Below are 115,343 nucleotides of genomic sequence, written 5' to 3' on the forward strand. Positions count from 1 at the left end.
CCACGATCCGCCGGGTCCGTACGGTCGGAGATCGCGCTCGGTGGTCGAGCAGTAATGGCAGGATTTCGTGTGCTCAATCGTCATGGTGGTCCTCGCAGTCCTGGCAGTCGTTTTCGCAGTCGGGGTGGTCCCAGTGCGCGCATTCAACGCACTGGTTGCAGGGCGGGTCGAGGTGGCATGAGCAGTCATGGCACCTACTCACTGCCCCTCCTCGGCCGCAACGAACGGGGCGGTCATCTGCACGCTGCGATCCGTATTCAGTGACAGCACGCCTGACTCGGCACGGAATCGCTGTCCGCCATAGTTCACGTAGACAACGCCGCCGCCCCCACCGATGCCGTGGTACTTCACCCCGTCCGGCACCGCTTCCCATGTCTGCCACGGCCCGGTTTCGTTGGGGGCAGGGACAACCGGCGAGGATGCGGGCGCGTGCACGATTGCATCAGCGAGGTCAGTTGGATCCCAATCACCCGGAAGGTGCCATCCCATATCGGCGGAGTCATATTCGAGGACGCCCTCAAGGAGTGTGGTCAGCGCCTCCGCTTTCGTCTCCTCCTCGGCGGGTACAGCAGGGGCGGAGTAGTACTCCTCAGCAGTCTCGCGGTACGTACGGCCCTTTGGATCGTTCGGGTTCACGTCGCCCCAACCATCCTCGGCAGGTTCGGTTGCCGGGAACAGGGCGCGCCTGCGCAGTCCGCGAAGGATGGAGCGCACACCTGCGCGAGTGTCCTCGCGCTGCTCTTCGGTGCGGTCCTCCCATCCGACCACCGGAGGCTGGCCGTCGTCGGACTCGGTGTCCTGCCAGCGCGTGTAAGCGGACTGCTGCGAGGCCTCCCATGCGAGATGGGAGAGCGTTTCGACGAGCGCGGGATCAATTTCGTTTGTGCTCATTGTGGATAACTCCTGTGCATAAGCGGGCCGCCGCCAATACGACGGCGGCCCGGGATCTACTGCGGGGGCTGGTTACTCGCCAGCGGAGAACTGCGGGCCGGTGAATGCCGTGACATTCGAGGGCGTTTCAGAGTCGGCCGAATCCGTGTCGTCACCCTCGGATTCCGTGTCAGGCTCGTCCGAATCCGTGTCGGAGTCCTCGGATTCCGTGTCGTCGCCTTGGGGCGTATCGAACAGGCTCGGTTCAGCTTTCGCGTCTTCGGCAATCGACTTGTCGACGCCGGACAGCACGCGAACTACCTTCATGTTCACCGACTTGCGCGTGCCCTCATTCGCCATTGCGCGTTCGGTGTGCGACTGGCAGGTTGCCAGGATGGTGTAAGTCCGCTGCTCGCCGATCTCGGGGACGTCTTCGAAGTCTTCGGCGGACAGGCCGGAGAACTGCAGGCGGGCGGAGTCGATTAGGGGCTGAGCGTTCACTGTGAATCTCCTTGTGTTGGACGGAATTGCTATGCGGATTCAGGGGATTCGCCGACATGTTCTGCGTCAGATTCTGCTGCCTTCGCGGCGTCGGCGGCCTGCTCGGATTCAAGGAACTTGATGAACTCGGTTGCATGCTCGGCCGGGATGTCCTCCTCGCGCTCGAGGTCAGCGAACTGTCCCTGTAGGTACTGCAGCCGAGCGGCGCGGTCCTCGTACTTCCAGTTGGCGAGGAGATCCTGGATCTTCTTCAACTGGCGCGGTCCAACTCTCTTCACCTCGACAACCTCGCCGTCGACGGGCTCGGATTCCAGGTCGTTGACCTGCGAGGGTTCCGGTTTTGCGCCCTGATTTGAGGCAGGCTCTTCGCCCTGGGCCAGAATCTCGGCGGCGGTGACTCTGCCGTCATCTTCCGGATCCGGATCAATCCACGATGGCGCGACTTCGCCGAGCTGGCTGCCGACGTCGGTTCGGACAGTGCCGTCACGCTGGATTGCGTCGGCGAACTCGGGAGACAGCGGTAGCCACTTCGACAGTCGCTTGAGCACTGTCTTGCGGGCCATCTGGTTCCAGTCGGTGACCCATGGCCCATTGTTCGATGCCTTGGAGCGCTTGCGGATCGCCTCGATGTCTTCGATCGGCATGACTTCGAAAGCGTTGCCGCCGTGCTTGAATGTCGCGACTGCATACGCGGCGATGACGTCACCACGGTCACGGAGTGCGGGCTCGTGGACAAGGGTCGGGTCGAGGCCGTACGAGAACTTGAACGTGTCACGCTCGTGGACGACGTGCGCGGCGATCGATGAGAGCTGGTTCGACTGCCATGCGAGCTTGACCAGGCCGCGGTAGCCGGGAACGAATGTCACCTCGCGGCCATAGGGAACGAGGTACGCCTCGCCGAGGGGGCCGGGCTCGAGTCCACACTGGGCGGCGGTCATGAGCGCACCGAGGAACGACTGCGGGTTGCACTCACCGAGCTTCGGGGTCTGGCGCAGCACCGTTAGAGCGATGCGTGCCATGCGGTCGGGGTCCATGTGCTTCGGCAATGCGCGGCCCATCTCGGGCTTCATGCGTTCGATCAGGACCGAAAGCGAGGGCTCCTCTTTGCCGTTGTTGTTGCCGCGACGTGCGGGCTGGGACATGGGCTGGTAGCGGCGAGCTGGTGCGTTCACTGAAGGGTCTCCTCGATTTCGTTGCGTGCCCATCCGGAAAGGGATGCGCGGTGGACTTGTGCCGGCGGGCCGGGCCAGTGGCCGGACTGCTGGCATTGGGCGAACAGGTCGATTGCCTGTCGGTTGAGTTGGCGTCCAAGTTCGACGTCCTCGGCGTCGATCTCGTGGATCACGACCTGATAGGGCGCGGTCTTCTCCTGGACGACAAAGAGGAATGCGGGGTCATCGTCGATGCCGAGTTCGGCCACTGCGTCGACGTACCAGGGGTGCTGCTGGAAGTAGCCGTAATCGAACATCGATTTCCGGAAGGCCTTCGGGCCTGCGTCGACGGCCGTCTTGTAGTCCGTGATGAGTAGGCGTCCGGACTTTCGGTCCGGCAGCCAGTCCGGTCGGGTGCGAATCATGACGCCGGTCTCTCGGTCGCGGTGATAGAGAGACAGTTCGGCCGCGCCAGAGGTGAACAGCAGTGACGCGAGCGGGTGCGCGCGCAGCTGGTCGGCCATTTCGTGAACCTGTTTGTACTCATCCGGCTTGAGTGGCACGGCGCCGGCGGCCCTGGCCTCGGCGATGAAGGTCTTCGCCTCCTTCGTGCTCACTGCCCCGTTCGACGCCAGGACCTTCTCGGGGATCTCTCGGAGTTCCGGACCTTCACCGAGAACGAGCGTGTGCGCGGCATGTCCGAGGTCGAATGCCTTCGTGGGCTTGCGATTGTTGAGTTGCCCGTACCGGAACTTCGCCGGGTTGGTGGAGAGAATCTTTCGTGCTCCCGACGACGACAGTGAGTTCGTGTCGCCGTGGTAGACGTGATCCGGAATCCCTTCGTAGACACCTTCTTCGTCCGGTGCGAGCAGCGGTTCGTCGACGATCTCCGCATCGACGATCTCGGCGTCGATCGGTTCGAGCTCGGCTTTGTTGGTCATCAGAACGGGACCTCTCCGGTGGGTAGTGGGTACGAGCCAGTTGCAAGTCGCGTGAAGCATTCGGCCGTAGCCAGGACGTCTCCCATTGCCGTGTGTGGCGCATAGCCCTCTTCGATTTGGAATCCGAAGCGGAGGCAGCAGTCTTTGAGGCCGGGTAGCTCGGTCGGCGGGATGTTGAAAAGGCCCGCAGTAATAGCCGACAGGTCGGCAAGTCGGTGATGCCACTGCGGATCGATTCCGATGCTGCCCACGAAGATGTTCCGCAGAATGGCCGAGTCGAATGCGGGATTCGCACCGGCAAACGTGTTGCCCTTGAGCATCTTTGCAAGCCGTAGATACGCCTCACGGGTGTTGTTCGGACTGAGCATCCGATCGAACAGCCGACGCTCGTAAAAGCGATTCACTGCAAGGGATTCCGGATCTGCTGATTTCAATCGATCACGCGAGACATGTGGAACGAACTGGAACCGTTCGCCAGTGCTCGCATTCATCACGGCAACCTCTACGGGAACGTCCTGGATGACGTTCAGGCCGGTGGTCTCGAGGTCTATGACGATGAGGTGTCGCTCAGTCATTAGTGATTCCGTTCTTGTGATTCGTCATGTCGTAGGCGTGATCCATTGCGGCACCGAACTCCGGCGCGTGCTGAGCCTGGACGGGGAGTCGGGGTGCGACGAGGTGAATCATGGCCACGTCGTCATCAGGCGTGGCGATCTCGAAGAATCCGGACGCGAGATCAAGCCGTTTCGCGATCGCGAAGGTGTCGAGGTCGGTCTGATTCCATGCGCCGAATCCTTCGACACGGGGCAGATTCTCGTAAATGTCGAATACGACGCCCTCGGCGTCGAGGTCGCTCATCGGTCGTCCACCACGCCGCGCGGATTGAACTGTGAGAGTTCGATCTGCTGGTGACGAGCTTCAAACAGAATTGCGGTTTCGAGGACCAGCTTGGCGCCCTCGTAGTCGTCGGCCTCGGCGAGATCGAGGGCGTGGGCGTCGAGTATCTCGGCCATTGCGCGGAGGTCTTTCATGGCTTCACCAGCAATGTCGAGAGGATGAGTAGACCGGCGATGCCGAGAACGAGAGTTATTGAGAGCCAAAACATTTCGCTACCGCCAATCCGGATGGGCGACGTATGCGACACATAGTCCGATGGCGACGACGATCGCGAGCACTGCAACGATGTAGCGGGCAATCTTGAGAAGCTTTGCCCGATGTTCGTTGTCGACGACGTCGAATGTGGCGTAGGGCGGTTCGGCCTGGTCGAGCGAGATTCCGAGCTCGGCCGCTGCCAGTTCGATCACTTCGTCGCGGTGCGCATTGAGTTCGTCGTGAGCCAGTGAGGCGGTGCGCAGGATGTTGATGTCGGCACAGGCATCTGCGAACGACTTCGGATCGTCTTGGATCCAGGTAACTCGGAGCTCTCTGTCGAGCTGGTCGGCAATCGGTGTCAGGGTGTTTTGGGCATGCGTCATCGCGAGACCTCGTTTCATGAGGGAATGGAGTGGGGAGGTTGAGCCGGTGGCGTCAGGTTCGCCGGCCATCTGGACCGGACACAGACTTACTCGGGTGACGCCACCGGGGTTTTAGGTGCAGTCGTGCTGTTCTGCCAGAGCCTGTGCGGCATCGAGCATCATCATTGCCTGCTGTGCTTTACAGATCGGGCGGCCGTTGGGGAGTTGCGCGACGTCCATGAAGCGCTCGGTTGGATTGTCAGGATTGACGCCGATGATCACGACAGTCGTGGCGTAGCGGAGTCGGTCCTGTAGCTCGGTGTCGGTCAATTCCATGCGTTCGCTCACGACTTGACCTCGGGCGAAAGCTGCTTGGCGCTTTCGAGAAGGAACCGGGACAGTTGGTCGCGGAGCTCGAGCACCTCGTTGCGGCCGAGATGGTGCGCCTCGTCGGGACTCCATGCGAACGTGATCGCGGCTACTGGACCGTTGGCTGCAGTAATCGTCTCCACCTTGGTTGGGTAGACGACGCCGCCACGTGCGAACTTCTCGCCCTGTATGACCTGCGCGCCTGACCTATTCATCTTGTGGAGTGCATCGGCGACGGCACCGCCCACGTTCGCGATGTCCTTGGCCGTGATGACGGGCTCGGGCCGAACCGCAGGGATGGCGGTGATCGAGGCGTAGTAGGCGGTGATCGCGTTCAGGGTCTCGATCTGTGCACGGATGGCGTCGGTGTTGTCAGGGAAGGTGTTGAACGGTCCGGCGATGGTTTGTTCGGTCATGCGATTTCCTTGTCGATAGCTCCGTCGAGTCCGAACAGGCCCGCCGTGTTTTCGTTTGCTGCAAGGCCCTCGTTCGCTAGGTGGTCGCGGAAGTCGAGCTCATATCGACCCGGGCGAACGCGGGTTTCCTCGCGTCGATAACCAGTCATCGTCTTAGGGGTGTGCAGGTAGAGCCACGGCTTCCCCTTATAGCTGGGATGACTGTGCTGACTGCCGTTTCGATAGGTTCCCTTTCGGGGACCGGATTCGCGCCGAGTTCCTTTGCCCTTCTGGTCAATCAGGTAATTCTTGCTGTACAGATGAGCGAAGAACGCCTTCTCGGTGATCGCTGAGAAGTACTTCTTGTGGAATACCCGAAGTCCAATCCCATCCCCGCCTTCGATAGCGCGCTGAAACTTGGCCCCGGCTTCGGCCCGGCGTTCCGCATCAACAAGGGCAAGTGCATATTCGAGTCCGGAGAGAGGTTTGACGGCGTCGGCTTCGACGTTAAGCAAGTGATCGCGAACCTGTCGGGCGACAGTGGAATCTCGGAGGAGCATTCCGATTCGGAGGATGGCGCGGCGAGGGAATAGGGCCAAGGACGGGGTTCGCGGATTGAGACCCAGTGAACTCGGGTTGAAGTTCAACCTGAGTTCCTCGCCCCGGACAACTCGGTATCCATCAGAGTCGATTTCATTCCGGTTGTATTTCACGACGGACTTAATTGTCTCGACAGGTGCCTCAAAGTAGGTGGCGACCTGTTCAGTGGTGGCATGCATGTCGTCAGGGAGTAGTGAGAGGACCTTGACCTTGTCGAGGATATCGGTCCGGGTGGCGAGGGAATCACGTTCCGATCGCGCTGACGGTGCCGTAAGATCAGTCATTGCATTCCTTACTTGAGCAGTGGGGAGGTTGGCCGTCAGGTGTGTCCGCACCTGACGGCTATTTCATGAGGCTTCTTCTTGCTCTGCGATCCACGCCAGAACGACACTTTTGCGCCACACTCTGCGGCGTCCAAGCCTGAAACTTCGCGGACCTTCAGATCGTTGCGCCCAGTAGCGCCATGTACTTTCGGGGATTCCGGTATTTTCGAAGCACTGCTTTGTCTGCCAGAACTCATCTGGCTGACCAGCAGCTTCAGGATGCATTGGCGACACGACTGGTGTGCTCATGTCGGGATCAGTCCTGTCAGGCGAGGTCGATACTGAGTGTCAATCGATCCGGCCTCGAGTCCGTAGGCCTGTTCGATTGCCTGAAGGAGCTCGGCGCTCGCGCCGCGGTGGCCGTTCTCGACTGCGGACAGCGCTCCGCGAGTTGGTAGATCTCCCGTGATTTGTTCGATCCGCATTGCCAGTTGATCAAGTGTTAGTCCCGAGACCTTGCGAAGGCTCTTGATCGAAACGTAGGGCGGGGGCTTCAGTCCGCGCTGGTTTTCGTAACGCCGACGCTCGGTTGGTTTCGTTTTCATAAAACAAACAGTAAACCCAAATTTGGGATTTGGGAAGGCAAAATTGCGGCAAACATTGACGTGACGTGCAGAAACACATTCGTGTTGTTTACTCCAGGTCAAAGCGATTCGTCGTTTCCGCTTGGGTTTGCCGAAGATCTGCGGCATTCTTGTGGAATGGATCAACGACTGCAGGTACTCGGCGAGGCTGTTAAGGCTCGAAGGGCTCAACTCGACCTGACGCAGGAGGACGTAAACCAAGGTGGTGGGCCGTCGGATACAACCCTCACCAGGATTGAGAATGGGGAAGGTACGGTCCCGGCCCCGTCTACGCTCAGAAAGTTGGACCATGCATTGCAGTGGGAACAGGGCAGCGCGCGCCGGGTGCTCGATGGAGGGGAGCCGAAGCCGCTAGAGGGCGGGCAATCCAAAATTCGGTCGAGGGGGTTCTCGTCGAGCGGCTCCGACCCAATCGACGACTACCTGGCCAAGCTTGCGGACGATATCAATGACCGGTACGGAAATGTCGTACCCCCGGGGTACATCCCTGTTCCGCTTGCTGCCGTCGTTGCCATCGCACTTCAATCCGAGAAGGCTGAAAGTCAGACTGGAATCGCGGTCTATCAGGACTTCGATGACATTGATGAGTCCGAATACGATTCAATGGTCAGTGAGGTGGAAGATCTTGAGCAAGAAGTACTTTCGCTCACCAGTGAGTTGGATGACTTCCTGACAACTCATGTCTTTCATGGGGATCCAGTTTTCTTGCGCCGCTTGAGAAAATTCATTGCAAACTCAAATAGGCGACGTCAAGACGAGGGGAAACGGCGATGGAAGTATTCCGATCCCACTGGGACGCAACCGCTTCCAGGTATCGACGAGGCCATGCAGGCTGATCGAAATGAGGGGTTGGCCAGTGGTTCGCAATAGGCGTGCCGGCGTCGAGGATCGGTGGACTAAGACCGTCAAGGTCGGCGAGGATGACAAGAAAGTTCCGTCCGCCAACCATGGCAAAGGTAAACGTTGGCGGGCGCGGTACGTCGACGACCTCGGTATGGAGCACGCCAAAGGCTTCGACAGGAAGATCGACGCTCAAATCTGGCTCAACGCTGCGATAACCGCCCTCGGCCAAGGTACCCACGTCGCTCCGCGCGATGCACAGATAACAGTCCAGCAATGGTGCGATCAATGGATCCTCGGATATGAAGTCCATCGAGAATCGACAGTGAGGCAAGCGCGCACACACATCGCACAGATCACTGCAGAATTCGGAAAGATGCGGCTCGCGGCTGTTCGGCCCTCAGCTGTCAAGACCTGGACGGCGAAGCTGAAGGCGGACGAGTTCGCAGACTCGTACATCTACGCGTTGCACTCGCGCCTGGCGCAGATCCTCGGCGACGCAGTTCACGATGGTCTACTCGGCCGCAATCCATGCTCGCGTCGAACGTCGCCACCGATGGGACACGCCAAGGTCTACGTAATTACCACCGAGCAGCTGTGGGCGCTGCATGACGCGATGCCCGAGCACTTCCGAGTGTCGATCCTGCTCGGCGCATTCGCCGGCCTTCGGATCGCCGAATCGTCAGCGCTTCGTGTGGCCGATGTTGATTTCATCCGCGGAGCTGTGCACCCGAAACAGCAGTGGCCGGACAAGCCGTTGAAGACAAAGGGGAGTGACGCGTCGATTCCAATCCCGCGATCCCTCACGCTCATGCTGTCGGCGTCGGTGAAGCAGTGGCCGCACGAGCAGATGGTGACGAACGGCGCAGGCAAGGCTGCGGCGCCATGGTTGGTCGAACGGGCGCTGCGGGCCGTGAAGGACGCGGGGGAGATTGACCTACCTGACGAGTTCAGCTATCACGACTTGCGCCACTACTTGGCGTCTCTGCTCATCGCGTCCGGCGCAGACATCAAGACAGTTCAGGCTCGGATGCGGCACGCGAGCGCGAAGACGACGCTCGATGTCTACGGCCATTTGTGGCCGGACGCAGACGAGTCCACCCGCTTGGCGATCGATGCTGTGATCACGAAGCGGGTGGACTCAGATAAAGCTGCTGCGGACGCTCTGCGGACGGAAGGGTAGTTTAGCCGGTTCCGGCGCTGGTCAGCGAGTTAAGCGGCTCACACGTCGTAGTAGAGCTCGAACTCGTACGGGTGCGGACGCAGGTTGACGGGAGCGATTTCCTGCTCGCGCTTGAGCGAGATCCAGGTCTCGATCAGGTCGGTGGTGAAGACGCCACCCTCGGTCAGGTACTCGTGATCTGCTTCGAGGCGGTTGATAACCGTCTCGAGGCTGGTCGGAGCCTGCGGGATGTTGCGAGCCTCCTCCGGGGGAAGCTCGTAGAGGTCCTTGTCGACCGGAGCCATCGGCTCGATCTTGTTCTTGATGCCGTCCAGGCCGGCCATCATCTGTGCAGCGAAGTTGAGGTACGGGTTACCCGAGGAGTCGGGTGCGCGGAACTCGAGACGCTTGGCCTTCGGGTTGTTGCCCGTGATCGGGATACGGACAGCTGCCGAGCGGTTGCGCTGGCTGTACACGAGGTTGATGGGAGCTTCGTAGCCCGGCACCAGACGGTGGTACGAGTTGATGGTCGGGTTGGTGAAGGCCAACAGCGACGGAGCGTGGTGCAGGATGCCGCCGATGTAGTGGCGAGCCATGTCCGAGAGGCCTGCGTAGCCGGACTCGTCGTGGAAGAGGGGCTTGCCGTCCTTCCACAGGGACTGGTGGACGTGCATGCCCGAACCGTTGTCACCGAAGAGCGGCTTCGGCATGAAGGTGGCGGACTTGCCGTGCTGCCAGCAGGTGTTCTTGACGATGTACTTGAAGAGCTGCAGGTCGTCAGCAGCTGCAAGCAGCGTGTTGAACTTGTAGTTGATCTCCTGCTGTCCGCCGGTGCCGACCTCGTGGTGGCCGCGCTCGAGCTCGAAGCCCGCGTTGGTCAGGTTGGTGGAGATTTCGTCGCGCAGGTCCACGTAGTGGTCGTACGGAGCGACGGGGAAGTAGCCACCCTTGGCGCGAACCTTGTAGCCGAGGTTGGGGGAGCCGTCGGCGTTGGTCTCAGCGCCGGTGTTCCAGGAACCGGAAACCGAATCCAGCTCGTAGAAAGCGGAGTTCATGCCGGAGTCGTAACGAACCGAGTCGAAGATGTAGAACTCGGCCTCGGCGCCGAAGAATGCGGTGTCCGCGATGCCGGTGCTGACCAAGTACTCCTCGGCCTTGCGGGCAACGTTGCGCGGGTCGCGGCTGTAGGACTCACGGGTGAACGGATCGTGGACGAAGAAGTTGATGTTGAGGGTCTTCGCCTTGCGGAAAGGGTCGATCTGGGCCGTGGTGACGTCAGGGAGCAACATCATGTCGGATTCGTGAATCGACTGGAACCCGCGGACGGACGAACCGTCGAACGCAAGGCCGTCTTCGAACACGTCCTGGTTGAAAGCAGACGCGGGAATCGAGAAGTGCTGCTGCACGCCAGGCAAGTCGCTGAAGCGAATGTCGACGTACTCGATGTTCTCGTCCGCGATGTACTTTATGACCTCTTCGGCCGTGGTGAATGCCACGCTTGTGCTCCTTAAGTCGCTTCAGCCAACTGTTATGAAAGGTTGAATCCGTCGAGCCAGACGGTAGGTATCTGGTGTTGCCCGCTCGTCAACCCTTTGTTTCGGCAGTGTTACACGTCGTATTGTCCTGGGGATTTCCGAAATCTGTGTGATCAGCTGCACAGTTAAAACACGGCAATCTGGACTACGGTGCTACGACGCCTATCCTGGACAGCATGGCACGTATCACCGGAACTTGGCTCTCGGGGCCGCAAGCAGCTTTGCCGAAGAACGCCGACGGACGTGAGCAGGCGTACCGCGGCGAGAATCTTGGCTTCCCGCAGGACGGCCCGGGATCGCTTGTCGGCTCCGGCCGACGACTCGGCGCGCTCATGATCGACTGGGTGATGGCGGTCGGCGTTGCCTCACTCATCACCGGAGATTTTTTCGACGGCCAGACGTCGACCATCACCTTGATCGTGTGGTTCATCGTGGGCGTGCTCACGGTAACCCTGTTCAACTTCACTCCCGGGCAATTTGTCATGGGCCTGCAGGTGGCGCGAATCGAAGGACCCATCCGGGTCGGCTTCGTTCGAGCTCTCGCTCGCCAGGCGCTCCTTGTGTTTGTGATCCCGGCAACTATCACCGACATCGACGGACGCGGAATGCAGGACCGAGCGACGGGCACGCTTCTGGTTCGCTCGCGCTGACAATTCGATCGAACAAAAAATGACCCGAGTCCATGACGGACTCGGGTCATTTTTTGTATGCGCGGAATCAGCGGCGACGAATCGTGCGCTGCATACCCTTCATCTTTGCGCCGCCGGGCATCGGGCCCTTCGGCAAGGCTGCTCCGCCGCCGCGTGCGCTCAATGCTGCGAGGCGGCCCTCGATGTTGTCCATGCGCTTGGTATCGATGTTGCGCGGCAGCTTGTTCAGGTAACGCTGCAACTGCGAGAGCGGAACCTGGCCCTCGTCGTTGCCGATGATGATGTCGTAGATCGGGGTGTCTCCGATGAGGCGGGCAGTCTTCTTCTTCTCCTGAGCGAGGAGGCTCTTGACGCGCTGCGGAGAACCCTCGGCGACGAGGATGACGCCCGGCCGTCCGACAACACGGTGAACGGCGTCGAGTTGGGTGGTGCCGGCGACGGCGTTCGTGACGCGCCACGCGCCCTGCATGTTGTCCAGCGCCCAGGCAGCTGCGCCGGCCTGGCCTTCAGCCTTCTTGTACACCGATTTCTGCACGCGGCGACCGAAGATGATGAAGGCACCGAGAATGCCGAGAACGAGGCCGATCGGCAGCAGGAACCACTCGATGCCCCAGATGAGACCGACCAGGAAGAAGACCAGAGCAGCACCCACCAGGGTGCCGATCATCAGCGGCAGAAGGAGCTTGTCGTCCTTGCGCTGCATCTGGAATGCCTGCCAGAGCTGGGTTCTGCGTTCCTTGGAAGCCTGCTTGCGGGCAGCCTTCGCTGCAGCCTTTGCCTCTTTGGTGGGTTTGCCCTTACCGGATTTGCTGCCGTTCGCCATGTGACCAGGATACGTCCATTGCTGTGCGCCTTTACTAACCGCCCGCGGTTAATAAAGACGCACAGCAAAAAGTGGATCAGCGGGCCAGGCGCGCCATGAGTGAACTGGCTTCCTGGGAAGCGTCTCCGCCCTCGGTGAGATGGCGCTGTGCCTCGGGGAGTTCGCGGCCATGATGGGCCATGGCCTGCGCGTACAGGCGTCCGGCGCGGTACGACGAGCGGACGAGCGGTCCGGCCATGACGCCGGCGAAGCCCATCTCTTCTGCAGCCTTGGAGTGCTCGACGAACTCTTCGGGCTTGACCCACCGCTCGACGGGGTGGTGCCGCGGTGAGGGACGCAGGTACTGGGTGATGGTGAGGATGTCGCAACCGGCAGCGTGCAGATCGGCCATCGCTTCGGTGACCTCTTCGGGGGTTTCGCCCATGCCGAGGATGAGGTTGGACTTTGTGACCAGTCCGTACTCGCGGGCGGCGGTGATGACGTCGAGGCTGCGCTGGTACCGGAAGGCCGGGCGGATCCGCTTGAAGATACGGGGGACGGTCTCGAGGTTGTGCGCGAGTACCTCGGGACGCGAGGCGAATACCTCGTCGAGCAGTTCAGGTTTACCGTTGAAGTCGGGAACCAGGTTCTCGACGCCGGTGCCCGGGTTGAGTTCGTGGATCTTGCGGACGGTTTCGGCGTAGAGCCAGGCGCCGCCGTCGGGGAGGTCGTCGCGGGCGACGCCGGTGATCGTGGAGTATCGAAGTCCCATGGCCTGAACGCTTTCGGCGACGCGGCGTGGTTCGTCGCGGTCGAGGGCTTCGGGTTTGCCGGTGTCGATCTGGCAGAAGTCGCAGCGGCGGGTGCACTGCTCGCCGCCGATGAGGAAGGTGGCTTCGCGGTCTTCCCAGCATTCGTAGATGTTGGGGCAGCCTGCTTCTTCGCAGACGGTGTGCAAACCTTCGCGCTTGACCAGGCCCTTGAGCTCCGAGTACTCGGGGCCCATCTTTGCTCGGGTCTTGATCCAGTTGGGTTTGCGTTCGATGGGCGTCTCCGCGTTTCGGATCTCGAGGCGGAGCAGCTTACGGCCTTGTGGGGCGAGCGAAGCGACGGGGGGATTACCGGGGGCGATAGTCACGGGGACGATCCTACGCCCGGTGATTACTGCAACAGGGTTCGGGCGAGCCCGTCAGCTGTACTGAACGGTAGTAAAAGTCGGGGTAGGTGAGGCTTTCTCGAAGGTGACACGTTCGATGTCGCGCACTGTGACGGGCAAGTTTCCGTCCAGGGCGGCGATGATCGCTTCGGTGACCGCCGGAGTGACCTCGGCGACGGTGACGTCTCGGCCGAGTTCGTGCGACAGTGTCGTCACTCCGGCGTCGCGGATGCCACACGGAATGATGTTGTCGAATCCGGTCAGGACCGAGTTGCAGTTCAGCGCAAAACCGTGCAGTGCGACGCCACGTTGGACGCGCACGCCGATGGCGGAAACCTTGCGTTCGGGCTTCCACTGGCCGCCAGACAGTTCAGCGGGTAGCCACACACCTGAGCGGCCGTCGATTCGGCCACACGTCAGGCCCATGTCGGTGCAGACCGTGATCAGCGCTTCCTCGATGAGTCGGACATACCGCACGACGTCGACCGGTTCGGCGAGCTTCACGATCGGGTACCCGACCAGTTGACCAGGCCCGTGCCACGTGATTTTTCCGCCGCGATCGACATCGATGACGGGGGTGCCGTCGACGGGACGATCCGCGGGTTCGGTACGTCGTCCCGCCGTGTACACCGGAGGATGCTCGAGCAGGAGCAGTGTGTCCTGTCCGATGTTGTCTGCGCGCTCCGCAGCCAATTCGCGTTGGCGATCCCACGCTGCTGTGTAGTCGATCAATCCGAGATTGTCGACGGCGATCGGCAGTTGCGACAATCGTGCGGATCCGGCAGCGCTACTCATGGCACTAGAGATTACGCCCGATTGCCAACTCAATTCAGCGCGGCCGCCAGTGCTTCGCCGATTGTGTTGTGGCGGAACGTGAATCCCGCATTTTCGAGCACCGACGGTATAGCCCGTTGGCCGCCCAGGATGCCACTTTTCGCGAACTCGCCGATCAGAGCTTCGAGGGCGAACCCCGGCACGATCCACGGCGCCGGCCGATGCATGATCCGCGACATCGCGTCGTTGAACTGTGCATTGGTCACCGGTGCCGGTCCGGTCAGATTGACAGGACCGGAGAGCGCGGGATTGGTGAGAGTGAATTTGATTGCGTTGCACTCGTCTTCGAGTGAGATCCACGGAAAGTACTGGCGGCCGTTGCCCAACCGTCCACCGAGGCCGAGTGAGTAGATCCGACGCAGACGCCCGAGCATTCCGCCATGCGGCGACAGGACGACACCAGACCGCAGGTTCACCACCCGAGCGCCGCCTTTGCCGGCCGGTTCGGTGGCGAGTTCCCAGTCACGACACGTCGTCGCGAGGAAATCGGTGCCGGCGGCCGAATCCTCGTCGACGATGCGGTCGCCGGTATCGCCGTAGTAGCCGACGGCGCTGGCATTGGCGAGAACCGGAATCTTGGCCGTCGCGACGGCGTCGGCCAACACGTCTGTCGCACTGATGCGACTGTCACGAATCTCCTGCTTGTAGGAACCGGACCACCGTTTGTCGCCGATCCCGACGCCACAGAGATTGACGACGGCATCAGCGCCGTGCAGCACTGACGTGTCGAGGCGGTCACGATTGGGGTCCCATCGGGACTCGTCGGGACCGGTGGTCGGGCGACGCACCAGACGCACCACATCGTGGTTGTCCGCGCGCAACGAGGACACCAAGGCCGTTCCGATCAGACCGGACGAACCGGCGACGACTACTCGCATTCGGAAAATGCCTCCTTCGATCCAGCGGGGTTCTCTCTCCGACCGTACTGAAAAAGCCGAGGCGCCACCTCCTGATGGAGATGGCGCCCCGGCCGGAACAACAGTTGCTTACAGACCCAGGTCAGCTTCGAACGAGGCTTCTTCCAACCGCTGCTTGACAGTGGTGAGGAATCGGCCGGCGTCGGCGCCGTCCACCAGACGGTGGTCGTAGGTCAGCGGCAAGTAGATCATCGAACGAACGCCGATGGACTCGTTGCCGTTTTCGTCGGTGACCACCATCGGACGCTTCACAATCGCGCCGGTTCCGAGCATGGCTGCCTGCGGCGGGACCAGGATCGGGGTGTCGAACAGCGCGCCCTGGCTGCCGATGTTGGTGATCGTGAACGTTCCACCCGACAGCTCGTCCGGCTTCAGTCCGCCCGAACGTGCGCGCTTCGCGATGTCCGCGATGGCGCGAGCCAAGCCGGCCAAGCCGAGGTCACCTGCATTGTGGATGACGGGGGACAGCAGACCCTGATCGGTGTCGACTGCGATTCCGAGGTGCTCGGAGTCGTAGTACGTGATCTGCTTTGCCGTCTCGTCGTAGCTGGCATTGATGTTGGGATGCGACTTCAACGCCTCGACAACAGCCTTGGCGAAGAACGGGAGGAACGTCAGGTTGACGCCTTCACGCTCGATGAAGCCGGCCTTTGCACGGGCACGCAGCGCGACGATCTTGGTGACATCCACCTCGAAGGTCTGTGTGAGCTGCGCGGTGGTCTGCAGTGATTCACGGGTCTTGGTGGCCGTGATCTGGCGGATCCGATTGGCCTTCTGCGTTGTTCCGCGCAGATGAGCCAGCTCGGGGCGGACACCTGCAGTTGCCTTCGCTGCCGGAGCAGCTGCAGCAGCGGCGGGTGCTGACGGCGCAGCAGCGGCCGGAGCCTTCTTGGCTTCTGCGGCGGCAAGAACATCCTGCTTACGGATGCGTCCACCGACGCCGGTGCCGGTAACAGTGGCGAGGTCGACGCCGTTGTCGTTGGCAAGCTTGCGGACCAGCGGGGTCACGTACGGGCTGCTGTCACCCGATGCTGCGGGGGCTGCGGGGGCTGCCGGGGCAGCCGGTGCGGCGGCGGGAGCTGCGGGAGCCGGAGCTGCCGGTGCTTCGGCCTTGGGTGCGGGAGCGGCCGGTGCTGCCGCCTTGGGCGCCGGAGCGGCGGGTGCTGCCGGTGCCGGTGCTGCGGGAGCCGCCGGTGCTGCGGCTGCGGGAGCGCCGGATCCGATGACGGCCAGCTGGCCACCGATGTCGACGGTGTCGTCCTCGTTGGCGCTGATCTCGAGAAGAATTCCGGCAACAGGCGACGGGATCTCCGTGTCGACCTTGTCGGTGGAAACTTCGAGAAGCGGTTCGTCGACGGCAACTTCGTCGCCCACGGCCTTGAGCCAACGGGTGACGGTTCCTTCGGTGACAGACTCGCCGAGGGCGGGCATCGTCACGGGGGTGCCTTCGGCTCCGCTGCTGGGAGCGGCTGCCGGTGCCTCAGCTGCCGGTGCGGGAGCTGCTTCTGCTGCGGGCGCCTCTGCGGCCGGCTCTTCAGCGGCGGGCGCCGGTGCTTCTTCTGCGGGTGCTTCACCAGCTTCGCCGATAACAGCGAGCTCGCCACCGATATCCACGGTGTCGTCTTCCTGCGCGACAATCTTGGTCAGGACGCCGGCGACCGGAGATGGAATCTCGGTGTCGACCTTGTCCGTGGAGACTTCGAGCAAGGGTTCGTCGACTTCGACCGTGTCTCCTTCCTGCTTGAGCCACCGTGTGACAGTTCCTTCGGTGACGCTCTCACCTAGGGCTGGCATCTGGACGGAGAAGGCCATGTCTTTTGACTCCTCGACAGTTGTGTTCGGGTTGTTTTATTTTGTCGACTTGTGGTCGTTAGTGCATTGTGCTCGAGTTGCGCGCGACGTGCGGCTACTTGTAGCTATTTTGTGCCGATGTCGACGCGCGGGCGCGGCGTCACCGTCGTTCATCTTTCCATTGATACGCCGGGCGCGTCCGCTGAGGGGGATGCCACCGGCTTTCGGTGTGTCGCTACTCGTCAGTAGGTGGAGCGTGTAACGCGCGTATGGGACCAAACGGTATGTCTTGTGCCGGTGACAGCAGTTGAATGCTGGCAAACTTGACATACGGCCGGGGTTCTTCCGCGGTCTCGGCACCGAGGAGGGATCCACGCGTGGGGTTGTTCGATCGATTCAAACGCCGACCAAGTGCCGGGCAACTGGCAGCCCAGAGCGACGCAGAGCATCTGGCCAACTGGGCCCATGAGCACGAAGGCGTCGAGGCCTTCGTGGAGCCGGAAACAACCGTCACCGAGGTCACTGTCGTCCTGGTCGACAAGTCCGGGGAATGGACGCGTCGCCGGGTAGGTGGTGAGCGTGGTGCCCGCAAACTTGGTCAGGATCTGAAAATTCCCGTGTACGACGTCCGTAAAACGGGATATCCGCAGCGCATGCGCGATCACGACGAGCGTCTGCGCATCGAACGCAAACGTGCTCGCACGCAGGAATTGCGGGACGGGAGCTGACCTGCTGTGCGCCTTGATTAACCGCAGGCGGTTAGAAAAGGCGCACAGCGAAGGGGTCAGCCGTTGACCGAAATGTCCTCAAGGACCGAGATCATCGTGCGAACCGGAACACCCGTGCCGCCCTTACCCGTGTAACCCCACGGGCCGGAGGTGTTGTAGGCCGGGCCGGCAACGTCGATGTGCGCCCACTGCACGCCCTCGGGAACAAATTCCTTCAGGTAGTGAGCTGCCGCGAGCATGCCGCCCCAACGATGCGGAGTGACGTTCGCCATGTCGGCAACCTTGGAATCGAGATCGCCGCGCAGTTCCTCCGGCAGCGGCATCGCCCAGGCGTTCTCGCCGATGCTCTGCGAGATGGATGCAACACGGTCGCGGAATTCGTCGGTTCCCATGACACCGGGAGTGCGGTTGCCGAGGGCGACCATCTGCGCACCGGTCAAGGTGGCAGTGTCGATCATGTAGTCGGGGTTGTCTTCGCCGGCGCGAACCATGGCGTCGGCGAGGACCAAGCGGCCCTCCGCGTCGGTGTTGATGACCTCGACGGTGATTCCGCCGTACTGCGTCAGCACGTCGCCGGGACGCTGGGCGGTGGCCGACGGCATGTTCTCCGCCATCGGGATGTAGGCGACGACGTTGACGGGCAGGCCGAGCTTCGCGGCGAGAACCACGGTCGCGATGACGGCCGCTGCGCCGCCCATGTCGGAGGTCATGTTCTCCATGCCTGCGGCCGGCTTGATGGAGATTCCGCCGGTGTCGAACGTGATGCCCTTGCCGACGAGCGCGACCTTGGACGCGCCGCGCTTCTTCGACGCGTACTCCATCCGGACGAGACGAGGCTGTCGTGACGATCCCTTGCCCACGCCGAGGATTCCGCCGTAGCCGCCCTTGGCGAGTGCCTTCTCGTCCAGAATCTGGACCGTCAGACCGGCCTCGATGCCGAGTGCCTTGGCGCGATCCGCGAACTCCGCCGGGTAGAGGTGGCTGGGGGGAGTGTTGACGAATTCGCGTGCGGTTGCGACTGCCTCGGCGATAGCGGCCGAACGAGTCAGGGTTGCTTTGGTTTCCTTGGCGCGCGGCGACGGGACAAGAAGTTCGACACGGGCGAGGGGTTGCGCGTCGGGTCCGGGCGCGGACTTCGACGACTTGAATTCGGTGAAGGTGTACGCGCCGAGCGCAAAGCCTTCGACCGCGGCGGCGAGGTCGAGGACGGACAGCGTCGTCGCTGCTGTGTCGATTCCCGATAGTGCGCGTGCAGCGGCGCCGGCCGACTTACGGATCTGCTCGCTGCCCAGCTTCTCAGCCGAACCGAGGCCGACGGCGAGAACGCTGACCACGGGGAGATCGCTCGGCGCGGGGATTCGAGTGAGCTGCTCCGGCTTGCCCGTTGCGCCGACAGCGATGAGGCTGTCGAGTACTTCGGCCAGAACATCCTCGTCGACGATGCCTTCGCTGAGTGCGAGTTCGGGGCCGTCGGGACCCGATGTGAGACCGACCACCAATACGTCGGCGCGCTTGCCGAGCTTTCCGGCGAGAACCAGGTCGGGTCCCAATGATCGGGCTGTGCGAGTGCTCAAGATGTCTCCTGCGTGGTGAGTGTGCGATGCGTCCGGTTCGGGCGGACGCCTGAGTTGATGGTAGGCCCAGAGCCCCCGGTGCGTGTCTGCGGCGAACATGTTTCGGTGACGGAAGTCCGATAGGTTGTGGGCCATGACCGACGAACAACTCTTGCAGGGTCCGATCCACGCTGTGCACGTCGAACTGGGTGCGACGTTTGCCCCGTTCGGTGGCTGGCAGATGCCGGTGTCGTACGCCGGCGTAGTAGCCGAACACACTTCTGTCCGTGAGAATGTCGGCCTGTTCGACGTCAGTCACCTGGGCAAGGCCGTGGTGCGCGGTACCGGTGCTGCGGAGTTCGTGAACTCGGCGCTGACCAACGATTTGGGCAAGATCGGTCCGGGCAAGGCGCAATACACGTTGTGCTGCAACGAGTCCGGTGGAGTTATCGACGATTTGATCGTCTACTACGTCAGTGACGAGGAGATCTTCCTCGTGCCGAATGCGGCAAACACGGCAGATGTTGTTGCCGCGATGGTGGCGCTCGCGCCGGACGGAATCACCATCGAAGATCAGCATCGTGAATACGGCGTGTTGGCCGTGCAGGGTCCGAAGTCGGTTGACGTTCTGACTGCGCTGGGCTTGCCTACCGACATCGAGTACATGGCGTTCGAGGACGCTACGTGGAATGGTGTTCCGGTTCGCGTGTGCCGCAGTGGCTACACGGGCGAGGTCGGTTACGAACTTCTGCCGCGCTGGGCCGACAGTGAGCCGCTGTTCCGCGCGCTTCTCGAGGTTGTCGAAGCTCAGGGTGGGCAGGCCGCCGGACTCGGCGCGCGCGACACCCTGCGTACCGAAATGGGCTATCCGCTGCACGGGCATGAGCTTTCGCTCGAAATCTCACCCCTCGAAGCTCGCTGCGGCTGGGCTGTCGGCTGGAAGAAGCCCACGTTCTGGGGCAAGGAAACCCTGGTCGACGAGAAAGCGGCAGGACCGGCGCGCAAGTTGTGGGGAATCAAGGCACTCGATCGTGGCGTGCTGCGTGCGGGGCTGAGCGTTCTGCGCGACGGCGAACCCGTCGGGGAGACCACGTCCGGAACGTTCTCGCCGACGCTCAAGGTCGGAATTGCGTTGGCGCTCCTCGATTCCGGTGTGGGAATCGCGGCCGGTGACGAGATCGAGGTCGACGTCCGCGGACGTGCGCTGCGGTGTGTTGTCGTGTCGCCGCCGTTTGTGGAGACCAGCACCAAGTAAGGGGATTGTGCGCGTTCGATAGGATTGCCGCCATGACTGGTGCCGCCAATTTCGTTCGTGTCCAGAGCTCGACCCCGAAGTCCGACGCCGAGCGCCGCGACATCTTGGCGGCGCCCGGTTTCGGGAAGTACTTCACCGATCACATGGTCTCCATCGATTATGCCGAGGGTAAGGGCTGGCATAACGGTCAGGTGTTGCCGTATGGAAACATCGAACTCGACCCTGCGGCGATGGTCCTGCACTACGGTCAGGCCATCTTCGAAGGGCTCAAGGCTTACCGCCAGCCGAGCGGCGACATCAGCTCCTTCCGCGTCGAGGCCAACGCCGAGCGGTTCGGGGCTTCGGCCCGTCGCCTCGCGATGCCCGAGTTGCCGACCGAGATGTTCGTGGACTCCATCACCGAGCTGGTCGACGTCGACATCGAGTGGGTTCCGGCAGCGGGCGGCGAAGACGCCTTGTACCTGCGTCCGTTCATGTTCTCGACCGAAGCCGGCCTCGGTGTGCGTCCCGCCAAGGAATACCGCTACCTGCTGATTGCATCACCTGCCGGCGCGTACTTCCCGCGTGGCGTCAAGCCGGTCAGTGTGTGGCTGTCCACTGAATACGTGCGCGCAGCGCCCGGCGGAACGGGCGCTGCCAAGTTCGCAGGCAACTACGCAGCTTCACTCCTGGCCCAGGCTCAGGCTGCTGACGAAGGCTGCGACCAGGTGGTGTGGCTCGACGCCATCGAGCGCACGTATGTCGAGGAAATGGGAGGCATGAATCTGTTCTTCGTCTTCGGTTCCGGCCCCGATGCTCGCCTTGTCACTCCGTCGCTCTCGGGTTCGTTGTTGCCCGGTATCACCCGTAACTCACTGCTGACACTGGCAGCCGATTCGGGCTTTGCCGTCGAAGAGCGCAAGATCAGCACCGACGAGTGGCGCACCAAGTGCAAGAGCGGCGAGATTACCGAGGTATTCGCTTGCGGCACAGCGGCAGTCATCACGCCGGTCGGTCGCGTCAAGTCCGCCGAGGGTGAATTCACCATCGCTGACGGTGAGCCCGGCGAGGTCACCATGGCGCTGCGCGACACCCTCACCGGCATTCAGCGTGGCACGTTTGCCGACACCCACGGCTGGATGACCAAGCTTCACTAGTTCATTGCTCGCGCGGCGAGACGACTTCATTGCTCGCGCGGCGAGACGACGGCAGAAGAAACGCCGTAATCTCGTCGCGCGCAGCGATCGTTCAGATTCCGAGAGTTAGCCCGACGGCAGTGATCGTGACCGTCAATTCCAGTGCAAATCCGAGAACATCACCGTTGAGGCCACCGAACCGGCGGACGCAATGACGCACGCAGACAACGCTGATCAGTAGCGCAACGGAGGCGACAAGTGGTCCGAGCCACCATCGGTCTGTCACCAGAACCGACGCGGCAAGCAGGGGAGCGGTCCAGGCGGCAGCCGCCCACCACGGCTGCGAATCGGCAACCAGCGCACCGAATCCGGTAGTGCTCGACGCGGGAATCCCTCGGCGGCAGGCAAAAACGACGGCAACTCGTCCCGCGGCGACGGCGACAACCACGCCTGCCCACTGGACGGGAGAGTCTGCTGCAGCCAAAACGCCGAACGATACTGCTTGCAGCCCAAGGAATATGAACAGCGCGGCCACCCCGAACGGCCCCGCGCCGCCACTGTGCATGACCTCTCGTGCTCGCTCAGGGGGACCGTAGCACCCCAAACCGTCGACGGTATCGGTGAGGCCGTCGACGTGCATGCCGCGGGTTCCCAGTGCGATCGCGCCCACTGTCAGTAGGCCCGCAAGATAGGGGTTGAGACCGATACCGGTCGCACCCCACAAGATTGCGACCGCAAAGGCTCCGAGCGCGATCCCGGTGAGGGGCGCGGCCGCGATTGCGCGCCGGCCAGCGGTGCGGTTGATGTCGGACGGACCGCGTATGGGCAGTACCGTCAGCCAGGAAAATGCCAGTGGCACACCGGAAAGCGCGCCGGCCACGGTCAGTCCGCCGTGTCTGTCTTGGTGAGCTCGACCGCCTCGGGTTCAGCGGCGGGCTTGCTGCCCTCGGTGCTCACGCCCGCTTCGCTGAACGTAGCCATCTTCGCAAGGATGGCCACCGCACCCTGCAGGATCGGCAGCGCTGTCACCGCGCCGGAGCCTTCGCCGAGTCGCATGTCGAATTCGACGATCGGGGTCAATCCCATGCGCGTCAAGGCAATGGTGTGTGCTGGTTCGGTGGAGCGGTGTCCGGCCACCCACCAGTCCCGGGCACCGAAAGCCAACTCGTCCGCAGCCATGGCCGCAGCGGTCACGACAACACCGTCGAGGATGACGGGAGTGCGACGCGACGCTGCCTGGGCGAGGAAGCCGGCCATCGCGGCAAGATCTGCGCCGGAAACCGTTCGTAGCAGTGCGACCGTATCGCGGACGTGCGGCCGGGCGCGGCGCAGTGCGTCGCGGATGGCTGCGGTCTTGCGGATCCAGCCTGCGTCGTCGATGCCGGTGCCGCGGCCGACTGCTGCGACAGGCTCTGTGTCTGTCAGTGCCGCGATCAGTACCGTGGCGGGCGTCGTGTTGCCGATGCCCATGTCGCCGGCAATGAGAAGGTCTGCGCCCCCGTCGATTTCCTCGTCGGCAATAGCTCGGCCGGCTGCGATGGCCTGCAGAGTTTCCTCATGGGTGAGGGCGTCTTCGCGATCGATCGAACCGGAGGAACGGCGCACCTTGTAGTTCGAGACCGCAGGATCGGTATCCACTTCCACCGCGATGTCGACAACGCGCACGGTTGCGCCGGCAACCTCGGCGAGTACGTTCACCGCTGCGCCGCCGCCGAGGAAGTTGGCAACCATCTGCGCGGTAACTTCAGGTGGATAGGCAGATACGCCGTTGCGGGCGATGCCGTGGTCGCCCGCGAACACGACCACGCGGGGACGGGCGAAAGCATGTGGGGGACAAACACCTTGGCAGGCTGCAGCCCAGCCGGCCAGTGCTTCCAGCCGGCCAAGCGATCCGGCGGGCTTGGTGAGGTCGAGCTGGCGAGCATCGGCGAGCGCCCGAACGTCGCGATCCGGCGGAGTAACCGGCTCGAACTCCGCGTTACTGACAGCAGCGGTACTGACAGCCGCGCTACTGGTGGAGTTCGCTTCGGTGCTCACTTCGTGCCTTCCGGTTGTGCAACAGTAATTTTCACGCTGAGGGCTCTTTCAAGACGAGTGGTAGTCCTGCGACCACCAGCACAACACGATCGCACACCGCTGCGACGCGGGCGTTGAGCGAGCCGATTTCGTCGCGGAACAACCGGCCCGATCGGGTTTCCGGAATGACTGCCAAGCCGACTTCCGGGCTGACCAGGACCAGTGATCCGCGGTAGTCGCGCACACTCTCGATCAGCGCATCGACCGCGGGCGTGATGGTGCCGCGCGGTGCATCCCAGGCGCCGCGTCGATCGAACTCGCCGGTCAGCCAGGTACCAAGATCATCGACCAGGGTATCCGTCGAATTGTCGTTGCGGAGCGTGCGCTCGAGATCGCCATCAGCTGCAGTTTCGACGGTCGACCAGTGCGCCGGTCGCCGGACGCGGTGCTGGTCGATTCGGCTTTCCCAGTCGGTGTCGGTGTGGTCGCGCCGGGCTGTGGCGACGTAGCGAACCGGCGATCCGGGAGAAAACAAAGCCTCGGCGTGCGCGGACTTACCAGACCGCGCGCCGCCGAGGACCAGAGTTCTGACAGGGTTCGACACGCTCAGATTGCGTCGCCGGGTCCCACGCGAGGCTTCGGTGCGCGAAGTTTGCGGATCTGCGACGCGCGGACAAACGCGTACCAGCCGAGCTTGAACCCTCCGTCGGTGCTCTCGGGGAAGCGCTCCGCGACGCGGTTGTTGATCATGCGTCCGAGCCAGATGCCTTCACCGACCATGAACAGCATCATCACGAGCATGGCGAGCGTGACAATCGCCTGCAGCTGCGGCGTCACGAACATCGTCATGATCAGGACGAGGGCCAGTGGCATGAACAGGCCGACGAGGTTGCGGCGGGCGTCGATGAAATCGCGAACGTACGCGCGGACGGGTCCCTTGTCGCGGGGGAGGAGGTACTTGTCCTCACCGGCGAGCATGCGCGCGCGACGGTCTGCCGACGACGCACGGCGCTCGGCAGCTTCGACTTTGCGCTCCTCCTTGGAGCCGCGTGTCGCTTTTCGGCGTGCGCGGGCTTCCTTGGACGTCAGCGGAGCGGGCGCGACCGGTCCGCGCTTCTTGGCTTCGGCGTCGCGACGCTTGGGTGTGGGGCGACCCTTGCCCACCTGCTCGGTGGACGCCTCGTCAGAGGCTGAGGACGCCTCAGTGACCTCGACGTCATTTTTGTCGGAGTTGTCTGAGTCACCGCGGCGTAGCAATTTCACCCCTCCAGGCTATTGGATAAGTGCGTCCTCTGGGAAACCGACCTCGGTATTTCTGCCGATTGTGAAACATCGGCGACACCGACCGCCCCTACACTTCGCCCATGCGGGTAATTGTTGCTCCTGACTCCTTCGGTGACACCTTGACTGCTACCGCCGCCGCACACGCGATTTCCGACGGTTGGGGGCGGGCGCGATCCGGCGACGAGATCATCTGCGCGCCACAGTCCGACGGCGGCCCGGGATTTGTCGATGCGCTGGCAGTTTCTGGTGGTGAGATCCGGAATGCGCATGTCTCGGGCCCACTGACCACTCCGGTTGATGCTCGTTGGCTTCTCGACTCGGACACCGCATACATCGAGTCCGCTCAGGCCTGTGGACTTGCCCTACTCGGCGGCCCGCCAACCAGGGAGAGCGCGCTCACGGCACACAGTCGCGGTGTCGGAGACTTGATCGTCGAAGCCCTGGACGCGGGTGCGACGAAGATCGTGATCGGCCTCGGTGGGAGTTGTTGCGCAGACGGTGGACGCGGGCTTGTCGACGCATTGGGCGGGGTGCAGTCTGCCCGCGCCGCACTCCGAGGCGTCGAACTGGTCGCTGCCACCGACGTCGAGAACCCGCTATTGGGCGAGATCGGCGCGGCCGGGGTATTCGGACCGCAAAAAGGAGCAGACGGCAGTGCTGTCGAGATCCTGGAACAACGGAACCGGGAGTGGGCGTCGACTCTGGGGAGTGGAGCCGGCCGATCCGTGGCGGAGTTGCCCGGTGCGGGTGCGGCCGGAGGAATCGGCGCCGCGCTCTTCGCTCTGGGCGGGGACCGCCGCTCCGGTGCGGAAGTGGTGGCGGAGCGGACACGTCAGGCGGAACTTCTCGAGTCCGCCGACCTGGTCATCACCGGCGAAGGAAAATTCGACAGCCAGTCACTGCGCGGAAAACTGGTCACATCCCTCGCTGGCGCAAGTGCGTCGTACGGCGTCCCGACGCTTGTTCTGGCCGGTCAGGTCGAACTCTCGGCGTCCGACTACGAGAGGTTCGGGATAGTCGGCGCGGAATCCGTCACCGACTTCGCCGGATCGATCGAGGACGCCATGCGCGACGCATCGATCCACCTGCGCGGACTGGCCGAAGAGACAGCGCGCGAGTGGAGCATCTGGCGACGCGGGTGAACGCTGCCGAGGCGTCGTTGCCACCTGGTGAGGAAAGGTTAGGATGAAGACGAATCGCACACGGTAGTGAACTGGCGGGAATAAGTCGGCAGAGGCGTACCGTTGAAGCGTTCACGGGTTGGTATGAACATTAGGGAGAGCCCATGACTGTGCAGAACGAGACCGCCACCCACGGCGTCACGATGACCGAGTCCGCGTCCGCGAAGGCGAAGGCACTCTTCGATCAGGAAGGTCGCGACGACCTCGCACTGCGTATTGCAGTGCAGCCGGGCGGCTGTGCCGGACTGAAGTACCAGCTGTTCTTCGATGACCGGAGCCTCGACGGCGACCTCACCGTCAACTTCAACGGAGTCAACCTGGTTGTCGACCGGATGAGTGCCCCGTACGTCGAAGGTGCATCCATCGACTTCCTCGACACCATCGAGCAGCAGGGCTTCTCGATCGACAACCCCAACGCCACGGGCTCATGCGCCTGCGGCGACTCGTTCAACTGAGTCGAGTCGATCACAATTTCAGACATAACAACTGACGCGGAACCGGCAATCGGTTCCGCGTCAGTTGTATGAATTCTTCATTCAACGTCCACTCACTTTCGCTGAAAGGCCTCGATCCGTGACTATTGCGGTAACCGGTTCCATTGCCACCGACCATTTGATGCGTTTCCCCGGCCGCTTCGCGGATCAGCTGCTCGCCGACCAGCTTGCGCATATCTCGCTCAGCTTCCTGGTGGACGACCTCGTGATTCGTCGCGGTGGAGTCGGTGGAAACATCGCGTACGCGATGGGTGTTCTCGGTGGATCGCCGCTGCTGGTCGGCGCGGTGGGCGCCGACTTCGCCGAGTACCGCACCTGGCTCGAGGACAACGGCGTCGATTGCAGTGCGGTCCGGATCTCCGACAAGGCGCATACCGCGCGTTTTGTGTGCACCACGGACGAGGACATGGCCCAGATCGCGTCGTTCTACCCCGGAGCGATGAGCGAAGCCCGTGAAATCGATCTCGCGTCGGTAGCCAAGACAGCCGGTGCCCTCGATCTGGTTCTGATCGGTGCAAACGATCCCGAGGCCATGGTCCGCCACACCGACGAGTGCCGCCAGCTCGGAATTCCGTTTGCCGCCGATCCGTCGCAGCAGCTTGCACGCCTGTCGGGAGAGGAAGCCAAGGCACTCATCCACGGTGCCAAGTATCTCTTCACCAACGAATACGAGTGGGGACTCCTCCAGCAGAAGACGGGCCTGAGCGAGGAGGAGATTCGCGCACAGGTGGGTATCCGCGTCACAACGCTCGGCTCGAAGGGCGTCGAAATTGTTGACGCCGAGGGTAATTGGGTACGCGTCGACGTGGTGCCCGAAACCGGCAAGGTTGATCCGACTGGTGTCGGCGACGCCTTCCGTGCAGGTTTCCTGCTTGCCCACGGCGCGGGTCTGAGCTTCGAGCGCGCCGCGCAGTTGGGTTCACTCGTGGCTGTGTTGGTCCTCGAGACCGTCGGAACGCAGGAGTGGGTCTTCAATCGCGACGAGGCGCTCAAGCGTCTCACTGACGCCTACGGCAGCGCCGCCGCAGACGAGATCGCAACGATTCTTCCCTAGGGGGCTACGCCCCCTGTGCGCCTTTCTGGTAGTGCGAACTACCAGAAAGGCGCACAGGGCCGAAGGCCCTAGATGTTGACCGGGTACACCGGTTCCTGGATCTGCGGAACAATCCGCTTCTCCACGAAGATTCCGTGCCACACCATGAAGGTCAGCACGGTCCACAGACGACGGCTGTGATCGGAAACGCCGTCGCGGTGGTCGTTGAGCATCTTCACGACCGCTGCCTTGTCGAAGATGTGATCGGTGCCGGACTCGGCAATCTGCAGATGTGCCCAGTCGAACAGTTCGGTTCCGCGCAGCCAGTGGCGCAGCGGTACGGGGAATCCGAGCTTCGCGCGATGCAGAACATGATGCGGCACAATGCCTTCGAGGGCCTGACGCAGCGCGTACTTCGTGGTGTCCTTGGTGATCTTCTGATCCAACGGCACCCGCGACGCGACGTCGAACACCTCGTTGTCGAGGAACGGCACTCGCAGTTCGAGTGAGTTCGCCATCGTGACCTTGTCAGCTTTGACGAGGATGTCGCCGCGAAGCCAGGTGAACAGGTCCAGGTGCTGCATACGGGCAACCGGATCCCAATCGCGAGACTGCGCGTAGATCGGCGCTGTGACGTCCTGATGCGTCCACTCCGGGCGGAAATCGCGCAGAACGGCGCGCAACTGGGCGTCGTTGAAGCTGCGCGCGTTGCCGTAGTACCGCTCTTCGAGGGTCAGCGAACCGCGGTTGAGCAGGCTCTTGCCGCGCGTGCCATCCGGGATTCGCTCGGACAACTTGCCGGCCGCCCGGCGCAACCCCTTGGGGAGGTACTCGAAAGGCTTCAGCGACAACGGTTCACGGTAGATCGTGTATCCGCCGAACAGTTCGTCCGCGCCCTCGCCGGACAGTACGACCTTGACGTGCTTGCGCGCTTCCTTCGCGATGAACCACAGGGGGATCAACGCGGGGTCCGCGACGGGGTCGTCGAGATACCAGACGATTTCGGGGATCGCGGCAGCGAACTCGGCGGGGGAGACCACCTTCACGATGTGCTTTGCGCCGATCGCGGCGGCCGACTCGGCCGCCACGTCGACCTCCGAGTAGCCCTCGCGCTCGAAACCGGTGGTGAAGGTGATGAGGTTCGGGTTGTGGCGCATGGCCAGCGCGGCGATCGCGGTGGAGTCGATACCGCCGGACAGGAACGAACCGACGGTCACGTCGGCACGCATGTGCTTGGCGACGGAGTCCTCGAGCGCCTCGGCGATTTCCTGGTAGCGAGCCTTCTCAGTGCCCGGCGCAAACGGCTTGGCCGGGAACTTGGGCGTGAAGTATCGCGTGATCTGCGGCTGCTCACCCGGACGCACCCGCGCGAAACTGCCGGATTCGAGCCGACGAATCTCCTTGTGCAGCGTTTCCGGCTCCGGAACGTACTGCAGGACCGTGTAGTGCTCGATCGCACGCGGATCCAATTCGGTGCCGATTCCGATCAGATCGGTCAGCTCGAGCAGACTCTTCTTCTCACTGCCGAACGCCGTGCCGCCGGTGCCCGTCGCGATGAACAGCGGCTTGATGCCGAAGGGGTCGCGAGCTATGAACAGCTCGCGCGTATCGGTGTCCCAGATCGCGAATGCAAACATTCCGCGAAGGCGTCGTACCGCGTCCTCGCCCCAGTAGTGGAACGCGGCGACGATGGCTTCGGAGTCGCCTTCGGTGAAGAACTTCGCGTCGTGATCCTTCGCGAGCTCCGCGCGGATCTCGAGGTAGTTGTAGATCTCACCGTTGAACGTCAGGGCATAACGCTCCGGATTCTCCGGCGGGCCCCAGCGCAGCGGCTGATGCGAGTGCGCGATGTCGATGATCGACAACCGATTGAAACCGAACACGAGATGGTCGTCGTGCCACGTCCCCTGTTCGTCGGGTCCGCGGTGACGCAGGCAGTGCAGTGCCTGGTCGACCTGTGCGACGGCGTCGTCGCTGGTTCCGCCAGATGTCAGTAGCCCGAGCAGTCCACACACAGCGTCCGGTTCCTCGATTCAGAATTTTTTATTGCAGAAGGCTCCCGGACGTAAGCATCGGGGAGAGGTCAACGAACTCTTCCTGGAAAGTATGCCGCAGATCCGTCTCTGCGCCGATCACAGACGAACGAATCGCAGTGATGTAGGTCGCTGACGATGCCTGACCTGTTCCTGAGCTGCGCCTGAGAGATTTGTGTGACGTCCGACGCGACACGGTGAAGGACCCGGGGATGGATACCGCCCACCTTTGGTCTACGCTGCGTAGTAATTGGGCCTTCCATTCGAGGTGCCCTAGTTGAATTTTGCGGCGATCAGGAAGGCGTGAACGTGGCGCAAGGTCGGATCCTTCGGCGAGCTGGGCTGGCAGTATCTTTGGGCATTGCTGCCTTGCTGCTGTCGGGTTGCTCCATCGACAATGAAGTGCTTCGTTTCGGGTGGCCCTCGGGCATCACTCCTGAAGCGACGCGCATGCGAGAACTGTGGACGTGGTCGGTTGTCGCCGCCCTCTTCATGGGTGTGCTGGTGTGGGGACTGGTCTTCTGGGCAGTTATCTTCCACCGTAAGAAGAAGGACTCACCGGAGTTCCCGCGTCAGACGGCATACAACGTGCCGCTCGAACTCGGTTACACGGCAGTTCCGTTTGTGATCATCGCGGTTCTGTTCTACTTCACCGTTGTCGTCCAGAACCATGTTCTCGAGCGCACGGAGAACCCGGACGTCGTCGTCGACGTCACTGCGTTCCAGTGGAACTGGAAGTTCGGTTACCGCTCCATCGAGTTCGGTGACGGTACCGCCAAGTACAACGGCATCGATCTCGAAGCCGAAGAGGCAGCCAAGGCCGAGGGCGCGACTGTCGACGCCCACGGCGAAGAGGTTCCCGGCCCGATCCACGGAAACAGCGTCCAGGATCTGAGCTACCTGCACTACGACAAGATCGAGACCGTCGGAACCAGCTCCGAGATCCCGATTCTGGTTCTTCCGACCGGCAAGCGCATCCAGTTCGAACTGGCCTCCTCCGACGTGATTCACGCGTTCTGGGTTCCCGAGTTCCTGTTCAAGCGCGACGTGATGCCGAACCCCAAGGAAAACCACTCCGACAACATCTTCCAGATCAGTGAGATCGAGAAGGAAGGCGCATTTGTCGGGCGCTGCGCCGAAATGTGCGGCACGTTCCACGCGATGATGAACTTCGAGGTCCGTGCGGTTTCGCCCGAGGACTTCGCCAAGTACATCGAACTGCGCAAGGGTGACGATCAGGGCAACGGCGGTCTGAGCACCGCTGAGGCATTGTCGGCAATCGGTCAGTCGCCGGTGGCTACGTCGACCACGCCGTTCAACACCGACCGCGAGTACCGTCAGGCAACAGTCGCCACCGCAGGCAACTGAGCCGGCCAGCCTCCTCACTGAACAAGGACAAGTGCTGATATGAAGATCGAAGCCAAGCTCTTCGAGATCCTGACGCTGTTTTTCATCCTCGTCGCGATCATCTACGGTGTGTTCACCGCTCTGTCCCGTACGGGAATCGAGTGGGCCGGACTCACGGCCATCGTTCTGTCTGCGGGCCTGACGCTCATCGTCGGAACCTACTTCCGCTTTGTCGCCCGTCGTCTGGACACTCGTCCCGAGGACTACGACGACGCTGAAATCTCGGATGGTTCAGGCGAGTTGGGCTTCTTCAGCCCCGGTAGCTTCTGGCCCATGCTGCTGGCTGCTTCGGCTGCCATTGCCGCGGTGTCACTGGCGTACTTCCAGCCCTGGATGATCGTGGTTGGAGTTGTCCTCATCATCGCGACCGCAGCCGGTCTGGTGTTCGAGTACCACGTCGGACCTGAGAAGCACTAGCACAAACGCTCTCGACAAAGAGGCGCCGAACCCTTCGTGGGGTTCGGCGCCTCTTGCGTTGGGGCGGGGGAGCGCAAGAGACCGCGTCGTCCTCTGCGACACTCGACACATGATCCTCGAACATGCACTGCTCCAGGTTGATCCGGCTCTGTCCGAAGAATTCGAGAAGGCGTTCGGTACAGCAAAGTCCATCATCTCCGCGGTGCCCGGCTTTATCCGTCTGCATCTCTCGCACTGTATGGAATCGCCGCAGCAGTACCTACTGCTCGTGGAGTGGGAGAGCCTCGAAGCGCACACGGTGGGCTTCCGGCAGTCCGACGGCTACCAGCGGTGGCGCGAGCTTCTCCATCACTTCTACGACCCTTTCCCGGTTGTCGAGCACTACGAGACGGTGGTCGAGGAAGGGTCCCCGACATGAACCGAACTACCGAACTGGCAGAATTCCTCGACATCGCCTTACGTGGTCGGATCGAGAGCGTCGCCGAGCTTGCCGAAGTGACGGGCGGTTCGATGGATACGACCGAAAAGACAGTGGCGCGGCTCGAAGAGTTCGGATTCCTTTCTGTCGCAGACGGCGTCATCACCTACCGACGCCCCGACGCCACCGTCGCCGATGTCACGCAGCACATCCTGGCCGGAGTGGCGCACGACCTCGAGTCCGGTATTGCCAGGACACAAGGGATACTCCAATCGCTTCCCAAGTTGTTGCAGGCCTGGGAGCACGGTGACTCCGATGTCCACGGTCTGCCCATCGACGTGATGCACGGGCCGTTTGCCGCCCCGGACATGTACAAAATTCAGGCTTCGCGTTCGAAGCCCGTCGCGTCGTACGCATGTATGCCTGACACAGTGCCTCTGTACACGGTGCTGGCCGAGAAGAAGCCGGGCTCGTACTGGGAGGAAAACGGCGGTCCCAACCACGACATCCGTCTGATCGTCAGCACAGTCGACGCGAACACCGAGTTGGGGCGCAATCAGATCACGCATGAAATCAACGCAGGCTCCCAAGTTCGGATGCACCCGAATCCACCAAGCTTCTTCTGGATACTCGATCACACGAGTGTCGGAATCCCCTTCACTTGGGGAGAAGCGTGGCCGAGCAGCATGATGTCCATCCAGTCCCCGACACTGGCGGGCATCATGACTTGGATCTACCACCGGGTGTGGGAGGAAGCAGTACCGGTCGCGGACCACGGTCATTCGTGGGAGAACCCGTGGGATCCGATATTGAAACTGATGAATTCAGGTTTGACGATGGAATCCGCATCAATTGCCCTGGGATTGACTCCTAGGACGGGCAGGCGTCGGGTTGCCGACGCCATGCGTCATTACGGTGTGTCCAGTCAATTCTCACTCGGCGCTGCCTGGAGTGCCTCGCGCGGACACTAGCGCACGAAAAAGACACGGTCGCCGCAACTTCTCTTTCGAGAGTGTTGCGGCGACCGTGTCTTTTCGTGTTGCTGCTGACGATCTAGTGGAGTTCTCCAGTGGAATCGTCGGCCTTGCCGTTGCCACTGCCATTGCCGTGGATGCGGTTCTGGTAGTCGAGCAGAATCTGAAGCTGCTCATGCTCACCGGCATGCTGTGCGGCTTCGAGAGCTGCGCTCTCCTCCACCGGGTCTGCCTTGGTGAGGCTGCCGGTGCCGGGCTTGCCGGCCAGGCCGAGCTTGTTCATCTTCTTCGGAACAGCTGCACCCTGGTACTCGAGGGGGATCGGGTGACCGTGATCGTCGACGGGTCCGAGCGGCTGGTGGATTTCGATGTACTGGCCGTTCGGCATCCGCTTGATGATGCCGGTTTCGATACCGTGCTCGAGCACTGCACGGTCACTGCGCTGCAAGCCGATGCAGAAGCGGTACGTCACGAAGTACGCGAGCGGCGGAAGCACGATCATGCCGATGCGGCCGATCCACGTCATTGCGTTCAACGAGATATGCAGGTGGTACGCGATGATGTCGTTGATGCACGAGATCGTCAGGACCGCGTAGAACGCGATAGCCATTGCACCGATTGCGGTACGAACCGGAACGTCGCGGGGACGCTGCAGGATGTTGTGGTGAGCGTCGTCTCCGGTGAGGCGCTTCTCGATCCACGGGTACGCGAACAGCATGGCGAAGACGAGGCCCATGATCAGTGCGACGGCAAACACTGCGGGGATCGTGTACCGGTCGAACAGGTAGATCTCCCAGGCGGGCCACAGTCGTGCGAGGCCGTCCGTCCACATCATGTAAATGTCAGGCTGAGAACCAGCGGAGACCTGAGATGGGTTGTACGGACCGATGTTCCACACGGGGTTGATCTGGAACAGACCACCGAGAAGTGCAAGCACGCCGAACGTGATGGCGAAGAATGCGCCACCCTTCATGGCGAAGACCGGAAGGATGCGAACGCCGACGACGTTCTCTTCGGTACGGCCGGGGCCGGGGAACTGCGTGTGCTTCTGGTACCAGACCAGTGCGAGGTGGCCGGCGATCAGCGCGAGGATGATGCCAGGGAAGAGCAATACGTGAGCGACGTAGAGACGCGGGATGATGAGGTCGCCGGGGAAGTCACCGTCGAAGATCATCCAGTGCAGCCAGGTACCCACGATCGGGACACTCATCGTGATACCACCGAACGCGGCGCGGAGGCCGGTGCCGGAGAGCAGGTCGTCAGGGATGGTGTAGCCGAAGAAGCCTTCGAACATCGCCAGGACCAGCAGCAAGCAGCCGATGACCCAGTTGGCTTCACGCGGGCGTCGGAACGCACCGGTGAAGAAGATACGTGCGAGGTGCACGATGATCGACGCGGCGAACATCAATGCGGCCCAGTGGTGGATCTGGCGTACGAAGAGACCGCCGCGAACCTCGAACGAGATGTTCAGGGTGGTCTCGTATGCGCGTGACATCGTCACACCACGAAGCGGCTGGTATGCGCCCTGGTAGGTGACGTGCGCCATCGACGGATCGAAGAACAGCGTCAGGAACACACCTGAGATGAGCAGGATCAGGAAGCTGTACAGCGCGATCTCGCCGAGCATGAAGGACCAGTGCGTCGGGAAGACCTTGTTGATCTGACGACGCATACCCGCTGCGAGGTGGTAGCGCGAGTCCATCGCCTCCGCTTGACCTGCTGCAGCAGCGGCGATCTTTGTCGGTTTTGTGGTGGTTGTGGTCACGGTCGACGCTCCCAAAATGCCGGGCCGAGTGCTTCGATGAAGTCACCGTCGGCGACTAGGAAGCCCTCTTCGTTCACTGTAATAGGCAACTGCGGAAGTGCGCGAGCAGCGGGACCGAAAATCGGCTTGCCGTACTGCAGTGCATCGAACTGCGACTGGTGGCAGGGGCAGAGAATACGGTTGCTCTGCTGTTCGTAGAGCGAGGTGGGGCAACCAAGGTGCGTGCAGATCTTCGAGTAGGCGAAGTAATCGCCGTAGTTGAAGCTCTCCTGGCCCTTGCGCTTGGTGACCCGCTCGGTGTCTTCCGTACGCAGACGGATGAGCATGACCGAGTTGCGGATACCGCGCAGCGCAGCGAGCAACGCGTGCTCGTCACCACGATCGGATTCACGGAACGGGAAGACCGTTTCCATGGAGCCGGCGTCGAGGTCCTCCGGGCGGACGAGAACGATGTCCTCGGGGCGTCCGGTGTCACGACGAAGGTAGATGGTCTCGCCGGGGTAGTTCGGGGTCCAGCCGGACACCCAGAGCGGAGATTCGTCGCCCTTGGCCCACGGGTTCTTGATGAGGCCGCCGAGAGGCATGATCATCATGACGCCGAGTGCGCCACCACCGAACATCAAGCTGCGCTTGATGGCCTTGCGGCGGGGGAAGGTGGACGTCTCCAACGTGTCACTGAGTTCGGCGACGATCGTCCGGCGGTCAACCTCAGCGGATCCACCGTCGTGGCGGTCCTGGATGGACACCTCTTCGGGGATGAACTTCTTGGTGAACTGGACCGCACCGATTCCGACACCGAGGATCGCGAGACCCATGGTCAGACCGATCAACGGTGTGTACAGGCTGTACTTGCCGTAGTTCTCGTCACCGGCGCCGGCGTACTGCCAGGGCCAGAACAAGTAGATCGCGATGAATGCGATCGCCGAGACGCCGGCGAGGCCGAACCAGAACGCAACATTCCGCTCGGCGCGCTTCTCTGCCTTGGTGCCTTCGACGGCCCAGCGGTCGCGACGGTAGACAACGTCGACGCCGTCGAGATTGGTGCCGAGGGTGACCAACTCGTCGCGAGTCATCGCTTCGAGTTCCTCATCCGTGTACTTCTTTGGCGTATCGCCGCCCTGCTGGCCAGCGTCGCTCATGACCTTGCTCCGATCCACAATGCTGCACCAACGACAGCGACGATTCCGGCGGCCCACATGAAGAGACCTTCAGAGGCCGGACCGATGCCGCCGAGACCGTAACCACCGGGGTTCTTGGCCTCTCCGGACGACTTCACGTAGGCGATGATGTCTTTCTTTTCCTCGATCGAGAGCTGACGATCGGAGAACTTCGGCATGTTCTGGGGGCCGGTGACCATAGCGGCATAGATCTGCTGCTCGTTGGCGGGGTCCAGGACCGGTGCGTACTTGCCCGAGGACAGTGCGCCACCGCGGCCGGTGAAGTTGTGGCAAGACGCGCAGTTCAGGCGGAACAGTTCGCTGCCTCGGCCGATGTCGCCACCGCGAAGCGAGGACTGAGCGATTTCGCCGTTCTCGTCACGAATGAGCGTCGGGCCGCCACCGTTGGCCTGGATGAAAGCACCCAGGGCATCGGTCTGTGCAGCGTCGAACTTGGGGTCCTTGCGCTGAGCCTGTGCCTCGTTGCGTGCTGCAGGCATACGACCGGTCGAAACCTGGAAGTACACTGCCGCCTCGCCGACACCGATCAGGCTGGGACCGCGGTCCGCGACACCCTGAAGGTTGGCTCCGTGGCACGTGATGCACGACGTGTCGTACAACTGCTTGCCTTCACGGATAAGCGCGGCTGAATCGTCGCTTGCAGTAGCGACCTGCGGAGCGGGTGTCAGTGCCGAGGCGAGGAAACCTGCGCTGATCAATCCCATCATCAGTACGAGCGCTCCGGTGACACGCCGGCGGATCTTCCGCTGGCGACGCGTCTTCGCGGCGGTCGCTGTTGTATCGGATGTGGGAGGGGGGGATGAACTCATCTGTATCCCTTTGGTATGTCGGGACGGACTGGACGTCAGGGGCTGCCTGTGGCGTTCAGCTGATTAACGGATGAAATAAATCGTTGCGAACAGCGCGATCCACACGATGTCAACGAAGTGCCAGTAATACGAAACGACGATCGCTGCGGTTGCCTGAGCCGGCGTGAACTTGCTGACTCGGGTGCGTGCGATCAAGAAAACGAAGGCGATGAGACCGCCGATGACGTGCATGCCGTGGAAACCGGTGGTCATGTAGAACACCGAGCCGTAGACACTGCTGGCGATTGTGGTGCCCTCATGCACGAGGTGGTAGTACTCGTAGCCCTGGCCGGCGACGAAGAACGCCCCCATGACCAAAGTGATGGTGTACCAACGTCGAAGTCCGAAGACGTCGCCCCGCTCGGCCGCGAACACGCCCATCTGGCAGGTGAATGAGGATGCGATCAGCACCAACGTCACCGGTACAGCCAAATAAAGGTTCAATTCGGTAGGCTCCGGCGGCCAATTGCCCTCCGGTGCCTGCGCCCGTGCCACGAAGTACATGGCGAAGAGCCCTGCGAAAAACATGAGCTCACTGGACAACCACACGATGGTGCCAACGCTGACCATATTCGGCCGGTTCAGCGAGTGCACGCGTTGGGTGATTGCCGATCCTGAAGTCCCTACTGCGCTCGTCACAGACAGAAGTATGACGCTTCGTCGTAAGAGACGGCCACTCGGGTCCGTCATCGGCGCGTCGTAAGGCTCGAGTTCGCGATTTCGGTCGGCGTACGCGCAGGTGGCGACACTTTGAATATGCTGACGCGATGGCAGCTACACACCAGAGTAGACGTTGGTACCTGAGAATTTTCAGCAGAAAAGTTTCGCCTCCGCTGGATCCGTCGAGAGCCGACCTCGAGATCGTCGCCGAAGGTTTCGACGACGTGGAATCGTGCTCGACCGCTTTGGAGCGAGGGGCCTCCGCGCCGCCTCGTTGGCGACCGGATTCGGAGGCGGTGCTGCGCCACCATCTCGACCTTCCGGAGGCGGCACTCGGAGAGGCCGAGTCGATCGTCGCTCAGGACGGATATCGGCGCTCGGTGACAGCCGCGCATAGCGCGTCGAGCGATGGCAACGGTGTGGTTCGGGTGGTGTTCGAACGCGTCCAGCTTCTGGACGCGCTGCACTGCTCGCAGGAGCGATCGCGGATGGCAGGTTTGGCTCAACGGTTGGGTGGGTCCGTCGCGGGATGGGACGCGCTGCAGCCGGGGGATGCGGCGCAGTCAGGCCCGGGCAAGGGCCGACGATCAGTGTGAGCGGACCGATTCGCGACTGCCGCACGGTGACTGACTACGCTACGTATGTCAGATACATCGCGATTTGATTCGACTGAACATTTCGACTGAACATAGGGGACCGAAGTAGATGGCCGGCACCGACGCAACCAACGCTGTGAACTCCGATTCGAGCGGTGTCGTGCGGTCCTGGCCGATGATTCTCGGTCAGCTCACCGATGGTTCCGATTTGTCGAGCGACGATTCCCGTTGGGCGATGAGCGAAATCATGTCCGACAACGCAAGTTCGGCGCAGATCGCCGCCTTTGGTGTCGGGTTGAAGATGAAGGGCGAGACACCCGCAGAGTTGCAGGGCCTTGCCGACGCGATGCTCGAACACGCTAAAGCGGTGCCGGTCGATTCCGATGTGGTCGACATCGTCGGAACCGGCGGCGACCGCTCCAACACCGTCAACATCTCGACCATGGCTTCGATTGTGGTGGCCGCCTCGGGAATTCGAGTGGTCAAGCACGGCAACCGGGCAGCATCGTCGAAGAGTGGCGGCGCCGATGTGCTCGAAGCACTGGGTGTTCGGATCAATCTGGGCCCGGAAGACGTGGCTCGGTGCGTAGACGAGGTCGGAATCGGTTTCTGCTTTGCGCCCGTATTTCACCCGGCCCTGCGATTTGCGGCAGTGCCACGGAAGGAAATCGGCATCCCGACGGCCTTCAACGTGCTCGGTCCCTTGACGAATCCAGCACGACCGCGTGCCGGATTGATCGGGTGTGCCTTCCCGAAGCTGATCTCCGTTGTTGCGGGAGTTCTTGCGCAGCGCGGTAATTCGGCATTGGTCGTTCGCGGCGACGACGGACTCGACGAACTGACGACATCCACGACGTCGACCGTGTACATCGTTGCCGACGGAGCGGTTCGAACCGTCACACTGGATCCGCGAGATCTGGGCATCGCTCGGGTACCACTGGACGAATTGCGAGGCGGCGACGCGGACGTGAACGCTCAGGTCGCGCGCACCCTGCTGTCCGGTCAGCCTGGCCCCGTCCGGGACGCGGTGCTACTCAACGCGGGCGCGGCGATCGCGGCCTTCAACGGAGTCGGTGACGACCTGGAAGGTGCGATTGCCGCGGGAATGGCCTCGGCCGCTGTCGCAATCGACAGCGGCGCAGCTGCGGAACTGCTGCGGAGGTGGGCGTCGCTCACCACCGCGCTGACCGAAGGCGCTTGACCGAGGCGCCTGAGAGTCATTCGCCGAGCGAGAACCCAGCTTCGACGTCGGCGCTGGAGAAGGACTGGAACGCAATGTGAGTGGCGGTTCGCGTCACTCCGGGAACCTTGTTGATCCGGCCGGTGATGACCTCTGCGATCTGGGCGTGGTCACGGACCCGGACTACCGCGATCAGGTCGACGTCCCCTGCGCAGGAGTACACCTCGCTGACTCCGGGGATGTCGGCGACGGCCTGAGCGGTCTCCGGGATTCGGGCCGATTCGGCGTGAATCATGACGATCGCATTGATCATGTCGCTCCTCTGGTTGCGCGGTGCTGTGCTGTGGTCGAGCTTATGTCCTCGCGTCGCCGCGCCCATTCCAGGCATCACGATGGTTCTCTGCACGCTCGGATTCGTTTCCAGCCTTGGCGAGGTGGCACCAGTCTTCCCACCGCCCCGCGCCGCACGCCGACTCGGTGTAGCCCGATGTAGCGGAGACGATCCTGATTCCGTCCGATCCGAGCCAGCGGACGACGAGCGCCAGTTCCTCCGGGGGCGCTCCGCGCAGCGGTGTGTTGTCGGGAAGTGCGGTTTCGGCCGATGCGACGAGGGCGTCGACCACGGGCATCGGGTGAGTCCCGGCTCGGGCAAGGCCGGCCGAGGCGAGCCTGCCGGCGCGGATCACGGCCAATTCCCAGCCGCCTTCCGGCGCGGGGCGCGCCAGTACCAACTGATCGATGGCGGCGACGGCGGCGAGCTTTTGAGTGCGTCGTACTGCTACTGCAACTGCGGCAGTTCGGTCGCGCAGTCTGGCCGCGTTCTCGAACAGTGCGGTGGCAGCGAGTTGCTCGATGCGCGCTTTCATCCGTTGAAGCGGCATGTCGTGCACGCCGGCGAAGAACTCTCGAACGTCGGCGACTGACACCGCATAGCGCTCCGCGGTGTCATCTCGGGCTGCCGGGCACGAGCCCAGTTCGCGTGCGGGGCAGGTAGGCCCGTGCACGGCGCCAAGAGGTATCCGCTTGGTGCAGGTACGCAGCCCGGTGAACTCGCACACGGTCTCTGCAATCTCCTGCGCGCTCGCGCGGGACGTGAACGGTCCGATCGAGTGCGGCGTCGGGCTACGCACCACGGATAGCCGCGGGAAGGCCTCGTCTGTGAGAACGATCCACCATCCGCGTTTGGGAAACTTGGAGCGGCGGTTGTACGGCGGAGTGTGTGCCACGAGGAGCCGGAGTTCGCGTACTCCGGCCTCCAGGGCGTGAGCACACTCCACATGATCGACCCGGGTGGCAAGGGCCACCATCTCCTTCATGCGGCCACGCGTCTCGGAACCGGTGAAGTAGCCCCGGACGCGGCGACGCAGGTCCACTGCCGTCCCTATGTACAGCGCTTCGTCAGATGGGCCGCGAAAGAGGTAGACGCCCGGCCTTCGGGGGAGGTCTGCGGCGAAGGAGCGTTTGGCGCGTTGATGAGCCGAGATGTTGGGGAGATAGTCGATCAGCTCGCTGTAACTGTGTACGCCTTGGTTGCCGACCCGATCTATCAGGCCGTGGAGCACGTCGACGGTGGCTCTGGCGTCGTCGAGCGCTCGGTGCGTCGGTTGGGTGGAGACGCGGAACAGATGCGCGAGCGCAGAGAGCTTGACCGAGGGTGCTTCGTCGCGGGTCAGGACACGCCTGGCGAGTTTGACGGTGCAGAGAACCTGGAACGGTGGCCAAGGCCGGGCCGTGCGGGAAGCTGCCGCCTTGAGGAATCCGATGTCGAAGGGCGCGTTGTGGGCAACGAGTACGGAACCCTTCGCGAACTCGAGGAACGCGGGTAGAACGCGATCGATGCGCGGAGCGTTGATCAGCATGGCATCGGTGATGCCGGTCAGTTCGACGATGTACGGCGGGATCGACCGCCCGGGATCGACCAGAGTTGCCATCTCGCCGAGCACCTGGCCACCGCGAATCTTGACGGCACCGATCTCGGTGATCGAATCGTTGTCCGCGCTTCCGCCGGTGGTCTCGAGGTCGACGACTACAAACGTCGTCTCGCTGAGCGGAGTGTCCAGCTCGTCGAACGACAGTTGACGGCCGATATCCGGATCGGCGTCAACGGCGGCCTTGACAGCGTCGGCATGACTCACAGCGCAAGACAGTAGAGGGAGGGGCCGACAGGAATCGGTCGCTTCGGCGCAAGGACCAAGAGAAGTTGAATTCGGGACTAACGGGCATCGCACGCACCCCAGCATTTGGTCGCCCGTGACCTAAAAGAGACGAGCGTCACAGTTGGGCGATTTTCGAGGTGCGTCGGCGCCTTCGGTGTCGCACTCGGGTGGAGTGGATCTGGCTGCGTTGCCTGGCGTGTGCCGACTCGTAATCCACCTCGGGCGAAAAGGGGCCTACCGGTACGTAACTGGTGCTGATCTGGGGTAAGTCACGGATTGCCGGGCCGGATCGAATCGGGTCGACTCACGAGAAATGGTTCACGACGTTACGGAAACCGGACGTATCGTTATCCCGCTGTGACCGTTTTGGCGTATCGAGCGCGACTGCGCGGAAATTCGGATGAATCGCACGCGAAATTGGCGATGCGGTCGACATCGCCGCGATCATTTCGTAATCTTCCTGAGACCTAACGAAGTCTTGCCGGGCCACAAAGGACCGGCTTCGTCAGGAACCGCCTAATCGGGATCTCCGCGAGGAACCCGAACCGGGAACCCAAGTTTCACTGGGGTGAATCCCGCCTGGGGCGTAGCAAGCGTCATCGCTACGGACCACGCGGGTAGGGCTGATCTTCCCAGCCCGAACCCGTCAGCTAACTCGGTCGGCGGACGAATGGAAGAAATGGAGCACCCCTTAAGTGGCGTCACAAAGTTTGAAGCGTTCGGCAACACTGGTTGTCGCCGGCGCACTTGCAGCCGGAGCCTTTGCTACAACCGCTGCGCCTGCCTCGGCAGACCCCATCACCATCCCCGGTGTCGGTACGTTCGACATCCCGGGCGTCTCGATCCCCGAACTTCCCGTTATCCCCGGTGTCACGGACAACCCCGCGTTTGCGCCGATTGCACAGGCTGCACCCGCCGCTCCCATCTCCACCCTTGGTGAGCAGGCTGTTCGCGCCGCAGAGAGCAAGCTGGGCGCCCCGTACGTGTACGGCGCGGCAGGCCCGGACGCGTTCGACTGCTCCGGTCTGATCCAGTGGGCTTACAAGCAGGCCGGCCTCAACATCCCCCGCACGAGCTACGACCAGGCTGCAGCCGGTGTCGCAGTTGCGCAGTCCGATCTCCGTGTCGGCGACGTCATCTCCTTCTACGGCGGATCGCACTCGGGTATCTACGCGGGCAACGGAAATGTCATCCATGCTTCGACCGCGGGTCAGCCCGTGAAGCTGGCACCCGTGTCGTCCATGCCGTACGACGGTGCTCGCCGCTTCTGATCCGGTGTCACTGATCGGGTACCTGTGAAGGTCGACCTGATCCACTGGAAAAGGGGCAGTTCCACTCTGTGCAGATGTGGGCCTCGAATCAACTGATTCGAGGCCCACATCTGTTTATCCGGGTGAGTTCCGGGCGTTCCGAGGGGTGCACCCTCGCTTCGCTCCCGTTACACCTACCGGCGAGTAGACACAAACGTATGCCATTCCGTAACCTTATCGAGACATTAGGTGCCGTCGGCAGGTAGTGTGGGTAGTTGACATCCAGCTAACAGATCCTGACGGGCATCGGCAGGCATCACAAAAACTGAGACGGAGAGTCGCGTTCCGTGGTTTCATCTAGATCGTTTTCATCGAGAAAGTACAGCCGGGTCCGCATCGCGCTCACAACAGGCGTATTGGCAGTTGGGCTTGTCGCGTTGCCATCGATGCCGGCGGCCGCCGACCCGGTGATCACGAATCCCACCGAGGCACTCGAGAAGCTCGGCGAACTCGCCCGAGTGTCCGAGCAGACCAACGAGGCTTTGCACAACGCGCAGATCGATCTCGATGCAAAGACGTCCGTGCAGCTCGACGCTGAAGCTCGACTTGTCGAGGATCAGGGACGCTACGACGCGGCAAAGGCCAAGGTCGCCGAGGTTGCGCCGGCTGTGAATCGAATTGCTACGGCCAATTATCAGGGCGCGCGGACCAATCGGCTCTTTGCCTTGATGGTCAGCGATTCACCGCAGCAGCTGCTCGATCAGATGTCTGCACTCGATGTCATCTCCAACGACGCGGCGGTGCAGGTCCGCCAGTTCAACGAAGCGACGCTCGACGCTCGCCAGGCAGCGGACTCGTCGCAACAATCCGCGGATGCTGCACGGGTTGCGGCCGATCAGGCGAAGGCGCTGAGCGACGATCTGCAGCGCAAGCAGAGCGAACTTCAGGCTCAGGTTGCCGAGGTGACCAAGGCGTTCGACGATCTGACCGAAGCCGAACGCGTGCAATTGAGTGGGTCGACATTTCCAGAGGGCGTCGACGCCAGCAAAATCCTGGCTAATCTGACTCCAGGGTCGGGCACCGCGGCACTACAGGCTGGTTTGACCCGCATCGGCGACCCGTACGTCTGGGGAGCTACCGGGCCCAACGAGTTCGATTGCTCCGGGCTCGTCGTGTGGTCGTACAAACAAATCGGTAAAACACTGCCGCGGTCCAGCCAGGCCCAGGCAGCGGGTGGTACGCCGATATCCCGTGACCAGTTGCAGCCGGGCGACATCGTCACGTTCTACAGCGACAATTCGCATGTCGGTATCTACGCCGGCGATGGCAACATCCTCCACGCGTCGACGTTCGGCGTACCGGTGAAGGTCGAGTCGATGGCAGGGATGCAGTTCTCGACTGCTCGCCGTTACTGACCAGCGCATCGTCACAAGTGGCTCGGCCGCTGCGACTGGGGGTCCCCTCCGTCTCCTACACTCGGCATCGTGTCGAGTGACCCCATGACGTCCCCCGCAGCCGGGACGAACCGTAAGCGCCGCTGGGAGTACCCAGCTCTCATTGCGCTCGGGTGTGCCGTTGTGGTGATCCTCGGACTGACCGTTGTCCTGACTGACGCTCCGGGCTCGTCCCAGCAGTCCGCTGCGGAAGCGGATGTTGCGCGTGTCAGCGAGGTTCAAGCGCTCCTCGATTCGTGGGCACGCGCTCAGATGTCCGACGATCCGACATCGCTGGCGCAGTTCGTAGATGCTGCCGCCGCCCCGGGGTTGCTCGACGCAGAGATTCGGCGCGCCACGGCTGCCGGTGCACTGAGTTTTTCGGATTGGGCGTACGAGGTCTCGCCGGGAACACTTGTCGAGGCTGCCCGAACGGGGTCGCCCGACGGCGTCACATTGTGGGGCGCTCAGGTGAACCTGCGTTATGCACTCGACGGTGTGGATGCGGCGCCGACGCGTAAGTCTGTCTTGATGACTTTTGCGGAACGTGACGGTTCGTGGTTCGTATTCGCTGACGGTTCGATTGTCGACGTGCTGGGCAGCGGCTCGAGCGGTTCGCAGTTGAGCGTCGACTCGTGGCACGGTCCATGGGATTTCGGTCCACTCGCGGTTTCGACCAACGCGGCCGAGGATTCGATAGTCGTCGGGCACCCGGGCCAGCAGGCATTCGTTGACGCGTTGGCCGCCGACCTCGACGGCGCTGTGAAGAATACGACGCAGTTGTGGGGCGACGGTTGGTCAGAGCGGGCAGTCGTGATGGTCGCCGGTTCGCCCGAGGAATTCACGGCGATGGTCGGTTCGCAGCACGACGGATCGTCCATAGCGGCTGTGTCGGTGGCGGATACGGTGCGCGACGGTGCCAGTGACGTGAGTGGGCAGCGCATCATATTCTCGCCGGCCGCCGCATCACGCTTGACTTCGACGACGCGGCAGGCGGTGCTTCGCCACGAGATGATGCATATCGCGGCGCGATCCCAGACCCGGGACGGGTCGCCCATGTGGGTGCTCGAAGGGTACGCGGAGTATGCCGGCAACCGTGGCTCCGGGCGGGCGGCGCGGGAGATTGCGCCGACACTTGCGGCCGCTGTTCGGTCCGGTGACGTGCCGTCGGAGTTTCCCGAGGATTCACAGTTCGGGGGCGTGCCGGTGGTGAGTTCCCTTGCGTACGAATCGGCGTGGTCGATCAATGCTTATATTGCGGATCGTTTCGGCGAGTCCGAGCTGACGGAACTATTCCGCGCCTTGGCTGTGGGGCCGTCGACACCGGAGGAGATCAACCGGCGCATCGTCGACGTCCTTGGTGTGAGTATCGACGACCTGCGCGACGGCTGGGTTGATTGGCTGCACCGCACACTGGGTTGATTGGCTGCACCGCAGCGTGTGTTGATTGGCTGCACCGCAGCGTGCGTTGATTGGCTGCACCGCAGCGTGGGTTGATCGGCTCGTGCTTTACGGTGGACGAATGCGCCGGACCCTTTTGGTGACCAATGATTTTCCGCCCCGACCGGGCGGAATCCAGTCGTATCTACATACGTTCGCGAAGCATCTTCCGGCCGACAAGTTGGTTGTCTATGCGCCGCGGTGGCGCGGTGATTCGCACAAGAAGTTCGATGCCGCTCAACCTTTCGAGGTCGTGAGGCATCCCACGACTTTGATGCTTCCGACTCCGTTTGTCGCAAGACGGGCCGCGAAACTGGTCAAGAAGCATGACTGCGAGTCCGTGTGGTTCGGCGCGGCGGCGCCCCTTGCGTTGTTGGCGCCGGTGGTCCGCCGCGCAGGTGCGTCGCGGGTGATCGCGAGTACTCACGGTCACGAAGTGGGTTGGTCGATGATTCCCGGTGCGCGGCAGTCGTTGCGGACAATCGGTGAAAACACGGATACGGTTACCTTCGTCAGCAAATACACCCGAGGCCGGTTCGCGGCGGCTTTCGGGCCGCAGGCTGCGCTGGAGCATCTGCCGTCGGGAGTGGATACGTCTGTCTTCCATCCTGATTCGGCTGCTCGCGCAGAATTGCGGGCACGGTACGGACTGGGGGAGCGCCCGACAATTCTCTGCCTGTCACGGCTCGTGCCGCGCAAGGGGCAGGACATGCTGATCAAGGCACTGCCGACTATCCGTGCGAGCATCGACGGCGCTGTACTTGTCATCGTGGGGGGTGGGCCGTACGACGAGAAACTGCGTGAGCTCGCCCACAAGACCGGGATGGACGATCACGTCGTGTTCACGGGCACCGTCCCGGCGGCGGAATTGGCTGCCCATCACACCATCGCCGATGTTTTTGCGATGCCGTGCCGCACCCGTGGTGCGGGACTCGACGTCGAAGGTCTCGGGATCGTGTACCTCGAGGCGTCGGCAACGGGTGTTCCCGTGATCGCGGGTCGCAGTGGCGGTGCCCCGGAAACGGTGCAGCAGAACAAGACCGGGCTAGTGGTCGACGGTACGTCGGTTGCCGATGTTGCCGCCTCGGTGATCGAGATCCTGTCCGACCGTGATCGAGCTGCCGCAATGGGCGCCGCCGGTCGCGACTGGGTGGCGACCGATTGGAAGTGGGACACGCTCGCGTCGAAGTTGCAGGCGCTGCTCGGCTGAGCCTCGAGCATCTAGCACTGTGGCCGCCACACCTTTTCCAAGGTATGGCGGCCACAGGTGTGCGCGGTGTTACTTCGCGTAGATCATCTCGATCTCCGCGGCAAAGCTGGCGTGGACGACGTTGCGTTTGAGCTTCATCGTCGGGGTGAGTTCGCCTGTGTCCTCGGAGAAGTCGACCGGCAGGATCTTGAACTTCTTGATTGCCTCGGCATGGGAGACCAGCTTGTTGGCCTCGTCGATCGCGTCCTGGATATCGCCGACAAGTTCGCCGTCGCTGACCAGATCAGCCGCGGTGGTGCCGGCTGCCTTGTTATTGCGCTCGTTCCAGGCGGGCAAAGCTTCGGCGTCGATGGTGATCAGTGCGCCGATGAACGGCTTCTGATCGCCCACGACGATTGCCTGGCTGATGAGCGGATGTGCGCGCAATGCGTCCTCGAGCTGGGCAGGGGAGACGTTCTTTCCGCCTGCCGTGACGATGATTTCCTTCTTGCGTCCGGTGATCGTGATGAACCCGTCCGCGTCGACGGTTCCGAGGTCGCCGGTGTGGAACCAGCCGTTCTCGATCGACTCGGCGGTTGCCTTCTCGTTGCGCCAGTATCCGGTGAAGACCACGGGTCCGGAGAGTAGGATCTCACCGTCGTCGGCGATGCGAACAGAGTTGCCGGCCAACGGTTTTCCGACGGTTCCGACCTTCTGGGAGCCGATGGTGTTGACGGCAAATGCGGCGGTGGTTTCGGTGAGGCCGTAACCCTCGTAAATCGTGACTCCGATGCCGCGGAAGAAGTGGCCGAGCCGCGCGCCGAGCGGGGCGCCACCGGAAATGGCGAGCTGGCACTGTCCGCCGAGGGCTGCCCGCAGCTTGGAGTAGACGAGTTTGTCGAACAACGCGTGCTTGGCCTTGAGGACGATACCGGCGCCACCCTTGTCCTTGGCCTCGCTCCACGCGACAGCGGTCTCCGCGGCCGCGTCGAAGATTTTGCCCTTGCCCTCGCCGTGGGCCTTTGCGCGGGCGCTGTTGTAGACCTTCTCGAACACTCGCGGTACCGACAGGATGAAGTCGGGCTTGAATTCGCCGAAGGTGGGGACGAGGTTCGGAATGTCGCTGGTGTGCCCGAGGGTGGCGCCGGCGTCGAACGAGGCGATGCTGACCGCGCGCGCCAGGACGTGAGCGAGGGGCAGGAACATCAGCGTGCGCACGCCTGGCGTCTTGAGCAGATCGCCGAGGTTGGAGTCGAGGATGCCCTTCGACTCTGCAATGAGGTTGGAGTGTGTCAGTTGGCAGCCCTTGGGGCGGCCCGTAGTGCCGGAGGTGTAGATCAGGGTTGCGGGATCGGAGGCCTTCAGAGCGTTGACGCGCGTCTGGACCTCGTCGTCGGAAATGTCGGCGCCCAGGGCAGAGAGTTCCTCGACGGCGCCGCGTCCGCCTGCGGGGGCCTCGATCTGGTAGACGGTGCGCAGCGACGGCGACGCTTCTGCGACGTCCTTGACGGTGGCTGCGTGGACGTCGTTCTCGACAACGAGGTCGATGGCTTCGGAATCCTCGAGAATCCAGCGAACCTGCTCGGCGGCGGATGTTTCGTAGATCGGAACGGTCACGCCGCCTGCGGCCCAGATCGCGTAGTCGATCAGTGGCCACTCGTAGCGAGTCGCGGACATCAGCCCGACGCGATCACCCTGCTTGACGCCGATCGCGATCAGACCCTTGGCAACTGCGGTTACCTGGGCGGCGAACTCGCCGGCAGTGACGTCGACCCATGCGGAGCCGACCTTTCGCTTGTAGACGACGGCCGCAGGCTTCGTCTTCGCGAATGTGAACACCGAGTCGACCGCAGAGGCATCCTCGGGAATCGTGAACGTCTGGGGTGCGCTGTATTCAGGCACAAAATACCTCCGACACTGCGAAATACTGACGAGTAGGGTTTGACGCTATTCACTGTAGTCGCACGTCCGGCATAGTTGTGGCCCGGCTTACAGTCTGTCCGTTTCGCAGTGGTGTGACACCGTTCGCTCACTCGTCGACGCGATATGTGAAGCTAACTGTCGTGAGCAGCATTCAGGTCGCAGACCAGACTTTCATCGCGGCACCGCCCGAGCGTGTCGCCGAACTGTTGTCTTCGCGTGCGCAGTGGCGCCGGTGGTGGCGAGATCTCCAGCTCGAGGTGCGCGAGGACCGCGGTCCCGCAGGCTTCCGGTGGGGTGTGTCCGGCAGTCTCGTCGGCACCATGGAGGTGTGGCTCGAACCGGTCATGGACGGCGCCATCGTTCACTATTTCCTGCACGCGGAACCAGTGGGTGTGTCCCCGTCAGGCCTGGCTGATCTCGACCTGGCCGCCATGAATCGCGCACGGCGCGTCGACGGCAAGGTCATGTCCTTTGAACTCAAGCGCGAGCTGGAAGCGGGGCGCCCGGCAGGTGTGGCGCCCGAATCTATGTGACGTGGCAGGAGGTTTTCAGGCCCGTGTTCGGGGAGAATTACGGGGACCATGAAGTTTCGAGGGAAGGAAGAGTAGTCGGATGGCCGAGAAAACCAAGGGGTTGATCAGCATCGACGCTCAGCCTGACGCCGTCATGGCCGTGATCGCCGATTTCGAGGAGTACCCCGCGTGGGTTGCGGCGGCCAAGTCCGTCGAGGTTCTGGAGGTTGGCGGCAACGGCCGCGCGAACCGGGTGCGGTTCGTCCTCGATGCCGGGGTGGTGAAGGACAAGTACGAGCTGGCGTACACGTGGGCGCCCGACGGAATGTCGGTGAGCTGGGAACTGGTGAGCGGGGAGATTCAGAAGTCCCAATCCGGTTCGTACACTTTGCGTTCCGAGCCGGGCGGCAGTACGTCCGTTACCTACGAGCTGACGGTCGATCTGACTATCCCGATGATCGGGTTGTTCAAACGTAAGGCCGAGAAGATCATCACGGACACGGCTTTGAAGGAACTGAAGAAGCGAGTCGAGGGCTGAACGCCGCGCGGGCCCGTCTTCAACTCTTCATCGGCAGCGGTGGCAGTGGAACGACGACGCTGGCGTCTGCCGCAGCGCTGTCGGCGGCGACTGCCGGTTCCAAGGTTCTGCTGATGTCGATCGATCGGCTTCATTCGCTTGCGGATGTGCTGGCGATTCCGGTTCCGCGTGTAGTGACCCCGTTGTTCGACCGGATGGATGTCTGGCAGGTCGATACGTTGACGCTTGTCGAAGACAAGTTCCGTGGTGTGTCGGCGCTACTCGATGCGGCGGGTTCCCATGAACACGGATCGTCGCTCCAGACTTTGGAGCCCGAGGAACTCACGGGTTCGCTTGGCATCGCGGACATTCTGGCGCTTGCCGAGGTCGTCGGGATGGCATCGAGCGGCGAATACGACGTCGTGATCGTGGATTGCCCGCCGTCGCCGGAGGCGTTGCGGATCCTCGGCGCGCCCGCGATGGTGTCCGAGTACCTCGAGCGGCTGTGGCCACGTCACAGGCGGCTTGCGGCGGTGGCGGCTACCGACGTGCGGTTGATGCTGTTGGTGTCGATAATCGAACGCATTGTCTCGTCGGTCGACGAGATCGCAGCGTGTATCGCCGCAACTTCGCACACGGAGATTCATCTCGTGACGTCGGCGCAGGGATCGGCGGCGCTTGCGACTCGGCGCACACTGTCCGGTCTTGCGCTCTCAGTGCTGCCGGTTGCGCGGATAATCGTCAATAGTGTTGTTCCGCAACCCGTTTCGCAGAGTTACGCAGATGAAGATATGCGCTGGTTGTCCAATGTTCGCGCGGCCCAGATGTCGGTGCTCGCGGGAGTTCGCGAGGCCGCCGATGGGATTGCCGTCACGGTTGTCGAACATGTCGGCACCGAACCGGTAGGGTTGGCGGCCCTGGGCGACATTGCAGTTGCGCTGGGCGAGGGGGCCGCTGCGCAGCCGCACCGCCATCCCGACCCGATAGCGGTGACGCTGGAATCGGGGACGGGGTTGGAGTCGGTCTACGCGATGCGGATGTATCTGCCGCTCGTCGATCCGTCGTCACTGACGTTGGGTCGGGTCGAAGACGATGTGCTGGTGGGAGCGGACGGGGTGCGACGGAGAGTGAGACTTGCGTCGGTGTTACGGCGATGCGTCGTGACCGGTGCCGAACTCGACGGCGCCTATCTGATCATTCGATTCTCGCCGGATCCCACGGTGTGGCCTGTATGAACGACGATCACACCAAGCTTCTCGCCGAGTTCCGGGTGTTGGCCGATTCCGTCCTCTCCCGGATCGAGCCGATTGTGGCGCAGATGGCGGAGGGGCGCACGAACGCAGCGGCGGATCTCGAGACCTCGGAGGAATTGCCTGCATTCAGCGGCTGCAGTTGGTGCCCGGTGTGCGCTGTTGCAGCCTTGATGCGCGGTGAACATCACGAGTTACTGGCAATCCTGGCAGGGCATGCTGCCGTACTTCTGGCGTTGCTGCGTGAGCTGCTGGACGAGTTTCTCGGCGGGCGCGCGCCATCCGACGGGAAGCCGGACGGTGGTCCAGGGGGTGGGGCGCCGACGCCCGACGGTACCTCGTCGCCGAAGCCCCGATCGCCTGCTTTCGTTCCGATTACGGTGACTGTCAAGCGGTAAACGCTGGTACTTCGGTGCCATCGGTGGGCACAATCGTCAAGAACGCATACCGAGTGTGGAGTGTGGACCGGATGATCACCAATCGCAGTGCAAATGCCGACATCCTGACCGTCGGAATAGATGTGGGCGGCACCAGTATTCGAGCGTCGGTGGTCGACGTCGACGGGCAAGTGCTCGATACCATGCAGGCTCCGACGCCCCAGTCCGCGCGGTCGCTCGAGGATGCGCTCGATCGGGTGGTGCGTGAACTGGTCAGTCGGCACAATGTGGCCGCAGTGGGTTTGGCGGTAGCCGGGTTCGTCACCTCGGATCACGGGATCGTGCTTTTTGCTCCGCACCTGCCGTGGGTGAACGCGCCGGTCGGCAAGGACCTGAGCGTACGGCTGGGGTTGCCGGTTGTTCTGGAACACGATGCCAATGCAGCGGCGTACGCGGAGTATCGGTTCGGTGCTGCGGCTGGTGGCCGGAACGTCGTCACGGTGGCGATCGGGACGGGCATCGGTGGCGCGTTGCTGATCGGCGGTGAGCTGTACCGGGGGAGTTACGGTGTTGCGCCGGAGTTCGGCCACGTCCAGGTCGTGCCGGACGGACGCCCGTGCGCGTGTGGCAAGCGCGGCTGCTGGGAGCGGTACTGCAGCGGAACTGCATTGGTGGACACAGCAATTGAACTTCTGGCCGAAGATCCGGCCGCGTCAACAGTCCTGGCGCGAGAAGTTGCCGTCGACCCGGGCGGCTTGACCGGGCGTCGAATCGCCAATGCCGCGTACGACGGTGACCCACTCGCGCTGGCGACGATGGCTGAGTTCACGCATTGGCTGGCAGTCGGCCTGGCGATGGTCGCCGACGCCTACGACCCGGATGTCGTGGTGATCGCCGGCGGCGTCGCGAGTTCGGCTCCACTGTTTCTCGATGACGCCCGTGAGCAGTACGCAACGTTGTTGACGGGTGCGAAATATCGACCTCTGGCCCGGATTCGCGCTGCCCAGTTGGGGGAGGCCGCGGGGATGGTGGGGGCGGCGGCGTTGGCGCGTTCGGCGGTTCCAGGCGTCATTTCGCCTGCCAGGCGTTGAGTCGCACTTGTGATCACGAGGTGCCGGTCGGGGCATGTGTAGCGAGGGTAACCGGCGCGCAGTAAGGTCGTGCACAAGGCAATTCGGGTTGTGAATGGGAGGGACGCCGTGTGGTATTGGCTCTTCAAGTATGTGTTGTTGGGGCCGATTCTCCTGCTGCTCGGGCGTCCGACGATCAAGGGGCACGAGAACATTCCCACTGACGGTGCGGCGATTCTCGCCAGCAACCATCAGGCAGTTCTGGATTCGTTCTATCTTCCGCTGCGCTCGAACCGTCGAATCACGTTCCTCGCAAAAAGTGAGTACTTCACGGGCAGCGGACTCAAGGGTGCGTTCCAGCGGTGGTTCTTCACGGCTGTCGGCCAGGTGCCCATCGATCGCACCGGTGCGGACGCAGCCCAGGACGCGCTCAACGCCGGTCTACGGGTCCTTGATGCCGGCAAGCTGCTCGGTATCTACCCCGAGGGCACTCGCTCGCCGGATGGTCGTCTGTACAAGGGCAAGACCGGAATGGCTCGTCTGGCACTCGAATCCGGTGTCAAGGTGATTCCCGTAGCGATGGTCGGCACGGACAAGATGAACCCCATCGGTTCGAGGATGTGGCGTCCGGCCAAGGTCACCGTCATCGTCGGCGAACCTATCGACTTCTCGCGTTTCGAGGGGATGGGCGGCAACCGCTTCGTGGAGCGGGCTGTGACCGACGAGGTCATGTACAAGCTGATGAAGCTGTCTGGCCAGGAATACGTCGACATCTATGCGGCGAGTTTGAAGAACCCGAAGCCGGTCAAGGCGGAGGAGTCCCCGTCCGACGAGACCCACCAGCTCGAGGAGTCCGACGAGGCTGCCGCTCCACTTGCGGCCGTTGTCGATCCCGATGCCGAGCAGACTGATGGGCCGCACGTCCCGGACACGCGCGCCAGTTAGAGATTTCCCACAACTGCCGGGCGTGCATTAGCTCTCGAGACCGGCGGTGCGGCATAGTTTTGAGCCGTGCGCTACTTCTACGACTGTGAATTCATCGAAGACGGTCGAACCATCGACCTCGTGTCCATCGGCGTCGTCTGCGAGGACGGCCGAGAGTACTACGCCGTCTCGACGGAATTCGATCCGGCGCGGGCCGGCAGTTGGGTGCGCAAGAATGTTCTGCCGAAGCTTCCTGCGCCGTCGTCTCCGCTCTGGAAGTCGCGCGACAAGATCCGTGACGACCTCCTGAAGTTCTTCGTTCCGCGGCCGATGGTGGTTCCCGAACTGTGGGCATGGGTCGCGGCGTACGACCACGTCGCGTTGTGCCAGCTGTGGGGCGACATGACCGAACTGCCCCAGTCGTTGCCGCGCTACACGCGGGAGTTGCGCCAGTTCTGGGAGGACAACGGCAGCCCGGCTCTGCCGCCTGCACCGTCCGACGCGCATGACGCTTTGGCGGACGCACGACACAATCTGGTGAAGTTCGACGCGATTGCCCGAGTCCGGTCACTTCGTTGACCTGCTGTGACGCTGAACTCGGCTAGACGAGACCGCGCGCTAACGAGAGCCTGTGTGACGCGCGGGTAGGTGAGCGAATATCCTGTACTAGTGAACTGGACTGTCGACGTGCCGATCGACCGCTTGCCCGAACTTCCGCCGCTGCCCGCCGGACTGCGTCAGCAGCTCGACGAGGCCCTTGCGAAACCCGCCGCGCAGCAGCCTTCATGGCCCGCTGACCAGGCGGCTGCGATGCGCACTGTGCTCGAGAGCGTGCCGCCGATCACCGTGGCCAGCGAAGTCGAGGCATTGTCGGATCGCCTTGCGCAGGTAGCGCGCGGCGAAGCCTTCCTGTTGCAGGGCGGCGACTGCGCCGAGACGTTTGCCGACAACACCGAGCCGCACATCAAGGGCAATATCCGCACTCTGCTGCAGATGGCTGTCGTCTTGACGTACGGGTCTTCCATGCCGGTGGTCAAGGTGGCACGTATCGCGGGTCAGTACGCCAAGCCTCGATCAGCCGACATCGACTCGTTGGGCCTCAAGTCCTACCGCGGCGACATGGTCAACTCGATTGTCGCCGACGAGGCTGTCCGCGCCCACGATCCGTCGCGGTTGGTACGGGCGTACGCAAATGCCAGTGCCGCGATGAACCTGGTTCGGGCGCTCACCGGCGCCGGAATGGCCGACCTGCACAAGGTCCACGACTGGAACCGCGAGTTCGTGGCAGCGTCTCCGGCCGGAGCACGCTACGAGCAGCTCGCGTCCGAAATCGATCGTGGCCTGCAGTTCATGAATGCCTGCGGCGTGACCGATCCGAGCCTGCACCAGGCGCAGATCTTCGCGAGCCACGAAGCCTTGGTCCTCGACTACGAGCGTGCGATGCTGCGTCTCGACAACGACAGCGATCACCCCAAGCTCTACGACCTGTCGGCTCACTTCTTGTGGATCGGCGACCGTACTCGTCAGCTCGACGGCGCGCACATCGCCTTTGCCGAGTTGGTGTCCAACCCGATCGGTCTGAAGATCGGTCCCACGACCACTCCGGAGATGGCCGTCGAATACGTCGAGCGTCTCGACCCGACAAACAAGCCAGGTCGCCTGACGCTGATCTCGCGGATGGGCAACGGCAAGGTCCGTGACCTCCTTCCTGCAATCATCGAGAAGGTCCAGGCCACCGGCCATCAGGTCATCTGGCAGTGCGATCCCATGCACGGCAACACGCACGAGGCGTCCACCGGTTACAAGACGCGTCACTTCGATCGCATCGTCGACGAGGTTCAGGGATTCTTCGAGGTCCACAACGGTCTCGGCACCCACCCGGGTGGAATTCACGTCGAATTGACCGGCGAGAACGTCACCGAGTGCCTCGGTGGTGCGCAGGATATTTCGGACGGCGACCTGTCGGGTCGTTACGAGACGGCCTGCGATCCTCGCCTCAACACCCAGCAGTCGTTGGAGCTCGCGTTCCTCGTCGCAGAAATGCTGCGCGGCTGACGCTTAGCTGTTGTATCGAACGCCCTCATTCGCCGTGCGCGGGTGGGGGCGTTTTACGTTGTCAGGCTGTTGGTTCGATCAGGCACTGCTGCGATCAGGGAATGGCAACAACGGTGACGTTGGAGCCTTTCTCCACACGATCGTTCTTATCGCTCTGACTGACGATCAGCGAGCTGTCGTTCTGGGTCAGTTGGCGAACGGTGAGGGTGAGACCGAGGCGGGTCAGTTCCTCGCGAGCGGAGGCGACGCTACGTCCCAGCAGGTTGGGTACCTTCACGGAGCTGGACACGAGAAGGGCAACGGACGTTCCGGCGTTCACAGACGAACCCGCAGCGGGGTCGGTGCCGATGACCTTTCCGCCGTCGACACCGTCGTCGAAGGCAGATCGGGTTTCGCTGACGGTGATGCCCAGTTTGTCGAGGGCAGCCCGGGCGGCGTTCTCCGACATGCCCTTTACGTCGGGAACATCAACGGGCGGTGATCCTTTGGACGTGACAACTTTGACCGAGGAGCCAACAGGCACGGTGGTTCCCGGAGCCGGGTCAAGAGCGGCGACACCGCCGATGGGGATCTTGGAACTGAACGTCTCACCGCCGTCGACGGCAACGAGGGTGCGCGCAGTGAGCTGATCTCGGGTGGCCTCGACGGCGCCGCCCGCTGGTATCGGCGGCACAGTCGGACGCCCGAGCGACGTGAACAGGACAACACTCGATCCGCGCGAAATCCGCGAGCCCGCTTCGGGATCGGTGCCGGTCACGGTGTCGAGAACCTCGGTGTCCGAGTACGTTCCACGCACTTCCGGCGACAGTCCGGCATCCTGAAGTGCCGTGACTGCCGCATCCTTGTTCAGGCCACCGATCTGGGGGACCGCGGTGAATCGGCCAGAGCCCATCCACCAACCGCCGAACCCCAGCGCAAGCGCAAGCAACGCGATGACAAGAAGCCAGACGAGAGTGGTCCGGCGAGAGCGTCGTCGTGCTTGCGAAAAGTGGTCGTGTGGATCGATCTCGGCAGAGTCGTCTTCGTGCTCGTCCGTCTCGGCGACGGGCGGACGCACGGTTTGTGCGGTGACCGCGCGGGTGTGCTGAATGCCGTCCGGTGGTGCGTGCGGCGCCAGCGCGGTTGTAGGCGGCGCCGCAGCTCCGGCCGCAAATGCCGTGGTGGCGGCGCCGACTGGTGCACCGGCGCCACCGATAACGGTGGTGGCGGGCGAACCGGGGGCCGCGGGACGGGGTGTTGCCGGCCGGGGTGTCGGCGCCGGTGCGGCGGCACTGTGATGCTGCGCGGATCGCCGCGGCGCGGGCACCCGATACGCGGGCAGTTCGAGTTGTTCGCACACGATGCGCAGGGCGGCTGCCATTTCGCCGGCATCGGTAAACCGATGTGCAGGTTCACGATTGGTGGCTTGCGTGACGAGTCGGTCGAACTGCGCCGGTACGCCCGCGATTCGTGAACCGGGCGGCGGAACGTCGTCGTGAATTCTCTGGTATGCGATCGAGAGAGAGGTGTCCCCGGTGAAAGGTGTTGTACCGGTGAGGAGTTCGAACATGAGAACGCCGGTGGAGTACACGTCGCTGCGCGGATCGGCCACTCCGGAGGTGACCTGCTCCGGGGAGAGGTAGGCGGCGGTGCCGAGAATGACGCTGTTGGACGTTGTTGTCGCGGCAGCTGCGGCGCGCACCAAACCGAAATCGGCGATCTTCACTTCACCGGCGTCGGAAATCAGGATGTTCTCCGGTTTGACGTCGCGGTGCACCAGTCCGGCCCGGTGTGCAACTGCCAACGCGTCGAGTACCGGCCCGACTACCGCGGCGACAGCGTGTGGCGGCATCGGGCCGCGCTCGCGCAGCAATTCACGCAAGGTGCCGCCGTCGACCAATTCCATGACGAGGAAGGCATGACCGCGATCGCTGCCCTGGTCGTACACGGCAACCAAGGCAGGGTGTTTAAGGCGGGCGACTGCGCGCGCCTCGAACTCGAAGCGGGTGAGAAAAGCGGGATCGGCGGCAAACTGCGGATCCATGACCTTGATAGCGACAGGCCGATCCAACCGCGTATCGAGTCCTCGATACACAGTCGACATTCCGCCGCGTGCGATGGGCGCATCCACGCGATAGCGGCGTTCGAGCATTTCGCCGATCAACCCTTGACCTCCGTTGTGAAAATCTGTGGTGCAGTAATAATCTGTGGTCGCATCCGCCTCGTCCATCGTAGCCAGCGCTGCCGACGGAAAGTTCCACCCACGTGCCGCGCGACAAGCCGACCCGATAAACTTCCGTGGTGAGCGCGATTCCTTATTGTGATGATGTCCTGGATTCTTCGGTATCCCTGTTCCAGTTGGCCGATGTAGCGAAGAGCGTCAGGTTGCCGGTCGCGAAGGTGCACCAGTTGCTCCGCGATCGCAAGATCATCGCAGTCAAGCGCAACGGGGTTCTCGGGGTTCCCGAGGAATTCTTCGACGAAGACGGCCAGATCGTGAAATGGCTTCCCGGTTTGCTGGCAGTTCTGCACGATGGCGGATACAGCGATGTAGCGTCGCTGCGCTGGCTTTTCCAGTCTGACGAGTCCCTCCCCGGACGCCCCGTCGACGCCCTGCACGGGCACCTCGCCCGCGAGGTTATCCGCCGTGCACAGGCAATGGCTTTCTGAGTCTGATTGATTCTTCCGGCCTGACGTAGCTCGCCGACCGGACTGGAGCCGGTACGGCGAACGTCAGGCGCGTGCGGTGGTGGGCGGTCACCCGGCGGTCACCCGGCGGTCGAGAATGTGGTCGAGAATGCGATAGCCGGCTGACCCCACCCCGTGCGGAGCACCGAATTCATCGTGCCGTCGACGTTGCTTCTGCCGGGACTTTCTCCGGTGCGTGTCCCCGTAGACGCAGTGGGTCTTCCGTCCGGAGTGTCATCGCCGCGACGACGGAGGCAAATGTTGCCAATACCACGTGCGGGAACGAGTACATGCCGATCGATCCGTCGGGCTGGAATATCAACATGAGCCAGCTGGACAGCCCCACCAGTATGGCCAGGGTCGTCGGGGAGAGTGCAAAGCCGGCAGCTACGGCCAACGGCCACGAGTAGTACCAGGGGAGCGCCGCCGGGGAGAGAATCACGATGGCAACCATGACAATCACGATGCCCATCACGGCGTCGCGTTCGGTGGTGCGGAATCGCCACCAGACAAAAGCGATGATTCCGATGAGCGCGACTGCGCTGACAAGCCGGGTCACCTGGAGTATGTCGTCGAAGTGATTGCCGGTGAGCCACGATGTCGCGGCGGTGGACAGTTCGGCGACGAGGGTCGGCAACGACAGCCAGTTGATGATCTTGTTGGAGCCGGAGAGCGCCGTCGTCCAGCCGAGTCCGACACCGGCAATCAACGACGTCGAACCGAGGACAACAACGAACATCGCAAATCCGCTACCGGCGGTCTTGATAAAGGATCGGATCGGATTCGGTGCTTCCGTTCCCTGCGCTGCGGCGTCTTCACGTTCGTGAATCATCCAGATCCAGACGATGAACGGCAGCGCCACCCCGGCAGTGGCCTTGATGGCAACGGCAAAGGCGATGAGACCGATTCCGAACATGTGCTTGCGTTCGAGGGCCAGTGCGATGCCGGCGACCATAAGGCCGACCATCAGCATCTCGTTGTGCACGCCGCCGATCAGATGGATCAGGACGAGTGGATTGAGGACCGCGAGCCACAAGGCGATCGCCGGGTTTCCACCGAGTTTGCGCGCGAGGTGGGGGACACCCCACACCATCAATGCCAGGCCGGGCAGCATGGTGATGCGCAGTAACATCGTGCCCGCGATGACGTTGTCACCGGTCAGGCGAACAATGGCATCAGTGAGCAGGAGATGAACCGGACCGTACGGGGTTGTTGTCGTCGTCCAGACATTGGAGACGTTGTCGAGCAGGATGCCGGGATTGACCACCGGCCCCACTTCGTACGGGTCGAAGCCGTCACGCAGCAGAGCGCCCTGCGCAAGGTAGGAGTAAGCGTCACGGCTGAACATCGGAACGGCAAAGAGCAGGGGGAACGTCCACAGCGGCACGATGAATCGCAGCCCGCGCAAACCGACGTCACCGCGCAGCGCCGAGCGACCCAGTCGCGCCCACGCGCCGATCATGCACAACACGCCGATCCACACGATCGCCGCCGACAGTATCGACCCGTGCCCGAATCGGAGCCAGGACAGATGCATCGACTCGAGCAACGGGTCCTCGCGCCGGACGCTACCTGCGCCGAATCCGCCGAACATGATCATGGCGGCGCCCAGGAATCCGAGCAGCGCGCTGTGTCCTTCGGGAGTGCGAAGGAAATCAGCGGCCCTTCGATGCCACGCTGGTGTGGTGGCTGCGGCAGAGGGCGTCATGAGTGCAGTTTCCTCCCCCGAGATGTTCGGATGCGGTAGCGCGTACGTGGTGAATTGCTGGCGAATAGTCGGTTACGAGGGGACAGTTTAGTTGCTCCGGAGACCGAACCCTGCCGTCGACTCGTTTGCGCGCGCCGGTGACAGCCGGTTCGGTGCCCAATAGTGACGGATCACTCATGAACAGTCTGTCAGTACGTGCGCGACGTGGCTGCGAGGGCCATCTCGCGCAGCCGTGTCTTGGCCTCCGCGGTGGCGCTGCTCGATTCCAGTGCGGCCGCGGCAGATTCGACCAGGGTGGCGATGCGTGCTTCCGCGTCGTCCACTGCCCCGAGGTCGGTGATCAGGGTGCGTAGCGTATCGACGTCGTTGTCGGTCAGCTCTGCGCCGATTCCGGATCGGAGTTGTTGTGCCGCAGCAGGATCAGTGTCATCGGCGCGCGCAAGTGCGGCAGCGAACAGTGTTGTCCGCTTACCGGTGCGGAGGTCGTCGCCGGACGGCTTGCCGGTCACCGACGGATCGCCGAAGACGCCGAGCAGGTCGTCCCGGAGCTGGAATGCGATACCGATGTCGGTGCCGAACTTCCGGTACGCGTCGATCAGGTCCGCGTCTGCTCCGAAAAGGGCAGCACCGAGGTGCAGGGGGCGCTCGATCGTGTACGCCGCAGTCTTGAACCGGTTGACGCGCATCGCTGCCTCGACGCTCTCGTCGCCGCGAGCTTCGTTGCTGATGTCGAGGAACTGACCGCCAAGCACTTCGGTGCGCATCGCCGACCACACGGGGCTGATCCGAGCGGCGGCGTCGGCGCCGATTCCGGATTCGCGGATCATGTCGTCTGCCCATGCGAGCGCAAGATCGCCGAGCAGAATTGCGACAGCCTCACCGAAGTGGGCGCCGTCGCCGTTCCAGTTGTCAGCTCGGTGCAGGTTCTCGAACTCGACGTGCACGGTGGGAAATCCGCGACGCGTCGTGGAGGCGTCGATGATGTCGTCGTGGACCAGCGCGCATGCCTGGACCAGTTCGAGCGCCGTGCAGGCGCGCATGACGCTGTCGGCGTCGTCGCTTTGAGGGTCGCCGCCGGCGCCGAGCCAGCCCGTCCACGCAAAGGCCGGTCGCACGCGCTTGCCGCCGCGCAGAACAAAGCTCTCGAGAGTGTCGACGGCGGTTTCGTATCCGCCGCCGATGGTTTCCACCGCTTCGCGCCTGGAGGCAAAGAAGTCACGCAAGCTCTGTTCGAACAAAGCCGGCAACTCGAGCGAGGACGGATAGGCGGCGTCGGTTCGAGCAGACAGGATGGCCTCCAAGGTCGGTAACTTCTCATACCGGCGAACAGGGCCAGGCAGTGAGCGTAGAGTCCAGCTTAGTGGGGTCCCTACCGATGTCCGGTGTGGGCCGTGAACTGCACGATCCTGGCATCCGGGACGTATTCACGGACGCGATGCTCCGTTCTGCGTTGACAAAACATATGCTTACCTCGTGACATTCGATGCAGTCAGGGGACGCTCCAGCGATGGCTGGGCCAGCCGAACACCATCGATCGTCGATCGGATCACATCTTCCACAGGGAGTCGGATTCCGTTCTCGGTCGAGTTCTCACCGCCGCGCGACGCAGAAGCCGAGGCGCGTCTGTGGCGTGCCGTGCGCACATTCGAGAGGCTCGGTCCGGCTTTTGTCTCCATGACGTACGGCGCCGGCGGTTCGACTCGTGACCGCACCGTTCGGGTCACAGGAGAATTGGCCGAAGAGACCACGTTGCTGCCGGTTGCACACCTCACTGCGGTGTCCCACAGCATCGACGAACTCCGATCCATGGTCGGCGCCTATGCCGATCGCGGAATCAGCAACATCCTCGTTCTGCGCGGCGACCCCCCGGGCGACCCCCTCGGCGAATGGAAGAAACACCCCGATGGCGTCGAGTACGCCGAAGAGCTTGTCCGGATGGTCCGCGATCTCGGTGACTTCCACGTCGGCGTGGCGTCGTTCCCGGAAGGACATTACCGAGCACCTGACCTGGCCCACGACACGAAGTACCTCGTCTCGAAGTTGCGCGCCGGAGCCGAGTACTCCATCACGCAGATGTTCTTCGACGTCGACGACTACCTGCGTCTGCGTGATCGCGTGAGCGCGTTCGACCCCGAGCAGGGCGCCAAGCCGATCATCCCCGAAATCATGCCGGTCACCTCACTGCGGTCGGTGCGGCGCATGCTCGAACTGTCCGGATCGTCGTTGCCGCCCGCCCTCGAGCGCCGGTTCGACGCCGCCGCCGGTTCGGGTTCTCAGGAGAATCGGGCAGCGGTGCGTGAACTCGGGATCGACCTCGCTACCGAAATGGGCGAGCGATTGATCGCTGAAGGCGCTCCGTGCCTGCACTTCATCACGTTGAACTTCGCACGGGCCACGAGCGAGGTTCTTGAACGTCTGGGGCTGACGTCGGATGTGTCGACCGATTCGCAGGCGAGCGTCTAGCACTCCCGCTCAGTGCGTGTCACTCTTTGCCGATTGTGGACTCTTCGGTGCCTGCGAGACGGGTGCGCGATTGCGCACCATCCAGGCCATCGCACCGACGATAATCGCGACACCGAGTGTGAGGCCGGCCATGATGCCTGCCCATCCCGCAAAGCTGCGGGTACTCGGATCGGCGTAGTTCACTTCTGCGCGCACAGTCGATACCTCGCCGGCCGGCAGAGTCCACGAGACCCGGGAATCGCCGTCTCGGTTGCCGTTCGTCGTGGAGATGCGTGCCGGGAAGGCGATGCTGAATTGGATGTCGGAGCCCTGGGCGGGCAGGGCTTTGAGGTCGGCCTTTCCATCCAACGCGACGGTGTCGCCACTGCGCTGAAGGGTGAGCTGGAACGAACCGGCGCCTTCGTCCGTCATGGCAGCCAGTTGCGAGACGTCACCGAAGCTGAGATCCCAGAAGAACACCTGTGATCCGACGTAGCCGTCCTTCTTGTATTCCTGAACCCGGATGTTCTCCGCGAGCGACGTCGGCGGTACCAGTTGTGGCCCGGGATCGGCTTCGTTCTCCGGAATCACGGCCGCGACGATCTGCCCTGACACGCGATCATCGGCCGAGACACCCATCGAGACCTGGACCCGTAGGCAGCCGGCGAGCAGCGGCACCAGCATCAGTACGAGAGCCGTCGTGGCAAGGAGTTGCTTCCGACGTCGCGGCCGCGTGGTGTCATCCGTGGACTGTTGCACAGTCGTCATCGTGCCAGCCGCTGCATCGGTAGTCAGCTACGAGGGGGTGTGTCGGCGTGGGAAGTCCGAGATCGGGCGAACGCGACGCCGAAGGTGGCAAGAAGCCAGACCCCGAGAATTCCCATTACGACAAACCCGTACATCGCCGAGTAGCGCAGCTCGGGTGCACTGAGGAACACGGCGTGCGCGAGGGCAGAACCGAGCCACGTCCACAGAAACAGGCCGTAGGGAACGGCGTCGGAGACCGTCGGCCTTTCGTATCGACTCGCGATCGCTTCCATGATCGATGCCATGATCAGACCGATCGCGATCCACCCCGCGTAGTTTGTCAGGGGAATGTGAGCGATGCCGGAAAGTCCCGCGTTGTCGACACACCATGCCCATTGATCGTCGGCCACCATCTGTGGATCGAGATACAGATCCCAGCCGACCAACCCTGTGACTGTGAGCGCGACGCGGCCGATTCGCCGTGAGGCCGGCGTGAACCGCCGAACCAGGCGAGTGGCCACACACCAGATCGGATAGAAGCCAGCAGTCCAGGCGAACGGCACGATCAGCGGCACACCGGACAACGCCGGACCGAGTCGGTCGACGCTGTACCCGTAACAGCCGTACGGCATTCCTGTGGCGGTACCCACTATCTCCGACGCCAGCCCGACCCCCGCGGTGACTGCGATCAGCGCGGCGGTCCACACAACGCCACGGTTGATCGCCGCGTGGCTGATTGACGCGGCGGCCAGTAAACCCACCACGGCGATCGTCACGGCATCGCGAGAGCTGCCGTCCACCAACGGATACACGATCTGCGCGCCGATCGCCGCCAACGCCAGAATCAGCGGAACACGTTGGCGGATCACGTCCTTCGACGTATCCGGCGCAGCAACGACGTGCCGCGCCGCTCGGACAGTGCAATGCGCGCAGCGCTGCGCCCACTCGCTCCGGACACACCACCGCCGGGGTGCGTCGACGCGCCGGTGAGGTAGAGGCCCTCTGCGCCGGGGACGCGGTGCGCTGACAACTCGGGCAGTGGGCGCCACATCATCATCTGATCGAGGGACATCTCGACGTGCATGACGTTGCCGCCGATCAACCCCATCTCGGACTCGATGTCGCGCGGAGTCTGGATGTGCCGCTGGCGGATGCTGTCGGTGAAACCGGGCGCCGACGCCTCCATCTCGGCGACCACGCGATCGGCTTCGGACTCCGCGAGCGACGCCCAGTCGCGATCTGCGCTCAGTCGATACGGCTGCCACTGTGACCACAAAGTCACTTGATGCTCGTTCGGGGGAGCGATACTCGGATCGATCCCACTGAAACTCATACCGAGAACCGCGGGGCGCGGGGGAAGTTCGCCGCCGAGCGCTGCTCCGTGAGCAGTCCGTAGGTGTGCGCGATCGGACACCAGAAGTTGCAGGCCGGACGTGCTCTCGGCAATCGACGCAGACGGGTACCGCGGAAGCGCCGATGTTGCCAATCGCAGGACCATGCCGATTCCCGGACCGACGCGGATCCGCCGACGCCACCGATCCAGTGTGGCTGCGTCGAAGCCTCCGTTGCCCAGTAGATCCAACGTCGTCAAGATGTGGCAGCCGGCGATGACGGTGCGAGCCCGAACCTGGTGTCCACCGGCAGTTCTCACGGTCCAGTGATCGCCGTCGCGGGTCAGCGACGTCACGGCGTCGCCGAGGCTGACGACGCCTCCGTCCGTCTTCAGCCTCGAGATGAGGGCGGCGCTGAGTGCGCCACTGCCCCCAACGGCGCGCCCCGGCGGAAGAACGTGCATGAGCGCGGCAAAACCAACCATCGGCGCGGTGCCCGGCTCCGACATCGGTGGTCCTGATTGCGCTCCGAACCAGGCGAGTGCGGCTTTGAGTGGTTCGCTGTCGAAGTACTCGTCCAGGAGCGCGTCACCGGTCGCGAGGAACTGGCGCGCGAGATCGCTCCCGCCGCTCCCGGTGTCGAGGCCCCAGAACGACGACAGCAGATTGGGTCCGGTGGGCGGGGCGGAAAATGCCCGCATCACCCGCGCGCTGCGCTCCGACCAGATATTCACGAACCTGCGGTAGGCGTCGGCATCACGTGTGCCACATGCTTGTTCGATGGATCGGCAGGTGGCGTCGAGGTCGCGGTGGAACACGATTCCCGGGCAATCCGAACCGGCGGGAGGTGGCGCGTACGCCCAGGGATCGCAATCGATGTACCGAAGTCCGTGGGCCGCAAGCCCGAGTTCCTCGATGATTCCGGTGTGCCGAATCATGATGTGCGCGGACGAACCACGATCGACTTTGTGTCCCGGAAATCGTTCGATCGTCGAGACGGCCCCGCCGGCGACGGTGTCTTTCTCGAGCACCTGGACCGACCAGCCTTCGCGTGCGAGGTAGGCCGCCGAGACCAGCGCGTTGTGCCCGGCACCGACAACTACTGCGTCGAGAATCGCGGTCACAGCGGCAATCCTCGTCCGAGCACGGCAAACGGTCGACTGTCTCCGGCAAAGCGGAATCGCCTGAGCACGTCCTGAAATCCCAGTCGCCGATACAACCGCCACGCACGGTTGTCTTCGTCGTACACCTCGGGAGTGGACAGGAGAACGGAGCGCTCCATCCGATCTCGCAAGAGATGCCGAAGCAGGGATTCACCCAGGCGATGTCCCTGGCCACTGGGATGGACGTGGAGTTCGGTCAGTTCGAAGTAATCGTCGAGAATGGCCGAGATCTCGGACTGCGGCCGACCGCTGCGACGCAGTCCGTGCAACACCTGTTGGTGCCACCACTGGTCCGAACTTCCGCGATAGCCGTAGGCGATTCCGATCAGGGGAGCGACGGTGTTCGCAGGAGCAACAGAGTTTTCCGGAGCAACAGTGTCCTCTTGTCCGGCGCAGGCGCCGACGGCTTTCCATCCCGGTCTGGTCGAGTGCTCCGTCCACATCGGCGCGCGGTGGAACTCGGTGCCACGCGGATAGTCCATCGCGGTGACGTACACGGACAGTGCCTCGTGCAGTCGATTCGCGAATTCCTCGCGGTCGAGGTCGACCGTGTACGGAGTCCAGGCGATCTGCGGGTCGACTGGTCTCACCTCTTCTCTTGACTACTTGTCGGTGGGTGCAGTTATATTGAATAGGTCGAACGAATGTTCGATAAGGGTGATCTGGAAATGACACCCGAGGTGGGGATGCCCGAAGGGAAGCGGGCATCCCCGCCGCACCAGATTTCGATCCTTGTGAATGCAATCCCCTTTGGCGCGGGAGGTGCCCCGGATGTCCGATCGAGCGAAGTCCGAAAGAACACCGAAGTCCGAAAGGGCGCTGCCGGCGGAACTGGCGTGCCCCTCGCGGTCGGCGCTGTCACGGCTCCCGAAGTCAGCGAAAATGCCGGGGCGAGTGGCGCGATCGTCCGCCGCCGCGTTCTCCGGAAGTGGGTCCGCAGGCGGACTCGCGTGGAATCTGTTGGGGAAGGCCGATTCATTGTTGGCGGAGTCCATCGGAGCAGGAGACGCGTCAGAACGCTTTCGATGCGCCTATCTGGCAGCGTTGCGCGGCGCTGGAGCAGTTCTGGCTGTGGGTGCGACGGGAAGTGGACGGCGTAAGAAGAGCGGGAACGCATGGACCCGGTTGGACGCGGACGCACCCACTTTCGGTGCGTGGTCGAGTTACTTCGCCGGCTGGTCGAACACCCGGGCGGCGGTCGAAACAGGCATGCAGGTGGATCTCAGCGACGCTGATGCCGATGGATTTTCTGTCGAAGTAGGCAGATTTCTGACTGCGGTCGAAGATTTTGTCGGCCAGGCTCATCGAATCGACCTGAGAGCATCCTGAAATTTTTGATGTCTGAGATGGCCGAATTCAGAGAAAATGCAGGTTCTGTGGCCTGATGGGGCCTGATTTACGGTTCGGCCGGGCAAATACGTACGCTTGTGGCATAACTCGTACCCAGAGTTGGTGGTCCGCGACCTAAACTGCTCGTAGTATAAAAAGCAGGTAGTCGTTCACGTTGACTACCCGCCACCTCACACCGTGGGGTGGTTGCCTAACTTCCAGTGCCGGGGGAGGTACCGTGCCACTCTCCGAGCACGAGCAGCGCATGCTCGATCAGATCGAGAGCGCTCTCTATGCCGAAGACCCCAAGTTCGCCTCCAATGTGAGGGGCGGCCGTATGAGGGCGCCGTCGAGTAGACGGCGTTTTCAAGCTGCGGCGCTCTTTGTTGTGGGCTTGATCCTGTTGATTGCAGGCCTTCAAGTCCTCAAACTGGGCTCATTTCCGATTCTCAGCTTGGTCGGGTTCCTGTGTATGTTCGGCGCCGGCGTCATGCTCTTGTGGGGCGGCGGTCGACGGACTGGGACACCAACTGCGGACGGCGCTCAGGCCGGTGAACACCAGTCCGGGCCTCCAGGCGCGGGTGGGTCGAGCGGCGGCCGAGGGCATTCACGCGGTCGACGATCAGGTGGGGGATTCTCTTCCCGAATGGAAGATCGATTCCGTCGCCGGTTCGAGCAGGACTAGCTCTGACGCAAGCTGATGATCCCGTCGGCCAGTTCGGCGGGAGAGTCACGGTGGTCAATTTCACCTGAATTGTTCCACCTGTGCGGGTGGCGCGTGCGCCCTCGCAAGCGACATAACTCATAACAAAACATGACGGTCGGCAACCACTGGTTGCCGGCCGTCTGTCGCGTTATCGGGGGACCATGGTCCCCTCCACTTTCCTCCCCTGCTATGGGTAGTTCTGGCGTAAAGATGGGCGCATGGGGCTGCGGGAATCCGCCGTACTCGTTGAGCTGGACTTATAGGTCGAATGTGGGCCTGTGTGACGTAGGGCGGAGCACGTCGGTGATGTGCGTGGGGACACTGCTGACGAAAATTCCCCAACTCTCCCCACCTGCTTTGAGCTGCTAATACTCAGCAAATCAGCCCGGTTAGTGCCCGGTAGCTCCTTGTGTGTGGGGGAAAGTGGGGTACTGTGGGTGCGGGCGGAGAGCTTGAAGCCGTATTTCGCCCAAACGGGAGGGTTTCGGCGAAAGCTCGCAGGAGGTGTCGAGTGTTCCTCGGAACCTTCACGCCGAAGCTCGACGACAAAGGCCGGCTCACCTTGCCGGCCAAGTTCCGAGAAGAGTTGTCAGGAGGGTTGATGATCACCAAGAGTCAGGATCACAGCCTTGCTGTCTATCCCCGGGACGAGTTCGTCAAGCTGGCTCGTAAAGCAGCGGCAGCTCCACGTAATGATCCGGCCGCACGAGCGTATGTTCGCGCTCTGGCAGCCGGCACGGATGAACAGCACGCCGATGCCCAGGGGCGAATCACCCTCTCGGCTGATCATCGGCGTTACGCAAACCTTTCCAAGGAATGCGTAGTGACCGGGTCTGTCGACTACCTCGAAATCTGGGATCTCGAAGCCTGGGAGAGGTATCTCGGAGACAACGAAGAGGACTATTCCCAAGCAATTGGCGAATCTCTCAGCGAGATCGTCTAGGCGGATAGTTTGTGGCGAATGCCACGAGGCCTCTGCCCGGAAAGGCCCTGACGCACTTCCCCAGCGCCAGGTTCTCCTTCGGGCAGGGACCTCGGAGCATTCGCCCGTTCGAGCAGTCATTCTTCATCGGAATCATGAAAGTAGGAGCCGGAGCACACATGGTTGATCGCGAGGTGAACGAACCCTCGGACACCGACGGCTTCGCGCACGTTCCTGTTCTTCTGCACCGCGCAGACGACCTCCTCGGTCCCGCTATCACTGCGGTCGGTGACGGCGGCGCCGGCGCTGTCATGATCGACGCGACACTCGGCCTGGGTGGGCATTCCGAGTTCTTTCTCGGAAAGTACCCGGGACTGCACCTCATCGGTCTCGATCGCGACACCAATGCGCTGGCAATCGCGTCGGAGCGTCTTGCTCCCTTCGCCGACCGAACGACGTTCGTACACACCACCTATGACGGCATCGAAGATGCGCTCGAGCAGGCGGGCCTGCCGACGACGGAGTCGGTTCATGCGATTCTCTTCGACCTCGGTGTTTCCTCGATGCAGTTGGACGAAGCTGATCGTGGTTTTGCGTATTCGATAGACGCACCGTTGGACATGCGGATGGACCAGACCGTCGGGCTCACCGCGGCCGAGGTTCTCAATACCTACAGCCACGGCGATCTCGCCCGAATTCTGAGTACGTACGGCGAAGAGCGTTTTGCGGGAAAGATTGCGTCCGAGATACTTCGGCAGCGCGAGAAGGAGCCGTTCACCACCAGCGCCGCTCTGGTCGAACTCTTGTATCGGACCATCCCTGCGGCCACCCGTCGCACCGGCGGGCATCCGGCAAAGCGCACGTTCCAAGCTCTGCGGATCGAGGTAAACGCCGAATTGGATTCCTTGCGTGCCGCAGTACCGGCAGGATTGGACGCCCTCGCAGTTGGTGGCCGAGTTGTCTTCATGTCGTACCAGTCGCTCGAGGATCGAGTTGTCAAGGCCGAGTTGGTCCCTCGCTCCAAGTCGACCAGCCCAGAGGGGCTTCCGGTCGAGCTTCCCGGTATGGGTCCGGAGTTCAAGATCCTCACCCGGGGTGCAGAGCGAGCTTCGGAGCAGGAAATCGAGGAGAACCCACGAGCAGCTCCGGTGCGCTTGCGTGCCGCTGAACGCATTGCCAGGAGGCGGGCATGACGAAGCAGAGCACCACCGGGGACGAATCTTCACGTAAGCACCGTTCGGGTGCGGCGCAGCGTGCCTACGAAAAGCGAACGGCTCGGGCGCTCGGGCGCAGCGGGGTGGGTGCCAGTGGCACCGCACTCTCTCGAGGCGGCGAGTTCAAGGCCCGAATTCCGTTTGTAGTCTCCATCATCGGGCTGTTCTCCATCGGACTTGCCGTGACGTTGCTCCTGACGACCCGGTCCGCCGAGGACTCGTATCAACTCAGCGATGCCCGTGAGTTCAATCAGTCTTTGGTGGAGCAGAAGGCTGCTCTCGAGCGCGATTTCCAGTCGCGTAACTCCGCACCGGAGCTTGCCAATCAGGCGAGCGCGCTCGGCATGGTTCCGGCCAAGGATCCGGCCCGCCTTGTTGTCCACCCGGACGGTAGCGTCGAGGTGGTCGGTACACCGGCGCCGGCGAGTGCCGAACCGTTGCCGCCGCTCGACGCACCTGTCGTGGCGTCGCCGCCCCGGGTGGCAACCACCGCACCTTCGGCGCCCCCGGCTGCGCGGACGACTGCGCCGGCTCCACTCAACCCGCAAAACCTCGCTCAGAGTGAGCAATTGATCCCCGTCACGTCCGCTCCTCCGTCCCCGACCACGACGGTGGTGCCGTCTCCGACTGAGGACCGTCGGTGAATCGGGACCCACACTACGACGCGCGCCGACGAGATCCCCAGTACGACGCGCCTCGACGAGATCCACGTCGTAGACCTGAGGGGCAGCGAAGTCCTCGGGGTTCTCGCGGATCGAAGTCTGCGACCTTCCCGTTTCGTCAGCGTGTAGGTCGGTGGACGATGTGTGGGGCGCTTGCCGTTGCAGCGCTGCAGCTGTTGTGGATTCAAGGCGTCGACGCTCCGAGCCTCGCTGCGGAGTCGGCCAATCAGCGCACGACGACTCAGATCGATCCGGCGGTTCGAGGATCGATCACGGATCGGAACGGCACGACGCTCGCATTCACGATGGAAGCGAAGGCGCTGACGTTCCAGCCGAAAGCCGTTCGCAAAGAACTGGAAGAAGCCCGGACCAAGAGCATCGAAGCGGGTGTCGAACCAGATCAGCAGGCACCCGAAGTGTCGACCCGGCTGGCCGAGATCGCGGCCGGAGTCCACGCGAAGCTGGGTGATGCAGCCCCGGAAAAGGACATTCTCGCGAAGTTGAACAGCGAGGAGACGTTTGTCTATCTGGCGCGAAGCGTCGATCCGGCTGTGGCAGCTGAGATTTCGGACAGCTTCCGTGAGGTCGGCCTCGAACGCCAGGATATCCGCGAGTATCCGGGCGGCTCACTCGCGGCCAATATGGTCGGTGCAACCGGGTGGGACGGGCACGGCCTCCTCGGCCTCGAGGATTCGATGGACTCGACCCTTGCCGGTATAGACGGTTCCCAGACCTACGACCGCGGCAGTGACGGCGCTGTGATTCCGGGCAGTTGGCGCGACAAGCAGCCTGCCGTCAACGGCTCCGGCGTTCAGCTTACGATCGATTCCGACCTCCAGTTCTTCGTTCAGCAACAGGTGCAGATTGCGAAGGACAAATCAGGTGCGAAGAACGCGTCGGTTGTCGTCCAGGACGTTGCGACCGGTCAGGTTCTGGCAATGGCCAATGACAACACGTTCAACCCTGGGATCGGTCTGGAAAATAATCTGCGGTCGGTCGAGACTGGCAATCTGTCGGTCACGAGCCCGTTCGAGCCCGGTTCCGTGAACAAAATCATCACCGCGGCGGCGGCCGTCGAGGACGGATTGACCACACCGGACGAGGTTCTGCAGGTTCCGGGAAGCATCACGATGTCGGGGGCGACGGTCAAGGACGCGTGGGATCACGGTGTGGTTCCGTACACCTCTACTGGTGTGTTCGGGAAGTCGTCCAATGTCGGAACGCTCATGCTCGCCGAGCGGATCGGCGAGGATAGGTTTGCCGAGATGCTCGACAAGTTCGGTTTGGGACAGCGCACCGAGGTCGGGCTTCCCGACGAGAGTGCCGGCTTGGTCCCCAGCCGCGACCAGTGGTCCGGTGGCACGTTTGCCAACTTGCCGATCGGTCAGGGCTTGTCCATGACTTTGCTGCAGATGACTGGCATGTACCAGGCGATTGCCAATGACGGCGTTCGTATTCCGCCGCGCATCGTCAAGTCCACCGAGAACTCGTCAGGGGAGCGAACCGAAGCGCCGCAGCCTGACGGTATCGAGGTGGTGAGCCCGGAAACAGCGGCGACAGTTCGGGACATGTTCCGCTCGGTCACGCAGGACGACACCGGAAATCAGCGCGGCACGGGTGTGGCTGCGGGCGTAGAGGGCTATCAGGTCAGCGGCAAGACCGGCACCGCACAGCAGATCGATCCGGCGTGCAAGTGCTACTCCAACTCCAACTACTGGATCACGTTTGCGGGCATCGCACCGGCAGACAACCCGCGGTTCGTGATCGGAATCATGTTGGATGCTCCCGTTCGCGGTGTCGACGGCGGCGGCGGACAATCGGCCGCACCGTTGTTCCACAACATCGCGTCGTGGATGCTGCAGCGTGACAGCGTGCCGATGTCCCCGGATCCGGGTCGTAAGTTGGTGCTGCAGGCAGACTGATCGAGCGGATCACGATCCACAGTTTCGTCAGGGATCACGATCCACGCGGTCTTCGGGGTGTTCCTGCACGCGGTAATCTCATACGTCGCAGTTTTCGGTTGTCCGAATCTGTGACTGCCATGACCAACGACAATCGCCAGGAGTCGAGTGACAGTGCCGAATCGTTCGCAATCGTCAGAGCCGGGTGTAGCGGTGAACGCACGACCGGCGAATCCGATTGAGACGGCGATCACGGCCTTGGCGGAGTTGTCCGGAGCCCGACTCGACTGGCTGCACGCGGAATGGTCGGGTGCCGGGAAGGCCGCCACCGTCGTATCGGGTGTCGACCTGCGTGCGCAGGACATCGTCGCCGGCGATTTGTTTGCCGCGCTGCCGGGCGCACGCTCGCACGGCGCGCAGTTCGCCGGTGACGCATTGGCCAGTGGAGCTGCCGCGATCTTGACCGACGACGACGGGTTGGCGTTGTTGCGCGCATCGAACCCGGGCGTCGACCGGCCGGTGATGGTTCTCGTTCACCCGAAGCCTCGTGATGTCCTCGGCGAGATCTCGGCTGAGATTTACAGCCGACCGTCGGAGAAGATGCAGGTCATCGGCATCACCGGTACGTCGGGAAAGACCACAACGTCCTACCTGTTGGAAGCGGCGTTGGTCGGTGCGGGACGAAACCCCGGTCTGGTCGGCACCATCGAGACCAGAATCCATGGACGGCGGGTTCCGAGCGCTCTCACCACGCCTGAGGCCCCACACCTCCATGCCTTGTTTGCCGTGATGGCAGAGCAGGGTATCGATACCGTTGTGATGGAAGTGTCGAGTCACGCGCTTTCCCTCGGCCGCGTCGACGGCATCCGATTCGACATCGGAGCGTTCACCAACCTTTCGCAGGATCACCTGGACTTTCACCGAAATTTCGAAGAGTACTTCGCGGCGAAGGCCCGTTTGTTCGATCCGGCGTCCACAGTTCACGCCGAAAGTTCCGTTATCTGCGTCGACGACGTGTGGGGGCGTCGGATGGCTGAAGTGGCATCCGCAGGCGACGTGACAACGGTGGCGACCACGGAAGCCGAGTCCGACTGGAAGGTCGGTTCGGTCGAGGTTGCAGCCGACGGTTCCCAGTTGTTCGACCTTTCCGGACCGAATGAGCAGTCATGGCCGGTGTCCTTGCGACTGCCGGGTCGATACAACGTGGCAAACGCCGCGCTGGCCCTGACGGTGAGCGCGAAGGCCGGTATCGATGTGCAATCGGCGGTGGCGGCGGTGGGATCGGTAGACGTTCCAGGTCGCGTGCAGCGAATCGACCGCGGTCAAGATTTCCTCGCCGTGGTCGACTACGCGCACAAACCCGCCGCGCTCGAGGCTGTCATCGCGACGCTGCGTAATCAGGTTTCCGGACGCGTCGGGGTTGTTGTCGGTGCCGGCGGTGATCGCGATGCGGGTAAACGCGCTTTGATGGGGGAGGCCGGCGCGAGAGGCAGCGATCTGCTGATCGTCACCGACGACAACCCTCGGACCGAAGTACCTGCCACGATTCGCGCAGCAGTGATGGCCGGGGCGCTCGCGGTCCCGGAATCCGAGCGTGGGGTTGTGCTCGAGGTCGGGGACCGCGCGGAAGCGATCGAACAAGCCGTTCGTTGGGCACAGCCCGGCGACGTAGTACTGGTGGCCGGCAAGGGCCACGAAACAGGTCAGGAAATCGACGGGGTCAAGCACCCGTTCGACGACCGCGAGGTGCTGGGAGACGCGATCGACCGGATCGCGATCGACACAGCGCATGGAGGCACGAAATGATCCCGATGACGCTCTCTCGGATTGCCGAGATCGTCGGAGGAACTCTGCACGACGTCGACGATCCGTCGGCAATGGTGACAGGGACCGTCGAATTCGATTCTCGCAGAGTAGGTCCGGGTGGACTGTTCCTGGCGCTGCCAGGCGCCCGCGTCGACGGTCACGAGCACGCCGAAGCAGCTGTTGCGGCCGGTGCGGTAGCTGTGCTCGCCGCGCGGCCGGTGGGAGTACCCGCCATCGTGGTGTCGCCCGCGCAGACGACCGGTCCGAGTTCGGTCATGGCGCTCGAGCACGACGCCGACGGTTCCGGTGCGGCAGTACTGAACGCGTTGGGGCTGTTGGCGCGCGCGGTAGTCGATACGTTGTCGGCGCAAAGCGGTCTCACTGTTGTCGGGATCACCGGATCGGCCGGCAAGACGTCCACCAAGGATCTTGTTGCTGCGGTACTGCGTGGTTCCGGCGAGGTTGTTGCTCCGCCCGGTTCGTTCAACAACGAATTGGGTCACCCGTGGACCGCGCTTCGTGCGGACGAGCAGACCAAATTCCTGGTATTGGAAATGTCGGCCCGCGGCCTCGGTCACATCGCGGAGTTGGCGCGGATCGCTCCGCCCAAGATCGGCGTTGTGCTGAACGTGGGTACTGCGCACCTCGGTGAGTTCGGCTCCCGTGAGGCGATCGCAGCCACCAAAGGTGAACTGGTCGAAGCACTTCCGTCGGCGGCTGATGGCGGCGTCGCCATCCTCAACGCCGATGATCGTATGGTCGCGGCCATGGCGTCGCGGACCGCAGCGCGGGTGGTGTTGGTCGGACAGTCCGAAGGTGCGCACGTGCGCGCGACGGACGTGACCGTCGATGATCAGGCTCGTGCGAGTTTCACTCTGAACTCGGAGAAGGGTTCTGCGCGAATCCGTCTCGCGGTTCACGGTGAACATCAGGTCGGCAACGCGCTTGCCGCGGCCGCAGTTGCACTCGAGAACGGCGTGGAGGTCGCCGAGATCGCCCGCATCCTCGAAGACACCAAGGCCGCGTCGGCCCGGCGCATGGACGTCAGCGACCGCAGCGACGGCGTCACCGTGATCAACGACAGTTACAACGCCAATCCGGACTCGATGCGCGCAGCGCTCAAGGCGTTGGTGTCGATGGCCAGATCGGACCGTCATTTCGGCCGTCGCAGCTGGGCTGTGCTCGGTGAGATGGCGGAACTCGGTCCCGAGTCGGTAGTCGAGCACGATGCGATCGGCCGACTGGCCGTGCGGCTCGACGTCACGAAGCTCATTGTTGTCGGCACCGGTCGTCCGGCCCGCGCGATGCACCAGGGCGCAGTGATGGAGGGCTCATGGGGAGACGAGTCGATGGTTGTCCCGGACGCTGCCGCGGCCTTGAAGGTGCTCGAGGCGGAACTGGAGCCAGGTGATCTGGTGCTGGTCAAGGCTTCACAGTCGATCGGACTCTGGACGGTAGCCGAGGCGGTCCTGGCGCAGAAGCAGGTGTCGGAGTGATCCAGATTCTGCTGGCCGCGGGCATCGCTCTCGCGGTCTCGATCATGCTCACGCCGATTCTGATCAAGGCGTTTGCAAAACAGGGATTCGGCCAGGAGATCCGCACCGAAGGCCCGGCCAGCCACCAGGCGAAGCGCGGAACACCCACGATGGGTGGCGTCGCTATCCTTGCCGGAATCTGGGCGGGGTACTTCGGAACGCATCTCATCGGAATGGGCATCGACGGGGCGGAGGGTCCGACCGCGTCCGGGTTGCTGGTTCTCGGTCTGACAACGGCGCTCGGCGGCGTCGGCTTCCTCGACGACTTCATCAAGATCCGCAAGCAGCGCAATCTCGGTCTGAACAAGACGGCAAAACTGGTGGGGCAGTTTGTCGCGGCCGTGATTTTCGGAATCCTCGCGTTGCAGTTCCGCGGCGCCGACGGTCTCACGCCGGGCAGCGTCCACCTGTCCTACGTGCGTGACATCGCCACGGTGTCGCTCGGTTCGGTCGTCTTCATCGCGTTCTGCTACTTGCTGGTCAGTGCGTGGTCGAATGCCGTCAACCTCACCGACGGCCTCGACGGACTTGCGGCGGGCGCAATGAGCTTCGTTCTCGGCGCCTACGTCATCATCACGTTCTGGCAGTTCCGCAACTCATGCGAAACCAGTCCGGTCAAGGGTTGCTACGACGTGCGTGACCCGCTCGATCTGGCCTTGATCTGCGCTGCCGGCGCCGGAGCGTGTATCGGATTCCTGTGGTGGAACGCCGCTCCCGCAAAGATATTCATGGGTGATACCGGTTCGCTGGCCCTCGGCGGCATGCTTGCCGGACTCTCGATCACCACCAACACCGAACTCTTGATGGTTGTCATCGGCGCACTGTTCGTCGCTGAGGCTGCGTCGGTGGTGATCCAGGTAGCAGTATTCAAGTCCAGCCGTCGACGGGTATTCCGAATGGCACCGTTCCACCATCACTTCGAACTTGCCGGGTGGGCGGAAACCACGGTCATCATCAGATTCTGGCTGCTCGCCGCGATTGCGTCGGCGATCGGGCTTGCACTCTTCTACAGCGAATTCCTCGCAGCTATCGGAGGCTGACCGTGACCGAAGCTGGAGCAAACGACCTGAGTTGGCTACGCGGACAACGCGTTCTGGTGGCCGGTGGCCGGGTATCCGGCCAGGCCACCATCGAACCTCTGGTCGCACTTGGTGCTTCGGTGACCGTCGCCGATTCCACCCTGGATTTTGCCGATCGATGCGCCGAACTCGGTGCAGAGACCACCGTCACGACCAGTTCGATCGAGGAAGATCGTGGTTTGATCACGCAGTTCGCGCTGGTCGTCACGAGTCCCGGGTTCCGGCCGGACGCCCCGATTCTGGCGGCCGCCGCCGGACACGGGATTCCTATCTGGGGCGACGTCGAACTGTCCTGGCGCATCGACCACTGCGGTCTCTACGGTCCGCCGCGAAAGTGGCTGGTGGTCACGGGCACGAACGGTAAGACGACCACTACGTCGATGCTCGCGTCCATCCTCGACGCTGCGGGTCTCGAAGGGCGGGCGTGCGGCAACATCGGACTTCCGGTGCTGTCGGCGCTGTCGGACACGTCGCCGCGAGTCGATTACCTGGCCGTCGAACTGTCGTCGTTCCAGTTGCACTGGGCGCCGTCGGTGCGCCCGGACGCCGGTGTTGTCCTCAACGTGGCCGAGGATCATCTCGATTGGCACGGCGGGATGGCCGCGTATGCGGAGGCCAAGGCTCGGGCCCTCAGTGGCAAGGTCGCGGTAGTCGGACTCGACGACGCGATTGCCGCAGAGCTCGGTGCCGGCGCCGAGGCCGACATCGTGGTGGGGTTCCGGTTGGGCGCTCCGGCGCCCGGCGAGTTGGGTGTGTCGGACGGCCATCTGGTCGACAACGCATTTGGCGACGGCCTGCAGTTGGCCGAGGCCGCGGACATCGATCCGCCTGGCCCCGCCGGTGTCATGGATGCGCTTGCCGCAGCGGCCCTCGCGCGGGCTGTGGGAATCGAACCTGACTCTGTGCGGGCCGGATTGACGGCTCACAAGGTCGGACCGCACCGCGGCGCAGTTGTCGGTGATGTCGGGTCGGTGCTGTACGTCGACGATTCCAAGGCAACCAATCCGCATGCTGCCCGCCCGTCGATCCTTGCTCACGATCGAGTCGTGTGGGTGGCCGGTGGTCTGCTCAAAGGGGCCAGCGTCGACGAGTTGGTGACAGAGGTCCGCAGCCGACTTGCCGGTGCGGTGCTACTCGGACGCGACGCCGGCGACATCGAGCAGGCATTGACGCGACACGCGCCCGAGGTCCCCGTCGTCCGCGTGATGACGGGGGACGATGCAGACGTGAGTGAAAATCGCAGCTCTTCGACGCAGGTGATTCGGCTGCCATCCGGGTCCGATGCGGACGCCGTGATGGCGGCGGTGGTGAATCAAGCCGCTGCGCTGGCGTCGCCGGGTAGCGCGGTGGTTCTTGCTCCCGCTGCGGCGTCGTTGGACATGTTCGACAGTTACGGCCACCGCGGCGACAGTTTTGCCGCGGCTGTCGGTGCGCTGTCGGATCCGCCGGAAAGCGCGAACAAGGCTGGGATCGCGGAATGACCAAGGGTCCCAAGACCCGAATCGGTGCCTGGCTTGCGCGGCCGTTGGCGTCATTTCATCTGGTGGTAACCGTCGCAGTGATGTTGACGGTCTTGGGACTTGTGATGGTTCTCTCGGCGTCGAGCGTCGAGGCTTATGCCGAAAACAAGTCGGCGTACTCGATGTTCTTGAAGCAGGCGATGTTCGCCGTTGTGGGATTCGTGTTGTTCTACGTCGCGTTGCGGTTGCCGATTCGTTCGATGCGCGCGATGTCGTTCCCGGTGTTCGTCACCACGGTTGTGCTGCTTGTCCTAGTTCTCATCCCGGGTATCGGTACCGAGGCGCAGGGCACCCGCGGGTGGTTTGTCATCGGTCCGTTGTCGGTGCAGCCGTCCGAGTTGGCCAAGATTGCGTTTGCGATCTGGGGAGCGCACGTGTTGGCGTCGCGCCGCGGCGAGATCACAACCATCAAGGAACTTCTCGTACCGTTGGTTCCGGCAGCGCTGGTGGTCTTCGTGTTGATCATCCTGCAGCCCGACCTCGGCACAACCGTCTCGCTCATCATCATTCTTTTTGCGCTGCTCTGGTACGGCGGATTGCCGATCAAGCTATTCCTCGCGATTCTCGGAACCGGCGTGGTGTCGGTGGCGATTCTTGCGTTGACAGCGGGTTACCGCTCAGACCGAGTGCGCGCCTTCTTCGATTCGGATGCAGATCCGCAGGGCACCGGCTACCAAGCGCGTCAGGCTATGTACTCGCTGGCCGACGGGGGAATATTCGGTCGTGGACTCGGTCAGAGCGTGGCCAAGTGGAGTTACCTGCCCAACTCGCACAACGACTTCATCTTCGCGATCATCGGTGAGGAACTCGGATTTGTCGGCGGCGCTGCCGTCATCGGTCTCTTTGCTCTGTTCGTCTACACCGGCCTACGGATTGCGGCGCGGTCCTCGGATCCGTTCCTGCGAATCCTGACCGCGACGGTGACGACCTGGATCACCGGGCAGGCGTTCATCAACATCGGATACGTCGTGGGGCTACTGCCCGTCACGGGTCTGCAGCTGCCTCTCGTGTCGGCAGGCGGAACGTCGACGGCAACCACGCTGTTCATGTTCGGCGTCGTCGCCAATGCCGCACGTCACGAGCCGGAAGCGATCGCCGCCCTGCACTCCGGTCAGGACGGTAGGATTTCCAAGCTGCTGCGGCTACCGATGCCGGTGCCGTTTCAGTCGGTCAGGCCGAGCCGGCCTCGCGGCAGTGCGGAATCGAGCCGCTCGCGCGGCAGTGCGGAATCGAGCCGCTCGCGCGGCAGTGCGGAATCGAGCCGCAAGGCCCCAGCAGGGCAGAATGGACGACGTCGGCAGGCGCCGACGCGCAAGACACACGATGCACATGAAGTTCGAGAGCGAGGAATTCGTAGGTGAGCGGCACTAATTCAGCTCTGTCGGTAGTGGTGGCAGGTGGAGGAACCGCTGGTCATATCGAGCCCGCTCTGGCAGTTGCCGACGCCGTGAAGGCGCTGGCACCCGACACCACCGTCACCGCGTTGGGAACCGCCCGCGGGCTCGAGACGACACTTGTTCCCGCCAGGGGGTACACACTCGAACTGATTCCGCCGGTCCCGTTGCCGCGTAAGCCGACGATGGACCTGGTGAAACTCCCACTACGTATTCGAGCATCGGTGCGTAAGACGCGTGAGGTGCTCGACGCAGTCGACGCTGACGTCATCGTGGGTTTTGGTGGGTATGTGGCGCTGCCCGCGTATCTTGCCGCCCGCGGTGGGGTGTTGCGCCGCCGTCGCACCATTCCCATTGTCATCCACGAGGCCAACGCCAGCGCCGGCATCGCGAACAAGATCGGTGCGCGGCTGGCAACGCGTGTCCTGGCTGCAGTCCCCGGGTCCGGGGTGAAGAATCGCGGCGCGAGCGACGCGGACATCGTGGGTATTCCGGTGCGGGCGTCCATCGCGAACTTCGACCGGGCCGGTTTACGGGCACAGGCGCGTGAGTATTTCGGCCTTCCGCTCGATGGTCCGGTTCTGCTCGTATTCGGCGGTTCGCAGGGGGCGAAGTCGCTCAACGACGCGGTGTCAGGCGCTGCCCGGGAGTTGGCAGACGCGGGAATCTCGGTGTTGCACGCACACGGACCCAAGAACACGCTCGACGCCACGCAGTTCTCGGAGGCTGCGCCGTACGTTGCCGTGCCGTATCTCTCGCGCATGGATCTTGCGTATGCCGCGGCCGACGCCGCAATCTGTCGCTCCGGCGCGATGACTGTGGCTGAGGTGTCCTCCGTCGGACTGCCGGCCGTCTACGTTCCGTTGCCACATGGAAACGGTGAGCAGGAGTTGAACGCAAAGCCAGTCGTCGCAGCAGGTGGTGCTGTGATCGTCAGCGACGCCGACCTGACTCCGACATTTGTCGCGGACACCGTGGTGCCGTTGCTCACCGATTCGCCGCGACTGCAGGCGATGAGCGCGGCGGCTGCCGGTGTTGGGCACCGGACCGCGGCGACCGAGATCGCGCGGATCGTTCTGGACACTGCCCGGAAAAGCAACACAGAAGCACGTAACAACACCGCAGTACGCAACACAAATAGGGGAAACCGATGACCGCGCTGCCCGCCCACCTCGAGCGAGTACACATGGTGGGTATAGGTGGTGCCGGCATGTCCGGCATCGCACGAATTCTGTTGTCCCGCGGCGGACTTGTATCAGGATCCGACGCCAAGGAAAGTCGCGGCGTGTTGGCTTTGCGGGCACGCGGAGCGCAGGTCCGGATCGGCCATGACGCCGACGCGTTGGATCTCCTTCCCGGCGGCCCCACTGTTGTCGTCACCACGCACGCGGCCATTCCCAAGGACAATCCGGAACTGGTCGAAGCAGCGCGTCGTGGGATTCCGGTGATTCTCCGGCCGGCGGTTCTCGCGTCGTTGATGGAGGGAAACCGCACGTTCCTGGTTTCGGGAACCCACGGTAAGACGTCGACCACGTCGATGTTGGTAGTCGCTCTGCAGCATTGCGGATTCGATCCGTCGTTTGCGGTGGGAGGCGAACTCAACGAGGCCGGAACCAACGCGCATCACGGTAGCGGCGACGTCTTCGTGGCAGAAGCCGACGAGAGTGACGGCTCGCTGCTGCAGTACGACCCCGACGTGATCGTCGTGACCAACATCGAAGCCGATCACCTGGACTACTTCGGAAGCGTCGAGAACTACGTGCAGGTCTTCGACGATTTTGTGGGCAAACTGGCTCCCGGTGGTCTCCTGATCGCCTGCCTCGACGACGCGGGGTCGGCGGATCTGGCCAAGCGGATCGTAGCTTCCGGCCGGGGCGATATTCGAGTCATCGGCTACGGCAGTGGAGATGCGGGAGATGCGGCGTTCGAGCCGGTCGACGGGGTCGAGGTGGGTGTGCGACTGCTCGATTTCCGGGCGCACGACGTCGGCGGAGTCCTGCAGTTCCAGTTGGCGGGGGAAAAGGCTGCGCGGACGGTTCGGATGGCTGTTCCCGGTCGTCACATGGCGTTGAACGCTCTGGCAGCGCTGTTGGCTGCGCGTGATGCCGGTGCGGAGATCGACGAGATCGTCGAAGGGCTCGCCGGATTCGGGGGAGTGCACAGGCGGTTCCAGTTCACGGGTCGTGAGCGCGGTGTGCGTGTGTTCGACGATTACGCCCACCATCCCACCGAGGTGCGAGCAGTTCTCGGCGCAGCCGCGGATCTTGTTCGACCACAAGATGTTTCATCGGTTGCGAACTCTGCTGCCGGTCGCGTGATCGTGGTTTTCCAGCCGCACCTGTACTCACGCACGGCGACGTTTGCCGACGAGTTCGCGGCAGCGCTGGACCTTGCAGACGAGGTAGTCGTTCTCGACGTCTACGGTGCGCGTGAAGAACCGTTGCCCGGTGTCAGTGGGGCATTGGTTGCGCAGGCTGTCACGAAACCCGTTCACTACCAGCCTGATCTGTCGCTCGCGCCGCGTCAGGTAGCCGGCCTGGCCGGTCCCGGTGACATCGTCATCACGATGGGTGCCGGTGACGTGACCATGTTGGGCAAACAGATCCTCGACGCGTTGCGCGCAGTTCCTCATCAGGCTTCGCGCACGCAGACGCGATGAGTTCGGACGCACGTAGCCGCCGCGGTCGTCGTGATCCGGCGGCCCGGCGTACCGCAGGCACCAGAGCGCGAAGTACCCGCACAGAATCGCGATACTCGACCCGCGCTACTGCGCCGAAGCCGCCGCCGGCACCAAAATCGCCTTGGTACAAGCGGCCGGTGGTGATGGCGCCGCTGGCGGTCGTTGTTGTTGTCGGACTCGTTCTGACAGCGTGGTTGTCACCAGTTCTCTCGGTTCGCGGTACCGAAGTCAGGGGAGCGTCGACGGTATCCGAGGAGCAGATCCTGGAATTGCTGGCAATCCCAGCCGGCACGCCGTTGATGCGCGTCGATGCAGGTTCGGCAGCGGCACGTGTCGCGGCTATTCCGAAGGTTGCATCTGCGCGGGTGCAGCGGATGTATCCGTCGACCATTCGGGTGACGGTAACCGAGCGAGTCCCCATGGTGTTCGTGGATTCGCCGGAAGGCACCCATCTGCTGGACGAGAAGGGCGTCGACTTCGAGATCGGTGTCCCGCCGCCCGGCGTGCCCCGACTGGTGACGGCGACACCCGGATGGAACGATCCGCCGACCTTGGCTGCGCTCGAGGTGCTCGCGGCATTGCCGCCGGAGTTACGGATGCAGGTGGGAGAGGTTGCTGCCCGGTCCATTTCGGATGTCTCGATGACGTTGGTCGACGGGCGTGTCGTCAACTGGGGTGGCGTCGAGAAGTCGGATCGCAAGGCTGCAGTGACGCTGCCGCTGTTGACGCAGCCGGGCCAGACGTACGACGTGTCGAGTCCCGACCTTCCGACGGTGCGTTAGTTCAGGCGCGGAATGTGCGAACTCACGTCAAATACTTCCCGAAGTTTCGGCGCGCCTAATGGCGGATCGTGATGTCGATGCATAGCGTTTGGTTTCAGATCGAATACTTGACATAACTCTAACCCTGTGGTTGAGGTTGAGAGTTGAGATTCACCCGCTTTACCCAGTACCTGCTTTACCCAGCAATAGACAACAGCGCGTAATACGACACGGAAGGCGAGAGCCGATGACGCCCCCGCACAACTACCTCGCCGTAATCAAGGTCGTCGGCATCGGCGGCGGCGGCGTGAACGCAGTCAACCGCATGATCGAACAAGGACTCAAGGGAGTCGAGTTCATCGCGGTCAACACGGACGCGCAAGCCCTCCTGATGAGCGACGCCGACGTCAAACTCGATGTCGGTCGTGAACTGACCCGAGGCCTCGGCGCCGGTGCAGATCCCGAGGTCGGCCGCAAGGCCGCCGAGGATCACAAGGACGAAATCGAAGAGGTCATCAAGGGCGCTGACATGGTGTTCGTGACCGCCGGTGAGGGTGGTGGAACCGGAACCGGTGGTGCCCCTGTCGTCGCCAGCATCGCCCGGAAGTTGGGCGCCCTCACCGTTGGTGTCGTAACCCGGCCGTTCTCCTTCGAAGGCAAGCGTCGTGGTGGCCAGGCCGACACGGGCATCCAGGCGTTGCGTGAGTCGTGCGACACGCTCATCGTCATCCCGAATGATCGGCTCCTTCAGCTCGGGGACGCGGCTGTCAGTTTGATGGACGCATTCCGTAGCGCCGACGAGGTTCTGCTCAACGGCGTTCAGGGCATCACCGACCTGATCACCACTCCCGGACTGATCAACGTCGACTTCGCGGACGTGAAGGGTGTCATGTCCGGTGCCGGTAGCGCACTCATGGGCATCGGCTCCTCGCGCGGCGAAGGTCGGGCGATCAAAGCTGCTGAGTCCGCTATCAACTCACCGCTTCTCGAGGCGTCGATGGAAGGCGCCCGCGGCGTTCTGCTGTCGATCGCCGGTGGCAGCGATCTTGGTCTGTTCGAGATCAACGAAGCGGCATCCCTCGTGCAGGAAGCCGCGCACATCGATGCCAACATCATCTTCGGAACGGTGATCGACGATTCACTCGGAGACGAAGTTCGTGTGACGGTCATCGCTGCCGGTTTCGACGGGGGAGCGCCTGCGCGTCGCCCCGTCGAGTCCGCGGCACCCGGCCGAGGAGCTATCGGAGCAGGGCGCGCCGGCGAGGTCGGACGTTCGCCGGTAGCTGCGGAACCGCCTGTGGAGCAGCAGGTTCCGGTTGCGCGCGAGCCGATTGGTTCGGGCTCGCTGCCGCCGATTGCTCCGCCGCGCCATGTTGCGCCACAGGAGGACGACGGCGATGACGACGTCGACGTTCCCGTCTTCATGCGTCGCTGAGTAGAGCGCCGCGCACGCTTTCGAGAGCAGGGTATCCAGATTTTCTGGGTACCCTGTTCTTGATTGATCCCTTATCTCTGTCCGGAAGCTGCCTCGGGATCATGTCCCGTGCAGCAGTGAACATTCGACGTTTGTGAGCACAAAATTTTGAGTACCGAGAACTCGACCGCCAATTTCCGAGTCCGCCGTGTCGTGACCAGTCGCGCTGGCGGTGTTTCGGAAGCGCCGTACGACTCGTTCAATCTCGGTGATCACGTCGGCGACAACGCCGAAGCCGTCGACGCAAACCGTCGACGCCTCGCACGCGAAATCGGAGTCGAGCCGAATCATCTTGTCTGGATGGAACAAATCCACTCGCGCAACGTAACCGTCGTTACCGAGCCGACGGACGAGGTCATCGAGGTGACCGACGCCTTGGTCACTACTGTCCCCGGGTTGGCACTGGCCACGCTCAGTGCCGACTGCGTTCCGGTGCTGCTGTCCGACGAGCAGGCCGGCGTCATCGCCGCCGTGCATGCCGGCCGGATCGGTGCGCGCCTCGGAATCGTGCCGCGGGTTCTGGCCGAGATGGTTCGCCAAGGCGCTGACGTCTCTCGGATCGGCGCCTTCCTCGGTCCGGCAGCCAGTGGCCGGCAGTACGAAGTGCCTGCCGAGATGCGTGCCGACGTCGAGAAGCATCTGCCTGGCAGTGCAACTCGTACCGCGAAGGGCACTCCCGGTCTGGACCTGCGGGCCGGAATCCGCAAACAACTCCTTGATGCCGGTGTTACGGGTGTCGCCGAGGATCCTCGTTGCACGATCGAGGACCGCGCACTGTTCAGTCACCGCCGCGATTCCCTCACCGGGCGTCAGGCTGCGGTGATCTGGATGGATCCGATCGTCGCTGTGGAAGACAACTAGGCCGATTGCATGAACGCCGACAATTCTGGACGCGTGGCCGAGATCTCGGCGGCACTCGATTCGGTGCGGTCCCGCCTCACTGCGGCGTGCGCCGCGGCAGGGCGTCCGGCTTCTGCCGTGACGCTTCTCCCGGTTACCAAGTTCTTCCCCGCGTCGGATGCGCGAATTCTGTATGAATTGGGTTGCCGCGAGTTCGGTGAGTCGCGCGAGCAGGAAGCGATAGCCAAGGTTGCGGAATTCGCCGCAGCGGCCGCCGGTGGTGCAATCGACGGGGCGGATCCTGTTCGGTGGCACATGATCGGTCAGTTGCAGCGAAACAAGGCACGTTCGGTCGCGAAGTGGGCCTACGCGATTCACTCGGTCGACAGTGCGCGGCTCGCGGACGCTCTCGATCGGGCCGCGCTCGACGCCCTCTCCGCCGGTGATCGCGCTGCACCGTTGCGAGTTCTGATTCAGGTGAGCCTCGACGCCGATCCGACGCGTGGCGGCATCGCGCTCGACGAGTTACCGGCACTCGCCGCGCGGATCGCGACGGCCGACGGTCTGGAACTGGCCGGGCTGATGGCCGTTCCGCCGCTGGGTTCGGACGCAGACGAGCAGTTTGCTCGCCTGCACGAGGTCCATCGGACCGTCCTCGAGTCGCATCCGCATGCGGTCGAGTTGTCGGCCGGAATGACCGGAGATCTCGAGGCTGCGGTTCGCCACGGATCGACTTGCGTGCGTGTCGGAACCGCACTGCTCGGCTCACGACCAGTAATCTCGAAATGATCGCTCTGGTGATCGCCCAACCCGTCCACACCGCGACCGGCCGCAGTCGGAGACAATCCGCCGCGCCAAGGAAGGTCGATCAATGAGCAACCTGCACAAGTTCAAGGCATATTTCGGCATGGTTCCCCTCGACGACTACGAGGACGAGTACGTAGAAGAACCCGATCAGGCTCGTCGCGCACCTCGTCGTAGCCATGACGGCTATGCCGAACGCGATGACCGCGAGTTTGCCGAGCCGGCTTTCTCGAAGGCTGGCTACGCGCCCAGCCGTCGGGATGAGGAAGAAGCCGAGTTCGATCGCTACGAATCACGTCCGAGAATGGACACGGTTGCCTCGCGTGCACCCCGTCCGTCGATGGCGCCTCGTCCCACCAGCCGGGGCAATCTTGCAGTTGACGCCCGCGCCGAGCGCCCTGAGGTTCGCCGCGCGCCCGCAGTCGACGACGGCGGCCCGTTGGCCAAGATCACGACTCTGCGTCCGCAGAGCTACGCCGAGGCCCGCACGATCGGCGAGCGCTTCCGCGACGGCACGCCGGTCATCATGGATTTGGTCGACATGAGCAACGCCGACGCGAAGCGACTGGTCGACTTCGCCGCGGGTCTCGCTTTTGCTCTGCGCGGCTCGTTCGACAAGGTCGCCACCAAAGTGTTTCTTCTCTCACCGGCGGACATCGATGTTTCCGCCGAGGAGCGTCGTCGTATCGCGGAGACGGGCTTCTACAGTCAGAAATGATGCTCTCGATCGTAGATAGCTCCTTGAACAGCCGAAACGCTGGACATTCTGTTGTGCTGAGGCCTGTGCAGGGGTCGCATGCCAGGGGTGTTCACGGTCTCGGCTCGGTGAGTTCGCAGCCTCGTAATCCGGCCTCGGATGGCGAGTGTCTGTTTTGGACGCGACGCAGAAGTCAGGCAGAGTGAGGGTGTGAACGCGCTTTTCGATGTGATCTACCTCGTGCTGGTTGTGTTTTGGCTTTTGCTGATCGGCAGAGTGATTGTCGAGTTCGTTCGTTCGTTCGCCAGAGACTGGCGTCCGTCGGGAGTGGTCGCCATCATTCTCGAAACCGTTTTTACGATCACCGATCCGCCGGTGAAGCTTCTCCGTAGGTTGATCCCCCCGATCAACCTGGGTGGGGTTCGCTTGGATCTATCCATCATGGTCTTGCTTTTCATCGTCATCATCCTGATGTCGGTTGTCGGCTCGGCCCGGTAATTGAGTGGGGTGTGCCAGAATGGAACCCATAACTCGCGTAGTGGTTAGCTGCTACGCACACCGTGCTGTAACTGAATGCTTGCTTGACCGCCAAATGACGCGTGAAGGGATCCTTCCATGCCGCAACTGACTCCAGCTGACGTGCACAACGTTGCGTTCAGCAAGCCGCCTATCGGCAAGCGTGGCTACAACGAAGACGAGGTCGACGCATTTCTTGATCTCGTCGAGCAGGCGCTCTCGCAGCTCATCGAGGAAAATGCAGATCTGCAACAGCGAGTAAGCGAGCTGGATCAGGAACTTGCTGCTGCAAAGAAGGCGCCGGCACCGGCTGCCAATGCAGGTGCCCCGGTAGCCCAGCCCAAGCCAGAACCGGCTCGCGTGGTCGAGGCTCCCAAGCCCGCTCCCGTCGTGGCACCGGTTCCCGTGGCTGCTGCCGCACAGGCTCCGCAGAGCGGCGACACCCACATGCAGGCAGCCAAGGTTCTCGGCCTGGCTCAGGAGATGGCAGATCGCCTCACCGGCGATGCCAAGGCAGAGTCCGAGCAGCTGCTCGGAAGTGCCCGCACCAACTCCGAGCAGCTGATGAGCGAGGCTCGCAGCAAGGCTGACGGCATGATCGCGGACGCTCGCAACAAGTCGGAAGCAATGCTCACCGATGCGCAGACCCGCTCGGAGACCCAGCTTCGCCAGGCTCAGGAGAAGGCCGATGCTCTCAAGGCAGACGCCGAGAAGAAGCACACCGAGATCATGGCGACCATCAACCAGCAGCGATCTGTCCTCGAGGGCCGCATCGAGCAGCTCAAGACGTTCGAGCGCGAATACCGGGTGCGCCTCAAGTCCTACCTGGAATCGCAGCTCGAAGAGCTCGAACAGCGTGGTTCTGCGGTTCCGGTCGACGGTGGCCAGGAGTCCTTCAGCAGTCCGTCGTTCGCAAAGGGAAACAGCTGACCGAGGGATACTCGCCAGGTCAGCGCCGACATCGGGTAGAGGTTGACACGTGCTGGTCGTGACGATAGGACTCGCGGCGGCAGGATTTGCTTTCCTGATTATCGCGCTGACCACCGGGTCGATTATCTGGGCGTGGGCGTGTATTGCAATTTGTTTGGCGGGTGCCGTCCTCCTGCTGGTCAGTGCGCTGACCGGTAAGAGGGCGGTTCTGCCGTTGGACGAGCCGGATACAACCGCCGACGTCGACACACCGGACAACACGGATTTTCCGGGAAACCACGGTGGGTCGGCAAACGAAAACGGCGAGCATTAGACTGTTCGTGAAGAACAGGCTATTCACGAATTACAGGCGATGAACCGGCAATCACCGGGGAGCCTTCGGAAGAACGGTGTTCAGCCAGGCTCGAGCCTGTCAGGCACTCAGTAGAACCGAACGGGTGAGCCCGTCACAGCTCGCGAAGAGTGGCAACACGGAAGGCCTGGCAGAGTTTTTTGCCGGATTCACGTGGTGCAAGCGGGGTGGTACCGCGGTACGTACGCAGATGCGCACGTATCGTCCCCGTGCCGAGTCGTACAGGCACGAGGAGATCGCAGTGGCGAATAACGGGTATCCCAAAGTCGATTACGGCGTCCCCGCCGACACCGGAGTCAAATTTCCGGCCCTGGAACAGAAGGTTCTGAAAGAGTGGGCCGACGACGACACGTTCCGGGCATCGGTCGACAATCGTGACGGCAACGAGGAGTTCGTCTTCTACGACGGCCCTCCGTTTGCCAACGGCTTGCCGCACTACGGTCACCTTTTGACGGGGTATGTCAAGGACTTGGTGCCCCGCTTCCAGACAATGCGCGGACGCAAGGTGGAGCGCCGGTTCGGTTGGGATTGCCACGGCCTGCCCGCAGAGCTCGAGGCCGAGAAGCAACTCGGCATCAAGGACAAGTCCGAGATCGACGTCATGGGACTTGCGAAGTTCAACGAGTACTGCAAGGCGTCGGTGCTCAAGTACACCGACGAGTGGCGTGAGTACGTCACCCGGCAGGCTCGCTGGGTCGACTTCGACAACGACTACAAGACCCTGGACCTCGACTTCATGGAGTCGGTCATGTGGGCATTCAAGGAGCTGCACGAGAAGGGCCTGATCTACCAGGGCTTCCGCGTTCTCCCGTACAGCTGGTACGAGCAGACACCGCTGTCCAACCAGGAAACTCGTCTCGACGACGCGTACAAGATGCGTCAGGACCCGGCGGTCACCGTCGAAATGCCGCTGGTGGCGCCCGGCTCACCGCTCGACGGTGCCAATGCCGTCATCTGGACCACAACGCCGTGGACGCTGCCGTCCAACCTCGCTTTGGCTGTTCATCCCGACATCGACTATGTCCAGGTTCTCGGTCAGGACAGCAAGCGCTACGTGCTCGCCGAAGCTCGAGTTGCTCACTACGCCCGTGAGTTGGGGGACGAGCCCGAGGTCGTTTCCCGGCACAAGGGTAGCGACCTGGTCGGCCTGTCGTACACACCGCCGTTCGACTTCTTCGTCGGGCACCCGAACGCCCATGTCGTGTTGTCGGCCGATTACGTCACCACCGACTCGGGTACCGGAATCGTCCACCTCGCACCGGCTTTCGGTGAAGAGGATATGGATGTCGCGACCGCCAACGGCATCGAGGTCGTTCAGCCCCTCGACCCCGGTGGAAAGTTCACGTCGATGGTGCCGCCATACGAGGGTCTGATGGTGTTCGACGCCAACCCCGTCATCATCAAAGATCTCAAGGCTGCCGGAAACCTGTTGCGGCACGAGACGATCGAGCACTCGTACCCGCACAGCTGGCGCAGTGGCCAGCCGCTGATCTACATGGCGGTTCCGTCGTGGTTCGTGGCCGTCACCAAGTTCCGTGACCGCATGGTCGAACTCAACCAGGACATCACCTGGGTTCCCGAGCACATCCGCGACGGTCAGTTCGGCAAGTGGCTCGAAGGCGCTCGCGACTGGAACATCAGCCGAAACCGCTACTGGGGCAGCCCCATTCCGGTGTGGGTCTCCGATGATCCGCAGTACCCGCGTACCGACGTCTACGGTTCCCTGGATCAGTTGGAGGCAGACTTCGGTGTGCGTCCGACCGACCTGCACCGTCCGATGATCGACGATCTGGTGCGTCCGAACCCGGACGACCCGACCGGAAAGTCGATGATGCGTCGAGTTCCCGAGGTTCTGGACTGCTGGTTCGAGTCCGGTTCGATGCCGTACGCCCAGGTGCACTACCCCTTCGAGAACCGCGACTGGTTCGAGAGCCACTACCCGGGTGACTTCATCGTCGAGTACAACGGTCAGACCCGTGGCTGGTTCTACACCCTGCACGTTCTCGCGACGGCTCTGTTCGATCGTCCCGCTTTCAAAACTGTTGCAGCACACGGCATCGTTCTCGGTGACGACGGGCTCAAGATGAGTAAGTCCAAGGGTAACTACCCGGATGTCAAGGAGGTGTTCGACCGCGACGGCAGTGATGCCATGCGCTGGTTCCTCATGTCCTCACCCATCCTGCGCGGTGGCAACCTGGTCGTGACGGAGCAGGGCATCCGCGAAGGTGTGCGTCAGGCTTTGCTTCCGCTGTGGAATGCCTGGAGCTTCCTGCAGCTGTACGCGCCGGAATGTGGTGTGTGGCGCACTGATTCGGAGAACATCCTCGACAAGTACATCCTCGCGAAGCTCGCGGGCACGAGGGACGTCATCACCGATGCCCTCGAGGCAAACGACATCGCGGGAGCCTGCGACGAGCTCCGGTTGTTCTGTGATGCACTCACCAATTGGTATGTGCGACGGTCGCGTTCACGCTTCTGGGACGAAGATCGTGATGCCATCGACACTCTGCACACTGTGCTAGAGGTTGTGACGCGTCTGGCTGCGCCCTTGCTGCCGTTGGTGTCCGAGGTGATCTGGCGTGGATTGACCGGGGAACGCTCGGTACATCTCGCCGATTGGCCGACGGAGTCCGAGTTGCCTGGCGATCCGGAACTCGTTGCCGCCATGGACGACGTGCGCACGGTGTGCTCGACAGTGTTGAGCTTGCGTAAGGCGCAGAACCTGCGTGTCCGTCTGCCGCTGCCCGAGGTTACGGTCGCAGCGCCGGACGCCGAGCGTCTGCGTCCGTTCCTCGGCCTGATCGCCGATGAGGTCAACGTCAAGAAGGTCGACCTGACCGAGGACGTCGACGTTCACGGTCGGTTCGAGATCGCGGTCAACGCGCGTGCTGCAGGTCCGCGTCTGGGTAAGTCTGTTCAGACCGTCATCAAGGCCGTCAAGGCCGGCGACTGGACCGAGAATGCGGACGGTGTAGTGGTTGCCGCCGGCATCGAGCTCTTGCCCGAGGAATACACGCAGAAACTGGTTGCAGCCGAGCCTGATTCGACTGCAGCGCTTCCCAATGGTGCAGGTCTTGTCGTGCTCGATTCCGTCGTGACGGAAGAGCTCGAGGCCGAGGGTTGGGCCAAGGACCGGATCCGCCAATTGCAGGATGCGCGCCGCGCCGCGGGACTCGATGTCTCGGATCGCATCAACGTTGTGCTCGAGGTGCCCGAGGATCGCAAGGACTGGGCCGATCGTCATCGCGACTTGATTGCCGGTGAGGTTCTGGCCACGTCGTTCACGATCGGCGAGGCCGGGGACGGTGCCGTCGATCTCGGCGACGGTATCCGTGCTGCAATCACGAAGGTCTAGTAGCTGACAACTACTCCGGTGCCCCGAAATATGTCGGAGCACCGGAGTAGTTTGCTCTCATGAGCACGAACAAGGACACCGTGGCGCGCATTCTCGAGCAGTTGGAGCCGCTCGATGTCCGTGCGCGGGCTATGTTCGGTGAATACGGCCTGTACTGCGACGAGAAGGTCGTTGGCTTGATCTGCGGTGACGTTCTGTACGTCAAGCCGACCGAGATCAGTGCGGAGTTCGGATCGGACGCAGACCTTGCGCCGCCGTACCCGGGCGCAAAGGAGTATTACCGGGTTCCAGAGGAGCGGTTTCACGACGTGGATCGGCTGCACGCATTCATTCAGCGAACCGCCGACGCGCTTCCACTGCCCAAGAAGAAGCCACCGAAGAAGGCCAAACCGAAGGTCCAGAAGTAATCCATTGCTCGCCGAGATCGAGAACTGTTACCGCCGATGAACCAGGGTGATCCCACACGAAGCCGCCGGTGGGTGCTTCATCTCGATATGGATGCCTTTTTCGCCTCCGCTGAGCAATTGACCCGACCGACGTTGCGCGGACGTCCCGTCATGGTGGGCGGTCTCGGTGGCAGGGGCGTGGTTGCCGGCGCAAGTTACGAGGCTCGCGCCTTCGGTGCTCGGTCCGCCATGCCGATGCATCAGGCAAGGCGCTTGGTGGGCGGCGGGGCAGTGGTCCTACCGCCGCGCATGTCGCTGTATTCGGTACTGAGTAAAGGGGCGTTCGAGGCGTTGCGTCTGCGCATGCCGGTGCTCGAACAGTTGTCGGTGGACGAAGCGTTTGGCGAACCGGCCGAGTTGGCAGGAGCCGGTGCGGACGAGGTGCGGACGTTCTGCGAGGACCTACGGTCCTTGGTACTGGCAGAGACCGGGATGGTTGCGTCCATCGGCGCGGGTGCGGGCAAACAGGTCGCCAAGATTGCGTCGGGGCTGGCGAAGCCGAACGGTGTCGCGGTGGTGCCGCCGGGTCAGCAACACGAACTCCTCGATTCCCTTCCGGTTCGCAAGCTGTGGGGAATCGGCCCGGTGGCTGAGGAGAAGCTCAAACGGTTGGGGATCGTGACTATCGGGGGGTTTGCGCGCACTCCGATATCGGAGGTCGCGTCCATCCTCGGTACGACGGTAGGCCCTGGCTTGCATCGTCTGGCGCAGGGTATCGACGATCGTCCCGTGGCCGAGCGCGCGGACTCCAAGCAGATCAGTGCGGAATCGACGTTCGCGAGCGACATCGTCACGTTGGGGCAGTTGCGTGCGGCGGTGGAGAACAGCGGTGGGGCGGCGTTCTCACGGTTGGAGAAGGACGGCCGCGCGGCGCGCACGGTCGTGCTCAAGCTGAAGAAATCCGACATGAGTGTGCTGACCAGGTCGGTGACGTTGCCATATGCCACCCTCGACCGGGCGATCCTGATTGCCACCGCGCAGAAGCAGGTGATCGATCCGGTGGAATTGGGGCCGATCCGGTTGGTGGGGGTGGGATTTGCCGGGCTCTCCACAGTGCGTCAGGGATCGCTGTTTCCGGAGTTGGATCAGGATGTGCCGGGATATCCGATGGACACTCTCGCGGAGGATCTCGACGAGAGTCCCATTCCTGCGCGGGTTCCGGAACGATACTGGCATCCCGGTCTGGATGTGAGTCATCCCGAATTCGGACATGGTTGGGTGCAGGGTGCCGGTCACGGGGTAGTGACGGTTCGCTTCGAAACCCGTTCAACGGGAACAGGAATCGCCAAAACATTCGCTGAGGACGACGCGTTGCTTCAGGTAGCAGATCCACTCGACAGCCTTCTCTAAGGACACCCTTAGACTTTTTCGGCTTACCGTTGGGTAATGTTGTGGCGGACCGCGGGCGATGCACGTCAGTGCTGACAACGCTCGTTTGTGAAAACCGGAATGGATAGGACTGAGAAGTTGAAGCTTCGTAACATGACCGTCGCAGCCGTCGCGATTGCAGCGGCCCTGACGATGACTGCCTGCAGTTCCGAAGAGGCCGAGCCCGCCCCCAAGACCACAACCTCCGCGAAGGCTACGACCACCACGCCTGAGGTCACGATCGCGCTGCCGACTGCAGCCGAGCTCAACGCCAAGATCGCGACGGCACTCGACGAGAGCGTTCCGTCCTCCGAGAAGGTCAAGTTCGTCGAGGGCGCAGACGCCGATCCCGAGCTGATCAACCAGGTCGCCGCGGCTGCCAAGGCTGCCGGCGCACAGGTCGAGGTTGTCGACCCCGTCACCGATTCGGGCAGCGACACGGCTACCGCACCGCTCGCCATCGTTATCAACGGCCAGCCCCTTGCCGGCGGCATGAACGCTGTCTTCGTGAACCTGGACGGCGAGTGGGCACTGTCCAAGACCACCGCTTGCCAGATCGTCAGCTTCGCTCAGCTGACCACCCCGGCTTGCGCTGCTTGATTTCAGCTAGCTGACAAAGCGGCCGCCGAACCCTCACGGGTTCGGCGGCCGCTTTTGTTTGTTCAGGTTCGCTTAGTGGTGGAATCCCTCGGTGACACGAGGCTTGGGCATCGGGCTGGACAGTTCGTCGAGGAACGCGGTTTCCTCTTCGATGACACCCAACAGGTTGGCAGCCAAGTCCATGCTCAGACCGTTACGCACGACAATGCGTTGCACGGTGAGGTCGGTGAGGTTGTCCGGCATGGGATAGGCCGGCACGAGCCAGCCCTTGGCGCGTAGTCGATCCGACAGGTCGTACAGCGTCCAATTCTCGGTGTGCCCGGCCTTCAGGCGCCACGCGAACACCGGAATATCGCTGCCGTCGTTCCAGAGTTCGAAGGCGTCGAGCTTGCCGATTCCTTCGGCGAGGAATTTCGCGACGTCCTGCGAGGACTGCTGGATGGAACGGTAACCGTCGTGGCCTAGCCGCAAGAACATGTAGAACTGCAAGATCACCTGGGCGCCGGGGCGCGAGAAGTTGAGTGCAAAGGTCGGCATGCTGCCGCCGAGATAACTGACTTTGAACACCAGATCCTCGGGGAGCAGGTCCTCCGAGCGCCACACCACCCAGCCAAGACCTGGGTACACCAGCCCGTATTTGTGCGCCGACGTGTTGATGGAATGAACTCGGGGGAGCCGGAAGTCCCATTCGATTTCCGGTTGGAGGAACGGTGCGATCATGGCGCCGGACGCTCCGTCGACGTGGATCGGGATGTCGAGTCCGGTCTTCTTCTGGATCGCGTCGAGTGCATTGGATATCTCGAGCACGGGTTCGTACATGCCGGTGTAGGTGACACCCATGATTGCGACGACACCGATGGTGTTCTCGTCGACGTACTTCTCGAGATCATGCCCGTCGAGTGTGCGATGTTCTTCGCTGATGGGGACGTATCGCGCTTCGATGTCCCAGTAGTTGCAGAACTTTTCCCAGCACACCTGTACGGCCGAACTCATCACCATGTTCGGGCGGTCCACCGGCTTGCCTGCAGCGCGCCTGGCGTGCTGCCAGCGACGTTTGAGGGCGAGTCCGCCCAGCATGCAGGCTTCCGACGAGCCGATGGTCGACGTACCGATCGCGTCTTTCGGAGACGGTGCGTTCCACAGGTCGGCGAGCATCCGCCAGCAGTACGTTTCGATCGCGGCCGTCTGCGGGTACTCGTCCTTGTCGATCATGTTCTTGTCGAACGACTCTGAATACAAGCGCGTGGCGTGGTCGTCCATCCACGTGCCGACAAACGTCGCGAGATTCAGACGGGCGTTGCCGTCCAGCATCGTTTCGTCGTGGACGATTTGATACGCGGTTTCGGGAAGCATGCCGTCTGGTTCGAGGGTGTATTTCGAGGCAACCGAATCTTCTCCTGGTCTGGAGAAAATGGGATTCGCGGCGACGTAATCGGTATGTTCGGCTCTTCGCGGCTCTGGCATGAACTTCTGCTCCTCACAACGGTATTTCACGGTGGTCGGTGTCCTGATTGTTCGTATCCAGCTACCCCTTACCGTCCATTGCGGGAGGGAAGTTGTCAAAGGGAACTGTGATCAGTCGATCAGGCAGTCTGTGGCCTGAGCCTGCGCGCATCGTAGAACGCCGCGAAGTAACACAGCGTGGTGACAATCAGGAGTAAACCCGCGATGCGGGCGAAGGCGCGGTCGTCGAATGCCAGAATTGCCGCTCCCGACACCCCGAGAGCGAGGACATAGACCAGCTTGGCCACCTGCCAACGGGGAGAGTCGGGACGGATCGCAGAAGGCTTGCCTCGCACGGTGATCCGCCAATCGAAAAGCAAGGGCAGCACCACCGCGACCCAGATGGCCGTACCGAAATCACCTTCGAGAATTCCGGCGACGGCGAGGAATACAGCACTGAGTACGAGAGTGGTCACCACGAGCACCTGCAGTTGTGATTGTGCAGTCACAGGAACCGTCATGCCTGTGTATACCCAGAGAAGGCGGCTGTATGCGGTTAGCGCGCAGCCGTTCTCAGGCCGGGCAGAGTTGGGGTGGTTTCCGCCTCGAACGGCGTCCCCGCGGGGACGCCGTTCGACATCTGGCCGGGCGACATCTGATCGTCAGGTCAGCGTTGGTAATTCGACGCCCGTCAGGTCGGCCATGATCTGCAGCGCGAGGTACTTGCTGTAGTTACGCACCAGCATGAAGTTCCCACCGTGGATCCAGAACCGGTCGTGCCCGGACGCCCGCCACACCGACTGAAGCTCGCCCTCGTCGTCCAGATCCCAGACCGGACCGCAGGCGTCGGCGACGGCATCACCGAGGACGCGTCGTGCGGTGTCGAGAATGCCACGGAACCCGGTGGCGCACACGATCGTGTCGGCCGGGACGTGGGTGCCGTCCGACATGATCAGCCCGTCCGGGACGAGTCGCTCGACGGTCGGACCCGATACCAATGCGATGCTGCCGTCAGCGATAAGCGGGGAGGCGCCGACGTCGATGTAGTAACCGCCGTTGCGGGTCAGGAACAGCATCATCACTCCGGTGCCGTCCACTCCGTCGGCGAGCGCGAATCCCTTGGCAGCGAGAGCGTCGAGCAGCTCGCGGTCGTCCTCGGCCATTGCGGCGGAACCGTACTTCAGAGCTGCAAGAAATTGTGGATCGAGGCGTGCCGACGACGCGTCGAGCAGATCTGCCACGTCCGTGGAGGTGTGTTCGCCGTAGCGCATCCGGCCTCGATCAGACAGGGTATGCCCGCTCACCACGTGGGTGGGCCCACGCTGGATCAGTGTCACTTGCGCACCCGATTCGTAGAGATCCTGCGCGATGTCGTGGCCGCTGTTGCCGGTTCCGATCACCACGGTGCGGGTTCCCTTGCGTGCCGGTTCGGTGCGATACCGGCTCGAATGCAGCAGTTCGCCGGCAAAATCCTCGGCGCCCGCAAATTCTGGAAGGACAGGTTCGGTACCGCTGAGACCTGTCGCGAGAACCACGTGGTGCGGACGAAGTGTGCGCCGTGTGCCGTTACGATCGACGACGACGGTCCAGCGCCGCTCGCCTGGATCGAATGTGGATTCCACAATCTCCGACCGCGTCCACACGTTCAGATCCATCGCACGTGAATATATTTCGAGCCAGTCGCCCATCTTGTCCTTGGGCGTGAAAACCGGCCAGGACGATGGGAATGGCATGAGCGGAAGATGATTCGACCAGACTGCGTCGTGTAGCACCAGTGAGTCGTAGCGCCCGCGCCAGTTGTCGCCGACGCGATCGCCGCGGTCGACCAGAAGCGTCCTGACTCCGAGCACGCCGAGTTGAGCGGCCAATGCCAGGCCCGAGTGGCCGGCACCGATTACGAGAACATCCGGATCGGCGTCGTGGCACTCGACTTCGCGGCTACGCCGTGCCGACCAGTACTCCGGATGATCTCCCGTGCCGTCCGGTCGATGCTCGCCGGTGGTCGGTTCGTGGCCTGCCAGGGTATCCAGTGCGGTGAGGAGATTCCGGGCCCGCCAGGTGCCGTCGTCGAGGATCAGCCTGGCAACACCCCGCACGTGGCCGAGGTCGCTGTCGAACCGGAACAGTAATTGGATCGTGGATCCGGACAGTGTCGGAACCAATGCTGGTGCGGCAACCGGGTCGAGGTGTTCGCCGTGCACGCGTTGCTCCAACGCGGACGCGATGACGGCATCGATCGGTGCGCTGCCGTTGAGACTGCGTAGGTCACCGGAGAAGGCGAGCAGATCGCGCCACCACACGTCGGGATGTAGAACCATCTCAGCACCCACTCCGGAGCGGAGGAGGTCGGCAAAATCGGAGAGCCACTGTTCTGCCGTCGCCGCAACTGCGACTGTGTCGAGGTCGGCGGAGTCCAATTGTGTTGTCATATCCACACTTTCCGTGAAATCAGCGGGTGGTGAAGCCGGCGTCGACCTTCAGTTCGGTGCCAGTGACGTAGCGCGCCTCGTCAGAAGCCAGGAACAGGACCGCATTGGAGACGTCGATCGGATCGGCCCAGGGAACAGGCAAGGCGTTGGTTCCCGTGAAGAGCGGTGCCACCTGTTCCTTGGTCGGGTTCCGGGTGCCGGGCAGGAAGAGGTTGAAGCAGCGATCGTTCATGATCATGTCGGTATCGGTTGCGCCCGGGTGGACGGTGTTCGCCCGGATGCCGTGTTCGCCGAGTTCGCTGACGAGCGTTCGCATCAGGCCGACGACCGCATGCTTGCTGGCGGCGTAGGCGCCGGCGTTGCGTGTGCCTTTGATTCCGGCTGTCGAGCTGGTGATGACGATCGACCCTCCGTCGCCCTGCTCGATCAGGTGCGGTACTGCGGCTTTGCAGGTGTGCCACACGCCCTTGAGGTTGACGTCGAGTACGTCGTCCCACTCGTCTTCGGTAATCCGGTGTGCCGGTTCGCCACTGATGAAGATCCCGGCGTTTGCGACCACGATGTCGACGCGGCCGAGTTCCGCGACTCCGCGGTCGAGAAGCGTGCGCACCGAGTCGAAGTCGCGTACGTCGGCAATCCCGGCGTGGATGCGACGGCCGATCTTCTCGACTCCCCGAACTGTTTCGGCGAGGTCGTCCGGCGTGGCGGGAGGGTAGAACCGAGTGACCGTATCGATGCCGTCTGCGAGATCGAGGGCGATGATGTCGGCGCCTTCTTCGGCGAGCCGGAGCGCGTGACTGCGTCCCTGGCCTCGCGCTGCGCCGGTGATGAAGGCAACTTTTCCAGCTAGCCGTCCGGGCATCCTGCTCCTTCTGTCCGACGTCGTTGTCGTCCGGAAGGTAACGAGGATCACAGAAGCGTCAGCGCGGCACTCCCATTCAGTAGGACGGAGTCTGGGGGGCTCGCGAGAGTGTCTCCGGCTGAAGTGATTACGAGGACGGAGTGTGTAGACGCTCCACAGCCGTGCTGGCCATCGATCCCAGAACCTCGGGCGCTATGGGCGTCGGCGCGGTGGCGGAGAGTTGAGTCAGGTTGGGCCCCACTGCCGCGACGACTACATCGGCGACAAGTGTGAAACCTTCACTTGCCGTCGTGATTCGGTAGGAGAACGACGCGTCGCCGACGGGCGGCTGATGCCCCGCGCCGACCTGATAGGTGATGTTGATGCCGTCGGCGTCGGTACCCGAGAATTCGCTGCATCCGGCAACCGTGGCCTGCATACTCTCGAATGCTGCTGTGGCCGCGGCGCCGTCGGCGTACGAGGCGCTGTCCTGATCGATGCTCGTGAAATCGGGTCCGGTGAACATCTTCGAGATCGAGGCGACTGAACCCGGAACCTGGGTGGCGATCGGTGCGAGCACGCCGGCACAAGCGGCGGGGTTGGTGCTGGACTTGTCGGATTCCGATGTGGCGGGTGCGGGAGCGAGGCCCAGATCCTCGACCGGATCCGGCACGATGTCGAAGTCGGCTGGGAGGTCGCTGAGCGTGAGGACGGTCTGCGTCAGCGCCGCTTTGTCCAGGGGAGTGCCGGTGAGGGCGGTCGGGGCAGGTGCAGAGCTGAACGGAGCGAGGGCAACATCGGGTACCGGCGAGGCATCCGACGCTGTGGGAGAAGATGTTTCAGAACCGCATCCGCCGACGAGGAGAACGGTCACCACGCTGAGCCCGGCGACAGCGCGACGCGACATCACGATGTCCACCGAATGTTGTTGGTAATGCTCTGTCGGATGACCGATGTGCCGTCCGGGTCGCTGTAAGCCTGGTCGCCGCCGACCGAAAGTTCGCCGCTGACGGGGAGCGGCAGATTCAGGTCGACGATCATGGTTCCCGACCCGGCCATGACGTACTGATCGATGTCGAGAGTGCCCGCCCCGCCCGCGAGATTCCAGATGTTGCTCTGCGGAGTCTGTGACAGTTCTACGGCGAGGGTGAGACGGTCGCCGTCACGCGCAGTCACGGTGACGGTGGTTGTCTGATCGAGTTGGATCTCGCTACTGACGTCTTGCTTCACCGTCCACCGGGCACCGACTCCGACGGGCTCTGTCGGTAGTGCAACTGCGCGATATACCGCTTGGCCGAAGGCCTGTTCGATTGCCGCGCGGGCCGCATTTGCCGACCCGGCCGACGGGCGTAACCGCAGCGCCGTGACAGCACCGGATTCTGTGAAGGTCAACCCGGCTCCTGACCCTTCGGCGCCACCGAGTGCGGCTTGGAGCGTCTCGTCCGGCGTTGTCATACCCGACAGGGTGAGATCAACCACGGTTGTCGGATTCTGGGGAGTGGCGGCCGTCGCCACGACGGCATTGAGCGGAATGGTCACTTCAGGCGAGGAAATGTCCTGAACCGGCTGCTGGTCGATCTGCTGGCGCACATCGGTCGACGTCACCAGGGTTGTTGCCTGAGTGGTTCCGGCCGGCAGATTCATCCGCAGGCTCTGCCTGGGCTCACTTCCGGCATCGAGTACCTCGACGGTCGCAGCGGTGACTGGGACGGTGAACTCGGCTGGAGTCGCCGAAGGCGTATCAGGCGACTGCTCGGCGTCGCCGCACGAGGTGAGAACGGTGACGAGAGCAAGGGCGGCGGCGAACACATACGGAACGCGCCGGCCGGAGATAGACAACTGTGGCACGCGCTCCAGGCTAACCGCTTCGCCGGAGTGCCCGGTCGGGTCGGGGAGCGCGTGCGTGCAGAGCAGCAGACATAGGGGATGATGGTGGGCGTGAGTACAGACCACCCAGACCGAGATCTCAGCGCGGAGGATCAGCCGATTACCGATTTGTCGAAGTCCGCATCACCGACACGGCCAAAACGGTTGGCGATGCTGATCGCCATCGCGGCAGTCATCCTGATCGCGGACGTCTTGACCAAGATCTGGGCTGTTGCGGCGATCACGCCCGGCAAGCCGATCGAAATCATCGGCGACGTCGTCACTTTCACGTTGGTCCGCAATCCCGGAGCCGCATTCTCGATGGCAACGTCGATGACGTGGATCCTCACGTTGGTTGCAATTGGCGTCGTGATCGGAGTGATCAAGATCGGTCGCACTCTGCGGTCACCCTGGTGGGCGCTGGGTCTGGGTCTGGTGCTCGGCGGCGCACTCGGCAACCTCATCGACCGATTGTTCCGCGCCCCGGGTTTCATGCGCGGACACGTCGTCGACTTCATGTCCATCGGCTGGTGGCCTGTGTTCAACATCGCTGATTCTGCGATCGTGTGCGGTGCAATCCTGTTGGTCGTCTTGACCCTGTTCGGGTTCGAACCCAACGGCGAGCGCCTGCGCAGTGACAAGGACACGGGCGAGGACCCGGGCAGTGGCAAGGACACGGGCGAGGGCCCGGGCAGTGACAAGGTCACGGGGGAGAGCAAATGAGGGAATCGCGTTCGATGCCGGTACCGGACGGACTCGACGCGATGCGTGTCGACGCCGGATTGGCACGACTACTCGGTCTCTCTCGAACCGTCTCGGCCACCCTTGCAGAAGAAGGTTCGGTACTGCTCGACGGTGTAGCTGTCGGGAAGTCCGATCGGTTGACCGCGGGTTCGTGGCTCGAGGTTGTCCTGCCCGAGCCGCCGCGTCCGCTGACCGTGGAAGCTACTCCGGTCGAGGGCATGGAAATTCTCTACGCGGACGACGACGTTGTTGCCGTGGACAAGCCGGTCGGCGTTGCCGCGCACGCGAGTGTGGGGTGGACGGGTCCGACGGTCATCGGCGGCCTGGCCGCTGCAGGTTTCCGGATTTCGACGTCGGGCGCGCACGAGCGTCAAGGCATCGTTCACAGACTGGATGTCGGCACGTCCGGTGTCATGGTCGTTGCGACTTCCGAGCGGGCGTACACCGTACTCAAGCGGGCCTTCAAGCAGCGCACTATCGACAAGAGGTACCACGCGCTGGTCCAGGGGCACCCGGACCCGAGTAGCGGAACGATCGACGCTCCGATCGGGCGGCACCACGGGAACGACTGGCGTTTTGCCGTGACCGCCGACGGTAAGGCAAGCGTCACGCATTACGACACCATCGAGGCATTTCAGGCGGCAAGTCTGTTGGATGTGCACCTCGAAACGGGGCGGACACACCAGATTCGGGTGCATTTCTCCGCGCTGCGCCACCCGTGCTGTGGCGACTTGACGTACGGAGCGGACCCCCGCCTCGCCGAGCGGTTGGGACTCGAGCGGCAGTGGCTTCATGCAGTGTCACTCGGGTTTGCACACCCGGCGGACGGGCGCTGGGTCGAGATCAAGAGCAAGTACCCGAAAGACCTCGAACATGCGCTAGAGGTTCTTCGATCCGCATGAGCGCGCGAGCAGTCGGTTCCGCGCTGGCGGGAATCGCAGTTGTTGCGCTCGTCGTTGGAGCCGGCCTGCTGAATCCGGTTCCCACCCCGCCGGTGGGAACCGATTCGCTCGGCCCGGACAGTGGTGAACTGGTATCCGATTATCTCGACCGTGCGCGAGAATCACTCGACGCGGTCGAGGGCTCGGCGTGGGCCCTCGCATCGTTTGCCGCTCCGATGACTGCCGACGACGTTATCGCGGCCACCCCGGGAGTTCGGGTGTCCGAGGTGTTGTTCCGAGTGCCGTTGGATCGGGTTCAGACTCCGATGGTCGCGATTGCAGTACCGGACAACAACGACGCGATTCGACGGGCACCTGGAGCTGCGGCGACGCGACTCGCCGCCATGACGGGGGTCGACGAACGGCAGAAACGCGTCGCGGAAGTGTCGAGTCGGCTGTTGTCGCAGGGGTGCGCGTGTGCGATCGGCGCGGTAGTGCACGGCACTGCGCAGGAACTTGCGACATTGGCAGGTACTCCATCGATCCGAGCGCTCGAAGCCTTGCCGGAAGACGGCACTCCGTGGCGCGCAGCGGTTCGGCCGCTGCTGCCGGAGTATGTGGACGTGGTTCGGGTGGGACCGGATGACGGACCAGTTCCATGAGCACCGATGACGGGCGCGAGATCACGCTGTCGAAAGTGACCAGGTCCGGTTCGAGTTCGGGCATCGCGTTCGGTGCCGGCGCCTTCCTGATCTGGGGCGCATTCCCCGCGTTCTTCGGTTTGCTCGATTTTGCCGACCCGCTCGAAATTCTTGCTCATCGAGTGGTGTGGACACTCGTGCTGATGCTGATCGTGTTGGCGGTTCTCGGTCGACTTGCCTCGCTTCGCGGCATCAGCGGGCGTACGTGGTTGCTGGTGACGGCAGCCTCGGCGGCAATCGCTGTCAACTGGGGAACCTACATCTACGCGGTAGCGTCGGGGCGAGTGGTGGAAGCCGCGCTCGGATATTTCATCAACCCGTTGGTGACTGTCCTGCTCGGTGTGGTGATCTTCCGAGAGCGGCTTCGACGCGCTCAGATCGTGGCGCTGGCGCTGGCTGCAACAGCGGTGGTGGTGATCACCATCGATTACGGCAAACCGCCGATCGTGGCACTCGTCCTGGCGGGGTCGTTTGCAACGTACGGACTGATCAAGAAGGTGGTTCCGCTCGACCCACGAACCAGCTTGACGGCTGAGGGCGTCGTTGCCGCTCCGTTCGCGGTGGGATATCTCGTATTTCTCGGTCTGACCGGCGCCGGTGCTTTTGTCTCCGGCGGTACCGGCCAAAGCCTGCTCCTCATGGCGGCCGGCCCCGTGACGGCGTTGCCGCTGTTGCTGTTCGGTGTTGCCGCGCAGCGAGTGAAACTCTCCACAATGGGCATGTTGCAGTACCTGACACCGGCGCTGCAGATGTTGTGGGGCGTCGCGGTGATGCGTGAGGACATGCCCGCGTCGCGGTGGATCGGGTTTGCCTTGATCTGGCTGGCACTGGTGATCTTCACGACAGACATCGTCCGCGCTAATCGGCGTTCGCAGGGGTCGACGTCGTCCAAGCAGGAGCCGGTCACGTAACTATCGTCGCGCCGCCTGCCGGTCACATCGATCGGCCGCCGACTCTGTCGGTAGCGGGGCATACACTCGACCAAGCTCCCAGACATCAGAGAGGCGCACGTGGCTGACTCGTTCGTTCATCTTCACAATCACACCGAGTACTCGATGCTCGACGGCGCGGCCAAGGTCGGCGCCATGTTCGAGGAGGCCACTCGGCTCGGCATGACCGCCGTCGGTATGACCGACCACGGAAACATGTACGGCGCCAGCCAGTTCTACAACGAAGCGGTCAAGGCCGGGATCAAGCCGATTATCGGTATCGAGGCGTATATCGCGCCGGAATCCCGGTTCAACACCAAGCGTGTGTTGTGGGGCGATCGCAGCCAGAAGTCCGACGACGTCTCCGGTAGCGGCGCGTATACGCACATGACGATGGTCGCGGAAAATGCGACAGGCCTACGTAACCTCTTCAAACTGTCTTCGCTTGCGTCCATCGAGGGCCAGTTGGGCAAGTGGCCCCGTATGGACGAGGAGCTCATCGCCTCGCATGCCGAGGGCATCATTGCCACCACGGGTTGCCCGTCCGGTGAGATCCAGACGCGCCTGCGACTGGGGCATGATCGTGAAGCTCTCGAAGCGGCAGCGAAGTGGCAGGAAATCTGGGGCCCTGACAATTTCTTCCTCGAGGTGATGGACCACGGTCTCTCGATCGAGCGTCGGGTGCGTGAGGGTTTGCTCAATATCGGTCAGCAGCTCGGCATTCCGCCGCTCGCGACCAACGACTGCCACTACGTCACCAAGGACGCAGCCGAGAACCACGAGGCGCTGCTGTGCATCCAGACCGGTAAGACGCTCTCGGATCCCACGCGCTTCAAGTTCGACGGCGACGGTTACTACCTCAAGTCCGCGGCCGAGATGCGGGCTATCTGGGACAGCGAAGTTCCCGGAGCCTGCGACAACACCGTGACAATCGGTGAGCGCGTCCAGTCGTACGAGGACGTGTGGAAGTTCCACGACCGGATGCCGATCTTCCCGGTACCCGAAGGACATACGCAGCAGACGTTCCTGCGCGCCGAGGTCATGCGCGGCTTGGATCGACGTTTCCCCAGCGGCCCGCCCGAGGAGTACCTCGCGCGTGCCGACTACGAGATCGGCGTCATCAACGAGATGGGCTTCCCGGCCTACTTCCTGGTGGTCGGTGACCTCATCAACCACGCAAAAGAAGTGGGCATCCACGTCGGACCCGGTCGTGGATCCGCTGCAGGTTCGTTGGTGGCGTACGCGATGGGTATCACCAACATCGACCCGCTTCCGTACGGTCTGCTGTTCGAGCGATTCCTCAACCCCGAGCGCGTGTCGATGCCTGATATCGATATCGACTTCGACGATCGCCGTCGCGGCGAGATGGTGCGTTACGCCACCGAGAAGTGGGGCGATGACCGCGTCGCGCAGGTCATCACGTTCGGAACCATCAAGACCAAGGCTGCCATCAAGGACTCCGCTCGCGTGCAGTTCGGTAAGCCCGGTTTTGCTATTGCCGATCAGATCACCAAGGCATTGCCGCCGCCGATCATGGCCAAGGACATCTCGGTATCCGGTATCACCGATCCCAAGCACGAGCGGTACAAGGAAGCTGCCGAGGTTCGCTCACTCATCGACTCCAGCCCGGACGTCGCGAAGATCTACAAGACCGCAGTCGGTCTGGAAGGTCTGATCCGCAACGCGGGTGTCCACGCCTGTGCCGTGATCATGTCGTCCGAGCCGTTGATGGATGCGATTCCGGTGTGGAAGCGCGCGCAGGACGGTGCGATCATCACGGGCTGGGATTACCCGTCGTGTGAGGCCATCGGTCTACTCAAGATGGACTTCCTTGGTCTGCGAAACCTCACCGTCATCGGTGACACACTCGAGAACATCAAGGCCAACCGCGGTATCGACATCGACCTCGACACGTTGCCGATGGACGACCCGGCTACGTACGAACTCCTGGCGCGCGGCGACACTCTCGGCGTGTTCCAGCTCGACGGTGGCGGTATGCGTGAGCTTCTGAAACTGATGCAGCCCACCGGTTTCGGCGACATCGTGGCCGCACTGGCACTGTACCGGCCGGGTCCGATGGGTGTGGACGCCCACATCTCGTACGCCAAGCGAAAGAACGCGCTCGAAGAAGTCAGCCCCATTCACCCCGAACTGGAAGAACCGCTCGCGGAGATCCTCTCGGAGACGTACGGCCTGATCATCTACCAGGAGCAGATCATGCAACTGGCGCAGAAGGTGGCCGGGTACACCCTGGGGCAGGCCGACTTGCTGCGCCGCGCCATGGGTAAGAAGAAGCTGTCCGAACTCGAGAAGGCATACGCCGGTTTCCGTCAGGGCATGTTGGACAACAACTTCAGCGAAGCCGCCATCAAGGCACTTTGGGATACCGTTCTCCCGTTCGCCGGCTACGCGTTCAACAAGTCGCACTCCGCCGGCTATGGGCTCGTCTCGTTCTGGACCGCGTACCTCAAGGCGAACTATCCGGCCGAGTACATGGCCGGTCTACTCACCTCGGTCGGCGACGACAAGGACAAGTCCGCTGTCTATCTCGCCGACTGCCGCAAGATGGGCATCACGGTGCTGCCGCCTGACGTCAACGAGTCGCGCGTCGACTTCGCGACGGTGGGGGAGGACATCCGCTTCGGTATGGGGTCCGTCCGCAACGTGGGCGCAAATGTCGTGGCATCCATCATCAAAGCGCGCACGGAGAAGGGTAAGTTCACCGACTTCTCCGACTATCTCGGCAAGATCGACGCGATGGCGTGCAACAAGAAGGTCACTGAATCCCTCATCAAGGCAGGCGGATTCGACTCTCTCGAACATCCGCGTAAGGGCTTGATGTTGGTGCACGCCGACGCTATCGATGCCGTCATGAGCACCAAGAAGGCGGAGGCCATCGGCCAGTTCGACCTGTTCGGCGGGTCCGAAGTGGACGAGTCCATCGCGTCGGTGTTCGACGTTCGCATTCCCGAAGAGGAATGGGAAACCAAACATCGCCTTGCGCTCGAACGAGAGATGTTGGGGCTGTACGTTTCCGGGCACCCGCTCAACGGCGTCGAACATATCCTCAAGCAGCAGTCCGATACCTCGATTGCCGCAATCCTCGACGGTGGTGTCCAAGACGGTGCGCAGGTCACATTGGGCGGCATCATTGCGTCGGTCGATCGCCGAGTGAACAAGAACGGTCTCACCTGGTGCATCGTGCAACTCGAGGATCTGGTCGGCGGTATCGAGGTGCTGTTCTTCCCTCAGGCGTACGCCGTGTACGGCATGGACATCGCCGAGGATGCGATCGTTCTGGTGAAGGCACGCGTGTCTATTCGGGATGACCGTATGTCGTTGATCGGCAACGATCTTGCGGTGCCGGATCTTTCGGCTATCGGTGTGGCACGACCGCTCTCGGTGTCGTTGCCGCTACGTCAGTGCACCAAGGACAAGCTGGGCGCGCTCAAGCAGATCCTGACCCGCCACCCGGGCACGTCGGACGTGCATGTCCGTTTGATCGGAAGCAACGAGATCACGATGTGGAAGGTCGACGACGTTCTGCGGGTAGAGCCGTCGTCAGCTCTGATGGGCGATCTCAAGGCGCTCCTCGGGCCTGGCTGCCTGGCGGTTTAGGGCCTCATACAACAAACGTCTCGTTCACCTGGGAAGCCAAGTGAACGAGACGTTTGTGTATGTCCTGAAAGAGCGAAGCGAGAGACTTAGCTGCGGGAGTAGAAATTTCTGCGAACCCACCACGTAACCACCGTCGCGGCGGCGGCGATGAGGACTGCCGGCTGCATGGACGTCGTGATAGCAAGGGTGGCAACAAAGACGACCAGACCGATTGCCAGCGCTTCGAGTTTGTACAGCGGCCACAGTGTGCCGGCGATGTCGACGCTGTTGTCGGTGCTCCGACGTGACACGCGAGTGTCGAAACCTGCGGTTGTCATGAGGTCACCCACCGTCTCTGTCGTCTCTGTGGTCCGTTCTGGACTTTAAGGGTATCCAGATAGCTGGTTTCGGGCAAGCGAACTTTATTGATGGGTGCATCACTGTATCGATCACCGTGCAGTGTGCGTGTTGCGGTGGCCAAGGTCAGACAGTCGGTGTTCACTTGTACCCATGCCAATTACAGGTGAATACGAACCCAGTCCCGCTACGTGGGCAGCAGATCAGGTCGAGCAGATCGAGAGCTCCGGTGGCACCGAGGGGAACGAACTCAACGGGATGGCCGTTGTCATCCTCACGACCATCGGCGCAAAGTCCGGCAAGGTGCGCAAGACGCCGTTGATGCGTGTCGAGCATGACGGGAAGTACGCCGTTGTGGCGTCCTTGGGAGGCGCGCCCAAGAACCCCGTCTGGTACTACAACGTCAAGGCAAATCCGAATGTCACGTTGCGTGATGCGACGCAGGTCTTCGACATGGTTGCGCGTGAGGTAACGGGCGACGAAAAGGCGATCTGGTGGGAGCGCGCAGTTGCGGCATTCCCCGACTACGCGAACTATCAGAAGAAGACCGACCGAGAGATTCCGGTGTTCGTGCTCGAACCCAAGTAGATCTACGGAGGCCCGATGAGTCCGAAATCTGTTGCAGATCAATTGGTTCAACAGCTCGTGGATGCCGGGGTTTCCCGGATCTACGGCATCGTGGGAGACAGTCTCAATCCTGTGGTGGACGCCGTGCGGCGCACTGGTGGCTCTGCCAAGGGTGGTATCGACTGGATTCATGTTCGTCACGAGGAGGCGGCCGCGTTCGCGGCTGCGGCCGACGCCCAGATCACCGGCGAGTTGGCCGTGTGTGCGGGCTCGTGTGGACCGGGAAATCTGCACCTGATCAACGGGCTCTACGACGCACATCGCTCGGGCGCGCCGGTCCTGGCGATTGCGTCGCACATTCCGAGTGCTCAGATCGGCATGGGTTATTTCCAGGAAACCCATCCTGAGCGAATTTTCATCGAGTGTTCGAGCTATACCGAACTGATCAGCACCGCAGCGCAGGCGCCGCGTGTTGTTCAGTCCGCAATCACGCACGCGGTCGCCCGAAGCGGCGTATCCGTGATCGTTCTCCCCGGCGATATCGCGGACTGCCCGGTCGAGGGTGAACCGCCGACGCTGGTCGCAACTCGTCGTCCGACGCTGGTGCCAGACGCGGGTGACGTGCGCGCCCTGGCAGATGTGATCAACGCGTCGCGGAAGGTGGCGATCTTTGCCGGAGCCGGCGTGCGAGGTGCCCGCGACGAAGTGCTCGCGCTGGCCGAGGCGGTCGGCGCTCCGATCGGGCACTCCCTCCGCGGTAAGGAGTGGATTCAGTTCGACAATCCGTATGACGTGGGCATGACCGGGCTGCTCGGATACGGCGCGGCGCACGACGGTATGCACGGGGCCGACTTGTTGCTGCTGATCGGCACAGACTTTCCGTATGATCAGTTTCTGCCGCACACCGTTCGGACTGCTCAGATCGATTCTGTCGCAGAGAAATTGGGGCGTCGAACCAGCCTTGATCTTGCGGTGCACGGAGATGTCGCTGCGACACTGGCAGCGTTGATACCTCAGGTGGACCGGAAGTCGGATCGAGCGTTCCTCGACGACATGCTCGAGGTGCACAGAACATTGATGACCAAAGTTGTCGGCGCGTACACCGATCCGGTGAAACAGCGCACCCCGATTCACCCCGAGTACGCGGCGTCGATCCTCGACGATCTTGCCGCCGAGGATGCGATCTTCACCGCGGACACCGGTATGTGCAACGTGTGGACGGCGCGGTATCTCACTCCCAACGGATCGCGGCGATTCCTGTCGTCGGCCCTGCACGGTTCCATGGCTAATGCGTTGCCACACGCGATGGGTGCGCAGTGGGCGAGTCATGGCCGACAGGTTATTTCGGTCTCCGGTGACGGCGGTCTGTCGATGCTGCTGGGCGAGTTGGTGACTGTGGCGATGTACAAGTTGCCGGTCAAGATCGTGGTGTTCAACAACTCGACGCTCGGCATGGTCAAGCTCGAAATGCTGGTGGACGGCTTGCCTGATTTCGGAGTCGACGTTCCCGCTGTCGACTATGCGGGCGTCGCCGCTGCGCTGGGAATCTACTCGCGACGGATCGAGAATCCTGCTGACATCGAATCAGGTTTACGTGAGGCACTCGATCACGACGGTCCGGCGTTGGTCGACCTTGTGACGGATCCGTTGGCATTGTCGTTGCCGCCCACCATAACCGGTGGTCAGGTCAAGGGCTTCGCTCTCGCGATGTCGAAGATGGTGATGAACGGTGGCGTCGGCGAGGCCGTGCAGATGGCAAAGTCGAATCTGCGGAATGTGCCGCGTCCGTCGCAGTTCAACCCGAGAGGGTAGGTCGGCGTTCGGCTTGCCAGGATTCCGCAAGCCGCGCGACCAATTCTCCGTGTTGCTGCATCAACTCGGGTTGAAAGCGGCTGGCCGGGGCGCACAGCACCAGCGCTGCAACCGGTAGGCCGTCGGAGCGCCGCAAGGCAGCCCCGACGGCTCGTGTGCCGTCGAATCCCTCGCCGTCGTTCTGTGCCCAGCCGCGCGCTCGGACTGCCGCGAGGGCAGAGTCGGTCAGGCTGGGATCAATGCGCCGCCACGGGACGAGCTCGTGGGCGGGTAGGTGGGCGGCGATAGCGCGCAGCGCCGAACTGGTACGCGCGGGCATCTCGGTCCCCACGGTTACGGACGCTCTGAGAGTCTGTCGGCTTTCGGCGGAATCGACGATCATCAGACGATTGCCGTCTGGCACGACGAGCATCGACATTTCCCCGGATTGGTCACGAGCTGCCTCGAGTAGTGGGCGTGTACCGGCCACAAGAGTTGTGGCTGCGGACTCCCGGATGGTGGGGAGTATCGCCGGCGAGATGCTCCACCGGCCGTCTTCGGTGCGCTCGAGCCACCGAGCGGAGTGCAGCGTGATCGCCAGTCGGTGTGCGGCACTTTTGTCGATCCCAATGTCGCGAGCGAGGTCGCTGACTCCGACGGGCTGCATGCGAGCGATTGCCTCGAACAGGCGGCATGCGTTATGGACTGACTGGATTTCCTTGACGGAGGACATGAAACCACCCTAAGGTCACTATATAACACAATCGTGTTGCAGAGTAACACAGGTCGAAGAAAATGCTGCCAAGAGGGGTGCTTGTGGGTACGGACAAGCTGGGAACCGGCCTTCCGTGGGTCGAAGCGATTGCGGATTCGTTCCCGCGGTATTCGTGTGAGACGTTCCATACGGTCGAGCTACCAGCGCTGAACGCAGAAAACGGCAGGCTGGTTGTCGACGACTTGGCCGATGTGCCCCCGCTGGCCTTCCGCGTAGACGGTCTGACAATCACGTGGATCGCCACGGCGGACGGCATCGAAGCGGTCGAAGGTGACGCGAATGCCGCGACACTCGTCGAACTCGACGATGCGACGTTCTCCGCATTTCTGCATGAACTCCTGACGGCCAGTGGGTCGGTTCGTACCGGCCGGGCAAAGCTTGTGCGGGGCACAGTGGCGAGCTGGAAACGATGGGAACCGGCAACGCGGGCATTGATAACAGGTCGACCGATCTACACCGAAGCCGTCTGGGACACGTTGATCGATCGTGACGGCACTCCGCTCGATCTGCATCGACGGTTCCCGGTGGACGGTGATCGCGACGAAATGCGCCATTTTCTCGCCACGGCGGGGTTCCTCCATGTCAAAGGGGTGTACACGCCGGAGGAGATCTCGACGCTGCGCGACGAAGTCGAATTCGTGCGGTCCAAGACAACCCCAGGGGATCCGTTTTCGTGGTGGTCCGTCAACGCGGATGGCGAAGAAGTGGTTACTCGCGTCAACTACCTCGGTCGCTATTCGCAAGTGCTGCAAGATCTTTGCTTCGAACCTCGGCTGACCGAGTGGGCGCGCTTGGGAAACCCAGCTTTTCGCGTGTGTGACGACCGCCTGGACGGGCCGATGGTTTTCATCAAATCGTCCAACGTGGTCAAGGGTGACGGAGACCTCGGCTGGCACGTCGACGACGGTATCGGTGGGCATCCGGTTCTGTGTCCTCTCATCCAAGGCGGAATTCAGCTCGACTACGCAAATCCCGAGAATGGTCAACTCATGGTCCTGGCGGGATCGCATCGTTACGCCAACCATTGGCGTAAGTGGGGAGAGGAAGGAAACCTGCCGGTGACGAAGCTCGAAACAGAGCCAGGCGACCTCACACTTCACTTTGGCGACGTCATGCACAGCACCCCGCCGCCCACCGGTCCCGACGCTGGTCGGCGGGCTCTGTACTACAAGTTCTCCGAGGAGAAGACCTTCCGATGGGTGCCCTCGGGATGTCACTACAACGACGCACTGTTCCGTGCTGACGAGGACGGGACGGTTTCAGCGCGCGCGGCCACCCAGCGCGCATGAGGGGGGAGGTGACCGCGATGGAAACCTTGCGCTCGGACGTGCAAAAATGGCGGAGTGTCTAACTCGCCCGATGTCGTAGCTACCAAGTCCACTCTGCCCGCGCTCGATGCGCGGGAAATTGACGCGGCCATCGAGCGAATTCAGAACGTTATTGCGGCTACACCCCTGCAGTACAGCGAGCGTCTGTCCGCGCTGACCGGTGCCAAGGTCTACCTCAAGCGTGAGGACCTGCAGGGTGTTCGCTCGTACAAGATCCGCGGTGCCTACAACCTCATGTCACAGCTGACGGAGGCGGAACGAGCCGCCGGTGCCGTAACGGCCAGTGCCGGAAATCATGCACAGGGTGTTGCGTACGCGTGCCGCACAATGCAGATCCGCGGACGGATCTACGTTCCGGCTAACACTCCGAAGCAGAAGCGTGACCGAATCCGCGCTCACGGCGGCGATTTTGTCGAACTCTTCATGGTGGGTGAAACGTACGACGCTGCCGCCGCAGCTGCGGCCGAGGATGTCGCCAGGACCGGTGCCACGATGGTTCCGCCGTTTGACGATGTGCGTACCGCTGCGGGTCAGGGAACTATTGCCGCCGAAATCCTGCAGCAACTGGACGCCCCCCTCGACGCGATTGTTGTTCCGGTTGGTGGCGGTGGGTGCATCGCCGGTATTGCCACGTACCTGCACGAGCGTTCTCCGAAGACGTCGATCGTGGGTATCGAACCTTCGGGTGCGGCATCCATGACAGCTGCCCTGGTTGCCGGTGCGCCTGTGACGCTGCCGGTGGTCGATCCGTTTGTGGACGGTGCGGCGGTCAAGCGGATCGGTGATGTTCCGTTCGAGGTCGTATCGCGGTTCGGCGCTGCCGTGGTCTCGCATGCGTCGTTGCCGTTGGTCGCCAAGCAGTTGTCCGCGATTCCCGGGACCGGATCATTTGTCGTGAACCAGATCGACGAAGGTGCCATCTGCACGGCGATGCTCGAGATCTACCAGAACGAGGGCATCATCGCCGAACCTGCGGGAGCGCTTTCCGTTGCGGCCCTTCAGAATTTGACGCTCGAACCTGGTTCCACCGTGGTGTGCTTGATCTCGGGCGGCAACAACGACGTTTCCCGTTACGGCGAGATCCTCGAGCGCTCGCTGGTGCATCTGGGTCTCAAGCACTACTTCCTGGTGGACTTCCCGCAGGAGCCGGGGGCGTTGCGTCGTTTCCTGTCCGAGGTACTCGGCCCGGACGACGACATCGCGTTGTTCGAGTACGTCAAGCGCAACAACCGTGAGACGGGTGCTGCCTTGGTCGGTATCGAACTGGGCTCGGCCGACGGTTTGGCATCGTTGCTCGAACGGATGGAGCGGGCGCCGATGCAGTCCGAGCGACTAGAGCCGGGTAGCCCGGCTTATCGGTATCTGACATAACACTTCATGCGCCGGGTGGTCAGGGCAGTAGACGCTCGACCACCTGGCGATGGAGTTCGGGATCGGGCTGGGGGAGTCCGAGCATTGCGGCGAGGTAGAGGCCATCGCCCACGAGGCGGATGATTTCCGCTTGAACGGGATCGGAGATCTCGGCTTGTAGTCCCTGATCCCAGCTGCGCATCACGTCGGTGACGGCTTTCTGGATTTCGTCGTGCTGTCCGTCGACGGTGCGTAGTGCAGCGATGATCGATCGGAATAGTGATAGTTCTTCGTGTTCGGTCACTTCCGGGATCTGGAGGTAGAACTCGCTTGCGGAGGTTCCGCCGGCAACAGCATCCGCAAGTTGCTGATCGGAACGTTCGCCGAGTCTGCGAACCATGGCCGCGAGGAGAGCTTCCTTACTCGGGAAGTGGTACAGAAGCCCGCCTTTGGACACTCCTGCTTGTGCGGCGACTGCCTCGAGGGTGACCTGTGCGACCCCGTTGACCAGCAGTAACTTCTCCAGTGCGTCGAGAATGCGATCGCGTGTGCCTTCAGCCATGTGATGAAACTGTACCGGGAAATAACTTTACCGCCCAGACGGTTGACTGTTAGTGTTGTCATCACTGTACCGGCTGGACGGTTCAGTGAAATTCTGTTCAGTGAATGCGTAGTCGACTCACGGAAAGTTGCGAGAAGAGCCATGTCAGTGTCGGCAGATCACACGTCTGCAATCAATCCCGAGGACGTTCGGGCAACAAAACGTGACTGGGCAGGACTGGTGGTCCTGGCCTTTGCCGTGTTGCTCATCGCGGTGGACGGCACAGTGCTCGATCTGGCGCTCCCGTTCATCAGCGCGGACCTGGAACCGAGTAGCACACAGTTGCTCTGGATCATCGACGTCTATTCGTTCATCCTTGCCGGTCTCCTGATCACGATGGGTACACTCGGCGACCGCATCGGACGGCGAAAGCTGTTGCTGATCGGTGCTTTCGGCTTTGGTCTGGCTTCGGTTGTCGCGGCCGTTTCCACAAGTCCGGAGATGCTGATCGGTGCCCGCGTGCTGCAGGGTATTTCCGGTGCGACGCTCATGCCCGCGACGCTCGGTCTGATCCGCACCATTTTCGTCAACCCGCGCCAGCGCACCGAAGCCATCGGCATCTGGGGCGCGATGGCCGGCGGTGGTACGGCAGCCGGACCACTGATCGGTGGGTGGATGCTCGAGCATTTCTGGTGGGGATCGGTGTTCCTGATCAACATTCCGGTCATGATCGCACTTCTCGCGCTCGGCCCGATTCTGATCCCGGAGTCCAAGGATCCCAACCCGGGTCGATTCGACCTGGTCAGCGCCGCATTGTCGATGGCCACGATGCTTCCGCTGGTTTACGCGGTCAAGGAATCCGTGGTGCACGGTATTGATCTGACGATGCTGGGAATTGCCGCGTTCGGTCTTGCCTCGGGTGTTGCGTTTGTCCGTCGTCAGCGCAGTCTGAAGGATCCGATGCTGGATCTGAAACTGTTCTCCAACCCGTCGTTCACCACGGCGGTTCTAACCAACCTGCTCTCGATCTTCGCGCTGGCCGGTGTGCTGTTCTTCGGCTCGCAGTACCTGCAGTTGGTCCTCGGCAACGGTGCGTTCGACGCAGGTCTGCTCATGCTGCCCGGCATGTTGCTCAGTGCTTTTACTGC

The 115,343-nt window shown here is 62.7% G+C and carries 112 protein-coding genes and 1 riboswitch (2 of these 113 running past the window's edge); of the genes, 65 read left to right on the forward strand and 47 right to left on the reverse strand.

Annotated features, from left to right (window positions below; translation table 11 throughout):
- Positions 1-55, forward strand: the final stretch of a protein-coding gene (locus R4P64_RS07830) for a hypothetical protein (RefSeq protein ID WP_317820128.1). 326 nt of this gene lie to the left of the window's left edge; only the last 55 of its 381 coding nucleotides appear in the window; the start codon falls outside the window, past its left edge; its stop codon occupies positions 53-55.
- Between the two features lie 143 nt (positions 56-198).
- Here R4P64_RS07830 and R4P64_RS07835 read toward each other — a convergent pair whose 3' ends face one another.
- The 12 genes from R4P64_RS07835 to R4P64_RS07890 form a co-directional block, all read right to left on the reverse strand.
- Entirely contained in the window at positions 199-891 is a 693-nt protein-coding gene (locus tag R4P64_RS07835; RefSeq protein WP_317820130.1) for a hypothetical protein, read from the reverse strand.
- A 72-nt stretch (positions 892-963) separates the two neighbouring features.
- Positions 964-1,371, reverse strand: a complete 408-nt coding sequence (locus tag R4P64_RS07840) for a hypothetical protein (RefSeq protein WP_317820134.1) — start codon at positions 1,369-1,371, stop codon at positions 964-966.
- Between the two features lie 29 nt (positions 1,372-1,400).
- Positions 1,401-2,543, reverse strand: a complete 1,143-nt coding sequence (locus R4P64_RS07845; RefSeq protein WP_317820136.1) for a recombinase RecT — start codon at positions 2,541-2,543, stop codon at positions 1,401-1,403.
- Entirely contained in the window at positions 2,540-3,463 is a 924-nt protein-coding gene (locus tag R4P64_RS07850; protein WP_317820137.1) for a PD-(D/E)XK nuclease-like domain-containing protein, read from the reverse strand. The genes R4P64_RS07845 and R4P64_RS07850 overlap by 4 nt, the downstream gene beginning before the upstream one ends.
- Positions 3,463-4,038, reverse strand: a complete 576-nt coding sequence (locus tag R4P64_RS07855; protein ID WP_317820138.1) for a 3'-5' exonuclease — start codon at positions 4,036-4,038, stop codon at positions 3,463-3,465. Before R4P64_RS07855 ends, R4P64_RS07850 begins: the two co-directional genes overlap by 1 nt.
- Positions 4,031-4,321: a hypothetical protein gene (locus R4P64_RS07860; RefSeq protein WP_317820140.1), complete on the reverse strand. Its 291-nt coding sequence runs from the start codon at positions 4,319-4,321 to the stop codon at positions 4,031-4,033. Before R4P64_RS07860 ends, R4P64_RS07855 begins: the two co-directional genes overlap by 8 nt.
- Entirely contained in the window at positions 4,318-4,494 is a 177-nt protein-coding gene (locus R4P64_RS07865; RefSeq protein ID WP_317820141.1) for a hypothetical protein, read from the reverse strand. Before R4P64_RS07865 ends, R4P64_RS07860 begins: the two co-directional genes overlap by 4 nt.
- Before the next feature lie 78 nt (positions 4,495-4,572).
- Complete coding sequence (locus R4P64_RS07870) at positions 4,573-4,938, reverse strand: hypothetical protein (protein WP_317820143.1); 366 nt, start codon at positions 4,936-4,938, stop codon at positions 4,573-4,575.
- Between the two features lie 111 nt (positions 4,939-5,049).
- A complete protein-coding gene (locus R4P64_RS07875; RefSeq protein ID WP_317820144.1) occupies positions 5,050-5,265 on the reverse strand; it encodes a hypothetical protein in 216 nt (71 codons plus the stop codon).
- Positions 5,262-5,702, reverse strand: coding sequence for a hypothetical protein (locus R4P64_RS07880; RefSeq protein ID WP_317820146.1), 441 nt, complete (start codon positions 5,700-5,702; stop codon positions 5,262-5,264). The genes R4P64_RS07875 and R4P64_RS07880 overlap by 4 nt, the downstream gene beginning before the upstream one ends.
- On the reverse strand, positions 5,699-6,565 hold the full coding sequence (locus R4P64_RS07885) for a hypothetical protein (RefSeq protein ID WP_317820148.1): 867 nt from the start codon (positions 6,563-6,565) through the stop codon (positions 5,699-5,701). The genes R4P64_RS07880 and R4P64_RS07885 overlap by 4 nt, the downstream gene beginning before the upstream one ends.
- Before the next feature lie 284 nt (positions 6,566-6,849).
- Positions 6,850-7,149: a helix-turn-helix transcriptional regulator gene (locus R4P64_RS07890; RefSeq protein ID WP_317820150.1), complete on the reverse strand. Its 300-nt coding sequence runs from the start codon at positions 7,147-7,149 to the stop codon at positions 6,850-6,852.
- Positions 7,150-7,305: 156 nt separating this feature from the next.
- Here R4P64_RS07890 and R4P64_RS07895 point away from each other — a divergent pair, with 156 nt between their 5' ends.
- Positions 7,306-8,058 carry a helix-turn-helix transcriptional regulator gene (locus R4P64_RS07895; protein ID WP_317820152.1) on the forward strand — a complete coding sequence of 251 codons (753 nt, stop codon included), beginning with the start codon at positions 7,306-7,308 and terminating at the stop codon, positions 8,056-8,058.
- A complete protein-coding gene (locus R4P64_RS07900) occupies positions 8,045-9,211 on the forward strand; it encodes a site-specific integrase (protein WP_317820154.1) in 1,167 nt (388 codons plus the stop codon). Before R4P64_RS07895 ends, R4P64_RS07900 begins: the two co-directional genes overlap by 14 nt.
- Before the next feature lie 38 nt (positions 9,212-9,249).
- Here the strand turns inward: R4P64_RS07900 and glnA are convergent, their stop codons facing one another.
- Complete coding sequence (glnA, locus tag R4P64_RS07905; RefSeq protein WP_021344608.1) at positions 9,250-10,686, reverse strand: type I glutamate--ammonia ligase; 1,437 nt, start codon at positions 10,684-10,686, stop codon at positions 9,250-9,252.
- A gap of 215 nt (positions 10,687-10,901) precedes the next feature.
- Here glnA and R4P64_RS07910 point away from each other — a divergent pair, with 215 nt between their 5' ends.
- A complete protein-coding gene (locus tag R4P64_RS07910) occupies positions 10,902-11,375 on the forward strand; it encodes an RDD family protein (protein ID WP_033231048.1) in 474 nt (157 codons plus the stop codon).
- 67 nt (positions 11,376-11,442) lie between these two features.
- Here the strand turns inward: R4P64_RS07910 and R4P64_RS07915 are convergent, their stop codons facing one another.
- The 5 genes from R4P64_RS07915 to sucB form a co-directional block, all read right to left on the reverse strand.
- Positions 11,443-12,198 (reverse strand): DUF4191 domain-containing protein, encoded by a 756-nt coding sequence (locus tag R4P64_RS07915; protein WP_033231047.1) that lies wholly within the window; start codon positions 12,196-12,198, stop codon positions 11,443-11,445.
- Positions 12,199-12,274: 76 nt separating this feature from the next.
- The gene (gene lipA / locus R4P64_RS07920) at positions 12,275-13,315 is read right to left on the reverse strand and encodes a lipoyl synthase (protein WP_258956821.1); all 1,041 of its coding nucleotides are present in this window, start codon (positions 13,313-13,315) and stop codon (positions 12,275-12,277) included.
- A 51-nt stretch (positions 13,316-13,366) separates the two neighbouring features.
- Complete coding sequence (lipB, locus tag R4P64_RS07925; protein ID WP_317820161.1) at positions 13,367-14,128, reverse strand: lipoyl(octanoyl) transferase LipB; 762 nt, start codon at positions 14,126-14,128, stop codon at positions 13,367-13,369.
- 29 nt (positions 14,129-14,157) lie between these two features.
- A complete protein-coding gene (locus tag R4P64_RS07930; RefSeq protein WP_317820163.1) occupies positions 14,158-15,045 on the reverse strand; it encodes a TIGR01777 family oxidoreductase in 888 nt (295 codons plus the stop codon).
- 108 nt (positions 15,046-15,153) lie between these two features.
- Entirely contained in the window at positions 15,154-16,896 is a 1,743-nt protein-coding gene (sucB, locus tag R4P64_RS07935; protein ID WP_317820165.1) for a 2-oxoglutarate dehydrogenase, E2 component, dihydrolipoamide succinyltransferase, read from the reverse strand.
- Positions 16,897-17,252: 356 nt separating this feature from the next.
- Here sucB and R4P64_RS07940 point away from each other — a divergent pair, with 356 nt between their 5' ends.
- Positions 17,253-17,603, forward strand: a complete 351-nt coding sequence (locus R4P64_RS07940) for a hypothetical protein (RefSeq protein ID WP_033231043.1) — start codon at positions 17,253-17,255, stop codon at positions 17,601-17,603.
- 56 nt (positions 17,604-17,659) lie between these two features.
- Here R4P64_RS07940 and R4P64_RS07945 read toward each other — a convergent pair whose 3' ends face one another.
- Entirely contained in the window at positions 17,660-19,177 is a 1,518-nt protein-coding gene (locus tag R4P64_RS07945; RefSeq protein WP_141484476.1) for a leucyl aminopeptidase, read from the reverse strand.
- A gap of 133 nt (positions 19,178-19,310) precedes the next feature.
- Here R4P64_RS07945 and gcvT point away from each other — a divergent pair, with 133 nt between their 5' ends.
- Complete coding sequence (gcvT, locus tag R4P64_RS07950; RefSeq protein WP_033231042.1) at positions 19,311-20,411, forward strand: glycine cleavage system aminomethyltransferase GcvT; 1,101 nt, start codon at positions 19,311-19,313, stop codon at positions 20,409-20,411.
- A gap of 32 nt (positions 20,412-20,443) precedes the next feature.
- A complete protein-coding gene (locus R4P64_RS07955) occupies positions 20,444-21,547 on the forward strand; it encodes a branched-chain amino acid aminotransferase (protein ID WP_033231041.1) in 1,104 nt (367 codons plus the stop codon).
- A gap of 91 nt (positions 21,548-21,638) precedes the next feature.
- Here the strand turns inward: R4P64_RS07955 and R4P64_RS07960 are convergent, their stop codons facing one another.
- Genes R4P64_RS07960 through R4P64_RS07975 form a run of 4 tightly spaced genes read right to left on the reverse strand, consistent with a single transcriptional unit; the run spans position 21,639 to position 24,805 of the window.
- Positions 21,639-22,406, reverse strand: a complete 768-nt coding sequence (locus R4P64_RS07960; RefSeq protein WP_317820168.1) for an adenosylcobinamide-GDP ribazoletransferase — start codon at positions 22,404-22,406, stop codon at positions 21,639-21,641.
- A gap of 2 nt (positions 22,407-22,408) precedes the next feature.
- Positions 22,409-23,563, reverse strand: coding sequence for a nicotinate-nucleotide--dimethylbenzimidazole phosphoribosyltransferase (gene cobT / locus R4P64_RS07965; RefSeq protein ID WP_317541589.1), 1,155 nt, complete (start codon positions 23,561-23,563; stop codon positions 22,409-22,411).
- A gap of 31 nt (positions 23,564-23,594) precedes the next feature.
- Entirely contained in the window at positions 23,595-24,146 is a 552-nt protein-coding gene (cobU, locus tag R4P64_RS07970) for a bifunctional adenosylcobinamide kinase/adenosylcobinamide-phosphate guanylyltransferase (protein WP_257013057.1), read from the reverse strand.
- A 2-nt stretch (positions 24,147-24,148) separates the two neighbouring features.
- On the reverse strand, positions 24,149-24,805 hold the full coding sequence (locus R4P64_RS07975; RefSeq protein ID WP_045070330.1) for a DUF3043 domain-containing protein: 657 nt from the start codon (positions 24,803-24,805) through the stop codon (positions 24,149-24,151).
- Between the two features lie 101 nt (positions 24,806-24,906).
- Between R4P64_RS07975 and R4P64_RS07980 the strand changes: the two genes are divergently transcribed.
- The 3 genes from R4P64_RS07980 (at position 24,907) to R4P64_RS07990 (ending at position 27,555) form a co-directional block, all read left to right on the forward strand.
- A complete protein-coding gene (locus tag R4P64_RS07980) occupies positions 24,907-25,968 on the forward strand; it encodes a glycerate kinase (protein ID WP_317820172.1) in 1,062 nt (353 codons plus the stop codon).
- 143 nt (positions 25,969-26,111) lie between these two features.
- On the forward strand, positions 26,112-26,462 hold the full coding sequence (locus R4P64_RS07985) for a HesB/IscA family protein (RefSeq protein WP_033231036.1): 351 nt from the start codon (positions 26,112-26,114) through the stop codon (positions 26,460-26,462).
- 118 nt (positions 26,463-26,580) lie between these two features.
- Complete coding sequence (locus R4P64_RS07990) at positions 26,581-27,555, forward strand: carbohydrate kinase family protein (protein ID WP_317820174.1); 975 nt, start codon at positions 26,581-26,583, stop codon at positions 27,553-27,555.
- Positions 27,556-27,623: 68 nt separating this feature from the next.
- Here the strand turns inward: R4P64_RS07990 and asnB are convergent, their stop codons facing one another.
- A complete protein-coding gene (asnB, locus tag R4P64_RS07995) occupies positions 27,624-29,549 on the reverse strand; it encodes an asparagine synthase (glutamine-hydrolyzing) (RefSeq protein WP_045070326.1) in 1,926 nt (641 codons plus the stop codon).
- A 321-nt stretch (positions 29,550-29,870) separates the two neighbouring features.
- Here asnB and R4P64_RS08000 point away from each other — a divergent pair, with 321 nt between their 5' ends.
- From R4P64_RS08000 to R4P64_RS08015, 4 genes are all read left to right on the forward strand, one after another.
- On the forward strand, positions 29,871-30,935 hold the full coding sequence (locus R4P64_RS08000) for a cytochrome c oxidase subunit II (RefSeq protein ID WP_033231033.1): 1,065 nt from the start codon (positions 29,871-29,873) through the stop codon (positions 30,933-30,935).
- Between the two features lie 39 nt (positions 30,936-30,974).
- On the forward strand, positions 30,975-31,391 hold the full coding sequence (locus tag R4P64_RS08005; RefSeq protein WP_033231032.1) for a cytochrome c oxidase subunit 4: 417 nt from the start codon (positions 30,975-30,977) through the stop codon (positions 31,389-31,391).
- A gap of 109 nt (positions 31,392-31,500) precedes the next feature.
- Entirely contained in the window at positions 31,501-31,809 is a 309-nt protein-coding gene (locus tag R4P64_RS08010) for an antibiotic biosynthesis monooxygenase family protein (protein WP_287162679.1), read from the forward strand.
- Complete coding sequence (locus tag R4P64_RS08015; RefSeq protein WP_033231030.1) at positions 31,806-32,780, forward strand: helix-turn-helix transcriptional regulator; 975 nt, start codon at positions 31,806-31,808, stop codon at positions 32,778-32,780. The genes R4P64_RS08010 and R4P64_RS08015 overlap by 4 nt, the downstream gene beginning before the upstream one ends.
- Positions 32,781-32,862: 82 nt before the next feature.
- Here the strand turns inward: R4P64_RS08015 and R4P64_RS08020 are convergent, their stop codons facing one another.
- The 4 genes from R4P64_RS08020 to R4P64_RS08035 form a co-directional block, all read right to left on the reverse strand.
- The gene (locus tag R4P64_RS08020) at positions 32,863-34,485 is read right to left on the reverse strand and encodes a cytochrome bc complex cytochrome b subunit (RefSeq protein ID WP_317541710.1); all 1,623 of its coding nucleotides are present in this window, start codon (positions 34,483-34,485) and stop codon (positions 32,863-32,865) included.
- Between the two features lie 59 nt (positions 34,486-34,544).
- Positions 34,545-35,687 (reverse strand): ubiquinol-cytochrome c reductase iron-sulfur subunit, encoded by a 1,143-nt coding sequence (locus R4P64_RS08025; RefSeq protein WP_033231028.1) that lies wholly within the window; start codon positions 35,685-35,687, stop codon positions 34,545-34,547.
- Positions 35,684-36,535, reverse strand: a complete 852-nt coding sequence (locus tag R4P64_RS08030; protein WP_080711563.1) for a cytochrome c — start codon at positions 36,533-36,535, stop codon at positions 35,684-35,686. Before R4P64_RS08030 ends, R4P64_RS08025 begins: the two co-directional genes overlap by 4 nt.
- 63 nt (positions 36,536-36,598) lie before the next feature.
- The gene (locus R4P64_RS08035; RefSeq protein ID WP_033231027.1) at positions 36,599-37,213 is read right to left on the reverse strand and encodes a heme-copper oxidase subunit III; all 615 of its coding nucleotides are present in this window, start codon (positions 37,211-37,213) and stop codon (positions 36,599-36,601) included.
- Between the two features lie 128 nt (positions 37,214-37,341).
- Between R4P64_RS08035 and R4P64_RS08040 the strand changes: the two genes are divergently transcribed.
- Both R4P64_RS08040 and trpD read left to right on the forward strand, forming a co-directional pair.
- Positions 37,342-37,830 carry a hypothetical protein gene (locus R4P64_RS08040; RefSeq protein ID WP_233365283.1) on the forward strand — a complete coding sequence of 163 codons (489 nt, stop codon included), beginning with the start codon at positions 37,342-37,344 and terminating at the stop codon, positions 37,828-37,830.
- Positions 37,831-37,939: 109 nt separating this feature from the next.
- Positions 37,940-39,031 (forward strand): anthranilate phosphoribosyltransferase, encoded by a 1,092-nt coding sequence (gene trpD / locus R4P64_RS08045; protein ID WP_033231025.1) that lies wholly within the window; start codon positions 37,940-37,942, stop codon positions 39,029-39,031.
- A 16-nt stretch (positions 39,032-39,047) separates the two neighbouring features.
- Here the strand turns inward: trpD and R4P64_RS08050 are convergent, their stop codons facing one another.
- Positions 39,048-39,323, reverse strand: coding sequence for an Lrp/AsnC family transcriptional regulator (locus R4P64_RS08050; RefSeq protein ID WP_033231456.1), 276 nt, complete (start codon positions 39,321-39,323; stop codon positions 39,048-39,050).
- Positions 39,324-39,363: 40 nt separating this feature from the next.
- Positions 39,364-41,145: a DEDD exonuclease domain-containing protein gene (locus tag R4P64_RS08055; protein WP_411742649.1), complete on the reverse strand. Its 1,782-nt coding sequence runs from the start codon at positions 41,143-41,145 to the stop codon at positions 39,364-39,366.
- Positions 41,146-41,669: 524 nt separating this feature from the next.
- Positions 41,670-41,847: riboswitch (cyclic di-AMP (ydaO/yuaA leader) on the forward strand.
- 14 nt (positions 41,848-41,861) lie between these two features.
- Between R4P64_RS08055 and R4P64_RS08060 the strand changes: the two genes are divergently transcribed.
- The 4 genes from R4P64_RS08060 (at position 41,862) to R4P64_RS08075 (ending at position 46,499) form a co-directional block, all read left to right on the forward strand.
- Positions 41,862-42,437, forward strand: a complete 576-nt coding sequence (locus tag R4P64_RS08060) for a C40 family peptidase (protein WP_033231024.1) — start codon at positions 41,862-41,864, stop codon at positions 42,435-42,437.
- A 326-nt stretch (positions 42,438-42,763) separates the two neighbouring features.
- Complete coding sequence (locus R4P64_RS08065) at positions 42,764-43,831, forward strand: C40 family peptidase (protein ID WP_033231023.1); 1,068 nt, start codon at positions 42,764-42,766, stop codon at positions 43,829-43,831.
- Between the two features lie 69 nt (positions 43,832-43,900).
- Positions 43,901-45,271 carry a hypothetical protein gene (locus R4P64_RS08070; RefSeq protein WP_230589956.1) on the forward strand — a complete coding sequence of 457 codons (1,371 nt, stop codon included), beginning with the start codon at positions 43,901-43,903 and terminating at the stop codon, positions 45,269-45,271.
- Between the two features lie 100 nt (positions 45,272-45,371).
- On the forward strand, positions 45,372-46,499 hold the full coding sequence (locus R4P64_RS08075; protein ID WP_033231021.1) for a glycosyltransferase family 4 protein: 1,128 nt from the start codon (positions 45,372-45,374) through the stop codon (positions 46,497-46,499).
- Positions 46,500-46,568: 69 nt separating this feature from the next.
- On the opposite strand, the gene R4P64_RS08080 is transcribed toward R4P64_RS08075, so the two are convergent.
- Complete coding sequence (locus R4P64_RS08080; protein ID WP_219111949.1) at positions 46,569-48,380, reverse strand: AMP-dependent synthetase/ligase; 1,812 nt, start codon at positions 48,378-48,380, stop codon at positions 46,569-46,571.
- A 161-nt stretch (positions 48,381-48,541) separates the two neighbouring features.
- Here R4P64_RS08080 and R4P64_RS08085 point away from each other — a divergent pair, with 161 nt between their 5' ends.
- From R4P64_RS08085 to R4P64_RS08120, 8 genes are all read left to right on the forward strand, one after another.
- Complete coding sequence (locus tag R4P64_RS08085) at positions 48,542-48,934, forward strand: polyketide cyclase / dehydrase and lipid transport (RefSeq protein ID WP_317820187.1); 393 nt, start codon at positions 48,542-48,544, stop codon at positions 48,932-48,934.
- Between the two features lie 79 nt (positions 48,935-49,013).
- Entirely contained in the window at positions 49,014-49,451 is a 438-nt protein-coding gene (locus R4P64_RS08090; protein ID WP_095886509.1) for an SRPBCC family protein, read from the forward strand.
- Between the two features lie 29 nt (positions 49,452-49,480).
- Positions 49,481-50,665 (forward strand): ArsA family ATPase, encoded by a 1,185-nt coding sequence (locus R4P64_RS08095; protein ID WP_317541712.1) that lies wholly within the window; start codon positions 49,481-49,483, stop codon positions 50,663-50,665.
- The gene (locus R4P64_RS08100) at positions 50,662-51,078 is read left to right on the forward strand and encodes a hypothetical protein (protein ID WP_033231017.1); all 417 of its coding nucleotides are present in this window, start codon (positions 50,662-50,664) and stop codon (positions 51,076-51,078) included. The genes R4P64_RS08095 and R4P64_RS08100 overlap by 4 nt, the downstream gene beginning before the upstream one ends.
- A gap of 71 nt (positions 51,079-51,149) precedes the next feature.
- On the forward strand, positions 51,150-52,148 hold the full coding sequence (locus R4P64_RS08105) for an ROK family glucokinase (RefSeq protein ID WP_317820522.1): 999 nt from the start codon (positions 51,150-51,152) through the stop codon (positions 52,146-52,148).
- Positions 52,149-52,256: 108 nt separating this feature from the next.
- Positions 52,257-53,072, forward strand: coding sequence for a lysophospholipid acyltransferase family protein (locus tag R4P64_RS08110; protein WP_116101470.1), 816 nt, complete (start codon positions 52,257-52,259; stop codon positions 53,070-53,072).
- A gap of 66 nt (positions 53,073-53,138) precedes the next feature.
- Complete coding sequence (locus R4P64_RS08115; RefSeq protein WP_033231015.1) at positions 53,139-53,630, forward strand: polyadenylate-specific 3'-exoribonuclease AS; 492 nt, start codon at positions 53,139-53,141, stop codon at positions 53,628-53,630.
- A 90-nt stretch (positions 53,631-53,720) separates the two neighbouring features.
- Positions 53,721-55,106, forward strand: a complete 1,386-nt coding sequence (locus tag R4P64_RS08120) for a class II 3-deoxy-7-phosphoheptulonate synthase (protein ID WP_033231014.1) — start codon at positions 53,721-53,723, stop codon at positions 55,104-55,106.
- Positions 55,107-55,200: 94 nt separating this feature from the next.
- Here the strand turns inward: R4P64_RS08120 and pknB are convergent, their stop codons facing one another.
- A complete protein-coding gene (gene pknB, locus R4P64_RS08125) occupies positions 55,201-57,249 on the reverse strand; it encodes a Stk1 family PASTA domain-containing Ser/Thr kinase (RefSeq protein WP_411742659.1) in 2,049 nt (682 codons plus the stop codon).
- Between the two features lie 137 nt (positions 57,250-57,386).
- On the opposite strand from pknB, the gene R4P64_RS08130 reads away from it, so the two are divergent.
- Positions 57,387-57,755 (forward strand): Rv2175c family DNA-binding protein, encoded by a 369-nt coding sequence (locus R4P64_RS08130; protein ID WP_033231451.1) that lies wholly within the window; start codon positions 57,387-57,389, stop codon positions 57,753-57,755.
- A gap of 169 nt (positions 57,756-57,924) precedes the next feature.
- On the opposite strand, the gene R4P64_RS08135 is transcribed toward R4P64_RS08130, so the two are convergent.
- Together R4P64_RS08135 and R4P64_RS08140 are read right to left on the reverse strand one after the other, a co-directional pair.
- Positions 57,925-59,481 carry an alpha-(1->6)-mannopyranosyltransferase A gene (locus tag R4P64_RS08135; protein ID WP_317820192.1) on the reverse strand — a complete coding sequence of 519 codons (1,557 nt, stop codon included), beginning with the start codon at positions 59,479-59,481 and terminating at the stop codon, positions 57,925-57,927.
- Between the two features lie 188 nt (positions 59,482-59,669).
- A complete protein-coding gene (locus tag R4P64_RS08140) occupies positions 59,670-60,782 on the reverse strand; it encodes a polyprenyl synthetase family protein (protein WP_411742650.1) in 1,113 nt (370 codons plus the stop codon).
- A gap of 172 nt (positions 60,783-60,954) precedes the next feature.
- On the opposite strand from R4P64_RS08140, the gene R4P64_RS08145 reads away from it, so the two are divergent.
- A complete protein-coding gene (locus tag R4P64_RS08145; RefSeq protein ID WP_033231012.1) occupies positions 60,955-61,944 on the forward strand; it encodes a methylenetetrahydrofolate reductase in 990 nt (329 codons plus the stop codon).
- Between the two features lie 9 nt (positions 61,945-61,953).
- Here R4P64_RS08145 and R4P64_RS08150 read toward each other — a convergent pair whose 3' ends face one another.
- Genes R4P64_RS08150 through R4P64_RS08165 form a run of 4 tightly spaced genes read right to left on the reverse strand, consistent with a single transcriptional unit; the run spans position 61,954 to position 65,754 of the window.
- Positions 61,954-62,691, reverse strand: coding sequence for an LppM family (lipo)protein (locus tag R4P64_RS08150; RefSeq protein WP_033231011.1), 738 nt, complete (start codon positions 62,689-62,691; stop codon positions 61,954-61,956).
- A 23-nt stretch (positions 62,692-62,714) separates the two neighbouring features.
- Positions 62,715-63,536 carry a carotenoid biosynthesis protein gene (locus R4P64_RS08155; protein ID WP_317820527.1) on the reverse strand — a complete coding sequence of 274 codons (822 nt, stop codon included), beginning with the start codon at positions 63,534-63,536 and terminating at the stop codon, positions 62,715-62,717.
- On the reverse strand, positions 63,536-65,116 hold the full coding sequence (locus tag R4P64_RS08160; RefSeq protein ID WP_317820529.1) for an NAD(P)/FAD-dependent oxidoreductase: 1,581 nt from the start codon (positions 65,114-65,116) through the stop codon (positions 63,536-63,538). The genes R4P64_RS08155 and R4P64_RS08160 overlap by 1 nt, the downstream gene beginning before the upstream one ends.
- A gap of 5 nt (positions 65,117-65,121) precedes the next feature.
- On the reverse strand, positions 65,122-65,754 hold the full coding sequence (locus tag R4P64_RS08165) for an N-acetyltransferase (RefSeq protein ID WP_317820195.1): 633 nt from the start codon (positions 65,752-65,754) through the stop codon (positions 65,122-65,124).
- A 181-nt stretch (positions 65,755-65,935) separates the two neighbouring features.
- Between R4P64_RS08165 and R4P64_RS08170 the strand changes: the two genes are divergently transcribed.
- The 25 genes from R4P64_RS08170 to R4P64_RS08290 all read left to right on the forward strand — a co-directional run bounded on the left by R4P64_RS08170 (position 65,936) and on the right by R4P64_RS08290 (position 94,055).
- Positions 65,936-66,493, forward strand: a complete 558-nt coding sequence (locus R4P64_RS08170) for an SAV_6107 family HEPN domain-containing protein (protein ID WP_317820197.1) — start codon at positions 65,936-65,938, stop codon at positions 66,491-66,493.
- Between the two features lie 238 nt (positions 66,494-66,731).
- Complete coding sequence (locus tag R4P64_RS08175) at positions 66,732-67,178, forward strand: DUF3040 domain-containing protein (RefSeq protein ID WP_033231008.1); 447 nt, start codon at positions 66,732-66,734, stop codon at positions 67,176-67,178.
- A gap of 532 nt (positions 67,179-67,710) precedes the next feature.
- Positions 67,711-68,142: a division/cell wall cluster transcriptional repressor MraZ gene (mraZ, locus tag R4P64_RS08180; protein ID WP_033231007.1), complete on the forward strand. Its 432-nt coding sequence runs from the start codon at positions 67,711-67,713 to the stop codon at positions 68,140-68,142.
- A gap of 158 nt (positions 68,143-68,300) precedes the next feature.
- The gene (gene rsmH / locus R4P64_RS08185) at positions 68,301-69,314 is read left to right on the forward strand and encodes a 16S rRNA (cytosine(1402)-N(4))-methyltransferase RsmH (RefSeq protein ID WP_045071103.1); all 1,014 of its coding nucleotides are present in this window, start codon (positions 68,301-68,303) and stop codon (positions 69,312-69,314) included.
- Entirely contained in the window at positions 69,311-69,979 is a 669-nt protein-coding gene (locus tag R4P64_RS08190; protein WP_095886503.1) for a hypothetical protein, read from the forward strand. The genes rsmH and R4P64_RS08190 overlap by 4 nt, the downstream gene beginning before the upstream one ends.
- Entirely contained in the window at positions 69,976-71,919 is a 1,944-nt protein-coding gene (locus R4P64_RS08195) for a penicillin-binding protein 2 (protein ID WP_317541614.1), read from the forward strand. The genes R4P64_RS08190 and R4P64_RS08195 overlap by 4 nt, the downstream gene beginning before the upstream one ends.
- Before the next feature lie 153 nt (positions 71,920-72,072).
- Positions 72,073-73,704, forward strand: coding sequence for a UDP-N-acetylmuramoyl-L-alanyl-D-glutamate--2,6-diaminopimelate ligase (locus R4P64_RS08200; RefSeq protein ID WP_317820530.1), 1,632 nt, complete (start codon positions 72,073-72,075; stop codon positions 73,702-73,704).
- Positions 73,701-75,200, forward strand: a complete 1,500-nt coding sequence (locus R4P64_RS08205) for a UDP-N-acetylmuramoyl-tripeptide--D-alanyl-D-alanine ligase (RefSeq protein WP_033231004.1) — start codon at positions 73,701-73,703, stop codon at positions 75,198-75,200. The genes R4P64_RS08200 and R4P64_RS08205 overlap by 4 nt, the downstream gene beginning before the upstream one ends.
- Positions 75,197-76,279, forward strand: a complete 1,083-nt coding sequence (gene mraY, locus R4P64_RS08210) for a phospho-N-acetylmuramoyl-pentapeptide-transferase (RefSeq protein WP_033231003.1) — start codon at positions 75,197-75,199, stop codon at positions 76,277-76,279. The genes R4P64_RS08205 and mraY overlap by 4 nt, the downstream gene beginning before the upstream one ends.
- A gap of 2 nt (positions 76,280-76,281) precedes the next feature.
- Positions 76,282-77,799: a UDP-N-acetylmuramoyl-L-alanine--D-glutamate ligase gene (gene murD / locus R4P64_RS08215; RefSeq protein WP_411742651.1), complete on the forward strand. Its 1,518-nt coding sequence runs from the start codon at positions 76,282-76,284 to the stop codon at positions 77,797-77,799.
- Complete coding sequence (gene ftsW / locus R4P64_RS08220) at positions 77,796-79,199, forward strand: putative lipid II flippase FtsW (RefSeq protein ID WP_141484465.1); 1,404 nt, start codon at positions 77,796-77,798, stop codon at positions 79,197-79,199. Before murD ends, ftsW begins: the two co-directional genes overlap by 4 nt.
- A complete protein-coding gene (murG, locus tag R4P64_RS08225; protein WP_317820202.1) occupies positions 79,196-80,386 on the forward strand; it encodes an undecaprenyldiphospho-muramoylpentapeptide beta-N-acetylglucosaminyltransferase in 1,191 nt (396 codons plus the stop codon). Before ftsW ends, murG begins: the two co-directional genes overlap by 4 nt.
- A complete protein-coding gene (gene murC, locus R4P64_RS08230; protein WP_317820204.1) occupies positions 80,383-81,891 on the forward strand; it encodes a UDP-N-acetylmuramate--L-alanine ligase in 1,509 nt (502 codons plus the stop codon). The genes murG and murC overlap by 4 nt, the downstream gene beginning before the upstream one ends.
- On the forward strand, positions 81,888-82,694 hold the full coding sequence (locus R4P64_RS08235) for a cell division protein FtsQ/DivIB (RefSeq protein ID WP_317820206.1): 807 nt from the start codon (positions 81,888-81,890) through the stop codon (positions 82,692-82,694). Before murC ends, R4P64_RS08235 begins: the two co-directional genes overlap by 4 nt.
- A gap of 226 nt (positions 82,695-82,920) precedes the next feature.
- Complete coding sequence (gene ftsZ, locus R4P64_RS08240) at positions 82,921-84,108, forward strand: cell division protein FtsZ (protein ID WP_033230999.1); 1,188 nt, start codon at positions 82,921-82,923, stop codon at positions 84,106-84,108.
- 144 nt (positions 84,109-84,252) lie between these two features.
- Entirely contained in the window at positions 84,253-85,008 is a 756-nt protein-coding gene (gene pgeF, locus R4P64_RS08245) for a peptidoglycan editing factor PgeF (protein ID WP_033230998.1), read from the forward strand.
- Between the two features lie 9 nt (positions 85,009-85,017).
- A complete protein-coding gene (locus tag R4P64_RS08250) occupies positions 85,018-85,776 on the forward strand; it encodes a YggS family pyridoxal phosphate-dependent enzyme (RefSeq protein ID WP_033230997.1) in 759 nt (252 codons plus the stop codon).
- An 82-nt stretch (positions 85,777-85,858) separates the two neighbouring features.
- Positions 85,859-86,509: a cell division protein SepF gene (locus tag R4P64_RS08255; protein ID WP_045070302.1), complete on the forward strand. Its 651-nt coding sequence runs from the start codon at positions 85,859-85,861 to the stop codon at positions 86,507-86,509.
- A gap of 189 nt (positions 86,510-86,698) precedes the next feature.
- Positions 86,699-86,986, forward strand: coding sequence for a YggT family protein (locus R4P64_RS08260; RefSeq protein WP_033231443.1), 288 nt, complete (start codon positions 86,699-86,701; stop codon positions 86,984-86,986).
- Positions 86,987-87,103: 117 nt separating this feature from the next.
- A complete protein-coding gene (locus tag R4P64_RS08265) occupies positions 87,104-87,934 on the forward strand; it encodes a DivIVA domain-containing protein (RefSeq protein ID WP_033230995.1) in 831 nt (276 codons plus the stop codon).
- A 49-nt stretch (positions 87,935-87,983) separates the two neighbouring features.
- The gene (locus R4P64_RS08270; protein WP_033230994.1) at positions 87,984-88,247 is read left to right on the forward strand and encodes a hypothetical protein; all 264 of its coding nucleotides are present in this window, start codon (positions 87,984-87,986) and stop codon (positions 88,245-88,247) included.
- Between the two features lie 229 nt (positions 88,248-88,476).
- The gene (gene ileS, locus R4P64_RS08275) at positions 88,477-91,641 is read left to right on the forward strand and encodes an isoleucine--tRNA ligase (protein ID WP_317820533.1); all 3,165 of its coding nucleotides are present in this window, start codon (positions 88,477-88,479) and stop codon (positions 91,639-91,641) included.
- A gap of 59 nt (positions 91,642-91,700) precedes the next feature.
- On the forward strand, positions 91,701-92,048 hold the full coding sequence (locus tag R4P64_RS08280) for a TfoX/Sxy family protein (RefSeq protein ID WP_045070295.1): 348 nt from the start codon (positions 91,701-91,703) through the stop codon (positions 92,046-92,048).
- 36 nt (positions 92,049-92,084) lie between these two features.
- Positions 92,085-93,437 carry a DNA polymerase IV gene (locus tag R4P64_RS08285; protein WP_317820210.1) on the forward strand — a complete coding sequence of 451 codons (1,353 nt, stop codon included), beginning with the start codon at positions 92,085-92,087 and terminating at the stop codon, positions 93,435-93,437.
- Positions 93,438-93,569: 132 nt separating this feature from the next.
- On the forward strand, positions 93,570-94,055 hold the full coding sequence (locus R4P64_RS08290) for a hypothetical protein (RefSeq protein WP_317820212.1): 486 nt from the start codon (positions 93,570-93,572) through the stop codon (positions 94,053-94,055).
- Positions 94,056-94,127: 72 nt separating this feature from the next.
- Here the strand turns inward: R4P64_RS08290 and R4P64_RS08295 are convergent, their stop codons facing one another.
- From R4P64_RS08295 to R4P64_RS08320, 6 genes are all read right to left on the reverse strand, one after another.
- Entirely contained in the window at positions 94,128-95,519 is a 1,392-nt protein-coding gene (locus tag R4P64_RS08295; RefSeq protein ID WP_033230992.1) for a glutamate decarboxylase, read from the reverse strand.
- A gap of 119 nt (positions 95,520-95,638) precedes the next feature.
- The gene (locus tag R4P64_RS08300; protein ID WP_317820214.1) at positions 95,639-95,974 is read right to left on the reverse strand and encodes a hypothetical protein; all 336 of its coding nucleotides are present in this window, start codon (positions 95,972-95,974) and stop codon (positions 95,639-95,641) included.
- A gap of 186 nt (positions 95,975-96,160) precedes the next feature.
- Positions 96,161-97,927 (reverse strand): NAD(P)/FAD-dependent oxidoreductase, encoded by a 1,767-nt coding sequence (locus tag R4P64_RS08305; protein WP_317820216.1) that lies wholly within the window; start codon positions 97,925-97,927, stop codon positions 96,161-96,163.
- A 19-nt stretch (positions 97,928-97,946) separates the two neighbouring features.
- The gene (locus R4P64_RS08310) at positions 97,947-98,789 is read right to left on the reverse strand and encodes a mycofactocin-coupled SDR family oxidoreductase (protein ID WP_095886496.1); all 843 of its coding nucleotides are present in this window, start codon (positions 98,787-98,789) and stop codon (positions 97,947-97,949) included.
- Between the two features lie 127 nt (positions 98,790-98,916).
- The gene (locus R4P64_RS08315; protein WP_317820220.1) at positions 98,917-99,687 is read right to left on the reverse strand and encodes a sensor domain-containing protein; all 771 of its coding nucleotides are present in this window, start codon (positions 99,685-99,687) and stop codon (positions 98,917-98,919) included.
- The gene (locus R4P64_RS08320; protein WP_051730192.1) at positions 99,675-100,616 is read right to left on the reverse strand and encodes a hypothetical protein; all 942 of its coding nucleotides are present in this window, start codon (positions 100,614-100,616) and stop codon (positions 99,675-99,677) included. The genes R4P64_RS08315 and R4P64_RS08320 overlap by 13 nt, the downstream gene beginning before the upstream one ends.
- Before the next feature lie 81 nt (positions 100,617-100,697).
- Here R4P64_RS08320 and lspA point away from each other — a divergent pair, with 81 nt between their 5' ends.
- The 5 genes from lspA (at position 100,698) to dnaE (ending at position 107,507) form a co-directional block, all read left to right on the forward strand.
- On the forward strand, positions 100,698-101,357 hold the full coding sequence (lspA, locus tag R4P64_RS08325; protein WP_411742660.1) for a signal peptidase II: 660 nt from the start codon (positions 100,698-100,700) through the stop codon (positions 101,355-101,357).
- Positions 101,354-102,280, forward strand: a complete 927-nt coding sequence (locus R4P64_RS08330) for an RluA family pseudouridine synthase (protein ID WP_045070283.1) — start codon at positions 101,354-101,356, stop codon at positions 102,278-102,280. The genes lspA and R4P64_RS08330 overlap by 4 nt, the downstream gene beginning before the upstream one ends.
- A complete protein-coding gene (locus R4P64_RS08335) occupies positions 102,277-102,921 on the forward strand; it encodes a hypothetical protein (RefSeq protein WP_095886495.1) in 645 nt (214 codons plus the stop codon). Before R4P64_RS08330 ends, R4P64_RS08335 begins: the two co-directional genes overlap by 4 nt.
- Entirely contained in the window at positions 102,918-103,871 is a 954-nt protein-coding gene (gene rarD, locus R4P64_RS08340; RefSeq protein WP_045070278.1) for an EamA family transporter RarD, read from the forward strand. The genes R4P64_RS08335 and rarD overlap by 4 nt, the downstream gene beginning before the upstream one ends.
- A gap of 99 nt (positions 103,872-103,970) precedes the next feature.
- Complete coding sequence (gene dnaE, locus R4P64_RS08345; RefSeq protein WP_033230986.1) at positions 103,971-107,507, forward strand: DNA polymerase III subunit alpha; 3,537 nt, start codon at positions 103,971-103,973, stop codon at positions 107,505-107,507.
- A gap of 86 nt (positions 107,508-107,593) precedes the next feature.
- On the opposite strand, the gene R4P64_RS08350 is transcribed toward dnaE, so the two are convergent.
- The gene (locus R4P64_RS08350; protein WP_033230985.1) at positions 107,594-107,824 is read right to left on the reverse strand and encodes a hypothetical protein; all 231 of its coding nucleotides are present in this window, start codon (positions 107,822-107,824) and stop codon (positions 107,594-107,596) included.
- A 172-nt stretch (positions 107,825-107,996) separates the two neighbouring features.
- On the opposite strand from R4P64_RS08350, the gene R4P64_RS08355 reads away from it, so the two are divergent.
- Together R4P64_RS08355 and R4P64_RS08360 are read left to right on the forward strand one after the other, a co-directional pair.
- A complete protein-coding gene (locus R4P64_RS08355) occupies positions 107,997-108,431 on the forward strand; it encodes a nitroreductase family deazaflavin-dependent oxidoreductase (protein WP_033230984.1) in 435 nt (144 codons plus the stop codon).
- A gap of 15 nt (positions 108,432-108,446) precedes the next feature.
- Positions 108,447-110,222, forward strand: coding sequence for a pyruvate dehydrogenase (locus R4P64_RS08360; protein ID WP_317820224.1), 1,776 nt, complete (start codon positions 108,447-108,449; stop codon positions 110,220-110,222).
- Here the strand turns inward: R4P64_RS08360 and R4P64_RS08365 are convergent.
- Positions 110,206-110,934: an IclR family transcriptional regulator gene (locus R4P64_RS08365; RefSeq protein WP_317541637.1), complete on the reverse strand. Its 729-nt coding sequence runs from the start codon at positions 110,932-110,934 to the stop codon at positions 110,206-110,208. The two genes, R4P64_RS08360 and R4P64_RS08365, sit on opposite strands and share 17 nt — an antisense overlap.
- 83 nt (positions 110,935-111,017) lie before the next feature.
- Between R4P64_RS08365 and R4P64_RS08370 the strand changes: the two genes are divergently transcribed.
- Both R4P64_RS08370 and ilvA read left to right on the forward strand, forming a co-directional pair.
- Positions 111,018-112,265 carry a phytanoyl-CoA dioxygenase family protein gene (locus tag R4P64_RS08370; RefSeq protein ID WP_317541639.1) on the forward strand — a complete coding sequence of 416 codons (1,248 nt, stop codon included), beginning with the start codon at positions 111,018-111,020 and terminating at the stop codon, positions 112,263-112,265.
- Between the two features lie 54 nt (positions 112,266-112,319).
- The gene (gene ilvA, locus R4P64_RS08375) at positions 112,320-113,675 is read left to right on the forward strand and encodes a threonine ammonia-lyase IlvA (protein WP_317820225.1); all 1,356 of its coding nucleotides are present in this window, start codon (positions 112,320-112,322) and stop codon (positions 113,673-113,675) included.
- A gap of 19 nt (positions 113,676-113,694) precedes the next feature.
- Here ilvA and R4P64_RS08380 read toward each other — a convergent pair whose 3' ends face one another.
- Positions 113,695-114,216: a TetR/AcrR family transcriptional regulator gene (locus R4P64_RS08380; protein WP_317541642.1), complete on the reverse strand. Its 522-nt coding sequence runs from the start codon at positions 114,214-114,216 to the stop codon at positions 113,695-113,697.
- 141 nt (positions 114,217-114,357) lie between these two features.
- On the opposite strand from R4P64_RS08380, the gene R4P64_RS08385 reads away from it, so the two are divergent.
- Positions 114,358-115,343 carry the 5' portion of an MFS transporter gene (locus R4P64_RS08385; RefSeq protein WP_317820227.1) on the forward strand. It continues 559 nt past the right edge of the window, so 986 of the gene's 1,545 nt are visible here — the first part of the coding sequence; the start codon lies at positions 114,358-114,360; the stop codon falls past the right edge of the window.

The organism is Rhodococcus sp. IEGM 1366, from assembly GCF_033142425.1.
Taxonomy (GTDB): Bacteria; Actinomycetota; Actinomycetes; order Mycobacteriales; family Mycobacteriaceae; genus Rhodococcus_F; species Rhodococcus_F globerula.

Excerpts from the sequence above, each read along its gene's own strand:
- R4P64_RS07955 (WP_033231041.1), top strand. The coding sequence starts at position 20,444 with ATGACTGGTGCCGCCAATTTCGTTCGTGTCCAGAGCTCGACCCCGAAG.
- R4P64_RS08310 (WP_095886496.1), bottom strand. The coding sequence starts at position 98,789 with ATGCCCGGACGGCTAGCTGGAAAAGTTGCCTTCATCACCGGCGCAGCG.
- R4P64_RS08365 (WP_317541637.1), bottom strand. The coding sequence starts at position 110,934 with ATGTCCTCCGTCAAGGAAATCCAGTCAGTCCATAACGCATGCCGCCTG.
- gcvT (WP_033231042.1), top strand. The coding sequence starts at position 19,311 with ATGACCGACGAACAACTCTTGCAGGGTCCGATCCACGCTGTGCACGTC.
- R4P64_RS07890 (WP_317820150.1), bottom strand. The coding sequence starts at position 7,149 with ATGAAAACGAAACCAACCGAGCGTCGGCGTTACGAAAACCAGCGCGGA.
- R4P64_RS08030 (WP_080711563.1), bottom strand. The coding sequence starts at position 36,535 with ATGAGTTCATCCCCCCCTCCCACATCCGATACAACAGCGACCGCCGCG.
- R4P64_RS07860 (WP_317820140.1), bottom strand. The coding sequence starts at position 4,321 with ATGAGCGACCTCGACGCCGAGGGCGTCGTATTCGACATTTACGAGAAT.
- R4P64_RS08380 (WP_317541642.1), bottom strand. The coding sequence starts at position 114,216 with ATGGCTGAAGGCACACGCGATCGCATTCTCGACGCACTGGAGAAGTTA.
- R4P64_RS07855 (WP_317820138.1), bottom strand. The coding sequence starts at position 4,038 with ATGACTGAGCGACACCTCATCGTCATAGACCTCGAGACCACCGGCCTG.
- R4P64_RS08295 (WP_033230992.1), bottom strand. The coding sequence starts at position 95,519 with ATGCCAGAGCCGCGAAGAGCCGAACATACCGATTACGTCGCCGCGAAT.
- R4P64_RS07980 (WP_317820172.1), top strand. The coding sequence starts at position 24,907 with ATGCGGGTAATTGTTGCTCCTGACTCCTTCGGTGACACCTTGACTGCT.
- R4P64_RS08135 (WP_317820192.1), bottom strand. The coding sequence starts at position 59,481 with ATGACGCCCTCTGCCGCAGCCACCACACCAGCGTGGCATCGAAGGGCC.
- R4P64_RS08335 (WP_095886495.1), top strand. The coding sequence starts at position 102,277 with ATGAGCGCGCGAGCAGTCGGTTCCGCGCTGGCGGGAATCGCAGTTGTT.
- ftsW (WP_141484465.1), top strand. The coding sequence starts at position 77,796 with ATGACCAAGGGTCCCAAGACCCGAATCGGTGCCTGGCTTGCGCGGCCG.
- R4P64_RS08105 (WP_317820522.1), top strand. The coding sequence starts at position 51,150 with ATGATCACCAATCGCAGTGCAAATGCCGACATCCTGACCGTCGGAATA.
- R4P64_RS07930 (WP_317820163.1), bottom strand. The coding sequence starts at position 15,045 with ATGCGAGTAGTCGTCGCCGGTTCGTCCGGTCTGATCGGAACGGCCTTG.
- R4P64_RS08075 (WP_033231021.1), top strand. The coding sequence starts at position 45,372 with ATGCGCCGGACCCTTTTGGTGACCAATGATTTTCCGCCCCGACCGGGC.
- R4P64_RS08205 (WP_033231004.1), top strand. The coding sequence starts at position 73,701 with ATGATCCCGATGACGCTCTCTCGGATTGCCGAGATCGTCGGAGGAACT.
- rsmH (WP_045071103.1), top strand. The coding sequence starts at position 68,301 with ATGGTTGATCGCGAGGTGAACGAACCCTCGGACACCGACGGCTTCGCG.
- R4P64_RS08350 (WP_033230985.1), bottom strand. The coding sequence starts at position 107,824 with ATGACAACCGCAGGTTTCGACACTCGCGTGTCACGTCGGAGCACCGAC.
- R4P64_RS07885 (WP_317820148.1), bottom strand. The coding sequence starts at position 6,565 with ATGACTGATCTTACGGCACCGTCAGCGCGATCGGAACGTGATTCCCTC.
- R4P64_RS08285 (WP_317820210.1), top strand. The coding sequence starts at position 92,085 with ATGAACCAGGGTGATCCCACACGAAGCCGCCGGTGGGTGCTTCATCTC.
- R4P64_RS07865 (WP_317820141.1), bottom strand. The coding sequence starts at position 4,494 with ATGAAAGACCTCCGCGCAATGGCCGAGATACTCGACGCCCACGCCCTC.
- R4P64_RS07850 (WP_317820137.1), bottom strand. The coding sequence starts at position 3,463 with ATGACCAACAAAGCCGAGCTCGAACCGATCGACGCCGAGATCGTCGAT.
- R4P64_RS08005 (WP_033231032.1), top strand. The coding sequence starts at position 30,975 with ATGAAGATCGAAGCCAAGCTCTTCGAGATCCTGACGCTGTTTTTCATC.
- R4P64_RS07910 (WP_033231048.1), top strand. The coding sequence starts at position 10,902 with ATGGCACGTATCACCGGAACTTGGCTCTCGGGGCCGCAAGCAGCTTTG.
- R4P64_RS07880 (WP_317820146.1), bottom strand. The coding sequence starts at position 5,702 with ATGACCGAACAAACCATCGCCGGACCGTTCAACACCTTCCCTGACAAC.
- R4P64_RS07895 (WP_317820152.1), top strand. The coding sequence starts at position 7,306 with ATGGATCAACGACTGCAGGTACTCGGCGAGGCTGTTAAGGCTCGAAGG.
- R4P64_RS08360 (WP_317820224.1), top strand. The coding sequence starts at position 108,447 with ATGAGTCCGAAATCTGTTGCAGATCAATTGGTTCAACAGCTCGTGGAT.
- R4P64_RS07915 (WP_033231047.1), bottom strand. The coding sequence starts at position 12,198 with ATGGCGAACGGCAGCAAATCCGGTAAGGGCAAACCCACCAAAGAGGCA.
- R4P64_RS08100 (WP_033231017.1), top strand. The coding sequence starts at position 50,662 with ATGAACGACGATCACACCAAGCTTCTCGCCGAGTTCCGGGTGTTGGCC.
- lipB (WP_317820161.1), bottom strand. The coding sequence starts at position 14,128 with ATGAGTAGCGCTGCCGGATCCGCACGATTGTCGCAACTGCCGATCGCC.
- R4P64_RS08305 (WP_317820216.1), bottom strand. The coding sequence starts at position 97,927 with ATGACAACACAATTGGACTCCGCCGACCTCGACACAGTCGCAGTTGCG.
- R4P64_RS08150 (WP_033231011.1), bottom strand. The coding sequence starts at position 62,691 with ATGACGACTGTGCAACAGTCCACGGATGACACCACGCGGCCGCGACGT.
- R4P64_RS07985 (WP_033231036.1), top strand. The coding sequence starts at position 26,112 with ATGACTGTGCAGAACGAGACCGCCACCCACGGCGTCACGATGACCGAG.
- R4P64_RS08190 (WP_095886503.1), top strand. The coding sequence starts at position 69,311 with ATGACGAAGCAGAGCACCACCGGGGACGAATCTTCACGTAAGCACCGT.
- R4P64_RS07835 (WP_317820130.1), bottom strand. The coding sequence starts at position 891 with ATGAGCACAAACGAAATTGATCCCGCGCTCGTCGAAACGCTCTCCCAT.
- R4P64_RS08025 (WP_033231028.1), bottom strand. The coding sequence starts at position 35,687 with ATGAGCGACGCTGGCCAGCAGGGCGGCGATACGCCAAAGAAGTACACG.
- R4P64_RS08020 (WP_317541710.1), bottom strand. The coding sequence starts at position 34,485 with ATGGACTCGCGCTACCACCTCGCAGCGGGTATGCGTCGTCAGATCAAC.
- sucB (WP_317820165.1), bottom strand. The coding sequence starts at position 16,896 with ATGGCCTTCTCCGTCCAGATGCCAGCCCTAGGTGAGAGCGTCACCGAA.
- rarD (WP_045070278.1), top strand. The coding sequence starts at position 102,918 with ATGAGCACCGATGACGGGCGCGAGATCACGCTGTCGAAAGTGACCAGG.
- R4P64_RS08235 (WP_317820206.1), top strand. The coding sequence starts at position 81,888 with ATGAGTTCGGACGCACGTAGCCGCCGCGGTCGTCGTGATCCGGCGGCC.
- R4P64_RS08250 (WP_033230997.1), top strand. The coding sequence starts at position 85,018 with ATGAACGCCGACAATTCTGGACGCGTGGCCGAGATCTCGGCGGCACTC.
- trpD (WP_033231025.1), top strand. The coding sequence starts at position 37,940 with ATGGCCGGCACCGACGCAACCAACGCTGTGAACTCCGATTCGAGCGGT.
- R4P64_RS08170 (WP_317820197.1), top strand. The coding sequence starts at position 65,936 with ATGTCCGATCGAGCGAAGTCCGAAAGAACACCGAAGTCCGAAAGGGCG.
- R4P64_RS08290 (WP_317820212.1), top strand. The coding sequence starts at position 93,570 with ATGACCGTCGCAGCCGTCGCGATTGCAGCGGCCCTGACGATGACTGCC.
- R4P64_RS07870 (WP_317820143.1), bottom strand. The coding sequence starts at position 4,938 with ATGACGCATGCCCAAAACACCCTGACACCGATTGCCGACCAGCTCGAC.
- R4P64_RS08355 (WP_033230984.1), top strand. The coding sequence starts at position 107,997 with ATGCCAATTACAGGTGAATACGAACCCAGTCCCGCTACGTGGGCAGCA.
- R4P64_RS08050 (WP_033231456.1), bottom strand. The coding sequence starts at position 39,323 with ATGATCAATGCGATCGTCATGATTCACGCCGAATCGGCCCGAATCCCG.
- R4P64_RS08280 (WP_045070295.1), top strand. The coding sequence starts at position 91,701 with ATGAGCACGAACAAGGACACCGTGGCGCGCATTCTCGAGCAGTTGGAG.
- R4P64_RS08265 (WP_033230995.1), top strand. The coding sequence starts at position 87,104 with ATGCCGCAACTGACTCCAGCTGACGTGCACAACGTTGCGTTCAGCAAG.
- ileS (WP_317820533.1), top strand. The coding sequence starts at position 88,477 with ATGCGCACGTATCGTCCCCGTGCCGAGTCGTACAGGCACGAGGAGATC.
- lspA (WP_411742660.1), top strand. The coding sequence starts at position 100,698 with ATGGTGGGCGTGAGTACAGACCACCCAGACCGAGATCTCAGCGCGGAG.
- R4P64_RS08040 (WP_233365283.1), top strand. The coding sequence starts at position 37,342 with ATGGCAGCTACACACCAGAGTAGACGTTGGTACCTGAGAATTTTCAGC.
- R4P64_RS08330 (WP_045070283.1), top strand. The coding sequence starts at position 101,354 with ATGAGGGAATCGCGTTCGATGCCGGTACCGGACGGACTCGACGCGATG.
- ftsZ (WP_033230999.1), top strand. The coding sequence starts at position 82,921 with ATGACGCCCCCGCACAACTACCTCGCCGTAATCAAGGTCGTCGGCATC.
- R4P64_RS08015 (WP_033231030.1), top strand. The coding sequence starts at position 31,806 with ATGAACCGAACTACCGAACTGGCAGAATTCCTCGACATCGCCTTACGT.
- murC (WP_317820204.1), top strand. The coding sequence starts at position 80,383 with ATGACCGCGCTGCCCGCCCACCTCGAGCGAGTACACATGGTGGGTATA.
- R4P64_RS08255 (WP_045070302.1), top strand. The coding sequence starts at position 85,859 with ATGAGCAACCTGCACAAGTTCAAGGCATATTTCGGCATGGTTCCCCTC.
- R4P64_RS08010 (WP_287162679.1), top strand. The coding sequence starts at position 31,501 with ATGATCCTCGAACATGCACTGCTCCAGGTTGATCCGGCTCTGTCCGAA.
- R4P64_RS08090 (WP_095886509.1), top strand. The coding sequence starts at position 49,014 with ATGGCCGAGAAAACCAAGGGGTTGATCAGCATCGACGCTCAGCCTGAC.